The sequence below is a fragment of the Trinickia violacea genome (assembly GCF_005280735.1).
In the GTDB taxonomy this organism is placed as follows: Bacteria; Pseudomonadota; Gammaproteobacteria; order Burkholderiales; family Burkholderiaceae; genus Trinickia_A; species Trinickia_A violacea.
Window position 1 is genome coordinate 3371761 of the sequence record NZ_CP040077.1, and the last position, 115343, is coordinate 3487103.

Annotated in this window: 98 protein-coding genes, 5 tRNA genes and 5 pseudogenes (2 of these 108 only partly in view); 40 read left to right on the forward strand and 68 right to left on the reverse strand. The window is 64.1% G+C overall.

The features are described from left to right. Together FAZ95_RS15415 and FAZ95_RS15420 are read right to left on the reverse strand one after the other, a co-directional pair. Positions 1-1150, reverse strand: the 5' portion of a protein-coding gene (locus tag FAZ95_RS15415) for a UxaA family hydrolase (RefSeq protein WP_137333249.1). 26 nt of this gene lie to the left of the window's left edge; the window shows 1150 of its 1176 coding nt (coding positions 1-1150); its start codon is at positions 1148-1150; its stop codon lies off the left edge, out of view. Between the two features lie 94 nt (positions 1151-1244). After that, positions 1245-1595 (reverse strand): UxaA family hydrolase, encoded by a 351-nt coding sequence (locus FAZ95_RS15420; RefSeq protein ID WP_437437704.1) that lies wholly within the window; start codon positions 1593-1595, stop codon positions 1245-1247. Between the two features lie 176 nt (positions 1596-1771). Here FAZ95_RS15420 and FAZ95_RS15425 point away from each other — a divergent pair, with 176 nt between their 5' ends. From FAZ95_RS15425 to FAZ95_RS15440, 4 genes and pseudogenes are all read left to right on the forward strand, one after another. Beyond that, entirely contained in the window at positions 1772-2548 is a 777-nt protein-coding gene (locus FAZ95_RS15425; RefSeq protein ID WP_175425693.1) for a GntR family transcriptional regulator, read from the forward strand. Between the two features lie 86 nt (positions 2549-2634). After that, positions 2635-3852: pseudogene (locus FAZ95_RS15430) on the forward strand (IS1182 family transposase); the annotation flags it as partial. A gap of 205 nt (positions 3853-4057) precedes the next feature. After that, positions 4058-5126: pseudogene (locus FAZ95_RS15435) on the forward strand (IS110 family RNA-guided transposase). Positions 5127-5729: 603 nt separating this feature from the next. Beyond that, positions 5730-6608, forward strand: a complete 879-nt coding sequence (locus FAZ95_RS15440; protein ID WP_137333250.1) for a hypothetical protein — start codon at positions 5730-5732, stop codon at positions 6606-6608. A 490-nt stretch (positions 6609-7098) separates the two neighbouring features. Here FAZ95_RS15440 and ltrA read toward each other — a convergent pair whose 3' ends face one another. From ltrA to FAZ95_RS15525, 15 genes and pseudogenes are all read right to left on the reverse strand, one after another. Then, positions 7099-8262 (reverse strand): group II intron reverse transcriptase/maturase, encoded by a 1164-nt coding sequence (gene ltrA / locus FAZ95_RS15450; RefSeq protein WP_254699707.1) that lies wholly within the window; start codon positions 8260-8262, stop codon positions 7099-7101. 1418 nt (positions 8263-9680) lie between these two features. After that, entirely contained in the window at positions 9681-10184 is a 504-nt protein-coding gene (locus FAZ95_RS15460) for a hypothetical protein (RefSeq protein WP_137333251.1), read from the reverse strand. 675 nt (positions 10185-10859) lie between these two features. Next, complete coding sequence (locus FAZ95_RS15465; RefSeq protein WP_137333252.1) at positions 10860-11930, reverse strand: IS110 family RNA-guided transposase; 1071 nt, start codon at positions 11928-11930, stop codon at positions 10860-10862. Positions 11931-12139: 209 nt separating this feature from the next. Next, positions 12140-12415: pseudogene (locus FAZ95_RS15470) on the reverse strand (transposase); the annotation flags it as partial. Between the two features lie 563 nt (positions 12416-12978). After that, positions 12979-14202: a porin gene (locus tag FAZ95_RS15475; RefSeq protein WP_137333253.1), complete on the reverse strand. Its 1224-nt coding sequence runs from the start codon at positions 14200-14202 to the stop codon at positions 12979-12981. A gap of 176 nt (positions 14203-14378) precedes the next feature. After that, on the reverse strand, positions 14379-14792 hold the full coding sequence (locus FAZ95_RS15480) for a DoxX family protein (RefSeq protein ID WP_254699723.1): 414 nt from the start codon (positions 14790-14792) through the stop codon (positions 14379-14381). 67 nt (positions 14793-14859) lie between these two features. Further along, positions 14860-16263: an MFS transporter gene (locus tag FAZ95_RS15485; protein ID WP_137333254.1), complete on the reverse strand. Its 1404-nt coding sequence runs from the start codon at positions 16261-16263 to the stop codon at positions 14860-14862. A 145-nt stretch (positions 16264-16408) separates the two neighbouring features. After that, positions 16409-17548 (reverse strand): FAD-dependent monooxygenase, encoded by a 1140-nt coding sequence (locus FAZ95_RS15490; protein ID WP_137333255.1) that lies wholly within the window; start codon positions 17546-17548, stop codon positions 16409-16411. Between the two features lie 15 nt (positions 17549-17563). Then, entirely contained in the window at positions 17564-17989 is a 426-nt protein-coding gene (locus tag FAZ95_RS15495) for an acyl-CoA thioesterase (RefSeq protein WP_254699724.1), read from the reverse strand. A 48-nt stretch (positions 17990-18037) separates the two neighbouring features. Next, positions 18038-19708, reverse strand: coding sequence for an AMP-binding protein (locus FAZ95_RS15500; protein WP_137333257.1), 1671 nt, complete (start codon positions 19706-19708; stop codon positions 18038-18040). Positions 19709-19733: 25 nt separating this feature from the next. Next, positions 19734-20600: a VOC family protein gene (locus FAZ95_RS15505; RefSeq protein ID WP_137333258.1), complete on the reverse strand. Its 867-nt coding sequence runs from the start codon at positions 20598-20600 to the stop codon at positions 19734-19736. A 17-nt stretch (positions 20601-20617) separates the two neighbouring features. Beyond that, on the reverse strand, positions 20618-21877 hold the full coding sequence (locus FAZ95_RS15510) for an alpha/beta fold hydrolase (RefSeq protein ID WP_137333259.1): 1260 nt from the start codon (positions 21875-21877) through the stop codon (positions 20618-20620). A gap of 74 nt (positions 21878-21951) precedes the next feature. After that, positions 21952-22644: a TetR/AcrR family transcriptional regulator gene (locus tag FAZ95_RS15515; RefSeq protein ID WP_254699725.1), complete on the reverse strand. Its 693-nt coding sequence runs from the start codon at positions 22642-22644 to the stop codon at positions 21952-21954. Between the two features lie 777 nt (positions 22645-23421). Next, positions 23422-24624: an IS91 family transposase gene (locus FAZ95_RS15520; protein WP_137333145.1), complete on the reverse strand. Its 1203-nt coding sequence runs from the start codon at positions 24622-24624 to the stop codon at positions 23422-23424. Positions 24625-24629: 5 nt separating this feature from the next. Further along, complete coding sequence (locus FAZ95_RS15525; protein ID WP_137332475.1) at positions 24630-25511, reverse strand: tyrosine-type recombinase/integrase; 882 nt, start codon at positions 25509-25511, stop codon at positions 24630-24632. 464 nt (positions 25512-25975) lie between these two features. On the opposite strand from FAZ95_RS15525, the pseudogene FAZ95_RS15530 reads away from it, so the two are divergent. After that, positions 25976-26677 (forward strand): annotated as a pseudogene (locus FAZ95_RS15530) (MFS transporter); the annotation flags it as partial. A 63-nt stretch (positions 26678-26740) separates the two neighbouring features. Here FAZ95_RS15530 and FAZ95_RS15535 read toward each other — a convergent pair. Beyond that, positions 26741-27631, reverse strand: coding sequence for a LysR family transcriptional regulator (locus FAZ95_RS15535; RefSeq protein WP_137333262.1), 891 nt, complete (start codon positions 27629-27631; stop codon positions 26741-26743). A gap of 103 nt (positions 27632-27734) precedes the next feature. Here FAZ95_RS15535 and FAZ95_RS15540 point away from each other — a divergent pair, with 103 nt between their 5' ends. Next, positions 27735-28724, forward strand: coding sequence for a zinc-dependent alcohol dehydrogenase family protein (locus tag FAZ95_RS15540; RefSeq protein WP_137333263.1), 990 nt, complete (start codon positions 27735-27737; stop codon positions 28722-28724). A gap of 97 nt (positions 28725-28821) precedes the next feature. Here the strand turns inward: FAZ95_RS15540 and uvrA are convergent, their stop codons facing one another. The 5 genes from uvrA to FAZ95_RS15565 all read right to left on the reverse strand — a co-directional run bounded on the left by uvrA (position 28822) and on the right by FAZ95_RS15565 (position 38384). Next, entirely contained in the window at positions 28822-34743 is a 5922-nt protein-coding gene (uvrA, locus tag FAZ95_RS15545; RefSeq protein ID WP_175425623.1) for an excinuclease ABC subunit UvrA, read from the reverse strand. Positions 34744-35066: 323 nt separating this feature from the next. Beyond that, complete coding sequence (locus FAZ95_RS15550; protein WP_137333264.1) at positions 35067-35672, reverse strand: uracil-DNA glycosylase family protein; 606 nt, start codon at positions 35670-35672, stop codon at positions 35067-35069. A 16-nt stretch (positions 35673-35688) separates the two neighbouring features. Next, positions 35689-36057, reverse strand: coding sequence for a DUF488 domain-containing protein (locus FAZ95_RS15555; protein WP_137333265.1), 369 nt, complete (start codon positions 36055-36057; stop codon positions 35689-35691). 118 nt (positions 36058-36175) lie between these two features. After that, positions 36176-37048, reverse strand: a complete 873-nt coding sequence (locus tag FAZ95_RS15560) for a hypothetical protein (protein WP_137333266.1) — start codon at positions 37046-37048, stop codon at positions 36176-36178. Between the two features lie 271 nt (positions 37049-37319). Beyond that, complete coding sequence (locus FAZ95_RS15565) at positions 37320-38384, reverse strand: glycosyltransferase family 4 protein (RefSeq protein WP_137333267.1); 1065 nt, start codon at positions 38382-38384, stop codon at positions 37320-37322. Positions 38385-39083: 699 nt separating this feature from the next. Here FAZ95_RS15565 and FAZ95_RS15570 point away from each other — a divergent pair. After that, entirely contained in the window at positions 39084-40955 is a 1872-nt protein-coding gene (locus tag FAZ95_RS15570; protein WP_175425624.1) for an ABC transporter ATP-binding protein, read from the forward strand. A gap of 147 nt (positions 40956-41102) precedes the next feature. On the opposite strand, the gene otsA is transcribed toward FAZ95_RS15570, so the two are convergent. Together otsA and otsB are read right to left on the reverse strand one after the other, a co-directional pair. Further along, positions 41103-42545 (reverse strand): alpha,alpha-trehalose-phosphate synthase (UDP-forming), encoded by a 1443-nt coding sequence (gene otsA, locus FAZ95_RS15575; protein WP_137333268.1) that lies wholly within the window; start codon positions 42543-42545, stop codon positions 41103-41105. Then, positions 42542-43360, reverse strand: a complete 819-nt coding sequence (gene otsB / locus FAZ95_RS15580; protein ID WP_437437705.1) for a trehalose-phosphatase — start codon at positions 43358-43360, stop codon at positions 42542-42544. Before otsB ends, otsA begins: the two co-directional genes overlap by 4 nt. A gap of 260 nt (positions 43361-43620) precedes the next feature. Between otsB and FAZ95_RS15585 the strand changes: the two genes are divergently transcribed. From FAZ95_RS15585 to FAZ95_RS15595, 3 genes are read left to right on the forward strand one after another with little or no spacing between them, the layout of a single operon-like run. Next, positions 43621-44298 carry an SCO family protein gene (locus FAZ95_RS15585; protein WP_137333269.1) on the forward strand — a complete coding sequence of 226 codons (678 nt, stop codon included), beginning with the start codon at positions 43621-43623 and terminating at the stop codon, positions 44296-44298. A 28-nt stretch (positions 44299-44326) separates the two neighbouring features. Continuing rightward, entirely contained in the window at positions 44327-44785 is a 459-nt protein-coding gene (locus FAZ95_RS15590; protein WP_137333270.1) for a copper chaperone PCu(A)C, read from the forward strand. A 10-nt stretch (positions 44786-44795) separates the two neighbouring features. After that, positions 44796-45683 carry a cytochrome c oxidase assembly protein gene (locus tag FAZ95_RS15595; protein ID WP_137333271.1) on the forward strand — a complete coding sequence of 296 codons (888 nt, stop codon included), beginning with the start codon at positions 44796-44798 and terminating at the stop codon, positions 45681-45683. Positions 45684-45740: 57 nt separating this feature from the next. Here the strand turns inward: FAZ95_RS15595 and FAZ95_RS15600 are convergent, their stop codons facing one another. The 6 genes from FAZ95_RS15600 to uvrC form a co-directional block, all read right to left on the reverse strand. Further along, positions 45741-46226 carry a GNAT family N-acetyltransferase gene (locus FAZ95_RS15600; protein WP_137334581.1) on the reverse strand — a complete coding sequence of 162 codons (486 nt, stop codon included), beginning with the start codon at positions 46224-46226 and terminating at the stop codon, positions 45741-45743. A 293-nt stretch (positions 46227-46519) separates the two neighbouring features. Continuing rightward, positions 46520-46593, reverse strand: a tRNA-Cys gene (locus FAZ95_RS15605). A gap of 114 nt (positions 46594-46707) precedes the next feature. Beyond that, positions 46708-46783: transfer RNA gene (locus tag FAZ95_RS15610), tRNA-Gly, on the reverse strand. A gap of 70 nt (positions 46784-46853) precedes the next feature. Continuing rightward, positions 46854-46929 (reverse strand) — tRNA-Gly (locus tag FAZ95_RS15615). Positions 46930-47036: 107 nt separating this feature from the next. Further along, positions 47037-47627 (reverse strand): CDP-diacylglycerol--glycerol-3-phosphate 3-phosphatidyltransferase, encoded by a 591-nt coding sequence (pgsA, locus tag FAZ95_RS15620; RefSeq protein WP_137334582.1) that lies wholly within the window; start codon positions 47625-47627, stop codon positions 47037-47039. A 120-nt stretch (positions 47628-47747) separates the two neighbouring features. After that, positions 47748-49916: an excinuclease ABC subunit UvrC gene (gene uvrC / locus FAZ95_RS15625; RefSeq protein ID WP_137333272.1), complete on the reverse strand. Its 2169-nt coding sequence runs from the start codon at positions 49914-49916 to the stop codon at positions 47748-47750. Positions 49917-50069: 153 nt separating this feature from the next. Here uvrC and earP point away from each other — a divergent pair, with 153 nt between their 5' ends. The 3 genes from earP to FAZ95_RS15640 all read left to right on the forward strand — a co-directional run bounded on the left by earP (position 50070) and on the right by FAZ95_RS15640 (position 53686). After that, on the forward strand, positions 50070-51284 hold the full coding sequence (gene earP / locus FAZ95_RS15630; protein ID WP_137333273.1) for an elongation factor P maturation arginine rhamnosyltransferase EarP: 1215 nt from the start codon (positions 50070-50072) through the stop codon (positions 51282-51284). A 91-nt stretch (positions 51285-51375) separates the two neighbouring features. Continuing rightward, a complete protein-coding gene (gene efp, locus FAZ95_RS15635) occupies positions 51376-51933 on the forward strand; it encodes an elongation factor P (protein ID WP_137333274.1) in 558 nt (185 codons plus the stop codon). Between the two features lie 367 nt (positions 51934-52300). Further along, complete coding sequence (locus FAZ95_RS15640; RefSeq protein ID WP_137333275.1) at positions 52301-53686, forward strand: sigma-54-dependent transcriptional regulator; 1386 nt, start codon at positions 52301-52303, stop codon at positions 53684-53686. A gap of 104 nt (positions 53687-53790) precedes the next feature. Here the strand turns inward: FAZ95_RS15640 and nagZ are convergent, their stop codons facing one another. The 22 genes and pseudogenes from nagZ to FAZ95_RS15750 form a co-directional block, all read right to left on the reverse strand. Further along, positions 53791-54819 (reverse strand): beta-N-acetylhexosaminidase, encoded by a 1029-nt coding sequence (nagZ, locus tag FAZ95_RS15645; RefSeq protein WP_137333276.1) that lies wholly within the window; start codon positions 54817-54819, stop codon positions 53791-53793. Between the two features lie 141 nt (positions 54820-54960). Then, on the reverse strand, positions 54961-55401 hold the full coding sequence (gene acpS, locus FAZ95_RS15650; protein WP_137333277.1) for a holo-ACP synthase: 441 nt from the start codon (positions 55399-55401) through the stop codon (positions 54961-54963). 14 nt (positions 55402-55415) lie between these two features. Further along, positions 55416-56180, reverse strand: a complete 765-nt coding sequence (gene pdxJ, locus FAZ95_RS15655; protein ID WP_137333278.1) for a pyridoxine 5'-phosphate synthase — start codon at positions 56178-56180, stop codon at positions 55416-55418. Then, positions 56177-57025, reverse strand: a complete 849-nt coding sequence (gene recO / locus FAZ95_RS15660) for a DNA repair protein RecO (protein WP_437437742.1) — start codon at positions 57023-57025, stop codon at positions 56177-56179. Before recO ends, pdxJ begins: the two co-directional genes overlap by 4 nt. 7 nt (positions 57026-57032) lie before the next feature. Further along, positions 57033-57932 (reverse strand): GTPase Era, encoded by a 900-nt coding sequence (gene era / locus FAZ95_RS15665; protein ID WP_137333280.1) that lies wholly within the window; start codon positions 57930-57932, stop codon positions 57033-57035. A 91-nt stretch (positions 57933-58023) separates the two neighbouring features. Beyond that, positions 58024-59292, reverse strand: a complete 1269-nt coding sequence (rnc, locus tag FAZ95_RS15670) for a ribonuclease III (RefSeq protein ID WP_137333281.1) — start codon at positions 59290-59292, stop codon at positions 58024-58026. A 153-nt stretch (positions 59293-59445) separates the two neighbouring features. Further along, the gene (lepB, locus tag FAZ95_RS15675) at positions 59446-60339 is read right to left on the reverse strand and encodes a signal peptidase I (protein WP_137333282.1); all 894 of its coding nucleotides are present in this window, start codon (positions 60337-60339) and stop codon (positions 59446-59448) included. A gap of 18 nt (positions 60340-60357) precedes the next feature. Continuing rightward, positions 60358-62151 (reverse strand): translation elongation factor 4, encoded by a 1794-nt coding sequence (gene lepA, locus FAZ95_RS15680; protein ID WP_137333283.1) that lies wholly within the window; start codon positions 62149-62151, stop codon positions 60358-60360. Positions 62152-62378: 227 nt separating this feature from the next. Then, positions 62379-62645 (reverse strand): glutaredoxin family protein, encoded by a 267-nt coding sequence (locus FAZ95_RS15685; protein WP_137333284.1) that lies wholly within the window; start codon positions 62643-62645, stop codon positions 62379-62381. Next, positions 62645-64180 (reverse strand): DegQ family serine endoprotease, encoded by a 1536-nt coding sequence (locus FAZ95_RS15690; protein ID WP_137333285.1) that lies wholly within the window; start codon positions 64178-64180, stop codon positions 62645-62647. The genes FAZ95_RS15685 and FAZ95_RS15690 overlap by 1 nt, the downstream gene beginning before the upstream one ends. A 19-nt stretch (positions 64181-64199) precedes the next feature. Next, a complete protein-coding gene (locus FAZ95_RS15695) occupies positions 64200-65243 on the reverse strand; it encodes a MucB/RseB C-terminal domain-containing protein (RefSeq protein ID WP_137333286.1) in 1044 nt (347 codons plus the stop codon). 4 nt (positions 65244-65247) lie between these two features. Then, on the reverse strand, positions 65248-65883 hold the full coding sequence (locus tag FAZ95_RS15700; RefSeq protein ID WP_437437706.1) for a sigma-E factor negative regulatory protein: 636 nt from the start codon (positions 65881-65883) through the stop codon (positions 65248-65250). Between the two features lie 16 nt (positions 65884-65899). Further along, positions 65900-66526 (reverse strand): annotated as a pseudogene (gene rpoE, locus FAZ95_RS15705) (RNA polymerase sigma factor RpoE). Between the two features lie 102 nt (positions 66527-66628). Beyond that, entirely contained in the window at positions 66629-67036 is a 408-nt protein-coding gene (locus FAZ95_RS15710) for a hypothetical protein (RefSeq protein WP_137333287.1), read from the reverse strand. 56 nt (positions 67037-67092) lie between these two features. Then, on the reverse strand, positions 67093-68331 hold the full coding sequence (gene fabF, locus FAZ95_RS15715; protein ID WP_137333288.1) for a beta-ketoacyl-ACP synthase II: 1239 nt from the start codon (positions 68329-68331) through the stop codon (positions 67093-67095). Positions 68332-68498: 167 nt separating this feature from the next. After that, positions 68499-68738 (reverse strand): acyl carrier protein, encoded by a 240-nt coding sequence (gene acpP, locus FAZ95_RS15720; protein WP_004197638.1) that lies wholly within the window; start codon positions 68736-68738, stop codon positions 68499-68501. 149 nt (positions 68739-68887) lie between these two features. Next, complete coding sequence (fabG, locus tag FAZ95_RS15725; RefSeq protein ID WP_137333289.1) at positions 68888-69637, reverse strand: 3-oxoacyl-ACP reductase FabG; 750 nt, start codon at positions 69635-69637, stop codon at positions 68888-68890. Positions 69638-69709: 72 nt separating this feature from the next. Next, on the reverse strand, positions 69710-70642 hold the full coding sequence (fabD, locus tag FAZ95_RS15730) for an ACP S-malonyltransferase (protein WP_137333290.1): 933 nt from the start codon (positions 70640-70642) through the stop codon (positions 69710-69712). 79 nt (positions 70643-70721) lie between these two features. Then, positions 70722-71711, reverse strand: coding sequence for a beta-ketoacyl-ACP synthase III (locus tag FAZ95_RS15735; RefSeq protein ID WP_137333291.1), 990 nt, complete (start codon positions 71709-71711; stop codon positions 70722-70724). Then, positions 71711-72817, reverse strand: coding sequence for a phosphate acyltransferase PlsX (gene plsX / locus FAZ95_RS15740; RefSeq protein WP_137333292.1), 1107 nt, complete (start codon positions 72815-72817; stop codon positions 71711-71713). Before plsX ends, FAZ95_RS15735 begins: the two co-directional genes overlap by 1 nt. Before the next feature lie 184 nt (positions 72818-73001). Beyond that, the gene (rpmF, locus tag FAZ95_RS15745) at positions 73002-73181 is read right to left on the reverse strand and encodes a 50S ribosomal protein L32 (RefSeq protein WP_074263835.1); all 180 of its coding nucleotides are present in this window, start codon (positions 73179-73181) and stop codon (positions 73002-73004) included. Positions 73182-73289: 108 nt separating this feature from the next. Further along, a complete protein-coding gene (locus tag FAZ95_RS15750) occupies positions 73290-73931 on the reverse strand; it encodes a YceD family protein (protein WP_137333293.1) in 642 nt (213 codons plus the stop codon). Between the two features lie 282 nt (positions 73932-74213). Here FAZ95_RS15750 and FAZ95_RS15755 point away from each other — a divergent pair, with 282 nt between their 5' ends. Together FAZ95_RS15755 and FAZ95_RS15760 are read left to right on the forward strand one after the other, a co-directional pair. Further along, positions 74214-74834, forward strand: a complete 621-nt coding sequence (locus FAZ95_RS15755; protein WP_137333294.1) for a Maf-like protein — start codon at positions 74214-74216, stop codon at positions 74832-74834. Continuing rightward, on the forward strand, positions 74831-75550 hold the full coding sequence (locus tag FAZ95_RS15760; RefSeq protein WP_137333295.1) for an SAM-dependent methyltransferase: 720 nt from the start codon (positions 74831-74833) through the stop codon (positions 75548-75550). The genes FAZ95_RS15755 and FAZ95_RS15760 overlap by 4 nt, the downstream gene beginning before the upstream one ends. Positions 75551-75619: 69 nt before the next feature. Here FAZ95_RS15760 and FAZ95_RS15765 read toward each other — a convergent pair whose 3' ends face one another. The 4 genes from FAZ95_RS15765 to FAZ95_RS15780 are packed head-to-tail and all read right to left on the reverse strand — an operon-like array spanning position 75620 to position 78752. Further along, entirely contained in the window at positions 75620-76642 is a 1023-nt protein-coding gene (locus tag FAZ95_RS15765; RefSeq protein WP_137333296.1) for a S49 family peptidase, read from the reverse strand. A gap of 18 nt (positions 76643-76660) precedes the next feature. After that, positions 76661-77053 (reverse strand): Rieske (2Fe-2S) protein, encoded by a 393-nt coding sequence (locus FAZ95_RS15770; protein ID WP_137333297.1) that lies wholly within the window; start codon positions 77051-77053, stop codon positions 76661-76663. After that, on the reverse strand, positions 77050-77709 hold the full coding sequence (locus FAZ95_RS15775; protein WP_137333298.1) for an HAD family hydrolase: 660 nt from the start codon (positions 77707-77709) through the stop codon (positions 77050-77052). Before FAZ95_RS15775 ends, FAZ95_RS15770 begins: the two co-directional genes overlap by 4 nt. A 23-nt stretch (positions 77710-77732) precedes the next feature. Next, the gene (locus tag FAZ95_RS15780) at positions 77733-78752 is read right to left on the reverse strand and encodes an RluA family pseudouridine synthase (protein WP_137333299.1); all 1020 of its coding nucleotides are present in this window, start codon (positions 78750-78752) and stop codon (positions 77733-77735) included. 725 nt (positions 78753-79477) lie between these two features. On the opposite strand from FAZ95_RS15780, the gene FAZ95_RS15785 reads away from it, so the two are divergent. From FAZ95_RS15785 to FAZ95_RS15810, 6 genes are all read left to right on the forward strand, one after another. After that, positions 79478-82645, forward strand: coding sequence for a ribonuclease E/G (locus tag FAZ95_RS15785; RefSeq protein WP_137333300.1), 3168 nt, complete (start codon positions 79478-79480; stop codon positions 82643-82645). 238 nt (positions 82646-82883) lie between these two features. Next, on the forward strand, positions 82884-83993 hold the full coding sequence (gene moaA, locus FAZ95_RS15790) for a GTP 3',8-cyclase MoaA (protein ID WP_137333301.1): 1110 nt from the start codon (positions 82884-82886) through the stop codon (positions 83991-83993). Positions 83994-84017: 24 nt separating this feature from the next. Next, on the forward strand, positions 84018-84635 hold the full coding sequence (mobA, locus tag FAZ95_RS15795; protein ID WP_137333302.1) for a molybdenum cofactor guanylyltransferase MobA: 618 nt from the start codon (positions 84018-84020) through the stop codon (positions 84633-84635). A gap of 111 nt (positions 84636-84746) precedes the next feature. Further along, the gene (gene moeA, locus FAZ95_RS15800; protein ID WP_137333303.1) at positions 84747-86057 is read left to right on the forward strand and encodes a molybdopterin molybdotransferase MoeA; all 1311 of its coding nucleotides are present in this window, start codon (positions 84747-84749) and stop codon (positions 86055-86057) included. A 41-nt stretch (positions 86058-86098) separates the two neighbouring features. Next, positions 86099-86374 carry a hypothetical protein gene (locus tag FAZ95_RS15805; RefSeq protein ID WP_137333304.1) on the forward strand — a complete coding sequence of 92 codons (276 nt, stop codon included), beginning with the start codon at positions 86099-86101 and terminating at the stop codon, positions 86372-86374. Then, positions 86374-86856, forward strand: a complete 483-nt coding sequence (locus FAZ95_RS15810) for a GNAT family N-acetyltransferase (protein WP_137333305.1) — start codon at positions 86374-86376, stop codon at positions 86854-86856. The genes FAZ95_RS15805 and FAZ95_RS15810 overlap by 1 nt, the downstream gene beginning before the upstream one ends. Positions 86857-86956: 100 nt before the next feature. Here FAZ95_RS15810 and FAZ95_RS15815 read toward each other — a convergent pair whose 3' ends face one another. The 5 genes from FAZ95_RS15815 to pncB form a co-directional block, all read right to left on the reverse strand. Beyond that, positions 86957-88444 carry a DNA recombination protein RmuC gene (locus FAZ95_RS15815; protein WP_137333306.1) on the reverse strand — a complete coding sequence of 496 codons (1488 nt, stop codon included), beginning with the start codon at positions 88442-88444 and terminating at the stop codon, positions 86957-86959. Beyond that, a complete protein-coding gene (locus tag FAZ95_RS15820; protein WP_137333307.1) occupies positions 88441-89430 on the reverse strand; it encodes a 2-hydroxyacid dehydrogenase in 990 nt (329 codons plus the stop codon). The genes FAZ95_RS15815 and FAZ95_RS15820 overlap by 4 nt, the downstream gene beginning before the upstream one ends. A 109-nt stretch (positions 89431-89539) precedes the next feature. Next, positions 89540-90964: a sodium:proton antiporter gene (locus FAZ95_RS15825; protein WP_137333308.1), complete on the reverse strand. Its 1425-nt coding sequence runs from the start codon at positions 90962-90964 to the stop codon at positions 89540-89542. Positions 90965-91027: 63 nt separating this feature from the next. Then, complete coding sequence (locus FAZ95_RS15830; RefSeq protein WP_137333309.1) at positions 91028-91690, reverse strand: LutC/YkgG family protein; 663 nt, start codon at positions 91688-91690, stop codon at positions 91028-91030. 159 nt (positions 91691-91849) lie between these two features. Continuing rightward, positions 91850-93046, reverse strand: a complete 1197-nt coding sequence (pncB, locus tag FAZ95_RS15835) for a nicotinate phosphoribosyltransferase (protein ID WP_137333310.1) — start codon at positions 93044-93046, stop codon at positions 91850-91852. 268 nt (positions 93047-93314) lie between these two features. On the opposite strand from pncB, the gene fdxA reads away from it, so the two are divergent. From fdxA to FAZ95_RS15890, 11 genes are all read left to right on the forward strand, one after another. Further along, positions 93315-93638, forward strand: coding sequence for a ferredoxin FdxA (gene fdxA, locus FAZ95_RS15840; RefSeq protein WP_137333311.1), 324 nt, complete (start codon positions 93315-93317; stop codon positions 93636-93638). Positions 93639-93802: 164 nt separating this feature from the next. After that, positions 93803-93878: transfer RNA gene (locus FAZ95_RS15845), tRNA-Asn, on the forward strand. Between the two features lie 77 nt (positions 93879-93955). After that, positions 93956-94031, forward strand: a tRNA-Asn gene (locus FAZ95_RS15850). A 276-nt stretch (positions 94032-94307) separates the two neighbouring features. After that, positions 94308-94610 carry a type II toxin-antitoxin system ParD family antitoxin gene (locus FAZ95_RS15855; protein WP_137333312.1) on the forward strand — a complete coding sequence of 101 codons (303 nt, stop codon included), beginning with the start codon at positions 94308-94310 and terminating at the stop codon, positions 94608-94610. Then, positions 94607-94972 (forward strand): type II toxin-antitoxin system RelE/ParE family toxin, encoded by a 366-nt coding sequence (locus FAZ95_RS15860; RefSeq protein WP_137333313.1) that lies wholly within the window; start codon positions 94607-94609, stop codon positions 94970-94972. Before FAZ95_RS15855 ends, FAZ95_RS15860 begins: the two co-directional genes overlap by 4 nt. A gap of 153 nt (positions 94973-95125) precedes the next feature. Then, positions 95126-95617, forward strand: coding sequence for a CreA family protein (locus FAZ95_RS15865; RefSeq protein WP_137333314.1), 492 nt, complete (start codon positions 95126-95128; stop codon positions 95615-95617). A 153-nt stretch (positions 95618-95770) separates the two neighbouring features. Further along, the gene (locus FAZ95_RS15870) at positions 95771-96364 is read left to right on the forward strand and encodes a DUF4865 family protein (RefSeq protein ID WP_137333315.1); all 594 of its coding nucleotides are present in this window, start codon (positions 95771-95773) and stop codon (positions 96362-96364) included. Between the two features lie 43 nt (positions 96365-96407). Next, a complete protein-coding gene (locus FAZ95_RS15875; RefSeq protein ID WP_137333316.1) occupies positions 96408-97265 on the forward strand; it encodes a helix-turn-helix transcriptional regulator in 858 nt (285 codons plus the stop codon). 137 nt (positions 97266-97402) lie between these two features. Beyond that, positions 97403-98143: an AzlC family ABC transporter permease gene (locus FAZ95_RS15880; protein ID WP_137333317.1), complete on the forward strand. Its 741-nt coding sequence runs from the start codon at positions 97403-97405 to the stop codon at positions 98141-98143. Further along, positions 98140-98463 (forward strand): AzlD domain-containing protein, encoded by a 324-nt coding sequence (locus FAZ95_RS15885; protein WP_137333318.1) that lies wholly within the window; start codon positions 98140-98142, stop codon positions 98461-98463. The genes FAZ95_RS15880 and FAZ95_RS15885 overlap by 4 nt, the downstream gene beginning before the upstream one ends. A gap of 258 nt (positions 98464-98721) precedes the next feature. Then, positions 98722-99489, forward strand: a complete 768-nt coding sequence (locus tag FAZ95_RS15890; RefSeq protein WP_137333319.1) for a DUF4088 domain-containing protein — start codon at positions 98722-98724, stop codon at positions 99487-99489. Positions 99490-99563: 74 nt separating this feature from the next. Here the strand turns inward: FAZ95_RS15890 and FAZ95_RS15895 are convergent, their stop codons facing one another. Beyond that, positions 99564-100985, reverse strand: a complete 1422-nt coding sequence (locus FAZ95_RS15895) for an aminotransferase-like domain-containing protein (RefSeq protein WP_137333320.1) — start codon at positions 100983-100985, stop codon at positions 99564-99566. A gap of 415 nt (positions 100986-101400) precedes the next feature. On the opposite strand from FAZ95_RS15895, the gene FAZ95_RS15900 reads away from it, so the two are divergent. Both FAZ95_RS15900 and FAZ95_RS15905 read left to right on the forward strand, forming a co-directional pair. Then, entirely contained in the window at positions 101401-102633 is a 1233-nt protein-coding gene (locus FAZ95_RS15900; RefSeq protein ID WP_137333321.1) for an NAD(P)/FAD-dependent oxidoreductase, read from the forward strand. A 36-nt stretch (positions 102634-102669) separates the two neighbouring features. Continuing rightward, complete coding sequence (locus FAZ95_RS15905) at positions 102670-103821, forward strand: branched-chain amino acid ABC transporter substrate-binding protein (protein ID WP_137333322.1); 1152 nt, start codon at positions 102670-102672, stop codon at positions 103819-103821. Between the two features lie 83 nt (positions 103822-103904). Here FAZ95_RS15905 and FAZ95_RS15910 read toward each other — a convergent pair whose 3' ends face one another. After that, positions 103905-104255, reverse strand: a complete 351-nt coding sequence (locus FAZ95_RS15910; RefSeq protein ID WP_254699726.1) for a hypothetical protein — start codon at positions 104253-104255, stop codon at positions 103905-103907. A gap of 57 nt (positions 104256-104312) precedes the next feature. Beyond that, positions 104313-104948, reverse strand: coding sequence for a GNAT family N-acetyltransferase (locus FAZ95_RS15915; RefSeq protein WP_137333323.1), 636 nt, complete (start codon positions 104946-104948; stop codon positions 104313-104315). A gap of 456 nt (positions 104949-105404) precedes the next feature. Between FAZ95_RS15915 and FAZ95_RS15920 the strand changes: the two genes are divergently transcribed. From FAZ95_RS15920 to fumC, 6 genes are all read left to right on the forward strand, one after another. After that, the gene (locus tag FAZ95_RS15920) at positions 105405-105914 is read left to right on the forward strand and encodes a DUF1269 domain-containing protein (protein WP_137333324.1); all 510 of its coding nucleotides are present in this window, start codon (positions 105405-105407) and stop codon (positions 105912-105914) included. Between the two features lie 237 nt (positions 105915-106151). Then, on the forward strand, positions 106152-107834 hold the full coding sequence (locus FAZ95_RS15925; RefSeq protein WP_137333325.1) for a SulP family inorganic anion transporter: 1683 nt from the start codon (positions 106152-106154) through the stop codon (positions 107832-107834). A 110-nt stretch (positions 107835-107944) separates the two neighbouring features. Continuing rightward, positions 107945-108166, forward strand: coding sequence for an RNA-binding S4 domain-containing protein (locus tag FAZ95_RS15930; RefSeq protein WP_137333326.1), 222 nt, complete (start codon positions 107945-107947; stop codon positions 108164-108166). A 174-nt stretch (positions 108167-108340) separates the two neighbouring features. After that, positions 108341-109732 carry an MATE family efflux transporter gene (locus FAZ95_RS15935; RefSeq protein ID WP_137333327.1) on the forward strand — a complete coding sequence of 464 codons (1392 nt, stop codon included), beginning with the start codon at positions 108341-108343 and terminating at the stop codon, positions 109730-109732. Between the two features lie 260 nt (positions 109733-109992). Continuing rightward, positions 109993-111753 (forward strand): phospholipase D-like domain-containing protein, encoded by a 1761-nt coding sequence (locus tag FAZ95_RS15940; RefSeq protein WP_137333328.1) that lies wholly within the window; start codon positions 109993-109995, stop codon positions 111751-111753. Between the two features lie 52 nt (positions 111754-111805). Beyond that, the gene (gene fumC / locus FAZ95_RS15945; protein ID WP_137333329.1) at positions 111806-113206 is read left to right on the forward strand and encodes a class II fumarate hydratase; all 1401 of its coding nucleotides are present in this window, start codon (positions 111806-111808) and stop codon (positions 113204-113206) included. Positions 113207-113274: 68 nt separating this feature from the next. On the opposite strand, the gene FAZ95_RS15950 is transcribed toward fumC, so the two are convergent. From FAZ95_RS15950 to FAZ95_RS15960, 3 genes are all read right to left on the reverse strand, one after another. Beyond that, on the reverse strand, positions 113275-113778 hold the full coding sequence (locus tag FAZ95_RS15950) for an acyl-CoA thioesterase (protein WP_137333330.1): 504 nt from the start codon (positions 113776-113778) through the stop codon (positions 113275-113277). Positions 113779-113863: 85 nt separating this feature from the next. Continuing rightward, complete coding sequence (locus FAZ95_RS15955) at positions 113864-114889, reverse strand: GlxA family transcriptional regulator (protein WP_175425626.1); 1026 nt, start codon at positions 114887-114889, stop codon at positions 113864-113866. A 39-nt stretch (positions 114890-114928) separates the two neighbouring features. Next, a protein-coding gene (locus tag FAZ95_RS15960) for an MFS transporter (protein ID WP_137333332.1) crosses the window boundary here: on the reverse strand, positions 114929-115343 show its 3' portion. 854 nt of this gene lie beyond the right edge of the window; 415 of the gene's 1269 nt are visible here — the last part of the coding sequence; its start codon lies off the right edge, out of view; the stop codon is at positions 114929-114931.

Here is a 115343-nt window from a genome sequence, read left to right on the forward strand (position 1 = left end):
GCACGAACTCGCGATGGCCCAGCGTTTCGGCCGCGGTCCAGCGACCGTTCGCCGTCGCGAGCATCGATTCGAGCAGCTTGTCGCCCGCCTGATCGAGGTTTTGCTCGCGCTGCAGCAGGCCCGACACATCGACGTCGACGTGCTCGCTCATCGTGCGCACGGTGCGCGGATTCGCGCAGATCTTGATGACCGGCACGATCGGATTGCCGATTACGTTGCCCTGCCCCGTCGGGAAGAAGTGCACGGCGAAGCCCGAGGCCGCGCACAGCGTCACCATCTCCGCCGCCGCGGAAGACGAATCCATGAACCACAAGCCCGAATGCGTCGGCTCCTCGGCCTTGTCGAGCACGCCGTCCACGCGGCACTTCTTGCCGATCTTCTGGATGTTGCCGAGCGCCTTTTCCTCGATCGTGGTCAGGCCGCCCGCAATATTGCCCTTGGTCGGCTGCGATTCGGAGAGGTCGTCGGTCTTCCAGCGGTTGATCATGTCCTGATAGCGGTCGAACATGAACTGGAAGCGCTCGCGCACCTGGTCGTTCGCGCAGCGCGCCGCGACGATCTGTTCGCCGCCCGTCAACTCCGAGGTCTCGCCGAACACGAGCGTCGTGCCAAGCCCGTAGAGCTTGTCGAACGCGTTGCCAACCGTCGGGTTCGCGCCGCAGCCCGAGGTCGTATCCGACTCGCCGCATTTCGTCGACACCCACAGATCGGCAATCGGGCACTCCTCGCGTTCGAGCGTCGTCGCCCACTGCACCATTTCCTTTGCGGCCTTGGAGGCGCGCATGATCGTGTCGTGGTCGCCGTGCAGTTCGATGCCGAAGCCCATCACCGGCTTGCCCGACTTCGCAATGCCGTCCACCACGCGCTTGGTCCAGCCTTCCTCGATACCGATGACGATCACGCCGGCCACATTCGGATTGCAGCCCGCGCCGATCAGCGTGCGGAAATGCAAATCGAGGTCGGCGCCGAACTGGAGCCGGCCGTACGGATGCGGCAGCGCCATCGTGCCTTTGATGTTGTGCTCGACCGCTTGCGCAGCGGCATTCGAAAGGTCGTCAACGGGCAGGATGATGACGTGGTTGCGCACGCCGACGCGACCGTTCGAGCGGCGATAGCCGCGGAAAATGGTGTTCTGGTCAATCACGCTCATGGTGTCTTTCTCTGTATGGGAGGGGTTCAACTGGCTGGCTCAATTGCCATGGGACCGGCGGCGCAATGCGGCGCACGGCCGGACTGCCCAGGCCTTACCAGCGCTTCGTCTTGATGTTGTGAACGTGAGCGTGCTCACCCGCCTTGATCGGCGCCACGACCTTGCCGATATCCACGCCGTACTTGTAGACGGTGTCGCCCACGGCCATGTCCTTGAGCGCTACCTTGTGACCGATTGGAATGTCCTGCTTCGCCGGGACGCTGACGATTTCGTCCTCGTCCATGATCCACGCGTTCAGTTGCGTGCCCGCCTTGATGCCCTCGACGACCGCGACACCCACCGTGTCCTTCGCCTCGTGCAGCACGATGTGAATCGTCCTGCGTGCCGGATCGGCGTGGGCCGCCGTCGTATCAGCCTGCTGTGCTTCTTGAGCTGCCTGGCTCATCTGAGTGTCTCCAGTTTTGTTCACGGGGTGTCTGGCGCGTGGCCATGCTGCGAATCATAGACAGCTCATTCATCCATGTCAACCATATCATCTATATGTGTTGAATCAGCCAGATGAAGTAAAATCGGGGCAAAGTCCGGCAAGCAAGAGGAAGGGAGCACACCGCCATGAACACAATGAAGAACGGCGCAGCCCATGTGGCAGGCGTGGCAAGCACGGCCGTCATCGGGGGCACGCGCTACAAGGAAGTGAAAAACGGGATCCTCGCCGCGCTGGCGGCGAAGGAGTGGAAAGGCGGCGAGGCGATACCTTCAGAGAAGCGCCTTTCGGAGCGCTTTGGCGTGTCGATCGGGACGCTGCGCAAGGCGATCGACGAACTAGTGGCGGACAACATCCTCGTGCGCCATCAGGGGCTCGGCACGTTCGTCGCGCAACACCGGCGCGACCGCTATTTTTTCCGCTTTTTCCGTGTGGTCCGCCAGGACGGCGACAAGACCTATCCCACGGTGAGCCTCGTTTCGTTCACGAAGACGAAGGCAACGCGTGAAATTGCCGCGACGCTCGGCATCGAACCGAACGCGCGGGTCTTCTCCTTCGTGAATCGCCTGGCGTTGCACGGCGAGACGGTCATGATCGACAACATCACCGTCGCTGAAGAGCGCTTTCCCGGTCTGACCGAAGCGGCGCTGCGCGAGCGACCCAGCACGCTCTACAACTTCTACCAGGATGCGTTCCACATCAACGTGGTCGGGACTGAGGAGCGGCTGCGCGTCGCCACAGCCAACGACGTTGAAGCGGAGCTGCTCGAAGTCTTGCCTGGCACGCCGTTGCTCGAAGTCAGGCGCATTGCCTACTCCTATCACCAGGCACCGGTCGAATTGCGCATCTCGCACGTGAACACGGCGCGCTACGAGTATGTCGGCCCCTCCGCCTCGCACGAAGAGCCGCTTTAATACGTCACACGAGCACGGGGGCTTTTAGCGCTCGCGTTGCAGGCGCCCCCGTATCGTCGATCAGGCTGCCAGTTGGAACACGCTCACGGTCTTTGATCGTGGGTTACTGCTTCGGCATCCGTTCGGAGCGTCGGCTTTGCGAAGAGGTTCATCTGAACCTTGCATATCGCTGGTTCTGTCGACTTGACCTTGAAGACTTGGTGCCGAATCACTCGACGTTTTCCAAGAACCGGCATGGCCGGTTCCGCAATAGCGACGCCTTGCGGCACGTCTTCGAGTCCGTGCTGCGGCGCTGCATGAGTGAAGGACTCGTTGAAGGCGAAGGGTTCGCTGTAGACGCAAGCGTCGTTAAAGCGGATGCAAATCGTGCGCGCGGCGTGCCTGGAGCTGAAGTGATCGACTGGCGCAAAGACGACCGTCCGAGCCGTGCGGTCCGGGAGTATCTCGTTGCGTTGGAAGAGGCAAATCCAGTCGCATCCGAAGACACGGAATCGGCTAGGCCACCGAAGCGTATATCGCTGACCGATCCCGCCGCACGCTATACCGCCGCCCCAGGTGGCCCTGCGTTCTTCGCCTACTCAACGAACTACTTGATCGATTTGCACGCTGGAATCATTGTCGATGTCGAAGCCACGCCGGCGCACCGCTCGCAGGAGGTGGAGTCCACGAAGACGATGGTGGATCGTGTCGAACAGCGCTTCGCGCTCAAACCCAAGCGTCTGGTGGGCGATACCGCGTATGGAACGGGAGCGATGCTCGGCTGGATGGTGAAAGAAAAGGCCATCGAACCGCATGTTCCAGTCTGGGAGCGCTGGGCTCGAAACGACGGAACCCTTCCTAACAGCGAATTCCAATGGAACGAGCAAGCGAACGAGTACCGATGTCCGCAAGGTCACGCTCTGCGAAGTGAGCGACGAAAGTTCAAAGATCCACGCTCGCACATCACAAAGGCCAACACGATCATCTATCGATCAAGCCAACCGGACTGTGCTCAGTGTTCGATGAAGCAGCAATGTTGCCCGAACACACCAATGCGAAAAATCGCGCGCAGCGTGCATGAAGAATCGCGAGATGTAGCGAGATCCGTCGGAGATACGCCCGCATATCGGCACTCGCGGAGACAGCGAAAGAAGGTAGAAATGCTGTTTGCCCACTTGAAGCGAATCTTGAAGCTAGATCGATTGCGACTACGCGGACCCAGCGGAGCGCACGATGAGTTTCTGTTGGCTGCAACAGCACAGAATCTACGGCGAATGGCGAAGTGGTTAACGCCAAAGCAAGACGCGGCGACAACGACCGCTTGAGGGACATCGGGGCGGCCGACCCGGTCCCGAGAACCCCGTCTCAACTGCCAACCTCGAGAGTTGCGCTCTCGCTCCGCCACATCATCTGGGCCCAAAACTCGAGTTTTTCAAATGTGAGGGACTTCCCCGTCCCGGTGCGACGCTGAAGTCGCGGGCATCGAGTGCCATGATTGAGGTGCCAGCCATCAATCGGAACAGGAGAGTCATGGACCAGCTTACTACCGTCGGCATCGACCTGGCAAAGGATGTGTTCGCGATCTGCGTACTCGACACCACGGGTGCGGTATTGCAGCGGCGCGTGCTGCGACGTGAAGCATTCATGAGGTGGGCTGAGCAACTGCCTCGGTGCCGCGTCGCTATGGAAGCTTGCGGCTCCTCACCACTGGGGACGCTGGTTTTCCACCCGCGGCCACATCGCTCGCCTCATTCCAGCCGAATTCGTCAAGCCGTTTCGGCCCGGCGGCAAGAACGACGCCGCCGATGCTGAAGCCATCGCCGTTGCCGCACGGCAGCCGACCATGCGCTTTGTGGCAATCAAGTCTGTGGACCAGCAGGCCATTCTCGCGTGGCACAGCGTACGTCAGGGTTGGCAGGAGGAACGTACCGCGCTGCTAAACCGCACTCGCGGACTGCTGGCTGAATTCGGCGTGGTGATTGCGCGTTCCGCAGATCGTTTCCTCCGCGCGTTGCCCACACTGATCGAAGACACCAGGCTGCCTGACCCGGTGCGCGCCATGTTGCTCGAAGTGCGCGAACAACTGGTCGCGCTGAACCTAAGGCTCGCCCGCTGCGACCAGCAGATCACCTCCCACGCGAGATCCAGTGACACTGCCAGACGCGCCAGCGAACTGCTCGGCGTCGGGCCGCTAACCTCCAGCGCGACGGCTGCCACGGTGCCCGACGCGAGCGTGTTCAGGAACGGCCGGCAGTTTGGCGCTTGGCTCGGCCTGACACCACGGCAGCACAGTTCAGGCGGCAGGACTCGCCTGGGGCATATCAGTCTGCGCGGCAACGTCTATCTGCGCACGCTGCTCGTTCAGGGCGCCCGAAGTACTTTGCAGTCGGCGCTGCGTGCCGACCCCGCGCACGCCAGCCGCCTGCAACGATGGATCAGGCAACTCCATGAACGCAAGGGTTATCACAAGACGCTGATTGCGATTGCCAACAAGCATGCGCGCATGCTGTGGGCGATGCTCGCAAAGGGCGCGCACTACGACGCCGACGCGTGGCAACGCCATCCCATGCATCGGCCGTTACCACCCACAGCAGCATGATCCGGTTTGCCTGAGACTCATCTACTGCTCGACGCGATAGCAAGACGAGGTCGGACCGAACGGGAGAAGAACCCGACGATTCTGTTGGCGAGTCATCACCGTGCGTGGCGTGTCGCTGCGCGCCTGTTCGCCGTTTTTCAAATAGGGTTCTCCTGTGCGGCTCATATCGTGGCCCGCCCGATACGCTTCGGGCAACAAGGCCGTTTGCAAAGACGCAGTCTGTTCCTGGTATTGCTTCGACGCGCGAGCCAAATGACCAACAGGAGAGCGTTATGACGACTCCACCAACCGGGCCGCCGAGAAGGGCGGCGCCACACGTCTACCTATGGCGCCCAAAAACTCAACCCCGACCTTGACTCTCGGTGGAAGTCCTTGCAAACACAATCGGCCGACTGCCGCCCGATGCGGTCGGCCGTAACCGGTAGAGTCATGCCCTGAGGTGGTCTGTCAAGTATTTCACTTCGACACTTCTACGTTTACAAGTCTCCCCCGACCATGTCCCACGCCCGCCCGGGGGCAACAACGCTACCAATATGCTGCTTGCGGAATAAAAGGAACGCTCCATACGTTTATCTGTCAAAGGAACACATGGCAGGTGACATCATGTGCAACGTACTTCGACTTGGACCGGCGCTACTCGCCGGTCTGGTCTGCACCGCCCCCGTGGCAGCTCAGACTTATGAAGGGCAGCCGATCGACACTTCCACGTGCCGCGACGTCTCAGGTCAAGCAGAAATAGACGGCGTCATGCAGCCGTACACCGGGCGGGCCTGCCGGCAGCTTGACGGCACCTGGGTATTCGTGAACGGCTATGGCCAGTCTTGGGTCATGCCGGACTACGCGTACGATTACACGCCTTGGTACTTCGCGCCGCCGGTCTTCTTCGGTGGGGGATTCGTTTTCTTTGACGAATTCCACCACCATCACCATCACCATCACTTCGACCACGATCGCTTCGGCCACCCTTTCGACCACGATTTCGACCGCGATCGCTTCGGCCACAATCCGAATCACATCGTAGCTGTGCCGTCCAGCGCCCCGCCCGCTCAGCCGTCGCATCACGTAGCCCTGCCGCCCGCTCCCGCTCAAGCACAGCACGTGGCAGTGATGCCTCCGAGCGCCCCCGCTCAAGCGCCGCACATGGCAGTCATGCCGCCGAGTGCCCCCGCTCAAGCGCCGCACGTGGCAGTGATGCCGCCGGGCGTCCCCGCTCAAGCGCCGCACGTGGCAGTGATGCCGCCGGGCGTCCCCGCTCAAGCGCCGCACGTGGCAGTGATGCCGCCGAGTGCCCCCGCTCAAGCGCCGCACATGGCAGTGATGCGCCCAAGCGTCCCCGCGCAAGCGGGGCACATGGGGACCGGCGGATACGGCGGGGTCGGCGAAGGCGCACATGCCTCGGGTGGCGGAGGCGGTCGTATGGGGAGCGGCGCGGGTGGTCACTTCATGGGTAGCGGCTCTAGCGGCGGCATGCACGGGCATTGATTGAGTCGGAAAAAATCGCACGAAGTCAACGATTGGGGGGCGAGTGAAGTCGATGGCCGCGCGCTCGCTAACCGGCAACCCCTGATGGCTCCGACAATTACGCTTTCCGAACGCCTTCGCACGAACATCGGATTGCCACCGCTGCAAGCCCAGCTTGTCGTCGGAACGTGAGCGCTAGCGGGACGAAGTGGAAGCCAGATTGCCCCAATGTCCGTAGTAGCGAGCGACGCGTGGTCGCCGTACCCTGAAGTTTAAAATCTATCGCCCGGTTCCCTCCGACTTATCAGTCTCGAACTTCCGTAACCGGTAGAGTCGAGATGTGGCGCGGTAGCAGTAGGTTCGGTTTGTCTGTTGCCGCCCCTTTCGTCTGGCGGTGCCCGAATAACCTCACCCTAACCCCGTTTCCACATCCCGCTCATCGAACCGGACATGCAGATTTCCCGCATCCGGCTCTCGGACAAGACATCACGCCTTCGTACACGGCAAGTTATTACCAAGGACCCTGTAGACGTACGAGACCGAAGTGCCCGTAAAGGTGCGAGGTTGGATAGGTCCCGCCCCTGCGACGTCTGACTTTGTGCTTGTTGCGTAACCACCGGCGTAACCGCGTAGCGGTGTAGCTGTCGATTGCTCGGTATGCTCGGCTGACGCTCCCTACTTGGAAGTAGTTTGCCCAGCCGCGCAACGTCCGATTCAACCTGCCCACCAACTCCGTGGTCCCTTGCCATACCGTCTTGAGGGCGGTCATCGCATGAAGCTTTTCGACCATGCGCCGGATACTCTTCTTCGACGGACGCATGCCCATACGGGCCCGACCAGTCATTGCTGAGTACATCCGCCCAAACGTAAAACCCAGGAAGTCGAATTCGCCTTCCGGCACCTTGCAGATTCGTGTCTTCTCCTCGTTGACCGTCAGCTTCAGCTTGCTCATGATCTCGCGCAGTCTGAGCAACGCCTCTTCGGCCTTGCCTCGCTTGCAGAGGATCACCAGGTCATCTGCATAGGTCACAATGCGACTGCCAAGACTTCGCTGAAGTCCGAGCTTCTTCCATGCCAGCACGAACCGGCGCATGTAGACATTTGCCAGCAGTGGTGAGATGGGAGACCCTTGCGGAATGCCGCGTCCGCTATCCCGAGCCTCCGTCGTGCGTTTCTTCCGGCCTCGGTCATCGGTTTCTTCAACGGGGCATTCCAGCCACATCTTGATCAGATGCAGCACACGCCGATCGACGATGCGTCGCGCGAGCGACAGCATCAATTCGGCGTGGGGAATGCTTCCGAAGTAGTCCGCGAGGTCGGCGTCAACAACGTCCGTTTGCCCTCGATGCAGCCGCTCTTCCACCTCGATTACCGCTTCCTGGGCATTTCGCCCCGGGCGGTAAGCGTACTGCTCGGGCGGAAGGTCCGCTTCGAAGATCGGTTCGAGCACCAGCATCGCTGCTGTCATGCACACCCGATCCCGTAGGGTCGAGATGCCCAGTGGCCTCAGCTTGCCATTGGCCTTCGGGATAAACACTCTTCTGATAGGGTCCGGCCGGTACGTCTCCTGCCTGAGCGCAAGCGCCAGTTCGCCGAGCCACTTCTGCACTCCGTACGCTTCGACCTCTGCGAAGTCCTGGCGATCGACACCGGGCGCACCCTGTTCGAGCGACACTGGGCGTACGCATGCGCCAGCACATCCTCGCGATAGATCTTGTCGTACAGCGCGTAGAAGCGGTACCCGGCTTCTGCCTTCGCTTTCGCGTGTAACGCCGTCTGCAGCTTCTGAACACTGATCGGAGTTGATAGGTTGCCCAATCTCCTGGTCCCTCACCACGTATTGCGTTCGTCTTGAACTGAGGCCCCTTCCCTCCACCGGCATTACCCGGCTTCACCGGTACTACGAGCCTCTCCGTCATCCCAAGGCGCCCGGCCTGTCCCTCGCGGGCGTCCGGTTGGTCATCCCTGACCTCGCCAAGGGACTTCCCGTGTTGCGTACGCTTTCCTTGTGTACATGCTGTCGCCACTACCCCGGCGCAGCAACTGGGCGTCCAGCCTGCTCATTCACCCAGTCGTATCAGCCTTCCCCGATAGGGTTGCCGGGTCGGCCTGCGCATCGTCCTTTTCGAGGTTTGCTCGGCGTTCACTCGCGTTACGGCCTGCACACTCGCGCTGTCACCTATTCGTGACACGCATTACCAGAGGCTTCAGCCACTTCGTTACCTCCATGACTGCTCCGGTTGCTTCCGGCTGGAGCGGTTGCCGGGCGGGGCTTGCACCCGCTGGAAAGCGCCGCCTTTTCACGGCGCACACCCGAAGGAGACATTGGTGGCGCCAGAAAGCGGACGCCACTCCGCGTCTGCGGCGCTTCACTGCGAGCGCTGAATCTACACCTGCGGCTGGCGCGACTTTAAGCAGCTTCAGGATTGCCTAGCCCCGGCATTCCATGGTGTGTAGCTCAAGTTTCTACCATCGCGAGTCGTATACGTTTCTGACGAACAAACATAATCAACACGGAAGACTACGAAACATGCGACGACTCGATTTCTTGCTGGCCGCTTTGGTGATATTGGCATTATCTGGCTGTGGCACCCTTGGCCCCTCGGTATATAAAGAACCATCGGAAGGTGACACGGCTACTCTTGTATTTAGCAAGGGCGGGCACATGCTGGTAATACCCAATATCTACGCCGGCGCGGCTGAATGCACAGGTAGAACGCGCTTGCCGCCCGTTCCCGATGACGGTGAAGTCGCACGGAAAATCATGGCTGGGCGACCGATTTCATTTTCTCTCGTGCCTACAGAGAATTATCTGGCAGAAGGCTGTATCAGTACGGTCACCTTCATACCTGAGGCAAATCATCGGTACACCGCTCACGTGACGGGACATGGAACCACATGCCACATAGATCTCGCCGATGCCGGAAAACCGGGCGATGAATATGCACCGCCGAGGGCAGTGTCCGCGACGGACCGTAAATGGCGCCGCCCTTTGAGCGAGCACGGCCCGTTTTGCACTGACTAGCTGTTGAGCTGAAGGAGAACGCTTGTCCAGCACCGCCGGTGTCCCATTTTTCACCGGTGACGCCGATGCTATTGCCCGACAGGCTCCAAGGCGAGATCGCTGGGGTAACGATCTCGCATGCTCCTGCGGACAAGATATCCTGAGTGCGAAGTGACGTTTCTGAACATCGTGTACCCTGCACTTGTCTTGGCACCCGGGCGACCATGCATAAAGCTCCAGTACCAATCGTCCTCGTCCTGGCATGCTACCGCATGAATGATCGAATTAGGGTCTGCATTTGCCAGTGAATTGGTGTAGGAACCGGCGAGCGAATGACAAGTGTCAAGATGAAGAACTCGACCGGTCTCCTCAACCGTTACGGTTGCGGTACGGCCTTCGCCGAATACCACGTCAATGGTCTTGCGCTTCATTGAATCGTCACCGGTTGCGTCCGAAACGAAATACCTTCCCTGAAACTCTCCGGAATAATCGTCGGACACGATGTGCGCGGTAGTGCATCCGCCCAGCATAAAAGTGCAAGCGCATCCGGTGGCGAATGCAGTAAGCAGCTTGATCAGCAGATTCTCGGTCATCCTTTCCTCGTCTATCCTTCCACCCGGCAATTGTTGTACGGCATCGATTTGTAATGTCGACACGGCACGAGAATACTTGAGCGCAATTGTTACTGCCGCGGGCTCCGGTGTATTGCTGTCGCGCTTTCGGACATGTTGGCGAGTGCGCGTACTGTCAAAGATACTCAAGGTTCAGGACAGGCGGCTGCGAGGGCATTCCCGATCGCGGGTCGGTATTCATTTCCGCCGATATCGAAATGGCGAGATTGTCGCCAATCTGGAAGCGTTCGGCCAACGACTGTTCTTGGCCGATTGTGTTTGCAAGGACTTCCACCGAGAGTCAAGGTCGGGGTTGAGTTTTTGGGCGCCATAGGTAGACGTGTGGCGCCGCCCTTCTCGGCGGCCCGGTTGGTGGAGTCGTCATAACGCTCTCCTGTTGGTCATTTGGCTCGCGCGTCGAAGCAATACCAGGAACAGACTGCGTCTTTGCAAACGGCCTTGTTGCCCGAAGCGTATCGGGCGGGCCACGATATGAGCCGCACAGGAGAACCCTATTTGAAAAACGGCGAACAGGCGCGCAGCGACACGCCACGCACGGTGATGACTCGCCAACAGAATCGTCGGGTTCTTCTCCCGTTCGGTCCGACCTCGTCTTGCTATCGCGTCGAGCAGTAGATGAGTCTCAGGCAAACCGGATCATGCTGCTGTGGGTGGTAACGGCCGATGCATGGGATGGCGTTGCCACGCGTCGGCGTCGTAGTGCGCGCCCTTTGCGAGCATCGCCCACAGCATGCGCGCATGCTTGTTGGCAATCGCAATCAGCGTCTTGTGATAACCCTTGCGTTCATGGAGTTGCCTGATCCATCGTTGCAGGCGGCTGGCGTGCGCGGGGTCGGCACGCAGCGCCGACTGCAAAGTACTTCGGGCGCCCTGAACGAGCAGCGTGCGCAGATAGACGTTGCCGCGCAGACTGATATGCCCCAGGCGAGTCCTGCCGCCTGAACTGTGCTGCCGTGGTGTCAGGCCGAGCCAAGCGCCAAACTGCCGGCCGTTCCTGAACACGCTCGCGTCGGGCACCGTGGCAGCCGTCGCGCTGGAGGTTAGCGGCCCGACGCCGAGCAGTTCGCTGGCGCGTCTGGCAGTGTCACTGGATCTCGCGTGGGAGGTGATCTGCTGGTCGCAGCGGGCGAGCCTTAGGTTCAGCGCGACCAGTTGTTCGCGCACTTCGAGCAACATGGCGCGCACCGGGTCAGGCAGCCTGGTGTCTTCGATCAGTGTGGGCAACGCGCGGAGGAAACGATCTGCGGAACGCGCAATCACCACGCCGAATTCAGCCAGCAGTCCGCGAGTGCGGTTTAGCAGCGCGGTACGTTCCTCCTGCCAACCCTGACGTACGCTGTGCCACGCGAGAATGGCCTGCTGGTCCACAGACTTGATTGCCACAAAGCGCATGGTCGGCTGCCGTGCGGCAACGGCGATGGCTTCAGCATCGGCGGCGTCGTTCTTGCCGCCGGGCCGAAACGGCTTGACGAATTCGGCTGGAATGAGGCGAGCGATGTGGCCGCGGGTGGAAAACCAGCGTCCCCAGTGGTGAGAGGAGCCGCAAGCTTCCATAGCGACGCGGCACCGAGGCAGTTGCTCAGCCCACCTCATGAATGCTTCACGTCGCAGCACGCGCCGCTGCAATACCGCACCCGTGGTGTCGAGTACGCAGATCGCGAACACATCCTTTGCCAGGTCGATGCCGACGGTAGTAAGCTGGTCCATGACTTCCCCTCCTGTTCCGATTGATGGCTGGCACCTCAATCATGGCACTCGATGCCCGCGACTTCAGCGTCGCACCGGGACGGGGAAGTCCCTCACATTTGAAAAACTCGAGTTTTGGGCCCAGATGATGTGGCGGAGCGAGAGCGTAACTCTCGAGGTTGGCAGTTGAGACGGGGTTCTCGGGACCGGATCGGCCGCCCCGATGTCCCTCAAGCGGTCGTTGTCGCCGCGTCTTGCTTTGGCGTTAACCACTTCGCCATTCGCCGTAGATTCTGTGCTGTTGCAGCCAACAGAAACTCATCGTGCGCTCCGCTGGGTCCGCGTAGTCGCAATCGATCTAGCTTCAAGATTCGCTTCAAGTGGGCAAACAGCATTTCTACCTTCTTTCGCTGTCTCCGCGAGTGCCGATATGCGGGCGTATCTCCGACGGATCTCGCTACATCTCGCGATTCTTCATGCACGCTGCGCGCGATTTTTCGCATTGGTGGCCGCCGACGCTGCTCGTGATCAACGCGAACGGCCCGCTCCTCAGTTGCTCCTTAAGTAACTCCACGCCGTTGGCGGAAGTAACTGCCGTTTTTACCGCCATCGGCTGCCCGCCGCAGGGCCTCGGACCGGGAGTTGCGCGGCGCGGCGCGCTTCCGTCGCGATCAGGCTCGATCGTCAGCGAACAGTTCCGCTATCAACTGTCTTAGCCACACGTTCGCGGGTTCCCGTGCGAGCGGCGGTGCCAGCAAGTTTGATCTCGCTGACAGGAAGCGGAAGGCGCAGCTCACGGAAGCTCCACTCCTTTCGAACGACCTCAGCGAGCTGTCGGGGAATGACACTACCAGTGGGTTCCCCAATATTAACCGGATGGCCTTCTTACTTTTACCAGCCATCTTGGGAGCACTCCGCGGTCTAGGGTCTGTATCTGCATCTTCACCGTCTCGGGATACAGGCCATGTATCCAGACACACGTGTCATCTTTCGGATAGGCGGATCAGCCGCCGCTAAAAGCCACAGTTCACGATAGCAGGTTCGGATCCACGGCCTGCACCTGGCAAATCTAAAATCGGTGTCGCAGCGCCAACCGGAATCCAATCTGCTTGTTCGTCGCAGACGGGCTGAATCCGCTGATCGAGGCCACTGCCGGCTGACCGAGCGAATCGCGGCCGCTTGCGCGCTGCATGACAGCGAAGGCATAGACATCGGTGCGTTTCGACAGGTTGTAGTCGCCCCCAAAGTCGAGCTGCAGGTACTTGGCGCCGCCATCGCCATCGACCGAGTTCCGCTTCGTGTAGTCAAACGCGGTTCCGAACAGCAGTGTCGGACTAACCCGTGAACTGACGCTGAGTTCGACATTCGTAAACTCGGCGGTGCCGGTATAACCGAGCGGATTCGGCCCTGACGACGAACCTAGCGACTCGAAGCGCGTGTTCGTGACGACCACGCCAAAAGTGGTTTGACTGACCGCATACGCAGCGCCGAGACCGGCGATCTGCTGCGTCTTCGCCGATGCATAGCCGGCAAAAACAGGATTCATTTGCGCAGACGTTGTCGTACCGAACGCACCCATGTTGTCGACCGTAACGCCGCCCTTGTTCGGGGTGTTTCCGAAAAACGAAATGTTCGGGTCGCGCGCGTTCAGATACCCCACTCCGATGGTAATGGGGCCACCGGAATAACCCGCACCCGCGGACCAGATCTGATCCTGCGTGACGTTGCCCGCTGCGCCGCCGAAGCTGTAGGCCGCTTCCGCACTGAAGCCCCGATAGTTGAGCGTGGCGAACTTGATCGCGTTGTTGATCCGGTTCGTGTTCGCAAGGTTGTCGAGGTCATCCGGATGCGTCCCCATGTACCCGGCCCATTGTCCGACAACGGCAAGCGGCTGCAGATAATCCACGTACGGGTCGTACTGCCGGCCGAGTTTGACGGTTCCCACGTTATTCTGCAGGCCGACGTAGACCTGTCTTCCGAATTCGGCTCCGCCCTGCGCGAGCGCACCGTTGTTCGCGTTGAAACCGTTCTCCAACACGAACAACGCCTTCAGTCCGCCGCCGAGGTCCTCCACCCCTCGCACCCCCCAGCGACTGCCGCTCATGCCTGTCGAGGTGCCGTCTGTCAGTGCGAATTGATGTCCGCCCGTGAGCCCCCGACCTGCTCGTCCCGTCTGTGTGTTGTTCACGTAAGTGACGCCAAGATCCAAAATGCCATAGAGACTGACTGAACTTTGCGCATGGGCCGAGCAAGCAACACCGCCTAGGAAAATGGCGGAACAAATCCGTTTCATGAAAAGTCTCCACTTTAATTAGTTATGCTACTTTTATGAATGCCGCTTTGACGGCACTTTACGATTACAGATATTAGGCAGGGGCGGCAGCTAGTCCAGCGGTCAACACGCTACTTGCAAGCCCACCACTCCGGGCGCCGGAGGGCACGCAACGGACCTCAGGAACGCGCAGCATGCTAGGGTTGCGCCGGTGGTCGACGCGACGCCAAGAACGCATCAAGGCTGAGAGCGCCCGCACCAAGCACGATCACTTGCAGGAAGCCACCCACAATCGCAATGTTCTTCAGCAGATTGATCACCTGATGGGAATCGGACAGGTTGTTATGGAACGCCAGCCCCGTCACCAGCGTGAATATCGCCATGACGGCAGCAACGGCGCGCGTCCGATACCCAAACACGAGTGCGACGGAAAAGCCAACTTCGATGGCGATCGCCACACCGTACGCCAAGTCGGGCCACGGCAATCCGTTGGCGGCAATGTATGCCTTAGTGCCGGCAGGGTTGGCGAGCTTGCCGAAGCCGCTCGACAAAAAGAGCGCACTCATCAGGAGCCGCCCGAGCGTCGCTGAGAAAGCGGGAGTCTTGATCAAAGGTTCACCTTGTGGATCATCAAAAATCGATTAATCAGCGCCCGTGCTGAACGCCTCCTTTCGGTACTCACGCATGTCGGTCCGCGTGGCATGCCGCGCAACCTTCGACCGCAAGCTCCGGCTCGCGGGCTACCGGCATGAGTTTTGCGCACCGCCCTTGGAGTAGCCCGAGCGCTCCAGTCGAAGCCGCGGCGAGGATCGTCGGGACCGCCGCAGCGAGCAGCGTCTGCTGGGTGTTCGCGCCATGCGCGACCAGAAACCCACCAGTCACGGGTCCCAGCACCGCGCCGAGCCGGCCAACGCCCGATGCCCAGCCGGTGCCAGTCCCCCGCGCGTGGGTCGGATAAAGTGCGGCCGCGAGCGCGTTGAGCCCCGACTGCCCGCCCAGCACGCAAAAGCCGGCGATCGCGACCGCCAGAGTCGACGCCGGCGTGGCCTCGTGAAAATGGCTGATGCCCGCAATCGCCGCGCCACCCGCAACGAAGTTGCAGAACATCACAGGCCCGAATCCGCGCCTGTCGATCAAGACCCCGAGGACAAGATTCCCGGCCAGACCACCAAGCCAAAGTGCGGTGCCGGCGAGCACTGCGCTGCCCGTCGATAAACCCGTGCCGCTCATCAGCACAGGAATCCATGTGGCGAGGAAGTACGCGCACAACATGTTCGCGAAATAGGCGAACCACAACAGCAAGGTGCACGCGATGCGTCCTTCGCCCAACAGCGCGGCCCATGGGCGACGTGGGCGATCTTGCAGGCTGGTGGAAGAGCGCGATGTCGGAGCGGTACTCGTCTGATCGAGACCGAGACGTCGCAGCAAGTCGTGTGTGTGTCGATTGCTCGAACGTTTCAATAAGCTGAACTGAAGCGATTCAGGCAGTGAAAACAGCATGACTGTCGTCACCCCACCGGTAAGCAGCGCCCCCGCACAGAACACGCCACGCCAACCGAACGGTGGAATGACCCACGCCGATATGGCGCCGCCCAACACCCCGCCGACGATGTAGCCCGACGACACCACCATTAGCAACGTCACGCGAATGCGCGCCGGACTGTATTCGCCTGCGAGCGCGATCGCGTTGGGCACCACCGCGCCCATCCCGATGCCCGCCACGAAACGAATCGCCGTCAGCTCTCCGAGCGACGACGCAAGCGGCGTCACTCCCATGCAGACCGCGACCCACGCCATTGCCGCGATCAGTACCGGGCGGCGGCCGACGACGTCCGCGAGCGAGCCAAGCGCGAGCGACCCCGCAAACATCCCGAGCAGACCAGCGCCGAACGCCGGACCGAGCGCCGATCGCGCGACGTGCCAGTCCTTCACCAGCGCAGCCGCCGCATAGGACATGGTCTGGACGTCGTAGCCGTCGATCACCATGCACAACGCGCAAAGCGCCAATACCAGCCGTTGGAGCGTACCGACCGGACGCTCGTCTATCGTCGACGCTCCCGCGTCGATGGATGGCACAGCCATGGATATCTCCGATAGTTCAGTGCTCTGGTTCTCATGCGCTGACTGCCATCACGCTTTGTGCGCCCGGAAGTCCTTCTTACCTAATTTCGACGAATACGTCTGTTATGTGACACATTCGTCAATTCAAGGTCAAAATTTTTTGCGCCTAGCCGGCCGGCTCGCCGTGCAGACACTCGTATTCCCGCACCAGTTCGGGATCACGCTCGCGCAGGTCTTCGTGTGTGACACGGCCGGTTCTACGCATATAGTCGTACGCAAAGCTAATCGGATCGAGGTGCAGTTTTTCCGCGACTTTTTCATACCAGTCGAGGCTCCTTGCCGCCGCCATCTGAAACCGGTCGGAAGCTGGACGGCGCGCGCTTTCGAAGTGTGCAAACGCACCGCGAACATCGTCCGCATGCGCGCATACGCCTTCGAACAACGAGATCGCATCCTCCATTGCCATCCGCGTTCCCGAGCCGAGCGAAAAATGAACCGAACGTAGCGCGTCGCCGATCAGCACCACGTTGCCGCTCGTCCAGGTTTCGTTTTTCACTGTCACAGCCTCAAACCAGTTCGACTTGTTCGACAGCAGACCATGGCCGCCGAGGTCTTCCGCAAAGACCTGCTCGCAATACGCGCGGCTTTGCTCGTCGCTCATCTCCGACAGGCCCGCTCGTTCCCATGTCTGCGGGTCCGTCTCGATCAGGAACGTGCTCAGCCGCTCGCTGTATTGATAGCTGTGCGCGATAAAGACGCCCGTCGGCGTCTCACGGAAAATCAGCGAAACCGCTCCAAACAATTGCTGCGTGCCGTACCACGCGAACTTGTTGCGGCGGCGAACGAGCGATGGCCTGAATACCTCCGCGTCGCGCGAGCGCAGCCGGCTGTTGACGCCGTCGGCCACGACAACCATGCTTGCGTCGCGTAGCGTGTCGAGCTCGTCGATGCGCGTGTTGAACGACAGGTCCACGCCGACGCTCTGACATTCGCGATGCAGGAATTGCAGCAGCGCCAGACGCGCAACTCGCGAAAAGCGATTACCGCGCAACGTCACGTGCACGTCGCGATGGACGATTTCCATGTGGTCCGACAGCACGTGGCCGGCGGTAAAGCGCTCGCAGAACGCGGGATCGGATTGCTGCAGGAATGACAGCGCGACTTCCGAGAACACCACGCCCCAGCCGTAGGTCGCGTCCGCGGCATTCTGCTCGAACACGTGCACCGACCATTCTGGAAAGCGCTTCTTGACGAGATATGAGAAAAACAGCCCACCCGGACCGCCACCCACGACGTTGATATTCATGTTGTCCTCTGGGAATCAATGACCCGCCATGGCGGCTGCGTCGAGCAGCCGGGCGCGAAACGCCGGCGGAATGGGAATCGACGTCCGTTCTGCGCGAGCGACACAAATCGGACTTAACTTTGCAGAAAAGACCGCGTTGCCGTCCAAATCGGTGGCTTCGATCGCGAGGTCGAACGAACGCTCGCGGACCTCCGTCACATTCAGCGTCATGTCAAAGTGAACGTCGGGCCGCAAGCTGCGGTTGAACACGAAGCTGAGCGCCTTGACCGGGGTGCCGAAGCCCAGCCCGTTCTTGCCGGACTCCACCGGTTTGCCCAGCAAAGACGCGTAGAAACGATCGGCGAGCGAAATCACGTACTCGCTGAAATTGACCGTGTACACGACGCCGGCGGGGTCGCATTCGCCCCATTTAACGCAGCGTCGCACGACGAACGGTTGCACGCTCAATAGCCACTCGGAGGGTGCGGAATCGAAGCCAGGCGCGCTCATTCAAGCCCCCGCAGTGACTTCGGCTGCGAGCTTGTCGGCAATCCACTTACGCATCGCCGGCTTGTCGACCTTGCCGACGCGTGTCAGCGGAAACGCGTCGACGACTTCGATCCGCTCGGGACACTTGTATTTGGCCAGCCCTTGCGAGGTGAGGAATTCGATCATTTGCGCGACGTCCGGCGCCGGCTGGCCAGCGCGCGCGACGATGAATGCGCAGCCCTTTTCGCCATACATCGGATCCGGCATCGCCACCAGCTTTGCGTCGAGCACCGCCGGATGACGGCTTAAGAAGGACTCGACTTCCTCGCAGCCGATCTTCTCGCCGCCTCGATTGATGTTGTCGCGCATGCGGCCTTCAAACGAATAGCAGGTCACGCCATCGACGTCATGTGCACGCATCATGTCGCCGCTGCGGAAAAAACCTTCACCGGTAAGCGCGGTCGCATTGATGTCAGGCGCGTTGTAATAGCCACGCAGGCTGGACGGCCCGCGGAAGCAGAGTTCCCCCATTTCGCCCGGTGCAACCGGGCGCTCGCTTTCCGGATCGAGCAGCATGATCTCGTCGAACGCACAGCCGGAAAAGCCTTGGGTATGGTGGCGGATGAACGCGTCGGCGTCCGGCGCCGAACCCAGCAGCAGACCTTCTGTCGTGCCGTATAAGTTCGAACACGGAACTCCCAGGAAGCTTTCGAGGCTATCCGCGCGCGACATGCAGAAGAATCCCTTCAGCGACGACAAATCCGATTCGAGCACCTGTGGGCTGGCCATCAACTGTGGCGCGACCGGGCCGATCGACACTGCATGCGTCACGCGGTGACGCTCAATCAACTGCGCCATCCGCACCACGTCGACCTTCGGCATCAGCACCGTGGTCTGACCGAGCAGAATCGTCGGCACGATCGCGTACAGATGGGCAGCGTTGTGCAGGAGGGGCAAGGACCAGATCACGGTGGCACTTTTGCCGGCGTGGATGTGCGTGGCCCACGCGGCGGCGTGCGCGAGATACTCCGCATGAAACCTAGGGATAATCTTCGGCACGCCCGTGGTGCCGCCCGATAACTGGAAGCTCAGCACGTCCTCGGAGCCGAGGCGCACCGCATCGAGCGTCGTTCGAGCCGTCTCAAGGGTGTGGGATTCCAACAGCGCGGTCATCGAGTGAGCGCCCTCGGGCACCGTACCGCGAGCGACGATCAATCGGGTCAGCGACGGATGCATATCGCACATCCGCCCCGCAAACCCGACCAGATCGAAGTGGCCTAGGTCGCCTTGCACGAAATAAGCCTGCGGCTGGCTCAATTCAGCGAGCTTGCCAATCTCCACCTCGCGATACTGCGGCAGCGAGCAGACAGGCACGATGCCGCTGCGGTAGCACGCGCACAACGCGATCACTGTGTCGATCGTGGTGCCCATCTGGAACAAGGCTCGCGAGCCGGGCTTCAGCCCCAGATTGAACAACGCCGCCGCAAAGCGCGTGCTCAGTTCGTCAAGCGCCCGAAATGTGATGCTGCGCTCATCGCTGATAAAAGCGAGCTTATCGGGAATGCGCCGTGCGGTCGCTTGCAGCGCTTCCCCGAAAGTGGAATCGATCCACGCGCCCTCCTCCAGGTAGCGGCGCGCAACGTCGGGGTTGCCATAGTTCACCCCATCGATGGGGTAGTGGATGCCAGCCATGTGTTTCGTCTCCGGTCTTGCTTTGCTATTTCTGCTCGACAATCCGCACGCGGTCCTTGTCGAAGGTCTCGATGCGTCCGCGCAGGCCGCCCGTGAAGAGGCCGTACCACACTGCAGGCTTCAAACCGAGCGCCTTACGGTCGAATTCGATGGGCGTATCCGATTCAATCAGGTAGTAGCCGGGCGTTGGCTGTGAGACCCGGCACGCCGCGTCGCCCCGCGCGGCGGCGACGACGCTCGCGAACTCCGCCAGCGCCGGCACGAAAATGCCGGGGCCGTCGATTTCGATGTTGCATAGATCGCTCAACAAGCGGCCCTTTTCCTGCCAGACGGTGTCGATCTGTTCGACATCGGCGGCCTGCCGATGTGCCGCTTCTTCAGCCTCGATCGCTGCTTCGAGTGTGAGCGCCGCGTCTTGCGCATCCAGCGCCTGGAGCGGGCGCAGTTTCACAGTGATCTCAATGAAATAGCCGTTCGGATCGCGAAAATAGATGGATTCGATGACTTCATGCCGAGTCGTCGCGGACACCTCGATCCCCTTCTCCTCCAGCATGGCTTTCCACTCAAGCAATTGATCGGTGCTTTCGGCGAGCCAGGCCGTATGTGTCGCGTCAAACAGGTGATCGTCCGGTGTCGGCCGCATCTGCACTCGCTCCTGCGGCTTCGGTTCGCCGAGGTAGTAGAAGAATGCGATGGTGCTGCCGTTGCCGCTATCAAAGAAGAAATGCAGGAAGTCGGGGTGCGTTTCCGGCCCCCAGCCCCGGGCCGAGATGGTGTGCACGAGCGGGAGACCGAGTGTGTCCCGGTAAAACTCGACCGTCTCCTTCAACTTCCATGTCGGACGCGCCGTGTGGTCGACGCCGGCGAGCCTGAGCAATGCGGATTGATTCATTTGCGAAGTCCCTCAACTTACAAGAATGAGCGTTCGTGCAGCCATGCGCCAATCTCGCGAGACGCGGCGTAGCGGCCCGCCTCCTCGCCCGCAGCGAGCGGTCTGCCGTGGTGGTCGCCGCGCAGGCGCAAGTGTGTCTTGTCGTCCGAGCCGACGCACTCGAAGATCTGCGCTATCGACTGCGGGAAAGTGGTCTGGTCACCGGTGTATTCGACGAGAAGCGACGGCACCACGACGTCCGGAACAGTCTTTTCCAGCGCTGCATTCGAGCTCAGGCCCGACCAGGTCGACAGCCACGCCTCCGGGGCACATAACCGTCCGAAGCCCACGGATCCGAAATTGGACGTCACCGGATTGGGCGACCACAGCGAGCCTGGCGCCCGGTCCGAAGGATCGAGCGTCAGGTCCAGGCATCGCAGGTCGGCATCGGTGCGCCATACGGTCATGATCGACGTGTGGTTTGCCTCTATCTTCTGGCGCCGCGTCGCGTCGCCGCGCTTCACCGCCTGCCGAGCGCTTTGCCGCACGGCAATCAATTGCCGCGCCCGTTCGTCGAGGTGCGCTACACGTTGCCGTTGCGCGTCGCGGTAACGCTCGACAAAGCCCGCGTCGTAGCGCGTCTCGCCTGGCACGCGCGAGTAGCCGTTAGCGGGATTGAACGGATTCAGGCTGTCGTCGATAGAAAGCGGATCGTCTTCGTCAGTCACCGACGGATCGATGCACCCGAGCAGCAAGCGCCCTTGCCCGGGGTGCGGCGCGAGAAGGATCATGCCGTCCACAGTGGGCAAAGTCGCTTCAGCCAATTGCGAAGGCCGGCCACCAGGCGTGCGCGCAATGCGCCTACCGGCCGGCAATTGCGACTGTTGGATGTAGAAACTGTAAAGCCCCGCTCCACCGGAATTGCCGAGCAGCACGATGCGCTCGAAGCCGACTTCCCGCAGGTAGCGGATGCCCGCCGCCACGTCGTGCAGCGCGATTTCGTGTTCGAGTCGCAAGTCGTTTCCGACCGAGCGCGCAGCCTGCGCCCAGACTGCTGCACCCGAGCGCAGCAAGCCGGGAATCATGTAGTGAAACGTGAAATTTTCGCGGGGATGCATCAGACACACCACCGTCTTCGCGGGCGCACCGACGTACAGCACGCCGCTCGTCGCGGCGCCGTCTTCGGTGCGCAGCGTCACGCTGGTTTGCCGGGCCGAGAGCGGTAACGCCTCGGGAAACCAGTCAATCGTCAACGCGGGCGCCTGCTCCACGCCCATCCCGCCGGACCTGATGCTCATGAGTCTGTCTCCGTGCCATTTGACGTTAGTATATGTTTTTTGACGCATACGTCAAATTCTTTGCAAAAAAATATTCACCCTTGTTTTGGCGCTTTTTCGATCATCAGGGATAGATGATCGAGGTCCTCGCGCAGCAGCCCCAACGCTTCGGATACGCCGCCGCTCTTCAATCGACGATCGCCCGGGCGCAGCACGGATTGGACGGCCAGTTCGGCGATCGTGTCGGCGATCTCGGTCGCGCTCTTCGCGCCGTCGGGCCTGTACCAGAACGCGGGCCAGCTGCACATGCCGATCATCGTGAACGCGGCAATTCTCGCGTCGACGACGCGAAAGACGCCGGCCTTCACTCCCGCTTCGATTGCAGCCGTGAAGTTGTTCAGGACCGCGCGCTTCGCATCTTCATTCGCCCGGTACGCGCGATCCGGCAACTGATGCTCGGTGCGGTCTATCACCCGGAACTGGTTGTGATGCGTGAGGATCAGCATCGTGTGCTGATGGACGAGCGCGCGCAATCGCTCCTGTGGGTCACCATCGATTTCGGACGCGACGCGAGTCGAGAGACGCTTGGCCTGCAACGTCACTTCTTCGACGAGCGCGGTGAGGATTTCGTCTTTGTTCTTGTAGTAGTAATAGACCGCCGTACGCGTCACGCCCAGTGCCTCAGCGATCTCTTGCATCGATGCGCCGCCGAAACCCTTCTGGATGAAGAGCTGCGCTGCCGCGTTCAGGATCTGTTCTTTTTGCGCTTCAGCATTGACCTTCGCCACGAAAGACTCCCATTGTCCGATGCCGCCAACGTGGTCGCGTCTGGTCGTGAAGCGCACGGACCTCCGGTTGACGGCTGGGCGATTGTACCGCTGAAGCCTCCAAGAAAGCACCGCAAGCCATTTCCAACGACAAAGGCACAGGCAGGGGCGGCGATCTCGCAAGCCGGCGAATCCAGTCTGCCGTTGCAATACCGACGCCGTCACCGAGTTGCTGTCAGGTCCGCCGGCGTATCGGTCGTCGCCGAAAAACACGCAACTTCGACACGCCGGGCGAGCGATTTCACCAATCCGTTGCATCGACCAGTCGAATCCGCAAACTGTTTGCGGCCTCACCGATGCGGATGTCTGAATCTCAGGTTTGGCCGAACTGCAGTCCGAAGCCTCCCCTGCTCCGCCACCCACAACTACCTCGTTGGGGCTGGCCGCGATAAGGCAGAGGATTGTTAGCGAAGCACAGACGGCGCAACTGGCCCGCATTGGCACGACGTGCGGGCCGTCTGTGCTTGGCTAACAATTCTTTGAGCTAAACCGCTCCACAGACGGTTGGGCTATGTGCGTTGAATCGAAGCACGCATGTGGTGTTCACGACGACCGTATTCGCAGCGCCCGGGACGAACAGCTCGCGGCCCGCTTTGGGAAAGGAATACCTGCACAACGCAAGGGATGACGAGACGACGCGGAGTGTCTCAGGCGAGGGTGCGCGACATCTGGCCGAGCGTATCCCAGGGCGCCGGCGGGAGGCGGAGGGGTCGGTGTTGCGAGCGAGCGGATCGGGATTCATCGGGGACTCGCCGGTGGCGCGCGCGGCGCCGCATAGGGCAACAAGTGGTCGATGCACAGCATGCGCCCGCGCGAACACACTGGACAGACGTAGAGCGAGCGGCCTGTGAGTTCCGCGTAGCGGTCGCGATAGTCAAGTTCGGGCGCGTCGCAGGCTTCGCTGGTTGGCTCGACGTTGAGCAGATCACGGCATACGGTCAGCCGAGACTCACGCAGGCGATTGCTGAGCAAGCCGTAGTGACGGATGCGTTGTAGCCCGCGCGGCAACACATGCAGCAGGAAGCGCCGGATGAATTCGTGGGCGTCCAGATGCATCACGCGCGGCCTGCCCGGATGACGATAGTCCTTCCAGCGGAACGTGACGCGCCCGTCGGTCTGGCCGACGAGGCGGTTGTTGGAGATCGCGACGCGGTGTGTGTAGCGGCCGAGATAGTCGAGGACCTGCTGCGGGCCGCCAAACGGCTCCTTAGCGTAGACAACCCATTCGGCGTGCCGCGGACCGGCAAGATAGCGAGCAAACTCGCGTCGTTCCGCCAGGTGCACGAGCGAGGAGAAGAACCGCAGTTCGCCCACGTCGAAGGCATGCTGCAATCGCTCGAGGAACAGTCGCCGGAACAGACGCGAAAGCACCCGCACGGGCAGGAAGAAACCAGGTTTGCAGGCCACCCAGCGGCTGCCGTCGGCAGCGAGGCCACCGCCCGGGACGACGCAGTGCAGATGGGGATGATGCACAAGATTCTGCCCCCACGTGTGCAGGATCGCGATGAAACCGATCGTTGCACCGAGATGGCGTGGGTCGGCCGCGATCGTGTGCAGCGTTTCGGCCGTGGCCTGGAACAGGATGTCGTAGACCACCCGCTTGTTCTGGAAGGCGATCGACGCGATCTGCTCGGGGATGGTGAAGACCACGTGGAAGTACGGCACGGGCAGCAGGTCGGCTTGGCGGTCCTCGAGCCATTGCGCGCGGGCGAGCGACTGGCACTTCGGACAGTGCCGGTTACCACAGGAGTTATAGGCGATGCGCTGATGTCCACAGGTGTCGCACTGCTCGACGTGGCCACCCAGCGCCGCGGTACGACATTGCTCGATCGCGCTCATGACGCGACGCTGTTCGCGGCTGAGCGAGTCGGCATGCACTTCCCGATAGGTTGGGCCGTGTCGACGCAGAACGTCCGCCAGTTCCAGCGCGGCGCGCATCATCGCGCTCAGTCGTTGGTGGGCGATGGCTCAGGGCAGATGGGAGTGGCAGATCGGTGAGGCAGGCGATCGAACGGACTGGTCGTCGCGCAGACGGTGCTGGTTGCGACCTTCAGATAGCGCGAGGTGGTGGCAAGGCTGCAATGACCGAGCAGCAACTGGATGGTGCGCACGTCGGTGCCGGATTCGAGCAGGTGCGTCGCGAACGCATGGCGCAAGGAGTGCGGCGTGATGGGCTTGCTGATACCGGCGCGGCGGCGCGCGTCCTGGCAGGCTTGCCGTATCACGTCGGCACCCACGGGTTGATCCGCGAAGCGGCCCGGGAACAGCCAGTACTGGGGCCGGCCAATGCACCAGTAATTGCGCAGGATCTCCAGCAGCCGTGGCGAGAGCATCACATAGCGGTCGGCGTGGCCCTTGCCCTGTTCGACGCGCAACATCATGCGCTGGCTATCGATATCGCTGACCTTCAGCCGGGTGGCCTCCGAGATGCGCAGGCCCGCGGCGTAGGCTGCCATCAGCACGGTACGATGCTTGACGCTGCGGATCGCTTCGAGGAACTGGTTGACCTCCTCCTGACTGAGGATCACCGGCAGCTTGCGGGGTGTCCTCGACATGGGGATCTCGTCGACTGACCAGTCGCGTTTGAGCGTGACGTTGTACAGAAAGCGCAGCGCCGCAGTGGCCACCACCAGCGTGCTGGGTGAGCGCCGCAGGACCTCAATCAGGTGCACTTGCCAGTCGCGCACCTCCTCTGGGCCCAGCAGTTCAGGGGAACACCCGAAGTGCTGGGCAAAGGCGCTCACCTGCTGGAGGTAGGCGCGCTGCGTGTTGGCGGCGAGGTTGCGCACGCGCATATCCACGATCATGCGTCGACGTAAGGGTGTCATGGCGGACTCCACTCAGAAGGGACAAGGCAGCAAACTGCACTGCCATCGTCCCACTCGAGGGGAGCCATTCCATGAACGATGTCGAAGCCGACGCCGCTGGCTGACCACCTCCTCCCGCGTCAGCGGGTTAGTTCAAGAAAAGTTATCTTAATAGAATGTTCTCAGTGCACACCTGCCACAGAACACGTACACCTCGACACAAAGTCCAAGATGTTGATTGCCGAGTGTCTAGCAATCGAAGGTGCTTGTTATGAGCGACAGCGGGCGGGTCCGTTGCCGCAGTCTGGGCCAACGTCGCCTCCCCGCCTGCGCTAGAAGCGAATCAGCCTCAAACCTTTGACGACTCCTCCCCCTGTGCTAAGCGGACCAATGCCCCGGCTCAACCCGGTCTGTCAAGATAGATGCCACCCGACTGAAGCAGTTGTGGCGAAAATACACGCCGCATTTTTTGATCCGCATACGCCGTGCCGCAGTTGAACGAACATCTCGCCCACCAAGCGCCGCCGCTCGCGGAAGTGCTGCCCGCGCTGTGGCGACTCATCGTCTATCCGCGGCACCTCACGGCGTTCGCACTGACGTTCACGATGATGCTGTCGCATATGCTCGTGATCCCGTTCATCTCGCCCGTGCTGGTTGCCAATCACGGCGTAGCGCCCGCGCAACTGTCGTGGATCTATATGGCAGGCGGCACCGCCACGTTCTTCACGTCTCGCGCGGTCGGCCGGCTCGCCGACCGCTACGGGCGCCGCCAGATCTTCCGCGTGTTCGGCATCGTGTCGATGCTGCCTTTGCTGTTCGTCACGCATTTGCCCGATGTGCCGTTTGCCGTCTTCATCGTGTTCTTCGCGTTCTTCATGGTCGTGATGTCGGGCCGCATGGTGCCGATGCAGGCGCTGCTCACCACCGTGCCGGCACCTCCTCAGCGCGGCGCGTTCCTGAGCGCGAACAGCGCGGTGCAGGCGCTCGGCACCGGCTGCGGCGCGTGGCTCGGCGGCTTAATGCTGTCGCAAGGGCCAGCCGGACAGATCCTCGGCTATGGGGCGAACGGCTGGCTCGCCGTCGCGCTTCTGGTCGCGGCGCTGCTGTGGGCGGGCCAGGTGAAGGGCTCTAGCGAAGGCCAGGCCGCGCCGGCGCCGGACAAGCGGGAGTGGGTCGGCGAAGCGTGAACGACGGCTGACGTCGGCGGCTCGGCTCGCACGCTGCCGTCGATTGCCGAATCAAGCGCCGAGTCAAGCGCCGAAAGTCTCGACGACGAAGTCGATGAAGCTGCGCAGCTTCGGCGTCGGCCGGCGGTCCCGGGCGTAGAGCAAGTGCATCGGCAGCGACGGCGCCTCGAAACCCGGCAGCAGCTCGACAAGCCGCCCCGCGGCCAGATCTTCTTGCAGCATGTCGCGCGGCTGCAGGACGATGCCCGCGCCTTCGACCGCCGCCGCGCGCAGCGCCTGCCCGTTGTTGATCGAAAAGCGGCTCTTCAGCCGCACCCGGTGCGTGCCTTGCGCACTCTTGAATTCCCAGTCGACATCCGGCGGCCGCGCCCAATAGGCAAAGCCGACGCATTCATGCTCGGCCAGATCTTCCGGCACCGCCGGCGTACCGCGCTCCGCGAGGTAGGCGGGCGAGGCGCAGACGACGAGCCGGTAAGGCGCCAGCGGCCGCGCGATGAGGCCCGAATCGGCGATCGGCACAACCCGGATGACCGCCTCGTAGCCTTCGTCGATCAAGTCGACGACGCGATCGGTCAGCGTCAGGTCGACGCTCACTTCCGGGTACTTGCGCACATAGCGCGCGAGCATCGGCGTCAGGCTGTAGGCACCCCAGCTAACCGGCGCATTGACCCTGAGCTTGCCGCGCGGGACGGCCTGCAGGCTGTCCGCGAGCGCCTCGGCGGCCTCGACTTCCGCGAGCACGGCCTTGCTGCGCTCGTAGAACGCACGCCCCGCTTCGGTCAGGCTCTGACGCCGCGTCGTGCGGCTGATGAGCCGCATGCCGAAGCGCTCTTCCAAAAAGCGGACGTGCTTGCCGACGAGTTGCGACGACATGCCGAGCGCTTCGCCGGCACTCGCGAACGAACCGGTCTCGGCGGCTTTCACGAAGACCGCCATGCTCGTGAGTCGATCCATGATTAGAAACAGCCTGTTTCGATAGATTGATCTGATGCGGCATTTATCGCGTTTTCGGCTCGAATTATAGTGAACGCGTCATTCACTCGCAGGAGATCGAATCATGTCGCGTATCGTGCGTATCCATCAAAACGGCGGCCCGGAAGTCCTCCAGATCGACGAGGTCGACGTGCCGCCGCCCGGCGCGGGCGAAATCGCGGTTCAAATCAAGGCGCTCGGGCTGAACCGCGCCGAATCGATGTTTCGCTCCGGACACTACGTCGAAGCCCCGGTTTTCCCGGCCCGGCTGGGCTACGAGGGCGCAGGCATCGTGACCGCCCTGGGCGCGGGCGTGACGAACGTCGCCGTCGGCGACGCGGTCAGCCTCATCCCGCCGAAGTCGATCACGCGCTGGGGCGCCTATGGCGAAGTCGCGAACTTCCCGGCCGAGCTGGCCGTGAAGCATCCCGCGTCGCTCAGTTGGGAAGAAGCGGCCGCAACGTGGATGCAGTACGTGACGGCCTATGGCGCGCTGATCGAAGTCGCCCAGATGCGGCGAGGCGAAGCGGTCATCATCACGGCGGCATCGAGCAGCGTGGGGCTCGCCGCGATTCAGATCGCGAAGATGATTGGCGCAACGTCGATCGCGACGACGCGCACGCGCGCGAAGGCCGATGCGCTGCGCAAGTTCGGCGCCGACCATGTCGTCGTCACCGATGAGGAGGATCTGCCGGCGCGCGTCGCGGACATCACGGGAGGTGCGCTCGCGCGCGTGGCCTTCGATCCGGTCGCCGGTCCCGCGCTCGAATCGCTGGCGCAGGCGGTGGCGGAACGCGGGATCATTCTCGAGTACGGCGCGCTCGCGACTGCCCCGACGCCGTTTCCGCTTTTCCCCGTGCTGGCGAAGACACTCACGGTGCGCGGCTTCCTTTACAAGGAAATCGTCGAGAGCCCGGAACAGCTCGCCCGGGCGAAGCGGTTCATTCTGGACGGCCTCGCGTCGGGCGCGCTGAAGCCCGTGATCGACAAGGTCTTCACGCTGGATCAAATCGTCGACGCCCATCGCTATCTCGAATCGAACCAGCAATTCGGCAAGATCGTCGTCACGGTCTAAAAGGACAAAGGCGGGAAGCGGCATGACACCGCTTCCCGCCTTTCGGCTAACCACCGGCTACTCGGTGCGAACGTCTACCTCATCACCGCATCGCGGCTTACGCCGTCCGCAGCCCCTCCTTCGTTCGTGACTTCGCACCGCTGCTTGCCGTGCGCGCCAGCACCGGCGCGAGCGCCGCGCCCGTGTGGCTCGCGCGCACCCGCACGAGCGTCTCCGGATCGGCCGCCGCGACGATCGCGCCGCCGCCGACACCCCCTTCCGGGCCGAGATCGATGATCCAGTCGGCTTCCGCGATCACGTCGAGATCGTGCTCGATCACGACGACGCTATGCCCGGCGTCGACAAGCCGATGCAGCACGCGAATCAGCTTCGCGACGTCCGCCATGTGCAGGCCGACCGTCGGCTCGTCGAGCACGTAGAGCGTGTGCGGCGCTTTTTGGCCGCGGCGCGTGACGTCGTCGCGCACCTTGGAAAGCTCGGTGACGAGCTTGATGCGCTGCGCCTCGCCGCCGGACAGCGTCGGCGAAGGCTGCCCGAGCGTGAGATAGCCGAGGCCCACGTCCTTCATCAGCTGCAGCGGATGCGCGATGTTCGACATCGATGCGAAGAACTCGACCGCCTCGTCGACTTCCATCGTCAGCACGTCGCCGATGTTCTTGCCGCGCCAGGTCACCGCGAGCGTCTCCGGATTGAAGCGCTGGCCGTGGCAGACGTCGCACGGCACCTTCACGTCGGGCAGGAAGCTCATGCCGATCGTGCGCACGCCTTGGCCTTCGCAGGCGGGACAGCGTCCATCGCCGGTGTTGAACGAGAAGCGCGACGCGGTGTAGCCGCGTGCGCGCGCTTCGAGCGTGTCGGCGAACAGCTTGCGGATCGTGTCCCAGACGCCGATGTAGGTCGCCGGACACGAGCGCGGCGTTTTGCCGATCGGCGTCTGGTCGACTTCGAGCACGCGGTCGATCGCTTCCCAGCCGCTGATCGAATCACACCCTTGCCAGCTATGCGTCACGTTGAGCGACGCGCGCGGCGCCGAGCGCGCGAGCACGCTCGTGCGGCGCTTCTCGGCGGACGGCCCGCCTTCGCCGCTTGCCTGGGCGCTCTTGCGGGCGCGCTTCGTCGCCGGCGACGACAGCACCGAGCGGCCGACCGCGTCGAGCAGGTTCGTCATCAGCACGTCGCGCGCGAGCGTCGACTTGCCGGAGCCGCTGACACCGGTGATCGCGACGAGCCGCGCGAGCGGAATGTCAGCGGTAACGTTGCGCAGGTTGTGCAGCTTGCCGCCGTGCACGGTCAACCAGCGCTCGGGCACCGCGGTCGAGCGCTTGGTTTCCTGCGCGACCTCGCGGCGCGTCTGCAGCGGATGCACGATCGGCTCCGCGAGGAACTGGCCGGTCAGCGAATCCTTGCGCGCGGACAGGTCGCCGACGCCGCCTTGCGCCACCAGCTGCCCGCCGCGCTTGCCCGCGCCCGGGCCGATGTCGATGATGTGATCGGCGCGCCGGATCGTGTCCTCGTCGTGCTCGACGACGACGAGCGTGTTGCCCTTGTCGCCGAGCTTTTTAAGCGCGTTCAGCAGGATCTGGTTGTCGCGCGGATGGAGGCCGATCGTCGGTTCATCGAGCACGTAGCAGACGCCCTGCAGATTGCTGCCGAGCTGTGCGGCAAGACGAATCCGCTGCGCTTCGCCGCCCGAGAGGCTGGGCGCGGCGCGATCGAGGCTCAGATAGCCGAGGCCCACTTCTTCGAGGAATTGCAGGCGGCTCTGGATTTCGCTGACGACATCGCGCGCGATCTGCGCGTCGCGGCCGCTCATCTTGAGCGAGTCGATCCAGCGGCGCGTGTCGGACACGGTCCACTGCGCCACATCGGTGATCGATTGCGCGTCGAACGTTACTGCGCGCGCCTCCGGGTTCAGGCGCGTGCCGTGGCAGTCCGGACACGGCTCGTCGCCGACGCCTTCCGGCTCCTGCTCCTCGGACGGCAGGCTCTGCTCGCGGCCGCGGCCGTCTTCGGCGAACGTCGTGTCGTCGAAGACGGCGCGCTGCTCGCGCGTGAGCGCGAGGCCCGTGCCGACACAGGTCGTGCACCAGCCGTGCTTGCTGTTGTACGAGAACATGCGCGGATCGAGTTCAGGGTAGCTCGTGCCGCACACCGGGCACGCGCGCTTGACGGAAAGCACTTTCACCGCGCCGACGCGCGACGTGCCGTCACCGTTGGTCAGCGCATCGCCCAGACCGTCCAAAGGCGAGAGCAAATGCATGACGCCCTTGCCGAGTTCGAGCGTCTGATCGAGCGCTGCCCGCAGTTCGCCCTCGCGGTCCGCCGAGACAACGAGATCGGCGACCGGCAACTCGATCGTATGTTCGCGGAAGCGGTCGAGCTTCGGCCATGGGTCGACCGGCAGGAACTCGCCGTCGACGCGCAAGTGCGTATTGCCGCGCGCCTTCGCCCACTTCGCGAGATCCGTATAGACGCCCTTGCGGTTGACGACGAGCGGCGCGAGCAAGCCGACGTGCTGGCCCTTGTGATCGCGCAGCAACTGCGCGGCGATCGATTCGACGCTTTGCGACGTGACGGGCGTGCCGTCGTGCACGCAGTGCTGAATGCCGAGCTTCACGTAGAGCAGGCGCAGGAAGTGCCAGACCTCCGAGGTCGTCGCGACCGTGCTCTTGCGGCCGCCGCGCGAGAGGCGCTGCTCGATCGCGACGGTCGGCGGGATGCCGTATACGGCGTCGACTTCGGGGCGTCCCGCAGGCTGCACGATCGAGCGCGCGTAGGCGTTCAGCGATTCGAGGTAGCGGCGCTGGCCTTCATGGAACAGGATGTCGAACGCGAGCGTCGATTTGCCTGAGCCGGACACGCCGGTGATCACGTTGAAGCGGCCGTGCGGGATGTCGACGTCGAGCGCCTTCAAGTTGTGCTCGCGCGCGTTGACGATGCGTACGACGTTGTCGCCTTCTACGGCACGACGTGCGCGCGCAGCAGCAAGCGCGGTTTGCAGCGGCACGCCGGTATCGATTTGCGCGGCCGCTTTTGCCTCCGCACCCGCGCCCATCGCCGCGTCGTATTGAATCAGCGCCAGGCCCGTGTGCGACTCGGCGCATGCCTTCACGTCTTCCGGCGTCCCCGCGACGAGCACGCGCCCGCCGCCGTCGCCCCCTTCCGGACCGAGGTCGATCAGCCAGTCCGCCGCGCGGATCACGTCGAGGTTGTGCTCGATCACGATCAGCGAGTGGCCGCCAGCGAGCAGCTTGCCGAACGAACGCATCAGCTTCGCGATGTCGTCGAAATGAAGGCCCGTGGTCGGCTCGTCGAACATGAAAAGCCGTCCTGCGGTGGCGCCTTGCTTGCCGCGCCCCTGGGCGGTCTCGGCGAGAAAGCCCGCGAGCTTCAGGCGCTGCGCTTCGCCGCCCGAGAGCGTCGGCACCGGTTGGCCGAGCTTCACGTATTCGAGGCCCACGTCGACGATCGGCTGCAACACGCGCAATACGTCCGCGTCCTTCGCGAAGAACGCCGCCGCCTCGCTGACGGTCAGCTCGAGCACGTCGGCGATCGACAGCGCCCGCGGCAGCATCCCGCGCTCGATCTTCACGTCGAGCACTTCGGCGCGATAGCGGCGGCCGTCGCAATCGGGGCAGCGCAGGTAGACATCCGAGAGGAACTGCATCTCGATGTGCTCGAAGCCTGAGCCGCCGCAAGTCGGGCAGCGTCCGTCGCCCGAGTTGAAGCTGAACGTGCCCGCGCCATAGCCGCGCTGCGCCGCAAGCGGCGCCTTCGCGAACAGCTTGCGGATCTCGTCGAACGCGCCGACGTAGCTCGCCGGATTCGAGCGCGCGGTCTTGCCGATCGGCGATTGATCGACGAACACGACGTCGCTGATGCGATGCGCGCCCGTGAGCTGGCGATACGCGCCGGGCGCTTCGGTGGCCTTGCCCAGTTGCCGTGCGAGCGCCGGATACATCACGTCTTGCAGCAGCGTCGATTTGCCGGAGCCGGACACACCCGTCACGCAGACGAGGCGCTTCAACGGAATCTCGACTGTCACGTCCTTGAGGTTGTGCTGCGTCGCGCCTTCGAGAACGATGCGCGGCGTGTCCGCGTCGATCTGCCGGCGCTCCCAGTGCGATGCGTCGGCAACGTGCTTCCGGCCGCTCAGGTAGTCGCCGGTCAGCGTGCCGGACTTGCGGATGTCGCCAGGCGTGCCGTCGAAGATGATCGTGCCGCCGCGTTCGCCCGGGCCCGGTCCCATGTCGATCAAGCGATCGGCCGCGAGCATCACCGACGGATCGTGCTCGACCACCACGAGCGTGTTGCCCGCGTCGCGCAGCCGCTGCATCGCCTCGACGATACGGTTGAGATCGCGCGGATGCAGGCCGATGCTAGGCTCGTCGAGCACGAAGAGCGTCTTCGTCAGCGAGGTGCCGAGCGCCGTCGTCAGGTTGATCCGCTGGACTTCGCCGCCCGACAGCGTGCGGCTCTGGCGATCGAGCGTCAGGTAGCCGAGGCCCACGTCGCACAGATATTTGAGGCGCGTGCGCACTTCCGCGATCAGGAGCTTCAACGCGTCGTCGAGCAGCGCGCTCGGCAGCGCGATCTCGTCGAAGAAGCGGCGGATGCGCTCGATCGGCAGGAGCATCAGATCGTGCACCGTGAGCCCTGGCAACGCTTCCAGTTGAGCGCGCGACCAAGCGACGCCGCGCGGCATGAAGCGCGCCTCGGAGGCGAGCACGGCGTCGGCGTTCGCCTTCGTGCCGAGACGCCACAACAGCGACTCGGTCTTCAGGCGCGCGCCGCCGCAGGTCTCGCATGGCGTGTAGCTGCGGTACTTCGACAAGAGCACGCGAATGTGCATCTTGTACGCCTTCGATTCGAGGTAGCTGAAAAAGCGCTTCACGCCATACCACTGACGCTGCCAGTGGCCGTCCCAATCGGGCGAGCCGTTGATGACCCAGTCGCGCTGGTCGGCGGTCAGTTCCGCCCAGGGCGCGTTGACGGGGATGCCGGCGCGCCCTGCGTAGCGCATCAAGTCGTCCTGACATTCTTTCCACGCGGGCGTCTGCAGCGTCTTGACCGCGCCGCCGCGCAAAGTCTTGCGCTCGTCGGGAATCACGAGCCCAAGGTCGACGCCGATCACGCGGCCGAAACCGCGGCACACCTCGCAAGCGCCGTAGGCCGAGTTGAACGAGAACAGGCCCGGCTGCGGATCGGCGTAGCGCAAATCGCTGTCGGGACAATGGAGGCCGGTCGAGAAGCGCCACACTTGCGGTGTATCGGGCTTCGCGCCGGCTTGCTGATCATCGTCGCTCGACTCCGGCAGCACATAGACGTTCACGCGCCCCGCCCCACGCTTGAGCGACGCTTCAATCGCCTCGACCGCGCGCACCTTGTCGGTCTTCTGCAGACGGAAACGGTCGGCGACGACGTCGAGCAGCTTGCGCGTGCCGGTCGGCGACGCGACCTCGCGCTGTGCCTGCACCCGCGTGTAGCCGCTCGCAGAAAGCCATTGCTCGACCTCGGCTTCGGTCGCCGATTCGGGCAGCTCGACCGGGAATGTGACGACCAGGCGCGGATCGCCGGCCGCGGCGCTACGCTCGAGCAGCTCGGCGTAGATCGTCTCCGGCGTGTCGTGCCGCACGGCTTGCGCGGTCTCCTTGTCGAACAGCTCGGCGGCGCGCGCGTACAGCAGCTTCAGATGGTCGTTCAGCTCGGTCATCGTGCCGACCGTCGAGCGCGAGCTGCGCACGGGGTTGGTCTGATCGATTGCGATTGCGGGCGGCACGCCGTCCACGCGATCGACTTGCGGCCGGTCCATCCGGTCGAGAAATTGACGGGCGTACGCACTGAAGGTCTCGACATAGCGCCGCTGCCCTTCCGCGTAAAGCGTATCGAACACCAGGCTCGACTTGCCCGAGCCCGACGGACCCGTGACCACCGTCATTTCGCCGGTGTGCAGATCGAGGTCCACGTTTTTCAGGTTGTGCTGACGGGCTCCGCGAATGCGGATGACGCCGGATGTCATGAGAGCGATCCTTTTCTGATGCCTGGGAGAGTCGGAATGCGTCCTCGTTACTGCCTCGCTTGTGCAACGAATCGGAAGCAAGAAAAGACGCCAGGGGTGCAATGATAGCCCCGTCAAACGCGCGTTGCTAACGCTCGATTTCGGACGGGGTTTGTGCGGCGGATCGGCGCGTGGCGCGGGTTTCCGGGCGGATTGATTGGTGCGCGCGACTAATGGAACGGCGGGAAAAACTCGGCACGCGCGCTCGTTAAAACGGTCGCAATCGAACGCCCCTCGTTCGCGCCGATGCCCCGCATTTTTGCAGGGTTCGCGTCAATCGGCGGTTAGTTGCCTTTGCCGTCCAGCACGGCAGCGACGCGCGCACGCAGCACCGGCACGACATCGCGTTCGAACCAAGGATGATGTTTGAACCAGCCGACGTTGCGCGGCGACGGATGCGGCAACGGCAGCCGATGCTCGCCGTAATCGCGCCACGCTTGCACGGTTTGCGTGAGCGTCGGCTTGCGCTCGCCGGCGAGGAACCGCTGCTGGGCGTAACTGCCGACCAGCAGCGTCAGCTCGACCTCCGGCAACTCGGCAAGCACACGGTCGAGCCACAATTCCGCGCACTCGCGGCGCGGCGGCAGATCGCCCGACGGTCCCTTGCCCGGATAGCAAAAGCCCATCGGCACGAGCGCGATGCGCGAAGCGTCGTAGAAGAGGTCTTCGCCGATGCCCATCCACGACCGCAACCGCTCGCCGCTCTTGTCGCTCCACGGCACGCCGCTCTCGTGCACGCGCGCACCCGGCGCCTGGCCGACGATCAGCACGCGCGCCGCCCTCCCCGCCTGCAGCACCGGGCGCGGGCCGAGCGGCAATTCGCTCTCGCAGGCACGACACGCGCGAATCTCGGCGAGGAGCGCCGGCAAACCGGGCTTCTGTCTTTGCATCGGATGTCGGTAGATGTCAGTGGTGCGCGAGCTTCGCCAGCAGATAATCGCGGAGCACGACCGCCTGGTTGTGCTCGGGATCGCGCGCGCCGAACAGCAGCGTGACCGGCCCCTTGGCCGCGGCTTCGAGGATCGGCTCCAGGCAGTCCGGATGCGCGTCGAGTTCCGTGCGATAGCGGCTCACGAATTCGCTCCAGCGTTTGGGATCGTGACCGAACCAGCGGCGCAGCTCGTCGCTTGGGGCGGCGTCGCGCAGCCAGGCGTCGAGATGCAATTCCTCTTTCGTCACGCCGCGCGGCCACACTCGATCGACGAGAAAACGCGCGCCGCGCTCGCTGAGCGGACGGTCATAGGCTCGGCTGATGCCGATCTGGGACGATTTCATGATGTTGGCATGCGGGCGGAAACCGCGCGGGAGCGCTGCGCCGCCGCGCAAAACAGGCGATTGGGCGGGAAATCAATATATCACTTCGTGATACAGCCCGCCGGGAGCCCAGCGCCGGTCAGGTGTGAGGAATGACCGGACCGATATCGGGCGACGCCTGTCGCAAGGTTGCATCCAGCGCCCGGGCCGCGGCGCGGTCGCCCTCGGTGGCGAGCGGCACGCGGAACACGGTCTGCCGGTTGTGGCCGGCTGCGGCGGGCGAATCCCACAGCAACTCGATACGTTGGCGCAGATGCCGGCCGCCCACACGCGAGTGCGTGGAGGCCATCGCGGGCGCGGCGCCCGGCAACGCCGTTTCGACGGCGCGCACGTCGCCTAGCGGCGTCACGACGGGCTGCACGTCCGGCGCCGGCCATTTGACCGACAACTCGCGCGCATCGTACTGCCCGACCTTGCGGCTCTCGACCCACACGACGACGGTACGCGTGTTCGCATCGAGCGAAATTGCGTAGCGGCCGATCGCGAAGCGCTTGGCCGCGATGTTCGTGCGCCACAGCGCGCGCGGGCGGCAAATCCACATGACCGCGGCGTAGAGCGCCGGCGCGACGACGAGCCAGCCGTTGGTCTCCGCGATCGTATTGATGGTGCGGCGCCAGCCGGCGGTCCAGACAAACGCCCCGATCGACCAAACCGCGAACGCGAGCCCGAGCAGCGCGAAGAACCGGAGCGCTTGACGCAGCCATTGCGGCAGCGGATGGAACGGGCGCTCGGCCCGCGCCTGAGCGCCTGGCAGGACAATGAGGAGGAACAGGAAGACGACGTTGATGCAGGCCCACGGCGACGACGTCATCGCCGACAGCGACGCGCCATACCCCATTTGCGACATCGAATAGAGCCAGCGCGCGAGAATCACGAGACCGATGGCGCGCAGCGCGAATATCGTTCCGGCGCCGGGCGCCGGATTCGCTCGCGTTTGATTCGTTCTCGCCAAAACGTCCTCCTGACATCGACTGAGCGCCGTCGGGCTGGGCGCCGTCCGGCTTCGCGCCATCCGAAAAACGGCACGGCGGCCATTATAGGGACATTGCAAGAACCGCTCACGCGCATTGCCCGCTTCGAACGCAAAATCGGTGCAAGGACGCAGCCACGGGCCTTCGAAGCGAGGCGCAAAAACAACAACGCCCCGCATGCGGGACTTCGCATGCGGGCGTTGCCGGCGACGGTCGTCTGAAAGACGCCCGCGCCTTTGGCTTTGGCGAACCTTAGCCGGCCGCGACTTCGCGCAGCACGGTGCGGCGCTTCTGGCGGAGCAGATCCTCGTACGAGTTGAGGTAGTTCTGCGCCATCACCTTCGACGAGAAGCGGTCTTCGAACGCCTTGCGCACGGTTGCGCGCGGCAGCGAGGACAGACGCTTGACGGCGGCCACGGCGCTGATTTCGTCTTCGACGACGAAACCCGACACACCGTTTTCGATCACTTCCGGCACCGAGCCGCGCTTGAACGCGATCACCGGCGTGCCGCAAGCCATCGCTTCGATCATCACCAGACCGAACGGCTCCGGCCAGTCGATCGGGAACAGGAGCGCGTGTGCGTTGCCGAGGAATTCGGTCTTCTCGGCTTCGCTGATTTCACCGATGTACTCGACGTGCGGCAGCGACATCAGCGGCTTGATCACTTCTTCGTAGTAGGCACGGTCGGCCTTGTCGAGCTTCGCGGCGACCTTGAGCGGCATGCCTGCCTTCTCGGCGATACGGATCGCCGTGTCGAGGCGCTTTTCCGGCGAGATGCGGCCGAGGAACGCGAGATAGCTCGGCTTCACGTCCGGAATCGGCTTGAGCAAGTTCTCCGGCAGACCGTGGTAGACGGTCGACAGCCAGCTCGCTTGCGGCAGCGGGACGCGCTGGTTGTCGGAGATCGACACCACCGGCACGTCGTTGAACGTGTTGAAGATCGGCTGCAGCTCGGGCAGGTCGAGACGGCCGTGCAGCGTCGTCAGTTGCGGCACCGGCTGGCGCGAGAACAGCGAGAACGGGTAGTAGTCGATGTGGAAATGCAGCACGTCGAAATCGTCCGCGCGGCGGCGCACTTCTTCGAGCAGCAGCATGTGGGGAGCCATCGTGTCGCGGATCGTCGGGTCGAGGCGCAGCGCCTGCGGCCAAACCGCTTCGAGCTTCGCCGACGTTTGCGAATCGCCGCTCGCGAAGAGCGTCACGTCGTGTCCCATTTCGACCAGTGCTTCGGTCAGGTACGACACCACCCGTTCGGTGCCGCCGTACAGTTTCGGGGGAACCGCTTCGTGCAGAGGAGCGATTTGAGCGATCCGCATAGATGAACTCCTAGTAAAAATTCAGGCAAAAATGACTGCTGTTTGTTAAAAGCGAATCGCCTGCTCCGGTGTGGGCGGCCGGCATCTCGTTAGTGATGCCGGCCAATCCTGCATTCGGTTCCATGAGCCTGCGGTGGGTCGCTTGGGCAAGTAAATGCCCGAACGATGTGTGAAGCACCTACGGCGGGCATGAGCCGTTAACGTACTTTTTTCACAATCGTTGACCGGATCAGCACAAATTTCCTAGGGCTAACCCGGACGCCATTATCGGGGCAGCGCAAGGGTTGCGCCGCACATCATTTCAAAGTCTTTACGTTGTTACAAAGGCGAAACACTTTGCAAACCTTTGTTTTTTAAGAAAGTTCTAGATTAAGCCACTGCTGACACCGGTTCCCGAGTACCGTCTCCCCGCTCGCGAACGCGGCTTCATCCGATAGACCGGCCAGTCGGTCCTGAATGGAATTCGTAATTCTATCTCAGAAAGAATTCGGAAAACCTAGGCGCTTGACTCGGGCTCGCCAGAGCGCTACGTAGCACGAAACGCGCCGTCTCGGCGGTCGCACCCGCAGACCGGCGCGCTGAAAAGTGCGCTTACAACACCGCGCTCCGGCACGGGCTGTGCGTGTTTACAATGTCGCCCTGTAGCGGCTGTTATCTTGATATTGGCTCGCGACGCGCCACCCGCAGACTATTCTTTTCATGACTCAACCCGTTTTGCGTCGATCGCACGAAGAATTGGAACATCTCACCGTCGCCCAGCGTAACGCCCGCAATGCGAAGCTTTCGAGCTATGCGCATCGGCCGCTTGCGTTTCTGCTGATCTACATCCGGCGCCACCCTGTCGCCCATGCGATCGTGCTGGCCAGCGTGTTCGCGGCGGTCGGCTGCGCGCTCGGGTCGCAGTACGCGATCAAGCATCTGATCGACGTGCTCGGCGCCGGGCGTCACCACCCCGGCCCGCTGTGGAGCGCGTTCGCGATCCTGGTCGGCCTGATCGCCGCCGACAACCTGCTGTGGCGGATCGGCGGCTGGGTCGCCGCGCATGCGTTCGTCAACGTGACGGGCGACCTGCGGCGCGACCTGTTCTCCTATCTCAGCGGACATTCCCCCACGTACTACGCCGAGAAGCAGCCCGGCATGCTCGCGAGCCGGATCACGGCGACGTCGAACGCCGTCTATACCTCCGAGAACACGATGGCGTGGAACGTGTTGCCGCCGTGCATCGCAGTGATGGGCGCGATCGTGATGATCGTCACGGTGAATCCGATCATGGCGGCGGGCCTTCTCTCCTGCTCGGCCGTGCTCTCGATCGTGCTGTTCAAGCTCGCGAAGCGCGGGTCGTCGCGGCACCATCAGTTCGCGACCAAGGCGGCGTCCGTCGACGGCGAGCTCGTCGACGTGATCAGCAACATGAGCCTCGTGCGCGCGTTCGGCATGACGTTTCGCGAGCAGAAGCGCTTCGGCGCGACGGTCAAGGCCGAGATGGACGCGCGCCAGCGCAGCCTGCTGTATCTCGAGAAGCTGCGCCTCTTGCACGCCGTGATCACGGCGATGCTGTCGGCCGGCTTGCTCGGCTGGGCGTTGTGGCTGTGGGACCAAGGCAAGGCGACCTCCGGCGACATCGTCCTCGTCAGCTCGCTCGGCTTTACGATCCTGCACGGCACGCGCGACCTCGCTGTCGCGCTCGTCGACGTGACGCAGCACATCGCGCGTCTGGCGGAAGCCGTCCAGACGCTGCTCGAGCCGCACAGCATGCCGGATCGCAACGACGCCGGCGAGCTGAGTGCGCAAGGCGGCCGCGTCGACTTCGACGGCGTCACGTTCGCCTATCCGCGCCGCCGCGCGATTCTCGATCATTTCGATTTGCACATCGAGCCGGGCCAACGCGTCGGCCTCGTCGGCAAGTCGGGCGCCGGCAAGTCGACCGTGCTTGCGCTACTGCAGCGCTTTTACGAGACGCAAGGCGGCTCGATCAAGGTCGACGGCCAGGACATCGCAGCCATCACGCAGGACAGCCTGCGCCAATCGATCGCGCTCGTGCCGCAGGACATTTCGCTCTTCCACCGGACCGTCTACGAGAACATCGCCTACGGCCGGCCCGAAGCGACCCGCGAGGAAGTGCTCACCGCCGCGCGCGAGGCGCGCTGCACCGACTTCATCGAAGCGATGCCGGAAGGCTTCGACACGATCGTCGGCGACCGCGGCGTGAAGCTCTCGGGCGGCCAGCGCCAGCGCATCGCGATTGCGCGCGCGATCCTCAAGAATGCGCCGATCCTGCTGCTCGACGAGGCGACGTCGGCACTCGACAGCGCGTCCGAAGAAGCGATTCAGAAGGCGCTCGACCGGCTGATGGTGGGCCGCACCGTGATCGCGATCGCGCACCGCCTGTCGACGCTGCAGAACTTCGACCGCATCATCGTGATGAGCGCGGGCAAAGTCGTCGACGACGGCTCGCCCGAGGAATTGCGCGCCCGGCCCGGTATGTATCGCGATTTGCTCGCGAAGCAATACGGCAAAGGCACGCAGCTGCATCTCGGCGGCAAGAAGTTCGACGAGCAGCACATCGCCTGACGCCTGCGTTCCTTCGGCTTGCACGTGAGAAAAGCCGCACGAACAAAAGCCGCTTCGTTTTCGCGAAGCGGCTTTTTCTTTTGAGGGCTGTGCCCGAGCGGTGAGCGATGAGGGGCGTTCGACGCTCGGCCCGTCGCGCTCAATACGTCATTCGACAGTCGCCTTCTTGCGCACGGTTTTGGCCCGCGCCGCAGGACGCGCTTCCCCGCTGCGCTTGAGATCGCGAAGGAAGTTGTCGCGCCACACCGACACGTTGTTCTCGCGCAGCCGCCCAATCATGTCGCGATAGCGCGCGCGACGTTCCGCAACCGGCATCGCGAGCGCCGTGGCCAGCGCCTCCGCCATCCCGTCGATATCGATCGGATTCACGATCAACGCGCCCTCCAGCTCCTGAGCCGCACCCGCGAAACGCGACAGCACGAGCACGCCAGGATCGTCCGGATCTTGCGCGGACACATATTCCTTCGCGACCAGATTCATCCCATCGCGCAACGGCGTCACGTAGCCGACGTGCGACTCGCGAAAGAGCGCCGCGAGCACCTGACGCTCGTACTGCCGATGGATATAGCGGATCGGCGTCCAGTCGAGTTCGGCGAAGCGCCCGTTGATGCGGCCGGACTCGCCTTCGAGCTGAAGGCGGATGTCCTGATAGGCATGCATGTCCGCGCGCGTCGGCGGCGCAATCTGCACGAACGACACGTTGTTGCGCATCGCGGGCACCTGATCCAGCAAGCGCTCGAATGCGCGGAAACGCTCGACGAGTCCTTTCGAATAGTCGAGACGATCGACGCTCATGATGAGCTTGCGGCCATGCAGCGTCGCCTTCATCGTGCGCACCGGTTTGCCTCGCGCGCCGGCCTTCGCGAGCTGCGCGATCTCGTCCGGATAGACCCCGATCGGATAAGCCGCCGCGCGCAGCGTACGTCCGAAGGCGCGGATCGTCGAGGATCCGTTCTTCGCCGGGTGCTCGCATTCGCCGGCCGCTTCGTGCACGACGTAGTCGCAAAACGCGCGCAAGTCGGGTTCGGTCTGAAAGCCGAGCAAGTCGAACGAACACAGCGCCTCGACGAGCTGCCGATGCGGCGGCACCGCGAGCAGCACTTGCGACGCCGGAAACGGAATGTGCAGGAAGAAGCCGATGCGGTTCTTCACGCCGGCCGCGCGCAGCGCCTGCGCGAACGGGATCAGATGGTAGTCGTGGACCCAGATCACGTCGTCGTCGCGCAAGAGCGGCACGAGCTGCTGTGCGAGCCACGCGTTGACGCGCCGGTAGCCCTCGAAATCGTGGCGGTCGTATTGGATCAGGTCCGCTCGGTAATGAAACGCGGGCCACAGCGTCGCGTTCGAAAACCCGCGGTAGTACTGGTCGTAGTCGCGGCGCACGAGCCCGATGGTGGCAAACGTCACCGGCCCGCGCTCTTCGAGCTGGATCTGCGGCTGCCCGGACGCGAGCACGTCGCCGCTCCAGCCAAACCACATCCCGCCGGTTTCCTTCAGCGCATCGTAGACGCCGACCGCGAGGCCGCCCGCCGCCGGACCGCCCTCGGAAATCGGCGCGACGCGATTCGAAACGATGATGAGGCGGCTCATGACGCGCGTTGAGCGGCAGCGACGATCGCGGACAGCCACTCGTATAGCGCATCGACCGATTCGACGCGCGAGCGCGCCGACGTATCGCCCGCGCCGACTTTGATCGACAGCCCGCCCCGCTCGTTGGCGACCGCGAAGCCCTTCTCGTCGGTCAGATCGTCGCCGGCGAAGAGCGGCGTGCGGCCGGCAAACGGCGGCTCGTCGAGGAACGCGCGCAGCGCGCGGCCCTTGTCGACATCCTTCGGCTTGATCTCGTAGACCATCTTGCCCGGCTGCAGCACGTACGCGCCGGCGTAGTCGGCGACGAGCCGCTGGGTCGCTTCGCGCGCGGCCGGCTCGCGCTCCGGCGCGCTCCGATAGTGCAGCGCGAGCGCCGCGCCCTTGATTTCGAGCAGCATGCCGGGGTTCGCCTGCACGACCTCCTCGAGCACGCGCTCCATGCGCAGCAAACGTTCGTCGTTGAAGCCGACGCGCTGTGTATCGCCGTTCGCGTCGCGCCGCTCGGCGCCGTGCAAGCCCGCGATCGGCAGATCCGGCATGCCGAGAAAGGAGTCGATGTTGTCGATGCCGCGGCCCGACACGATTGCGACCGCGCCATTCGTCAGACGCCGCAGCTCGCCGATCAGATCGATGACCGCGGGCGGCACATGAATGCCGTCGGGCGTCGGCGCCAGTTCGACGAGCGTGCCGTCGAAATCGAAGAAAAACGCGGTCTCGGAGAGAGACAAGAAGGCCGGTAGTGATTGCATCAGTGTGATTGCCTTGCAGCGCTGCACGGCCTGGTACGACCGTTCGCGCCGGAAAAGTTTGCGCATCTTACCGCGCGAGCGCCATTTTTTCGATAAAGCCATTCCCGACGGCAAACGAGCCGCAAAAACAGGGGCGTGCGTTCAAACCGGAAACGGTTACGTTACACCCTGCTTTCAATGGCTGCGACATATTGACTCTGATATGGACGCATCTTGGCCGCACGACAGCGGCTAATCGCAAATTGCGCTACATTCGCAGCCGCTGCACACGAAACGGGCGTTTCCGCGACCAGCCGTGCGCACCCTGTCATTTCATTGAGTTCCGGATGCTGCCTCTGTTCCAAGCCGTCCGTGCGCCGCGCGGCGCGCCGGACCAGCCCCCGCAACGAAACACCACGCTGCGCCGGCGCCTTCGCTTGGCGGCGCTTGCCGCCATCGCCTCCTGCTCCGTGCTGCTCGCCGCATGCTCCCACAACGAGCCGCCATGGCAACTGACCAACGTCTCGGGCCACCTGCCCGACCTCGCGTTCTCGCTGACGGGCGATAACGGCAAGCCCGTCGACGCGTCGGCCTTCAAGGGCGACACCACCCTCGTCTATTTCGGCTACACGCATTGCCCGGACGTGTGCCCGGAAACGATGGCGCGGCTCATGCAAGTGCTCGCAAAGCTCGGGCCCGACGCGAAACAGGTGCGCATCCTGTTCATCACGGTCGATCCCGCTCGCGATACGCCGAAGGCGCTGCACGACTACGTCGGCGCGTTCGATGCCGAGCACGCGCGCGGCCTCACTGGCAGCGACGGCCAGATCGAATCGCTCGCGAAGCGCTACCGCGTCGCGTATCAGATGGAGAAGCTCGACCCGAGCGGCAACTACGAAGTGACGCACAGCTCGGCCGTCTACATTTTCGACGCCGAAGGCCACGCGCGCCTGCTCGCCACCGACAGCGACTCGCCGGACACGATCGCCACCGATCTGCGCAGGTTGATCGAGACCGCCTCTTAATACCACCAACTAGAACCCGGAATTCAGCATGTCCATGAAATTTAAGGCCGTAGCCGCCGCTCTCGCTTCCACCATCGTCGTTGCGTTCAGCACCGGCGCACAGGCCGCCGATGCGCAAGCGATCGGTGTCCAGAACGCGTGGGTCCGCTGGCTGCCGAACAACCTGCCCGCGGCCGGCTACGTGACGCTCACGAATTCGAGCGACAAGCCGATCGATCTCGTCGGTGTGACGAGCCCCGACTACGGCGACGCGATGCTGCACGAGACCGTGTCGAACGGTTCGACGCAGCAGATGGTGCACGTCGACAAGGCGACCGTACCCGCGCACGGTCAGCTGACGATCTCGCCGGGCGGCTACCACTTCATGCTGATGGACGCGAAGCGCAAGATCGCCCCGGGCGACACCGTGCATCTGAAGCTCGAGTTCTCCGACGGTGAACGCATCGACGCGCCGTTTGCCGTCAAGCCGCCTTCGCAAACCAAGTAAGACGCCCGCGATGAATCTGCTGTATTGGCTCGAACCGTGGGAACCGTCGCCGACGGTCGTCGTCTGCGTGCTGGTCGCGGCGGTACTCTTTGCGCGCGGCGCGCCCAAGGCGCGGACGACGTTGCGGCGGCAACTGTCGTTTTGGTTCGGGCTGGTGGCGCTCTACCTCGCGCTGCATACGCGGCTCGACTACTACTTCGAGCATGAGTTCTTCATGCACCGCGCGCAGCATCTCGTCCTGCATCACCTCGGGCCGTTCTTCATCGCGTGGTCATATCCGGGCGCAGCGTTGCGCGCGGGGATTCCGTTCAGCTGGCGACAACGCTTCATGCGTCCGGCGCTGCAGACCAAGCCGGTGCGCATCGTGCTCGATGTGCTGTTCCAGCCGGTCGTCGCCGTGGTGTTGTTCGTCGGGCTGATCTACTTCTGGCTGCTGTCGCCGATTCACTTCAAGGCGATGCTCGACTGGCGGCTCTATCGCGTGATGAACTGGAGCATGGTGATCGACGGGCTGATGTTCTGGTGGCTCGTGCTCGACCCGCGGCCCGCGCCGCCTGCGCGGCTCGCGCCGGGGCGACGCATCATGATGGTCGTCGCGGCGATTCCGCCGCAAATCGTGCTCGGCGCGCTGATCTTCTTCACGCCGCGCGAGCTGTATCCGATCTACTCGATCTGCGGCCGCGCGTTCACCTGGATCAGTCCGATTCGCGATCAGCAGATCGGCGGCTTGCTGCTATGGATTCCCGGCTCGATGATGAGCGTGTTCGGCGCGCTGATCGCGCTGCGTCACTGGATGCGGCTCTCGGGACGCGAGCGCTTGCGGCAGGAGCGTATGCGCGACGATGGGCGCAACAAAGACGCGGGAGTGGCGCCGCAGCGTCCGCTGCACGCTGGCTGAGCGGCTGAAAAAAGAAAGCGTCGAAAGAAGGGCGGCTTGCAGGCCGCCCTTTGCGTCTTATACCGAGCGCATCCAGACGTGCGGGATGCCGTCCTCATCGTGGACATCGGAGCTCGGCTCGAAACCGAACGCACCATAGAACGCCTGCAGATGCGCTTGCGCATGCAGACTGATCGCAGCGTCGGGCCATTGCTTGACGATGTGCTTGAGCGCCTGCTCGAGCATCGAGCTGCCCAGGCCGATGCCGCGATACGCGGCCGTGGTCAGCACCCGGCCGATGCGCACGTCGGTTTCTTTTTCGTCGGGCAGCAACACGCGCAGATAGCCCGCAAGCGGCTTGTCGCTACCGCTGCCGTCGTAGGCGAACAGGTGCCACGCATTCGCGTCCTGCCCGTCGATATCGCCGTAGACACAGTTCTGCTCGACGACGAAAACCGCGCTGCGCGCCGCGAGCATGTCGTAGACTTCGTTGGAGTTCAGTTCGGAGAACGGCTTCCAGTGCCATTCGATCTCGACGGACGGAGTGGGTTTCGATTCGGTCATCATGGCGTGGGATTACGCAGAAGGCGCGTACGGAATGGCTCAGTGCGACGATTATGCCGCGATGCGGCAGCAAAGGCCATGCGGAGCCATCCAGCGGGACGATGCCTCAGCACCCCGTTACCGAACTTCTAGTACGCCCCTGAAATCGGCCGCTGGGTAAAGTCGGTCGAGGAGTACTACGGAAGCAACGGAGTGCGAAGCGAACGCTATACCAACGAATTGGAGTCGTTCAAGCGCAGCACGCAATAGCGTGCGAAAAACAAAAAGCCCCGACAATTCGGGGCTTTTTCATCTGGAGGCGCGAGCCGGAGTCGAACCGGCCTACACGGCTTTGCAGGCCGCTGCATAACCGCTTTGCTATCGCGCCATAAGCGGACTGCTTAACCGTCGCCATTCATCACGCGTTGCAACGATTCGCAGATTGATACGTTTGGCCGACTGGCCACCAAACAAAAAGGGAAGCGTTGCTTCCCCGTATGTCTGGAGCGGGAGACGAGTCTCGAACTCGCGACCTCAACCTTGGCAAGGTTGCGCTCTACCAACTGAGCTACTCCCGCATGGTCCTGCATGTGCAGCGCATTGCCTTGTTCATGCCGACAACACTTCAACAAAACGCCGCTTCGAATCTGGAGCGGGAGACGAGTCTCGAACTCGCGACCTCAACCTTGGCAAGGTTGCGCTCTACCAACTGAGCTACTCCCGCGTTTTGCTGCTTCCCGATCAGCACCTGCGTGCATCGGAGAAACGAGATTATGTATAAGCCACTGAAACGTGTCAACCCCTTCTGGCTAACTATTTGCGGCAAGCGCATTACAAGATGCCGCCGCGCTCGCGGATCTGCGGCCACGCGAGCTTCATGTAATACAGCATCGACCAGATCGTCAGCACTGTCGCGAGATAGATGAGCCACAGGCCCCACACGCGCGTGTCCATCACGAACGCGCCGAGCGGCAGCGGCCCGTAGTAGAGCAGCATGGGAATCGCCACCATCTGGCACGCCGTCTTGAACTTGCCCAACTGATTCACGGCGACGCTCTTCGACGCGCCGATCTGCGCCATCCATTCGCGCAGCGCCGAAATCGCGATCTCGCGGCCGACGATCACCAGCGCGATCGCCGATTCGATCCGCGCCAATTGCACGAGGATGAGAAGCGCTGCCGTCACCATCAGCTTGTCGGCGACAGGGTCGAGGAACGCGCCGAACGCCGACGTCTGATTCCACCTGCGCGCGAGATGACCGTCGAACCAGTCAGTCAGCGCGGCGACCACGAAGATCGTTGTCGCTGCGATATTGCGGTGCATGGGGCTCATCATGATGTCCGGCAGATAAAACACGCCGACGATGAGCGGGATCAGCACGATTCGCAGCCACGTCAGGAAAATCGGAATGTTGAACGGCATGGGCAAGCGCTGCGCAAAAATGAGGGCCAAGGAGATGTCATTGTGCCGTGTCGCCGAAGGTGTCACAAGCCAAGCGGCTTGCAGCGCCGATGCGGCACGGCAGACGGGTTATACACGGGTTCAATGAAGCTGCCGATAGATCTGCTCGGCAAGCGACCGCGAGATGCCCTCGACGCTCGCCAGATCGTCCACACTCGCCGCCACGACGCCACGCAACCCGCCGAAGCGCGCCAGCAGCCGTTGACGCCGTTTCGCGCCGACGCCTTCGAGCTCTTCGAGACGCGACGTCTGGCGCGTCTTCGCACGCTTCGCTCGCATCCCGGTGATCGCGAATCGGTGCGCCTCATCGCGGATCTGCGCAACGAGCATCAGCGCGGCGCTTTCCTTGCCCAGCTCGAGCGGCGTGCGGCCATCGGCGAAGATCAGCGTCTCGAGGCCGACCTTGCGGCCCTCGCCCTTCGCGACGCCGACCAGCATGCCGCAGTCGAGACCCAGCTCGGTGAAAACCTGGCGCGCGATTTCGACTTGCCCTTTGCCGCCGTCGATCAACACGATGTTCGGCAAGAGACCGCCGGCCGCAACGGGCTCGGCCGCTTCAGCCGCTGCGTTCGGATCGGCTGCCGCATCCGGTTGCAGCGCCACCGCTTCATCGGCCGCATTCTGCGCGGCCTGCGCAACCATCTTCTCGTAGCGGCGCGTGAGGACTTGGCGCATCGCCGCGTAATCGTCGCCTGGCGTGATGCCGGTGATGTTGTAGCGACGGTATTCGCCCGACTGCATCTTGTGATGGTGATAAACCACGCACGACGCCTGCGTGGCCTCGCCCATCGTGTGGCTGATGTCGAAGCACTCGACGCGCAAATGCGCGAGATCCTCGCCTTCGAGCCCCAGCGTATCGGCGAGCGCACGCGTGCGCGCCTGTTGCGAGCCTTGCTCGGAGAGCAGACGCGCGAGCGCGAGGCGCGCGTTCTGTTCGGCCATGCCGAGCCACACGCGCTTTTGCCCCTGCGGCTGGCGCAACACCGTGACCTTGTGCCCCGCCTGCTCGGTCAAGAGCTCAACCAACTCGCGATTCGCCGGCGCGTGGCTCACGATCAACACGGGCGGCACGCGGTTGCCGAGATAGTGCTGTGCGATGAACGCATCGAGCACTTCACTTTCGATGCCGGGTTCGCGCGAGCGCGAAGCCGGCTCAGCGTCATCGGCATCGGTCTCTGCTTCGGACGACATTTCTTGTGCGACGGCAAGAGGGTCCGGCACCTCATCCGGGTCGCCGGAAGACTTCGGTGCGCCCGCGCGCGGCCTGGCCTGCGCGGAATCGATCGCCATCGCAGCGGCGTCATCCGCCGACGCGGCAACACTCTCCTCCGCAACGCCGAGCCCCCCTTCGTCTGCCGTCAGCGCGCTTTCGACATGCGCAGGGAAATACGCCTTGTCACCGAGATGACGGCCGCCGCGCACCATCGCGAGATTCACGCAGACGCGCCCACCGAGCGCGACGACCGCGAGAATATCGGCGTCGCTGTCGCCGCCCACCTCGATCGCCTGCTGATGCAGCACCGTCGCCAGCGAGCTCATCTGATTGCGCACCGCTGCCGCCTGCTCGAACTTCAACTCGCCGGCAAACGCGTGCATCTTCTCTTCGAGCTCCTTCATGACTTCGGTCTGCCGGCCGAGCAGAAAGCGCGACGCGTTCGAGACGTCGCGCGCGTAGTCCTCTTCGCTGACCGCGCCGACACACGGCGCCGTGCAGCGGCCGATCTGATGCAGCAGGCACGGCCGCGTGCGGTTGCTGAACACGGAGTCTTCGCAGGTGCGCAACTGGAACACGCGCTGCAGGATCTGAATGCTCTCGCGCACCGCCCATGCGCTCGGGAACGGACCGAAGTACTGGTTCTTCTTGTCGACCGCGCCCCGGTAGTACGCCATGCGCGGGAACGGATGCGCGGTCAGCTTCAGATACGGGTACGATTTGTCGTCGCGAAACAGAATGTTGTAGCGCGGCGTCAGCGCCTTGATCAAATTGTTCTCGAGCAGCAGCGCCTCGGCTTCGGAGCGCGTCACGGTCGTCTCGATGCGTGCGATGCGCGTGACCATCATCGCGATGCGCGGCGACAGCTGCGTCTTCGTGAAATAGCTCGATACGCGCTTTTTCAGGTCGCGCGCCTTGCCGACGTACAGCACGGCGCCTTGCGCGTCGTAATAGCGATAGACGCCCGGCAAATGCGGCAGCTGCGCGAGGATTTTCTTCGGTTCGAAGTCGGGTTCGAGAACGTCGGTATCGGTCATGCAGAGTTCGAACAGTGCGTCGCGCGACAGGGCGCCGGGGGCAATTCGCGAGAGGCTCGCTAAGCGCGAAGTCGCCACGCGTGTGCTTTAGAATCGCCAGTTTAGAACATTCCGCATGTGCCCGAACCGCACGCACATTCGGAGGCAACCGCCATGCCCGCTCACCCACCTCCCTCCCATTCCCGGCGCGAGTCCGCGCGCGCTCCGGCGAAAGCCGACGACCGCATCGCGTGCGACATCTTCTGCGCGGTCGTCGACAATTTCGGCGATATCGGCGTGTGCTGGCGTCTCGCTCGGCAGCTCGCGGCCGAACACGGCTGGCAGGTGCGCGTATTCGTCGACGATCTGCATGCGTTCCAGCGGCTGTGCCGCGCGATCGACGTCGATCTGCCCCGGCAGACCGTCGAGGGCATCGCGATCGAGCATTGGCACGAGCCGGCACACGCCGGCGATACGCTCAAAGTCGCGGACGTCGTGATCGAAGCGTTCGCCTGCGAGTTGCCGCCTGCCTACATCGCCGCGATGGCGCGCCGCGAGCGCGCGCCGATCTGGATCAATCTGGAGTACCTGAGCGGGGAGGACTGGGTCGCGGATTTCCATCTGCGCCCCTCGCCGCATCCGCGTTATCCGCTGACCAAGACCTTTTTCTTCCCCGGCCTCGGCGCCGGCACTGGCGGCGTGTTGAAGGAACGCGGTCTGGATTCGGCACGAGAGGCGTTCGAATCGTCACAGGAGGCGCGCGACGCCTGGTGGCGAAACACCACGGGAGGACCGCCGCCGGAATCCGAGGCGACCGTCGTATCGCTCTTTGCGTATGAAAATCCCGCCGTCGACACCCTGCTCGAACAGTGGCGGGACCAAGCGGAACCGACCTGTCTGCTGGTGCCGGAAGGTCGTATCTCGGGCGCAGTCGGGCGTTTCTTCGGCCTGCCGTCGTTCAGCGCAGGCGCTCATGCGCAACGCGGCAGCCTGCGCGCGCATGCGCTCGCGTTCACCGAACAGCCGGCCTACGACGCGCTCCTATGGGCGAGCCACCTCAACTTCGTGCGCGGCGAGGATTCGTTCGTGCGTGCGCAATGGGCGCGGCGTCCGTTCGTCTGGCAGATCTATCCGCAAGCGGACAACGTGCACCTGCAGAAGCTGGACGCCGCCCTCGCCCACTGCACCGCCACGCTCCCCAAGGCCGCGCGCGTTTCGATGGAGCGCTTCTGGCACGCGTGGAACGGCGGCGGCGAGCCGGATTGGTCCGATTATTGGCGGCATCGCACCGAATTTGAGACACGGGCGGCCGCTTGGGCGCACGAACTGGCCGCCGTCGGCGACCTCGCCGGAAATCTGGCTAAATTCGCAAAAACTCAGTTAAAATAAGCGGTTATCCAACGGCCTGCAATGTACCTAGGCGCCCTGCGCATCGATGCCGTTGAGCAACATTGACTTTAAATTCGCACAGGACAGTTTTATGAAGATCGCTCAGGAACTCCGCACCGGCAACGTCGTGATGATCGGCAACGACGCAATGGTCGTGCAGAAGGCCGAATACAACAAATCGGGCCGCAACTCCGCCGTCGTCAAGATGAAGTTCAAGAACCTGCTGACCGGCGCAGGCATGGAAACGGTGTACAAGGCTGACGATAAATTCGACGTCGTCGTGCTCGACCGCAAGGAAGTGAGCTACTCGTACTTCGCCGACCCGATGTACGTGTTCATGGACGCCGACTACAACCAGTACGAAGTCGAAAGCGAAATGATGGGCGACGCGCTGCACTACCTCGAAGAAGGCATGGCTTGCGAAGTCGTGTTCTACAACGAGAAGGCGATCTCGGTCGAGCTGCCTACCACGCTCGTGCGCGAAATCATCTACACGGAGCCGGCGGTCAAGGGCGATACGTCGTCGGGCAAGGTGCTCAAGAACGCGAAGATCAACACCGGCTTCGAACTGCAAGTGCCGCTTTTCTGCAACATCGGCGACAAGATCGAAATCGATACGCGCACGCACGAATATCGCAGCCGCGCCTAAGCTGGACGGTCTATCCCAGGCAGTCCGGCCGCGCCGTTAGCGGTCAGATCGAAAAGCGCTCCCTCGGGGGCGCTTTTTCTTTTTAGTGCGAGTCGTGTATGTTCTAAGAAAACTTTACCGGGTCGCCCTCTCCAAATTGCCTATCCGATCGCGTCGAGAGCGCAACATTCGGATACAAATCATTGTTCTATATAGTTATTTTCTTATGGCACGCTATATGCTGAAGTAACTTTCGCCGCCCCATTCATCTCAAAAATAGGACGGCAAGCAGCGTTCTTATGCTGCTTGGCTCTATACAACTCCCGCGAGACGCATCGGACCGACCGCCGAGAGCGGGTTATCGACCATTTGATTGATTGCGCCAGCCATGCCACACGCCCTGATTGTCGAAGACGATCCCAATAGCCTGTCAGGCCTCTCCGCGATCGTTGCCGCCGACGGCTTTTCCGTCGATACCGCAACTTCGCTCGCCGAAGCCAGGGCTGCATTGACGCGCTTCATTCCCGACGTCGTGCTCGTCGACTTGAACCTGCCCGATGGCGGCGGTCTGGACCTGCTGCCGAATCTCCCGTCGCAGCCGCCCGACGGCACCCTGCCCGTCATCGTGATGACCGGCAACGCAACGGTCGAAAGCGCGATCGAGGGCCTGCGCCACGGGATCTGGGACTATTTGCTCAAGCCCGTCAACATTCCGCGCCTGCGCAGCCTGCTTGCGCGCATTCCGCGCCCGTACGAACTGACCGAGGAAGTGCAGACGCTGCGCGCGACGTTGCGGCGGCTTGGCCATTTCGGACCGATGATCGGGCGCAGCGACGCGATCCAGCACGTCTACGACCGGATCGAGCATACGGCGCCGACCGAGAGCGCCGTGCTGATCTACGGCGAAGCGGGCACGGGCAAGGAGATCGCGGCGCGCACGCTGCATGAGATGAGCCGCCGCCGCAAAGGTCCGTTCGTCTCGTTCGACTGCCGCTCGTTCGCGCACGACATCAACGGCAGCCGCTCGGCCGACAGCATCCTCTTCGGTCACGAGCACGGCGCCTTCGCGGGCGCGGAGCGCCGCGAGCCCGGCCTCTTCGAGCAGGCAGGCGGCGGCACGCTCTTTCTCGACGAGATCACCGAGTTGCCGCTCGCGCAACAAGAAGCGCTGCTGCGCGCGCTCGATTCGCAGACGTTCATGCGCGTCGGCGGAACGAACCAGGTGGTCACGGATTTCCGGCTCATCGCGGCGACCCGCCGGCCTGTGCGCGAAGCAGTGGCCGACGGCACGCTGCGCGAAGACCTATGGCTGCGGCTCGACGCGTCGTCGATCGCACTGCCGCCGCTGCGCGAGCGCGGCGAAGACGCGGTGCTGTTCGCCGAAGTGCTCGTCGACGACCTGAATCGTGAAGTCAACGCCAGCGGTTTTGCGACGGTGAACAAGCACATCGGCCCGAACCTGATTCGCGAGTGCCTTACGTACGACTGGCCGGGCAATGTCCGCGAGCTGCACGAGCGCGTGCGGCGCGCGTACAACGCGTCGGGCGAAGTGATCGAAACGCTGCGGGCAGACGAGGCCAGCAGCGCGGGCGGCCGCCGCTTGAACGGCGGCAGCGTGCAGGTGACGGTGGGGACGCCGCTCGCCGATGTCGAAGACCTGCTGATTCGCGCGACGCTCGACGCGGTCGGCGGCACGCGGCATCGCGCAGCGACGCTGCTTGGCATCAGCCCGAAGACGCTCTACAACAAGCTGCAGCGGATGAAGCTGTCGTGACGGCGGCACACGCTGCCGAAGCGCGCTACCACCGCGCTCCGCTCTAGCTGGCCAAACAAAAACGCCGCCTCGAAAGGGCGGCGTCTTCGTTTCAGCTGTGCGTGTCAGGCAAACGCGTTGCGCAACAATGCCTGCGCCTGCAAATACTCGGGCTGCCCGACGAGCTTGTCCCAGCTCAACGCCTTGCCACGCGGCCGCATGCGTTTCAGGCGCCTCAGCGACTCCTTCGACGGCTCGTAACGCAACTCGTTGAGCACCTGCTCCGCCGCGTTCGGCTGATTGCAGACGAGCACCATATCGCAGCCGGCCGCGAGCGCCGCCGTTGCCGCTTCGGTCAACGTGCCGCCTTCGCGCGCCGCTTCCATCGACAGATCGTCGCTGAAAATCGCGCCCGTGAAGCGCAGCTTGCCGCGCAGGATGTCCTGCAGCCACACGCGCGAGAAGCCGGCCGGCTTCGCATCCACCTGCGTATAGATCACGTGAGCCGGAATCACCGAGGCGAGCGACATCCCGAGCCAATCGTACGGCGCGACATCGTCCTGCAGGATCTCGTCGAGCGGGCGATCGTCGGTCGGCAGCGCGACGTGCGAATCGGCCGCCGCAAAGCCGTGTCCCGGAAAGTGCTTGCCGCAATTGGCCATCCCCGCGAGCGCGAGACCGTGATTCAAGCTCTTCGCCAGCATCGTGACGACGCGCGCATCGCGATGAAATGCCCGGTCGCCGATCACCTTCGAATGACCGTGGTTCAAATCGAGCACCGGCGTGAAGCTCATGTCGATGCCGCACGCACGCAGCTCCGACGCCAGAACGTAGCCCACCGCCGTCGCCACCTTCGTCGCGTAGAGCACATCCTTGTCCCACAGCTCGCCGAGCTTGCCCATCGCCGGCAGCACCGTGAAGCCACCCGTGCGGAAGCGCTGCACGCGGCCGCCTTCGTGATCGACGGCGATCAGGATGTCCTCGCGCACGTCGCGAATCGCGTCGGTCAACGCGACGAGCTGCGCGCGGTTTTCGTAGTGGCGCGAAAACAGGATCACGCCGCCCGTCATCGGATGCGCGATGCGCCGCATGTCGTCGGCGGTAAGGGTGGTGCCGAGCACGTCGAGCATCACCGGTCCGAGGGAATTTTTCATGGGATCAACGTAGGAATAAGAAGGAGACGGCCTGGCCCACTATGGGCTGGGCCATCTTGGCCTGGCCCATTACGGGCTGGGCCATCGTGGCCCGCGCTGCCACGGCGCCGACGGCCAAACAAAGGAAAGACGCCGAAAACGTCATTCGACTGCGGGATCGGCTTGGGACGACCCGGCCTGGGCCGTCTCGGCCGTTTCGGCGATCACGAAGGACACCGCGTAATCACGCTCGTCGCTGACCGTCACGCGCGCGGTAATGCGGCGCTCGGCGAGCCAGTCCGCCAGCTCGCCCGATGCGACGACGAAGGGCTTGCCGCTCGGCTCGTTCAGCGTCTGCAATGCGCGCCATGTCATCGGCCAGTGCATGCCGAGACCGATCGCTTTCGAAAATGCTTCCTTCGCGGAAAAGCGCGTCGCGAGAAACGCCAGGCCGCGCACTTCCGAGCGCGCGTTGCGGGCCTGATAGACACGCAATTCGTCGGGGCCGAGCACCTTCTCGGCAAAGCGCCCCTCTGTGCGTTTCATCACCGCCGCGACGCGGCTTACCTGAACGATATCGGTGCCGATGCCGTAGATTGCCATGCGCACCCTCGACGTCAGTGCAGGGCGGCGAGACGCGCCGCGACCATGATCGCCTTCATCTCGCGCACCGCGTTCTCCCAGCCCGCAAAGATGGCGTGCGCAACGATCGCGTGGCCGATGTTCAGCTCGACGATGCCTTCGATGGCGGCGATCTGCTGCACGTTCGTGTAGTGCAGACCGTGCCCCGCATTGACCTTGAGCCCAAGCGACGCGCCGAATTCGACGCCGCGCACGATTCGCTCGTATTCGCTCTGCTGCTCGGCCTGATCGCGCGCTTCGGCATAGCGGCCCGTATGCAATTCGATGACGGGCGCGCCGGCTTCGTGAGCAGCGCGGATCTGCGCCTCGTCGGGATCGATGAAGAGCGACACGCGCGAGCCGGCATCGGCGAGCTGACGGCAAGCCGCACGCACCGACTCGAAGTGGCCGGCGACGTCGAGACCGCCTTCGGTCGTCAACTCCTGACGCTTTTCCGGCACGAGACACACGTCATGCGGACGCACTTCGCAAGCGATATCGAGCATCTCCTGCGTGATCGCGCACTCGAGGTTCATGCGCGTCTTCAGTTGCGTGCGCAACGATCGAACGTCGGCGTCGACGATATGCCGGCGGTCTTCGCGCAGATGCAGCGTGATCGCGTCGGCACCGGCCTCTTCCGCGAGCAGCGCGGCATGGATCGGATCGGGATACGACGTGCCTCGCGCGTTGCGCAGCGTGGCGACGTGATCGATGTTCACGCCGAGGTCGATCGCATTGGGCGACGTAAGAAAGAAGCTCATAGATTCTGCAAATCGATCAGGATCTGGCGGGTGGCAAGCGGCGCTCCGCCAAGATAGGTGTTGAGCAAAAAGCGCATCAGCGTCTTGCTTTGCGCGACGGTCTGCGCACGATGGTAATCGTCCTGCTCCATATCGAGCAATGTTTGCCCCGAGACGACCGGCCAATGCGCGGGCCATTGCAAGGCCAAATCGCCGCTCGCATCGCGCACGCCCCGCTCCGGGTCGAACACGTACTTGCCGTCGGGTACCACGGCCTTGCGAGCGACGGTGCGATCGAGCGCCATGGCATAGCCGGTTTCGCGCAAGAGCACGCGCTCGAACGACCGCAGCACTTGCACGGGCGGTTCATCGTGGGCAAGCCGGGTCAGCGTGACGACGTAGTGATGGAACAGTTGCGGATGCGGATCTTCGCGCGCGCAGAATTTGACGAGCAGCTCGTTGACGTAGAAGCCGCACAACAGCGCATCGCCGGTCAGCGGCAGCATGCCGCCGACCCACTCCGCGCCCGTCAGCGTACGCATCTCCGATTTGCCCGACCACGACATCGCGAGCGGCTGGAAGGTCTGAAGCACGCCGCGCAGCGCGGAATGCGGGCGCTTCGCGCCTTTCGCGACGAGCGCGAGCCGCCCGTGGTCGCGCGACAAGACATCGATGATGAGACTCGTCTCGCGATACGGATAGCTGTGCAGCACGAATGCCGGCTGCTCGGCGATGCGGAATTCGGAGGTCCGCGGCGCGCGCTTCGGCTTCGTGCTTGCCGGTTTGGGTGGCGCCGCGGCGTCGGTAGCGGGGTCGGTAGCGGCTTCTCCGCCCTTGCCACCCGCTTCATCCGCGTGTTCTGTCATCCACGCGTCATTCGTACCCATAGGCGCGTAGTCCGGCTTCGTTGTCCGCCCACCCGCTCTTCACCTTGATGAAGGTTTCCAGGTACACCGGGCCGTCGAACAGCTTTTCCATATCGAGGCGCGCTTCCGTGCTGATCTGCTTCAGCTTGGCGCCCTTCTGGCCGATGATCATTGCCTTGTGCGTATCGCGATCGACGAGGATCGTCGCGAACACGCGCCGCAGGCGTCCCTCCTGCTCGAACTTGTCGATCAGGACGGTGCTCGTGTACGGCAACTCGTCGCCGGTCCAGCGGAACACTTTCTCGCGCAGGATTTCGGCGGCCAGGAAGCGCTCGCTGCGATCCGTCAGGTCGTCCTCACTGTAGATCGGAGCGCCTTCCGGCAAGTACGGCTTGACCGTTTCGAGCAGCCGCTTGATGTCGTCCGAATTCTTCGCCGACAGCGGCACGATCTCCTTGAATTCGCGCAGGCCGCTCATCTGCTGCATGAAGGGGAAGAGCGTGTCCTTGTCCGACACGCGATCGAGCTTGTTCGCGATCAGGAGCACCGGCGCCGACGGCGGAATCAGGTCGAGCACTTTCTGATCGTCGGGACCGAAGCGGCCCGCTTCGATGACGAAGAGAATCGCGTCGACCGAGGTCAGCGTCGATGTCACCGCGCGATTGAGCGAGCGGTTCAGCGCGCCGCTGTGGCGAGTCTGGAAGCCCGGCGTGTCGACGAAGATGTATTGCGCATCGTCGAACGTGTGAATGCCGGTGATACGGTGACGCGTCGTCTGCGCCTTGCGCGACGTGATGCTGACTTTCTGGCCGACGAGCGCGTTCATCAGCGTCGATTTGCCAACGTTCGGGCGGCCGACGATCGCGACCATGCCGCAGCGGAAACCGGTGGAAGAAGATGCGTTCATAGTGAGCTGCGGCAAATGGGGTGAAATGCGGGGCGGTTCAGAAAACCGGCCGATCCGGCAACGAGCGCGGCGTCTGCCGGCACGTGCCGGTTCATGAGCGGCCGGCGTCGGCGGCGCCGGGTTCGACGGCCGCCGCCACGGCTGCGGCCGAAGCGGCATCGTCCACCGGGGTTTCGCGCGGCTGCGCTGCCTTCTCGGCGGCGCGCGCGGCGGGCTCGGCCGCTTCGGGGGCTTTACCGGCTCCGTTGGCTTGGGCTTTCGGGGCTGCGTCGGCGGCAAGCGTGTCCATCGGCTTGTCGACGCTCTTTTCGCCGGCCTTTTCTGCCACCGGCCTAGCGTTAGCCGCGACTTTTTCCACAGCGAGTTTCTCGGCGGCGGGCTTCTCGACGCGATCCGCCTTATCGGTTCGCTCCCCCTTTTCCGTCTTTTCGGCGCGTTCCACTCGATCCGGCGAATGCTCGACGTGCGACGCGCGGATCACCGCCACCGGCCCAGGCACGGCTCGCTCGGCGGCCGACTCGGGATGACCGGCCTTCGCTTCCGCACGAGCCGCCCGATCGCGCCTCGGCTCAGGTGCCCGCAAGTCGAGCGCGGTCTGCACGCCGGTCACGCCCGGCACGATTTCCGGCTCGGCATGCTTGGCGGTGCGCGCGCCCTTCGAGCGCTTCGGCTTGGCGGCCAAGGCCGGGGCCACGGCCATCACCTCGTCGAGCGCCTTCTTCGCCGCGGCCTGCTCAGCCGCGCGGCGGCTCGCGCCCGACCCCGACACCTTGATATCGAGCTTGGGCACCGTGCATTCGACTTCGAACTGTTGATTGTGCGCCGCACCATGCGTCGCGACGACCGTATAGGTCGGCAGCGCGATCTTGTGGCCCTGCAAGTACTCCTGGAGCAGCGTCTTGGAATCCTTGCCGAGCGTGCGCGGATCGATATGGTCGAGAATCGGGACATACAGGCGCTTGATGACCGTCTGTGCGGCCTCGAAGCCGCCATCCAGAAAGATCGCGCCGAGGATCGCCTCGAGCGTATCGGCGAGGATCGACGGACGCCGGAACCCGCCGCTACGCAGCTCGCCTTCGCCGAGGCGCAAGCCTTCTGAAATATTCAGGGCCTGAGCGATTTCATACAACGACTGCTGCTTGACCAGATTGGCCCGCACGCGGGACAAATCGCCCTCGTCCAGTTTGCCGAACCGTTGGAACAATAGGGCAGCCACCGCGCAGTTGAGAACGGAGTCGCCGAGAAACTCGAGCCGTTCGTTGTGCGTGGCACTGTGACTGCGATGGGTCAAAGCTTGGCGCAACAATTCCGCATTGCGAAATTCGTAGCGCAACCGGCTTTCCAGCGGGGAGAGAGGCATGTGCAAAGTATAACGCGGGCGCCAGACCCGTCGAACTGGTGAGACCCGACATGAAAAAAGTGCGGCGAAGCCGTGTTACCGCACGTTCTTAAAGTAGCGTCGCAAACGCGCCGCGCATTTTCAGAGCGGCCCGCTTGCCATCGAGACCGGCATTCAGTGGAATGAACCGATGCGCTTCAGGCTGCTGAAGTTCATCCAGATGAAGAACGCGCGACCGACGATGTTGTTGTCGGGCACGAAGCCCCAGTAGCGGCTGTCCGCACTGTTGTCGCGGTTGTCGCCCATCATGAAGTAGTTGCCCGGCGGCACTTTGCAGATCACGCCTTCGCTGTTGTATTGGCAGTTGTCGCGAAACGGGTAATCGTCGGCGCCGACCACGAACGGCGGTACTGCGGGATTGTTCAGAATGGCGTTCTTGCGGTCGCCGAGATCTTCTTCGAATTGCTTCGCGTAGCCGATGCGCTCTTCATCGAAGTAATCGGGCAGCGATGTCTCCGGCACGGGCTTGCCGTTGATCGTCAGCTTCTTGCCTTGATAGGCGACCACATCGCCAGGCAAGCCGATCACGCGCTTGATGTAGTCGACCGACTCGTCCTTCGGATAGCGGAACACGACGACATCGCCGCGCTCGAGCGGACGGCCCTGCGTGACTTTCGTGTTGGTGATCGGCAGGCGCAGGCCGTAGTCGAACTTGTTGACGAGGATGAAGTCGCCGACCAGCAGCGTCGGCACCATCGAGCCCGATGGAATCTTGAACGGTTCGACGACGAACGAGCGCACGAGGAACACCACCAGAATCACCGGGAAGAAGCTTGCCGTGTACTCGAGCCACCACGGCTGGCGCAGCTTGTCGTCGCGAATGCGGGCGCGCGTTTGCGGTGCATTTTCGTCGGCGAAACGCTCGCCGACGCGCTGCTGCTGCCTATCGAACTCCGCGACCGCGGCGTCCGCTGCGCGCCGCCGTTGCGGCTGAAAAACGAGTTTGTCTGCTACCCACGCGATGCCGGTCAAAATGACGAGCACAAAAAGAATCAGCGCAAAATTCATGTTGTTAGAGAGATCCTGTTATTTGTCTTCGACGCGCAAGATTGCGAGGAAAGCCTCCTGCGGGATCTCGACGGACCCGACTTGCTTCATTCGCTTCTTGCCTTCTTTTTGTTTTTCCAACAGCTTCTTCTTCCGCGTGATGTCGCCGCCGTAGCACTTCGCGAGCACGTTCTTGCGCAATGCCTTGATGTTTTCGCGCGCGATGATGTGCGCACCGATCGTCGCCTGAATCGCGACGTCGTACATCTGGCGCGGGATGATCTCGCGCATCTTCGCCGCCACTTCGCGGCCGCGATACTGCGACTGCGAACGGTGGACGATCACCGACAGCGCATCGACCTTGTCGCCGTTGATCAGCATATCGACCTTGACGACGTCCGACGCGCGATACTCCTTGAACTCGTAATCCATCGACGCATAGCCGCGCGATACCGACTTCAACCGGTCGAAGAAGTCGAGCACGATTTCCGCCATCGGGATTTCGTAGGTCAGCTGCACCTGACGGCCGTGGTACTGCATGTTGATCTGCGAGCCGCGTTTTTGCGTGCACAGCGTGATGACCGAGCCGACGTAATCCTGCGGCATGTACAGGTTCACGGTGACGATCGGCTCGCGAATCTCTTCGATCTTCGGCGGCTCCGGCATCTTCGCCGGGTTCTCGACTCTGATGAGCGAGCCGTCGCGCTGCACGACTTCATAGACCACCGTCGGTGCGGTGGTGATGAGGTCCATGTCGAACTCGCGCTCCAGCCGCTCCTGCACGATTTCCATGTGCAGCAAACCGAGGAAGCCGCAGCGGAAACCGAAGCCGAGCGCCTGCGAAACTTCCGGCTCGTATTGCAGCGAAGCGTCGTTCAGCTTCAGTTTTTCGAGCGATTCGCGAAGCGCGTCGTACTGGTTCGCTTCAACCGGATACAGACCGGCGAACACCTGCGGCTTCACTTCCTTGAAACCGGGCAGCGGCTCGGAAGCCGGCTTGTTCGCGAGCGTGACCGTATCGCCGACCTTCGCCGCCGTCAGTTCCTTGATGCCCGCGATGATGAAGCCCACCTGCCCCGCCGACAGGGTTTCGAGATCCTTCGACTTCGGCGTAAACACGCCGATATGCTCGACCGGGTATTGCGCGCCGGTCGCCATCATCTTGATCTTGTCCTTCGGACGCAGCGTGCCGTTGACGATGCGCACGAGCATCACAACGCCGACGTAGTTGTCGAACCACGAATCGATGATGAGCGCCTGCAGCGGCGCCTCGGGATCGCCCTTCGGCGGCGGCACCTTCGCGATCAGCGCCTCGAGCACGTCTTCGACGCCCTGCCCCGTCTTCGCGCTGCAACGCGTGGCGTCGGACGCGTCGATGCCGATCACGTCCTCGATTTCCTCAATCGCGTTTTCCGGATTGGCGGCGGGCAGGTCGATCTTGTTCAGAACCGGGACCACTTCGACGCCCAGTTCAATGGCCGTATAGCAGTTCGCGACGGTCTGCGCCTCGACCCCCTGGCTCGCATCGACAACCAGCAGCGCGCCTTCGCACGCCGACAACGAGCGACTGACTTCGTACGAGAAATCGACGTGCCCCGGCGTGTCGATCAGGTTCAGGTTATAAACCTTGCCATCGCGCGCGCGGTAGGACAGCGCCGCGGTCTGCGCCTTGATCGTGATGCCGCGCTCGCGCTCGAGGTCCATCGAGTCGAGCACTTGCGATTCCATTTCGCGGTCGGACAATCCGCCGCAAATCTGGATGATGCGATCGGCGAGCGTCGACTTACCATGGTCGATGTGCGCAATGATCGAAAAGTTACGAATATGATCCATTCAGTGCCGATCAAGCGAAAAAGGCGCGCTCGGACGACTGCGGAGCACGCCTTGTAAGTAAATGAAAAACTTGTCTATTTTAGCCGAAAAGGCTTTCCCAGGGCGGATTTTGCCGGTCTCGACGCCGCGCGCCTGGCGCTGCTGGGCAAAGCGCCGCCCGGTAACCGGCAGGTAAATCGCGCCACGGGCATTCCCGCCTCGAACAGCGAACGACAATAAGCGAGAGGTCAAATCCGCGCGGCCCGAATCGCAAGCGCGGCACGCACGCGCGCCGCATCGAGCCGGTAGTGGCACAACTCGACGCCTTCGCACACCAGCACCGGCACCAGCTCGTTATAAAGCGCCTCGAGCACCGGGTCGGTATCGACGTCGACCAGGGTGACCTGCGCGCCGAACTCCGCCAAGAGCGGCTCGAGTTCGGCACGCATGTCGTCGCACAGATGACACCACGCGCGCCCGTACAACGTCAGCCGTGGCGCGCGCGATGCATCCATTATTTCTGCGCCGGGGTCCGAGGCCGGATCGGCACGAACTGCGTGTTGTCGCCGCGTCGCACGAGCACCGCGACCATCTTTTGCGGATCCAGACGCGCGGTGACATCGTCGAATTGCTTCGCGCTCGAGATGTCGGTATCGCCGACGCGCAGGATGATGTCGCCTTTCTGCAGACCGACGCGCGCTGCGGGCCCGTCCACGACGTCGACTTGCACGCCGCCGTTGCGCAGCTTCAGTGCCTTCTGCTGATCGGCCGGGATGTCGACCACGGCGATGCCGAGCACGTTGCTTGCGCGCTCCTTCGGCGACGGCGACTTCTTGCCCTGGTCTGCCTTCGCGGTCTTATCGCTCTGCATCTCGACGACCGTGATCGGCAGATCGCGCACCTGCCCCTTGCGCCAAACCGTGATCGTCGCCTTCGTGCCGGGCTTCGTGTCGCCGACCATGCGCGGCAGGTCGGTCGCCGTATCGACCGGCTGCCCGTTGAACTTGAGGATGATGTCGCCCGGCTGCACGCCTGCCTTGTCCGCCGGACCGCCCGGCTCGACGCTGGAGACGAGCGCGCCTTGCGACTTCGGCAATCCGAGCGAATCGGCCACATCCTTCGTGACTTCGCCAATCGCGACCGCGATCCGCCCGCGCGTCACCTTGCCGGTAGCTTTCAACTGATCGGCGACGCGCATCGCTTCGTCGATCGGAATCGCGAACGAAATGCCCATGAAGCCGCCGGTACGGCTATAGATCTGCGAGTTGATGCCGATCACTTCGCCCTGCATGTTGATCAGCGGGCCGCCCGAGTTGCCGGGGTTCACAGCGACGTCGGTCTGGATGAACGGCAGGTAGTCGCCGGTGTCGCGGCCCTTGGCGCTGACGATGCCCGCCGTGACCGTGTTGTCGAGCCCGAACGGCGAGCCGATCGCGACGACCCACTCGCCGACTCGGACCTTGTTCGAATCGCCGATCGTGACGGTCGGCAGGTTGTTGGCGGTGATCTTGACGACCGCGACGTCCGTCCGGTCGTCGACGCCGATCAGCTTTGCCTTGAATTCGCGCTTGTCGGTCAGCGTGACGTAGATGTTGTCGGCATCGTCGATCACGTGGGCGTTCGTCATCACGTAGCCGTCGGCCGACAGGATGAAACCCGACCCGACGCCGCTGTTTTGCTCGGCATCGGCGTTGTCCGGCGAATCCGAACCGCCGCTGCCGCCGCCGTTGTCGCTGTTCCCGCCGCCACCGCCGCCGTTGCCGCCCCGGGGCGTGCCTGGCTGCGGCAACGGAATGCCGAAGAAGCGGCGGAAGAACTCCGACATGTCACCTTCGTCCATGCCCGGCGGCAGCGCGCGGGAGCTGTTGTTGTCGCTCGTGACGCGCGTGGTCGTGCGGATGTTGACGACGGCTGGCCCTACCTTGTCGACGAGATCGGTGAAATCGGGCAGATTGGCTGCCGGCATCGCCGACGCCGAATGGGGCACGAGCGGCAGACAGACTGCCACGGCCGCGGCCGCGAGAAATTTGCGCACCGAGAGATTCGTCATAGGGAGGGAAACCGAAGAATTACTTGGGAGCCTTGTATTCTATGGCAGACGCAAACTGCTGCAAGGTTGTTTGCGGAACTTCGCCAAGCAACGTGATCCAGTAGTCGCCGTACCGCTTGACCAGGACATGTGTCGCCCCGCTGCTGCCCGTCCCTTCTTTACGTGAGTTCTTTTCGGCCGGCTCGATGAAGATGGAGATGGCCGAGAGGCCGTCCGAGAACACGGCCTGATCGACCGGAATCGGCGGATCGCCGGCGTCGCGCGCGGCCATCGGCCTGCGCAATTCGCGAATCTTTTTGAAACCTGCCACGGGCGGCGTCATTTGCCAGCCTTGCGCTTCCATGTCGACCGGTTCGACCGGCGGCCGCACGAGGGTCCAGCCCGTCGTATTGCGGATGCCGGCGGCGATCGATGCCTTCTCGGCCGGCCCGCCGATGCGCAGTTGCGTAAACGAGATCTGCTCCAGCACCTGCCCGCTCGAATCGAGCGTTTGCGCGCGCAGCAGCAGGCCCGTCTTGGCGTCCGCCCAGAGTTTGTAGGCGAAGCGATAGCTATCCTTGGGATCGAGTTCCATGACCGTGGCGTCGATGCCCGCCACGCGGTCAGGGCCGAGCACCTTCGGATCGTAGACGGTCAGGACCTGGTCGGCGTTCGTGCCGAGCAGCGCGGGAAACGAATCCTTGTTCTGGCGCTTCTCGATCACGCACAGACGCCGCTCCGGAACGAAGGTGTAAAGCTCGTCGTTATGGCGCAGCAGCTTACGCGGCTTGCCGTCGAGGCTTTCGAGCTGCTCGAACTCGCCGTCGCTGCGCGTTGCGTAATGCGAGATGCGCGACGATTGCACGAACGTGCCGCGCTGATAGACGAAGGTGCCTTCGTAATTTTCCTGCTGCGCAGCCTGATGGATTCGATCAAGCCACTCTGCGGCTCCCTTGCGGGCGACCGCCGAATCGCTGGCTTGCGCGAATACCCGCGGCGTGACGGACAACAATGCGGCGGCACAGAACAGAAATACCGGCAGCCGCCCCCAAACAGTGGTCTTGTTCAACCGCAGGTTCCGCATCAGTCTATTGGCCTTGCGTAGTAACGGCAGCGGCGCGGATCAGCGGCATCGAGCCCGGCACCACAGGCTGTTGAGCAAACTGCTGATGCGCTTCGAGGTATTGATCGAGGCTTGCGTCGCGGATGATGTTCATGTCTTGCGCGGGACGCGTCGCGCCCGTCGGCACGGACGCCATCGCAACTCTCTGCACGCCATCCGACCCGGCCGACGCCATCTGCACGCCGCCCGTCGTACCGTCGACACGCTGCAGTTGCGGCACGACGATCCAGGTCAGCGTTGCAGCTGCGGCGGCAACGGCGAACACCGGAACGACGCGGCGGCGCAGCGCCGATAGCGGCTTCTTCGAAGCCGGCAGCGCCGCAGGCGCGAGCACATGCGGCTCGGCTTCCAGGCGAGCGGCGAAGCCCGCGAGAAACGCGCTGCTCGTTGCCGGGCTCACCGCCAGGTCATCGGAACGCAGCGCGTCGCCGATCAGGTGGTAGCTCGACCACGCAGTGCGATCTTCGCCGTTCAATTCGGAGAAGTGACTGCCAAAACCCTCGACTTCGCCCAGCGACTCACCGTCGACAAAAGCGGATAAGTCGTAGCGCGCCAGCGACTCACCGCCAATCGCATGATGCTCGCCCGATTCTTCCGACACCCCGTAGTGACACCACCTAACCCAGTTCCTTGCGCCACGCCAGCCCAGCCGAGTGACCACTGCTACCAGTTCGCCGCGGCCCAGCAAGGCACGGTAAGGCCACAATGGCTTCGCGAGCACGAAAAATACGAGACCTGACGGTGCCGATCGGGCACCCCATCATTTCCGCGATTTCCTCGTAGCTCAGACCTTCAATTTCACGAAGAGTAATGGCGGTGCGCAACTCTTCCGGTAAAACCGCCATCGCAGCATTGACCGTCTCTGCGATCTGCTTGCTCATCAACATCGACTCGGGCGTGTTGATATCCCTTAGTTGGTCGGCATCCGAAGTCAGCGCCTTGCATCAGCTTAGTCGTCGCCGATCCCGCCGACCCTCATCGCGAAGTAATTCTTGGCGGTGTTGACCGCAATTCGGTACAACCACGTATAGAACGTTGACCGCGCGGTACAACCACGTATAGCGCGCGACTCGCCGCGAAATTGTCCGGCGCCCGCGTGCCTCGACCTCGGCGGGGTCCCGCACGAGACGCGAGATCAGCCGAATGATCTTGCGGTGGTATTTGGTGACCAGCAGTTCGAACGCTGCCTTGTCGCCCTTCTGGACGCGTTCGACCAAGACCTGATCAATTTCTTTTTCGCTCACCTGATAAATCCGTTCACTGAGAAGTGCCCCGCGGAGCGCTATTGTAGCGTCCCCGTCATCGCCGGACGTTACGCGAGTAACAGCCGTTACAGTCGTTACAGCTCAGCGCGCCCCGTGGCGGGCCCTCACGGCCAGCTCGCGGAAAGAATCGGGAGACAGCGAATCGGCCGGAATCAGAAGCGGGCCGACCCGCCCTTTTCCGTCTCGGGCGGCAACGGCCAGCACCAGGAGGAGACCGGTCCACTGCGAAAAGCCAACGATACGACCGGCAAGCATCACTGCGCCGGCACGGCTCAAGGCCACGATGCCATCCGGCCCGATTTTAAGCGCAGCAGGCCGCCGCCGCTCATGAGCAAGCATGCCCAGCATCAATATCGAGAGAGTGGCCGCGGCGAACCAGACCGCTTGCGCGATGCCGAAGCGAGGCGCGACAACGGTATAGACAGCGCAGGAGGCGATCAGTGCGAACACCGCCATCGCCCCAAGCAGCGCGGCGGAGCGCCGCAGCACGATAGGCTGCGGCGCTCCGCTCGAGGACCCGACGTACAGATCGCCAGTCAAACAGCTCAAGCGCGCTTGAACACCAGCGTGCCGTTCGTGCCGCCGAACCCGAACGAGTTCTTCAGCGCGACGTCGATCTTCATCTCCCGCGCCGTATTGGCGCAGTAGTCGAGATCGCACTCCGGGTCTTGATTGAAGATGTTGATGGTCGGCGGCGACACCTGGTGATGCACGGCCAGCACGGTGAACACCGACTCCAGCCCGCCCGCGCCGCCCAGCAAGTGCCCGGTCATCGACTTCGTCGAGTTCACGACCACCTTCTTCGCGTGGTCGCCGAATGCTCGCTTGATGCCGGTCGTTTCGGCCAGATCGCCAAGCGGCGTCGACGTGCCGTGCGCGTTCAGGTAGTTGACCTGATCGCCGTTGATGCCGGCGTTCTTCAGCGCGGCCAGCATGCAGCGGCGAGCGCCGTCGCCGTCTTCGAGAGGGGCGGTCATGTGATAGGCGTCGCCGCTCATCCCATAGCCGGAGATTTCCGCGTAGATCTTCGCGCCACGCGCCTTCGCGTGCTCGTATTCCTCGAGCACCATGACGCCGGCACCTTCGCCGAGCACAAAGCCGTCACGATCCTTGTCCCACGGACGGCTGGCCGTCGCCGGATCGTCGTTGCGCTGCGACAGCGCGCGCGCCGCCGCGAAGCCGCCGATACCGAGCGGCGAGACGGTCGATTCGGCACCGCCCGCGATCATCACGTCGGCATCGCCGTATTCGATCAGGCGCGAAGCTTCACCGATGCAATGCAGGCCGGTCGTACACGCAGTGACGATCGACAGGTTCGGGCCTTTGAAGCCGAACTTGATCGACAGATGGCCGGAAATCATGTTGATGATCGACGCCGGCACGAAGAATGGCGAGATACGGCGCGGACCGCGATTGAGCAACTCCGTCTGCGTGACTTCGATCATCGGCAGACCGCCGATGCCCGAGCCGACGACCACACCGACCCGCTCCGCATTCTCTTCGGTAACTTCGAAACCGCTGTCCTGCATCGCCTGGATGCCCGCGGCCACGCCGTAATGGATGAACGTATCCATATGGCGCGCTTCCTTGGCCGGGATGTAGTCTTCGATGTTGAAGCCCTTGACCTCGCCGGCGAAGCGGGTCGAGAAGTTCGTTGCGTCGAACTTCGTGACGTTGGCAATGCCGGACTTGCCGGCCAGCAAATTGGCCCAGCCGTCGGCAACATTATTGCCAACAGGCGAAATCAGCCCGAGGCCGGTAACAACAACACGACGGCGGCTCACGGTAACCCCTTTTCCATAGAATGACAAAAGCAAAAGCCACAGCGGCCACAGGAAACTGCCCTGTGAGCCCTGTGGCTGTTAGTTCGGCACCTGCGCGGCACCTGCGTCAGCATCCAACGTGAACGCGTCAAACGCAGCCAACTCGGCAACGAGCGCGTAAATCGTGCTTACGCCTTGACGTTGGCGCGAGCGTAGTCGATCGCTTGCTGGACGGTCGTGATCTTCTCGGCTTCTTCATCCGGAATTTCCATGCCGAATTCGTCTTCCAGCGCCATCACGAGTTCGACCGTATCCAGCGAGTCAGCGCCGAGGTCGTTCACGAACGACGCTTCGTTCTTGATCTCAGCTTCGGCAACGCCCAGTTGTTCTGCGACGATCTTCTTGACGCGCTGTTCGATATTGTCCATTACCCCTCCGAGGGAAAGAAGTTCAAAAATACGAGTGCGCGCATTTTATCAGGTTTGCCCAGGCAAAAAAGGCGCGCACAGGTTGGTGGTAAGGCAAGCGCCAAGCGTTCTCGCGAACGTACCAAGGCGCGGATAATAAACGAATTTCGTTACGACATGAACATGCCGCCGTTCACGTGCAGCGTCGTGCCGGTGATATACCCGGCCTGCGGCGATGCAAGGAACGCGACAGCGTGCGCGATGTCGTCCGGGCTGCCCAGGCGGCCCAGCGGAATTTGCGCCTTCAGCGCGGTTTGCTGCTCTTCCGGCAGGACCTTCGTCATGTCGGTATCGATGAAGCCCGGCGCGACGCAATTCACGGTAATGCCGCGGCTGCCGATTTCGCGCGCCAATGCACGCGTCATCCCGGCAACGCCGGCTTTCGCGGCGGCATAGTTGGCCTGGCCCGGATTGCCGGCCGAACCCACCACCGAGGTGATGTTGATGATCCGGCCGCCACGCGCCTTCATCATCGGACGCAGCACCGCACGCGACAGTCGGAAGACGGCCTTGAGGTTGGTGTCGATGACCGCGTCCCAGTCGTCGTCCTTCATGCGCATCGCGAGCTGATCCTGCGTGATGCCCGCATTGTTGACGAGCACGTTCAGCGCGCCGAACTCCTTCACCGTCGACTCGATGAGCGCTTCCACGGCCGCTCCGTCGTTGACGTTGAGGACTGCGCCGCGGCCCGTTAGCCCTTCGCTCGCGAAGGCTTCGCCGATGCCGTTCGCGCCGGCTTCGCTCGTCGCCGTGCCGATCACGGTCGCGCCTTGACGCGCCAGTTCGAGGGCGATCGCCCGGCCGATGCCGCGCGACGCACCCGTGACGATCGCGATCTGTTTATCGAGAGTCTTTCCCATGTTTGTCCGGATTGCCTACTTTCAGGCGGTTTGGATTCTGCCCAGCCGATTGCCAATGTGGCTTGATGCAACTCAAGCGGTCACGAGCTTGAGCATTTCGTCGAGCGACGCCGGATCGGTGATGGCGCCACCGACCAGGTTGCCGTCGATCCGTTTCGTCAGCCCGGCGAGCACCTTGCCCGGACCGCATTCGATCACGTGCGTCGCGCCTTGCTTGGCGATCGCCTGCACGCACTCGACCCAGCGCACCGCGCCGGCGGCCTGGCGCACCAGCGCGTCCTTGATCGCGGCTGGTTCGACGACCTGCGCAACATCGACGTTGTTCACGATCGAGATCTGCGGCACGCTGACCTCGACGCCCGCCAGGTACTCGCGCAGCTGATCCGATGCGGGCTTGAGCAGCGACGAATGGAACGGCGCCGAAACGGGCAGCGGCAGCGCGCGTTTTGCGCCCTTCGCCTTGGCGATTTCGCACGCCTTCTCGACCGCGGTCTTGTGTCCCGCGATCACGACCTGTGCCGGCGCGTTGAAATTGACCGCTTCGACAACGCCCTCGCTCGACGCCTCGGCGCAAGCCGCGCGCACGGCGTCGTCGTCGAGGCCGAGAATCGCCGCCATGCCGCCGACGCCGACCGGCACCGCCGTCTGCATCGCTTGCGCGCGAAAGCGCACGAGCGGCACCGCATCGCGAAACCGGAGCGCACCGGCTGCAACGAGCGCCGTGTATTCGCCGAGGCTATGCCCCGCGACGATCGACGGCGCCGGACCGCCTGCCTGCTGCCACGCGCGATAGCACGCGTAGGCTGCCGTCAGCATGACGGGTTGGGTATTCGTCGTGAGATTCAGATCGTCGGCCGGACCTTCGGCGATCAATTTGCCGAGATCCTGATTCAATGCGTCGGACGCTTCCTGAACGGTCTCGCGCACGATGGCGTGATCGGCGAATGCGTTGAGCATGCCGACCGACTGCGAGCCCTGCCCAGGAAAAACGAACGCAAATTTCATATCGTCCCCAATTTGGTGAATTCGAATTCGGATGGTCGTGCGCTACGGCGCCGCAGCCGGCGCACGCACGCAGCCGCCATCAATAGCGAATGACGGATGCACCCCAGGTGAAGCCGCCGCCGACGCCTTCGATCAGCACGTTCTGGCCGCGCTTGATGCGCCCGTCGCGCACGGCGACATCCAGCGCAAGCGGAATCGATGCCGCCGACGTATTGCCGTGCTCGCCCACCGTGACGACCATCCGCTCCTGAGGCAAGCCGAGCTTGCGGCAGGTGCTAGTCATGATACGGATATTGGCTTGGTGCGGAATCAGCCAATCGACCTGTTCGGGAGCCAGATCCGCCTTGCTCAGCGCTTCGATCGCCACTTTCTCGAGCACATTGACGGCGAGCTTGAACACCGCTTGGCCATCCATATGAAGGAACGCGCTGCCGGCAATGACGCCGCCGTTCACGTGGCCCGGCGTGCAGAGGATGTCCGAATGGCTGCCGTCGGCGTGCAGCGCGCTCGCGAGCACACCCGGTTCGTCGGAAGCCTGCAGCAGCACGGCGCCGGCGCCGTCGCCGAACAGCACGCACGTCGTGCGGTCGTTGAAGTCGAGAATCCGCGAGAACGTCTCCGCGCCCACGACGAGCGCGGTGCGATGCTGACCGCTGCGGATGAAGTTGTCCGCCGTCGAAAGCGCATAAGCGAAGCCGGAACACACGGCCTGCACGTCGAACGCGGCACCGTTGTTCTTGATTCCGAGCTTGTTCTGCAGCAGACACGCCGAACTCGGAAACACGAAATCGGGCGTGGACGTGGCGACGATGATGAGATCGATCGATTGCGGGTCGATATCGGCCGCTTCGATCGCGCGTTGCGACGCGATCAGTGCAAGATCGCTCGTGGTGACATTGGGTTCGGCAAAATGACGCGCATGGATGCCCGTGCGGGCGACGATCCATTCGTCACTCGTCTCGATGCCGTTCTTCGCGAGACGGTCTGCCAACTCCTGATTCGTGACTCGCCCAGGCGGCAGATAGCTGCCCGTGCCGAGCACGCGGGAATACATTTTCGATTGAGCCATTATGCCTTCGAGGATTGCGCAGCGTAGGGCTCGGCTGGCTGGCCGGCGGGAGGGCTTGCGTAACCCGCACCGTTTGCATCGCGCGCCGCCTGTTCGAGGGGGGATGCGTTCTCTTCCATCGCGCGCACGAGGCGCTCCAGCACGCCGTTTTTGACGGCATCATACCCGCGTTTGATTGCCCACTCAAACGCATAGGCATCCGCCGAACCGTGACTCTTGATGACGAGACCGCGCAGGCCGAGCAGCGCGGCGCCGTTGTATTGACGATGGTCGACGCGCTTCTTGAAGCGCATCAATACCGGCATCGCGAGCACCGCCATCACCTTGGTGAGAAGCGAGCGCCCGAATTCCTCGCGGATGATCTCCGCCAGCATTTGGGCGAGACCTTCCGACGTCTTCAGCGCGACGTTGCCGACGAAACCGTCGCAGACGATGACATCCACCGTGCCCTTGTAGATGTCATTGCCTTCGACGTTACCGCGGAAGTTGAGCGTGCTCGAGCGCAGCAGCTCGCCTGCGCGCTTGATCGTCTCATTGCCTTTGATGACTTCTTCGCCGATGTTGAGGAGGCCGATGGTCGGCCGGTCTTTGCCTTCGAGCGCGGACACGAGCGCGTGCCCCATCTCCGCGAATTGCAGCAGATGCTGCGGCTCGCAATCGACGTTGGCGCCCAGGTCGAGCATCGTCGTGTAGCCGGTCGGGTTCGGCAAGGCGAACGCGATCGCCGGACGCTCGATGCCCGGAAGCGTTTTCAGCACGTAGCGGGAAACGGCCATCAACGCGCCGGTGTTGCCGGCCGAGATGCAAGCCTGCGCCTCGCCTTCCTTGACGCCGTTGAGCGCGACGCGCATCGACGAGTCTTTTTTCTTGCGAAGCGCAACTTCGACAGGGTCGTCCATCGCCACCACTTCGGATGCCGGGACGACGATCAGCGCGGGGTTATCCAGCGCCTTGCACTTCTTGAGTTGGGCACGAATCGCAGTTTCGATGCCGACGAGCCTCAACTGCACGTCGGGATGCGAACGAACGAAATTGACGGCAGCAGGCACGGTCACGGACGGGCCGTGGTCGCCTCCCATGCAATCAATCGTGAGCTTTATGGTCATGGAGTGCGACGAATTTCAGGCGCTCTGCATAGGATCGCAGCAAGTCGCTAAAGCGCTGACTGCGATCGACACAAAAAAGCGGCAGTTGAATGCCGCCTTTTGCCGAGCCGGGAAAATGTCAAGCGAGCCGATCGCCGCGCGCGAAACCACTGATGAATACAGTATGCGTCGCGCGCTGAAACGATTAGTCGTTCTTCGTCTTGACGACTTTCTTGCCGCGATAGTAGCCGTTCGGGCTGACGTGGTGACGCAGATGCACTTCACCGGTGCTCGGCTCGACGGCCAGGGGCGCAGCGCTCAGGAAATCGTGCGAGCGGTGCATGCCGCGCTTCGACGGCGACTTCTTGTTTTGTTGGACTGCCATGATAACTCCTAAAAATTTTCCGAATTCTAACACAGCCCGACTTAAGGATAGCCACTGGCCGGATAGCCAGGGCGCCCAATCGCGCTACTCCTGCAACTGTTCAACGCTTCAGTGCTTTTGGCCGCCGGGGCCGCCGCGCTTCAGCGCTTCGAGCGCCGCAAACGGGTTCGGCTTGCCGGGTTCACCGTCCGCCTCGCCCTGCTCCTCACCGGTTTCTTCGACGTCTTCGGCGCTGCCGACGCCTGAGACGAGACTCTCATGCACCTGCGGACAGACGTCATGCTTCGGCACGAGCGGAAGAGAAAGCAGCAGCTCCTCTTCGATCAAGTCGACGAGATCGAATTGGCGCGAGCCCACGATCACATCGACTTCATCGTCGTCGAGCGGGAATTCCTCCGCTTCCTCTTCGGTGGCCACCAGCCGGTAAATGGCATCGACATCGAACGCCTGCTCATACGGCGCGAGACAACGCTGACATTCGAGCCATGCGGACCCGTGCACGGCGAGCCGCAGGTAAGGCTGCTGCCCTTCAGTGCCGTCGTCCTGCATTTCCGGCTGCGTCGAACCCTCGGCTTGCCAGGTGAACGCGGTGTCGCGATCTGGCGCTTCCTCGGGGACTTCGTTTAACATGCGCGGCAGTTGCGACACGCGCACGGCACCCGCGGCCTGCCGCCCGCTGCGCGCAAATTCGAACACGTCGAAATCACGCGGGTTGACGGCGCCAGCAGGTTTGCCAGGATGTTCGGTCATGTGCACTCCTGCTTCGGCGAGGGCATCTTGGCCGGCCTATTCAGCCTGCGAGCTGCCCGCTGGGTTGTCCGCCGGTTGCCCGCGGATTGCCCGGTTAATCGGCATGCAGACGGGCTTCGAGCGGGAATCGGGAACGATCATTCCGCCCCACGCGCGTATAGCACACCGATGAAAAGCCCAGCATCATATCCGCTTTATCTTTACGAGTCAAACACTTAAGGGTGCGCCGAGCGCACTGCCCGCACGCCCCTTTTGCCTGCCCTACAAACTGTCTTTCAGACCATGCCGGATTCCCTCGATCGCCCATTGCGGCTGATTCTTGCCTCCAGTTCCCGCTATCGCCGCGAACTGCTCGAACGCCTTCGCCTTCCATACGAGGTCATCGTGCCCGCCATCGATGAAGCCCCGCTCGCGGGCGAGGCGCCGGCCGCCACCGCGCTGCGGCTCGCCGAAGCGAAGGCGCGCGCGGTCGCGCTCGGCATCGACGCCGGGCAGCGCGCGCTCGTGATCGGCTCGGACCAGGTCGCCACCTTCGACGGCCACCCGATCGGCAAGCCCGGAACGCACGAGAAGGCGCTCGCGCAGCTTCAAGCGATGCGCGGCCGCGAAGTCGAATTTCACAGCGCGCTTTGCCTGCTCGACAGCGGCGACGGCTCGGCCCAAGTCGAAGACGTGGTCACGCGGGTACGGTTTCGCGATCTGCCGGACGCCGAACTCGACGCTTACCTGCGCACCGAGACGCCCTATGACTGCGCCGGCAGCGCCAAATCCGAAGGGCTCGGCATCGCGCTGCTCGACGCGATCGATTCCAACGATCCGACCGCGCTCATCGGACTGCCGCTGATCGCGCTGACGCGCATGCTGCGCTCGGCGGGCTATCCACTCTTGCGAGGTGCGCGATGAGCGGCGTCCTGTATTTGATTCCGAACACGCTCGGCGAAGGCGACGCCGACGCGCTCGCTGCCGTGCTGCCCGCAGCCGTTCAGGCGCGCGCCGGCACGCTTGGCTACTACATCGGCGAAAACGCGAAAACGACCCGCGCGTTCCTGAAGAAAGTCGGCACCGAACGGCCGATTCAGGAAATCGAGATCCGCGAACTCAACGTCAATACGCCCGCCGGCGAAATCGACCGTCTGCTGGCGCCGATTCTCGACGGCGCCGATGCGGGACTGGTCTCCGAGGCCGGCTGTCCGGCCGTCGCCGATCCCGGCGCGCTGCTCGTGCGACGGGCGCACGAGCGAGGCGTGAAGGTCGTGCCGCTCGTCGGTCCGAGTTCGATTCTGCTGGCGTTGATGGCCTCCGGCCTGAACGGCCAGAGCTTTGCGTTCCACGGTTATCTGCCGGTCGATGCGGCCGAACGCGCGAAGCGCCTGCGCGAGTTGGAACAGCAATCGCGCAAAGCGAAGCAGACACAGATTTTCATCGAGACGCCCTACCGCAACCGCGCGCTGCTGGACACGCTGATCGCGACGTGCGCGCCTTCGACGCTGATTTGCGTCGCGGTGGACCTGACGCTGGAAACAGAGACGATCGCGAGCCGCCCGGCTGCCGAATGGAAGAAGGCGCCGGCGCTCGACCTGCACAAGCGGCCGGCGATTTTCCTTCTGCTGGCGGTTTGACGGCCCACGCGGGCCGCAGAGCGAAGCCGAGCCGTGCCGGGCCATCTGCCTCGCCCGGCAATCCGCCCATCAGCGCAACTGCATCTTCCCGCTGAGGATCATCGCGTGCATGGCGGCATCGCCCACCGCCGCGCCGAACTTGCGGGCGACGCGATCGGAAAGGCTTTCCTTCACCGTGTAGTCGACGATGTCCGGCGCCTTGATGACGTCGCGCGCGACGTAGTCGGCATCGCCGAAGGCATCGGCGAGGCCCAGCTCGACGCTCTTTTCGCCCGTCCAGAACAGGCCCGAGAAAATCTCGGGCGTTTCGTGCAGACGCTTGCCGCGCCCCTGACGCACGGCGTCGATGAATTGCTGGTGGATTTGGTCGAGCATGGCTTGCGCGTGCGCATCCATGGCCGGCGTATCGGGCGAGAACGGGTCGTAGAAGCCCTTGTTTTCGCCTGATGTGCGCAGACGTCGCTGGATGCCGAGCTTGTCCATCAGCCCAGTGAAACCGAAGCCGTCCATCAACACACCGATCGAGCCGACGATGCTCGCCTTGTCGACGTAGATCTTGTCGGCTGCCGCGGCCACGTAGTAACCGCCTGACGCACACATATCGCCGACCACCACGTAGAGCGGCTTGCTCGGGTACTTGGCGCGCAGCCGGCGGATCTCGCGGTTGATGATGCCCGCCTGCACCGGACTGCCGCCCGGGCTGTTGATGCGCAGGATCACGCCGACGGTGCCGTCGTCGTCGAAGGCATTGTCGAGCGCGGTGTTGATGTCTTCGGCGCTCGCGTTCGTATCGGACGAAATTTCGCCATCGAGCGAGACGAGCGCAGTGTGTCGGCCGCCCGTCGAAACCTTATCGCCGGAGAAATCGAACAGCCCCCAGACGACGAGCAGCAACACCGCGAGGAACGCGAAGCGGAAGAAGATTTTCCAGCGGCGCGCCGCGCGTTGTTCGTTGATGGCGGCAAGCGCGATGCGCTCGAGCGCCGCGCGCTCCCAGTTCGGCTCGCGCTCTTTGGCGCGCCCGCCGCCGTTTTCAGGCGGCGAGGCGGGGCTGGAGGGTTCGTTGGAATCCGGAGTGAGGTTGTCGGCCATGCTTCGTCGATTTGGAAATCAAAGGGTGGCCGGACGCAGGTCGTCGTCGGGCAGCCAGAACACGGCGCGGCCTTCCGGCGTATCCCGCTCGTCGACCTGAACGGGACGCAGCCTGCCGCCACGGCACGGGCCGCCGACACAGCGCCCGGTGTCCGGCGCGTAAATCGCGCCGTGCGTGGCGCACATCAAGTATAAGCCCGACGATTCGAAGAACTGGCCCTCCATCCAGTCGAGCTCCATCGGCACGTGCGCGCAGCGGTTCAGATAGCCATACGCGTGACCGTCGTAGCGCACGAAGAACACGACCGCGTCGCCGCCGAGATAAGACGCCGCCATGCGCACGCCCATGCCGCCGTCGACGAGTTCGTCGGATGCGCAGACACGCACCGGCTCGAGCGCCGCCTCGCTCATGCGTAGTCCCTGAGCCACTGGGCGAGCGACGCGACGCTGTCGGCAACGAAGCGCGGTTCGAGCGCCGACAGCGCGTCGGCGGGATGCGCGCCGTAGGTCACCGCCACGCTCGCGGTGCCCGCGTTGGTGGCCATCTGCAGATCGTGCGTGGTGTCGCCGATCATGACCGTGCGATCGAGATCCTGCCCCAATTCGCGCGTCAGTTCGTGCAACATCGCCGGATGCGGCTTCGAAAACGTCTCGTCCGCGCAGCGGGTGCCATCGAAAACGCTCGTCAGATGCATCTGGTCGAGCGCGCGATTCAGCCCGACCCGGCTCTTGCCGGTCGCCACGCCCAGCAGATAGCCGACGTCGCGCAGCTCCTGCAGCATTTCGCGCACGCCGGCGAACAGCTCCTGGTATTGATCCTTCGCCAAATAATGGTAGCGATAGCGCTCCGCGAGACGCGGATACTCGGACGGATCGAGCGTCGGCGCGGCGATTTGCAGCGCGTCGCGCAGCCCGAGGCCGATCACGTAGCTCGCCGCCTCGTCCGCCGGCACCGGCAAGCCGAGATCGCGGCATGCCGCCTGAATGCTGCGCGTGATGTGCGCCGTCGAATTCATCAGCGTGCCGTCCCAGTCGAAGACGATCAGATCAAATTGCTGTCGAGCCATGCGTTTGTCGGTCCTCGTACTGGTTAAAGCGCGGTGCGCGGCGCGCTCTCGTCGCGCATTTCATTGAGCTGATCGATGAAACTCCGGCAGTCGGCCGGCAGCGGCGCGTCGAATTGGAGCGGCTCGCCGCTGATCGGATGCGTGAGGCGCAGCCGGTGCGCGTGCAGGAACATCCGCTTGAGGCCCGGCCGGGCGTTCGCGCGGGCCAGCGCCTTGTTCAAGGCGAAATCGCCGTATTTGGCGTCGCCGACGATCGGCAGCCCCAGATGCGCCAGATGGACGCGAATCTGGTGCGTGCGCCCGGTTTTCAATTCCGCTTCGAGCAGCGCGTAGTCGGGCCAGCGGTCGACCAGGTTGAACACCGTGTGCGACGGCAGGCCATCCTGCTGCACGCGCACGCGTCGCTCGCCTTCAGGCGTCGAATATTTGTGCAGCGGCTCCTTGACCGCGCGCCGGCGGCCCCAATCACTCGACCACTCGCCGTGAACGCACGCGTAGTAGCGCTTGTCCATCTTGTTGTCGCGAATCTGCTCGTGCAGGCCGACAAGCGCCGCGCGCTTCTTGGCGAGCATCAGGATGCCGGACGTCTCGCGGTCGAGCCGGTGCACCAATTCGAGGAATTTCCCTTGCGGCCGCGCTTCGCGCATCTGCTCGATCACGCCGAACGCCACCCCGCTGCCGCCGTGCACAGCGACGCCGGCGGGCTTGTCGATCACGAGCAGGTGCTCGTCTTCGAACAGAACGTCGAAGTGCGCGGCCGGCACCGGCCCGGCAAACTCCTCCGTGGAGCCCTGTGCGACCCGCACCGGCGGCACACGCACGACGTCGCCATAGGCGAGCCGGTATTTCGCATCGACCCGGCCCTTATTGACGCGGACTTCGCCGCTGCGCAGGATGCGGTAAATATGACTTTTCGGCACACCTTTGCAGATGCGCAGTAAAAAATTATCGATACGCTGCCCCGCCGAACCGTCATCGATATGTATCATCGAGACTTGGTCGCTTGCGACTGAATTCTGGGATGTTTTGCCTAACTCATTCATTCTGAATATAATTTGCCCAGCAGTCTGCGGTAGACGGCGCGTTGGCCGGAAACCGGGCGGATTGCACGAGGTGCAAGCGAGAAACCGTTATTTTACTTGCTTACTTGCGCCGAGGGCTGGTTGCTCGCCCTTAAAAACGAGAAGCAACAAGTTGCACGCACGGCAACTGCACCCGGCAGGGACGGCGCCCACAGGCGCGTTCGGTCAGGGTCGGTGCCGACGGTAACGGAATTTTGGTAAAAAAGAATTTATTTGGTGAGCCTCGGAATCAAGCGACATCAAGCAACACGAGGCTCCCCATTGCGAAAATACGGCGTGCGCCCAAAGGCGTCCTGCAGAGAGCGCAGGACTTGGCGACGTCAAAACGAGCGAGACACCCTGCGCGGCTATCGAGCGTTGATCGGGCCTCCCGCGGCACAGCCGCGAACCGCAACCCGGCCGACAATCGCGCAAGCATTGTGCGGAAGCAGTCGCGGCGCTTTTTTATGGCGCCGGGCGACTCGAAACGCACGGCGTGTCGCCGCCGTTCTTTGAAGCCGTGTTCGCATGCGCCCTTGCGGCTAGCGGTCTTTTTTCAGGCCCAGCCCTTTCAGGCAATTCTCCCCGCCATCGTTCCTGCTCCAGCGTGCTCGTGACAACACAATAAGGATGCGGCGTACCGCTCCTGGCCCGCGGCTGGCAACCGCGCGGCACGGGCCGGTATTCAGCCGCTCTGGAGCCGTTCAATGAAACGCATGCTGTTCAATGCGACGCAGCAGGAAGAACTGCGCGTCGCCATCGTCGATGGACAGAAGCTCATCGACATCGATATCGAGACTGCCGGCCGCGAACAGCGCAAAGGCAACATCTACAAGGGGATCGTCACGCGCATCGAGCCGTCGCTCGAAGCCTGTTTCGTCAACTACGGCGAAGACCGCCACGGCTTCCTGCCGTTCAAGGAAGTCGCCCGCCAGTACTTCAGGGACGGCGTCGACATGCGCTCCGCGCGCATTCAGGACGCCCTGCGCGAAGGTCAGGAACTGATCGTCCAGGTCGAGAAGGAAGAGCGCGGCAACAAGGGGGCGGCGCTCACCACGTTCATCTCGCTCGCCGGCCGCTATCTGGTGCTGATGCCGAACAATCCGCGTGGCGGCGGCGTGTCGCGCCGGATCGAAGGCGACGAGCGCCAGGAACTGCGCGAGACGATGTCGCAGCTTCAATTGCCGGACGGCATGAGCATCATCGCGCGCACGGCCGGCATCGGCCGTTCCGCCGAAGAGCTGCAGTGGGACCTGAACTACCTGATGCAACTGTGGCGCGCGATCGAAGCCGCGTCGCAAAGCGGCACGGCCGGCCAGCCGATGCTGATCTATCTCGAATCGAGCCTCGTCATCCGCGCGATTCGCGACTACTTCCAGCCGGATATCGGCGAAATCCTCATCGACACCACTGAAATCCATGATCAGGCGCGCGCCTTCATGGACATCGTGATGCCGGACAACGTCAGCAAGGTCAAGCGCTACCACGACGACGTTCCCCTCTTCTCGCGCTTCCAGATCGAGCACCAGATCGAGACGGCGTACTCGCGCACGGTGCCGCTGCCGTCGGGCGGCGCGATCGTGATCGACCACACCGAAGCGCTCGTCGCGATCGACGTGAACTCGGCACGCGCCACCAAGGGCGCCGACATCGAGGAAACGGCCGCGCGCACGAACCTCGAAGCCGCCGACGAAGTCGCCCGCCAACTGCGCTTGCGCGACCTGGGCGGCCTGATCGTGATCGACTTCATCGACATGGAATCGGCCAAGAGCCAGCGCGAAGTCGAGCAACGCCTGAAGGATGCGCTCAAGCACGACCGTGCGCGCGTCCAGATGGGCAAGATCTCGCGCTTCGGACTGATGGAGCTGTCGCGTCAGCGTCTGCGTCCGGCGCTGTCCGAGGGCAGCCACGTCACCTGCCCGCGCTGCAACGGCACCGGCCATATTCGGGATACGGAATCGTCCGCGCTGCAAGTGCTGCGGATCATTCAAGAAGAAGCGATGAAGGAAAACACCGCGGCGATCCACTGCCAGGTGCCGGTCGAGGTGACCGCCTTCCTGCTCAACGAAAAGCGTCAGGAAATCAACAAGATCGAGTCGCGCTTCAAGGTCAACGTCGTGTTGATCCCGAACAAGCACCTCGATACGCCGCACTACAAGCTCGAGCGTCTGCGTCACGACGATGCGCGCCTCGACGAGCCGCGCGCCTCGTGGAAGATGGCCGAGGAAGCCGCCCGCGAACTCGAGTCGGAAACCGGCTACAGCAAGCGCACCGAAGAGGTGAAGCCGAAGCAGGAAGCGGCGGTCAAGGGCATCACGCCGGCCTCGCCGGCGCCGAGCGCGCCCGTGAAGCCGGCTGCGGCCGCCACGCCGGCGCCCGCCCCGGTCACCCCGGCAGGCGGCGGTTTCATCGGCTGGCTCAAGAATCTGTTCGGGATGGCGCCGGCTGCGCCCGCGCCGGAACCGGTGGTCGAGCAGCCCGCGCGTCCGGCGCGTGAGCGCGCTGAGCGCACCGGCGAACGCGGCGGCGATCGCAACCGCAACCGCCGTGGCGGCCAAGGCTCCCGCGAAGGCGCTGCCGCGCGCGGCGACAGCGCGATCGGCGGCCGTCAGGCTCAGCCGTCGCAGCGTCGCGACGAACAGAAGGAACAACGCGAAGGCCGCGAAGGCCGCGGTGGCCGCGATCAACGCGAGCAGCAACGCGAAGGCCGTGAGCCACGCGAGGGTCGTGAAGCACGCGAGCCGCGCGAAAGCCGCGAGGGCCGCGAACGTACGCAAGAGCGCGCAGAACGCGCCGAGCGCGGCGAGGCAGTAGAAGCCGCGGCGCGCGGCGGCGAGCGTCAGGAACGCGGCGAGCGCCGTGAGCGTGGCGAGCGTCCGGAGCGCGTGGAACGCGGCGAGCGCCGCAAGCCGCAGCAGGAAGTCGCCGCCGAAGCAGCGGCTCGCAGCGAAGCACTTGCAGCCGAAGCGGCAGCAACGGCTACGGCTAGCGTCGACGAAAGCGGCGCACCGTTTGATCAAGAAGGAGCAGCACGCGACGGCGAGGAACGCCGCCGGCGCCGCCGCGGCCGTCGTGGCGGCCGTCGCGAGCGCGAGGAAGAAGGCGTCAACGTGACGCACGCTGCCGACATCGCGGAAGCCGAAGGCGCGGTCGCTGCTGTGCCGGCCGTGGCTGTCGAGCATGCGCACGCTGTCGAACCCGTCGCTGCGCCGCGCGAAACAGCGGTATCGGCTCCGGTCGAAGCGGTTGCGGCGCCCGAGGTAGTCGTCACGCCTGTCGAGGCTCCGACACCGGTAGTGACCGAGCTGGCCGAGCCGGTGGCGCAGCACGTCGAGACGGCGGCAGCGCCCGCCGCGCATGAGGTCGCTCCGGTAGCCGCGCACGCCGAGCCGGTCGTTGCCTCGCCGCAAGTCGAAACGCAGCAGCCTGCCGCCGCCCCGGTCTTCGCACCGGTCGTGTCGGCAGCGCCGGTCGAAGAACCCGCGCCGGCGGTTGCCGCCGAGGTCGCGGCACCCGTCGCGGAAGCCCAGCCGGCGAGCGTCGCTCAACCGGTCGAGCCGATCGCCGAGGCAGCGCCGGTCGCGCACGTCGCGCCGGTAGAAGCAGCGGCGCCGGTCGAAACGCAGCCGGCTCCGCAAGCCGCCGTCGCACAGGCGCAAGCGCCGCGAGCAAACGGCTTGTCGTCCGCCGACTTGCAGCCGATGCTGGAATCGGCCGGCCTCGTCTGGGTCAACACCGACGCCGACAAGCTCCGCAATGCCCAGGAAGCGGCCGCGCAAACGGTGAAGGCCGTCCGCGTGCCGCGCGAGCGCAAGTCGCTGCCGCCGGTGGACACCACACCGATGCAGCAAGTGGAAACGATGAAGCACGACTAAACGTCGCGCTTTCAGCGTACGAAAGCCCGCCCTTCGAGGCGGGCTTTTTGTTGCCCGCTTCTTGCCCGCTTCTTGCCCGCTTCTTGCCCGCTTGTTGCCCGCTTGTTGCCCGCTTGTTGCCGGTTTCTTTGCCGACCCCCGCGTGTTATCCCGACCATGGTCGCCAAGAGCGGCGGCACGGCCGGTCGAGCGGCATTGCTTCCGCTAGAATAATGATCTAACGTCCTTCTTCCTCATCATGCAGCGACGCATCATCCCTGTTGCCGACTTCAGCGCGATTCCCGCGACGCCCGCGGTCACGCTGGCGCCGAGCGGCGTGCTCGCCGATACGCTGGCGCGGCCGCTGCGCGACCTGCGCATCTCGGTCACGGACCGCTGCAACTTCCGTTGCGTCTACTGCATGCCGCGCGCGGTCTTCGACAAGGACTATCCGTTCCTGCCGCACGCCTCGCTCCTGAGCTTCGAAGAAATCGAGCGGCTCGCGCGGCTTTTCGTCGCACACGGCGTCGAAAAAATCCGTCTGACGGGCGGCGAGCCGCTGTTGCGAAAGAACCTCGAGCATTTGATCGAGCGGCTCGCCATGATGACGACGCCGGACGGCCGTCCCCTCGACTTGACCCTCACGACCAACGGCTCGCTCCTGGCACGCAAGGCCCGCGCACTGAAAGACGCGGGCCTCACGCGCGTCACAGTCAGCCTCGATGCCCTCGACGACGCCCTGTTTCAGCGCATGAACGACGCCGGCTATTCGGCCGCGAACGTGCTCGAAGGCATCGCGGCGGCGCAGGCAGCCGGGCTCGAGCCGATCAAGGTAAACATGGTCGTCAAGCGCGGCACGAACGACGGCGAGATCGTGCCGATGGCGCGCCACTTCAAAGGCTCGGGCGCGATCCTGCGCTTCATCGAATACATGGACGTGGGCACCTCGAATGGCTGGAACATGGCGGAAGTGCTGCCGTCGGCCGATGTCGTCGCTCGCGTCGCCGAGCACTTTCCGCTCGTGCCGCTCGAAGCGCACAGCGCGGCCGAAACCGCGCAGCGCTGGAGCTACGCGGACGGCAGCGGCGAGATCGGCGTCATCTCGAGCGTGACGCGCGCGTTCTGCGGGTCCTGCACGCGGGCGCGGCTCTCGACCGAGGGCAAGCTGTACCTGTGCCTGTTCGCGTCCTCCGGCCACGACTTGCGCGCGCTCTTGCGCAACGGCGCATCGGACGCCGACATCGCGTCCGCCGTCGCCCACATCTGGCAAGCTCGCGGCGACCGCTACTCGCAATTGCGCGGCAGCGCGGCGGCCGAAGCGCAAGAGCCGGGCGCGCATCGCGTCGAAATGTCGTACATCGGCGGCTGAGCGCACCCAGGCGACCGCTGCCCGATGCCTACCCTCCCTGACCGCCGCATCACCGGCCTCATCCTCGCGGGCGGGCGCGGTGCGCGCATGGGCGGCGCCGACAAGGGATTGCAAATCCTGCATGGCGAGACGCTCGCGCGGCACGTCGCGAAGCGCATCGCTCCGCAGACCAGCGCCCTCCTCATCAGCGCGAACCGCAATCTCGACGCGTACCGCGCGCTCGCCGTCCCATTCGGCGCGTCTGTCATCAGCGATTCATCGAGCGACTTCCCCGGGCCGCTGGCCGGCATCCTCTCGGGGCTGCGCGCGGCGCATACCGAACTCGTGCTGTGCGCGCCGTGCGATTCGCCCTATCTGCCGCTGGATCTCGCCGACCGTCTCGCCGCCGCCCTCGACGCGAACCGCGCCGATATCGCGACCGCGACGACCCCCGGCGCCGACGGCCAGCCATCGGTACACCCCGTGTTTGCGCTGCTGCGCAGGTCGCTGGCAGATGACCTCGCGGCCTGTCTCGATCGCGGCGAACGCAAGGTTCGCGCGTGGTACGCGCGCCACATGACAGCCGAAGTCGGCTTTGCCGACGAGCGTGCGTTCTACAATGTCAACTCTTTGCAAGAGCTCGCCGACCTCGAGCGTGAGTGAAGCGACAGCAGGACGCCACGTTCCTCCGCGCGCCGCCCGATCCGATTCGCCCAGCCTGCGCCCCGCGCCCCGCCCGTGCGGACGGCAAAACAGCGGCGCGCCTCACCACCGATGACCACGCAGAACGATTCCAGCTGTATTGCCCAATTCGATCCCAACGCGATGCCGGTCCATGCCGCGCAGGCGATCGTGCGTCAGTGGGCAGTGCCGGTCACGACGGCCGAACGGGTCGCGCTGCGCGCCGCGCTCAACCGCGTGCTGGCCGAAGACGTTGCATCGCCGATCGACGTCCCCGCTCACGACAACTCCGCGATGGACGGCTACGCGTTCGACGGCGCCGCCCTCTCCGGCCACGCGAGTTCCGGTGACCCGACACCGCTGACCCTGCGCGTAGCGGGCCAGGCGTTAGCGGGACATCCGTTCGAAGGCACGGCGGCCTCCGGCGAATGTGTCCGCATCATGACGGGAGCCGCGATGCCGGCGGGTTGCGACACCGTCGTCCCGCAGGAATTCGTGACGCGCACCGACGGCGAGCGCATCCGCTTCGATCCGCAGCGCTTCGCGCGCGGCGCCAATTGCCGGCTTGCCGGCGAAGATCTCGCCAAGGGCCAATCCGCGTTGCGCGCGGGCCGCATCCTGCGGGCATCGGATCTCGGCCTGTTGGCATCGCTGGGAATCGGCGAAGTGACGGTGCGGCGGCGTGTGCGCGTCGCGTTTCTATCGACTGGGGATGAGCTGCGCTCGATCGGCGAACCGCTTCCCGTCGGCTGCGTGTACGACAGCAACCGTTACACGCTCTCGGCCATGCTCGAGCGTCTGAACATCGAAACGCTCGATCTCGGCGTGATCCGCGACGAGCCCGCCGCGCTCGAAGCCGCGCTGCGCCAGGCCGCTGAAAGTGCCGATGTGGTGCTGAGCTCGGGCGGCGTGTCGGTCGGCGAGGCCGACTTCACGCGCAAAATGCTGCAGACGTTCGGCGACGTCGCGTTCTGGAGCATGGCGATGCGCCCCGGCCGTCCGCTCGCGTTCGGCCGCATCTGGTCCGGCGGACGGGCCGCCGTTGGCCGCCCCGCGTTATTTTTCGGCCTGCCGGGCAATCCGGTGGCGGTCATGGTCACGTTCTATCAGATCGTGCGCGAAGCGCTCATCGCCATGTCGGGCGCCGAGCCGCAGCCGCCGCTGGCGTTCATCGCAACGAGCGCGCAGCCGCTCAGGAAACGCGCGGGCCGCACCGAATTCCTGCGCGGCGTCGCCACGCGCGACGCCGACGGCCGCTGGCACGTCGCGCCGACCCGCTCGCAAAGCTCCGGCGTCTTGAGCTCGATGAGCGAAGCGAATTGCTTTATCGTGCTGGCACACGATCGAACCGACGTCGACGCAGGCGAAGCCGTCGACATCATGCCCTTTGACGGGCTCATCTGAATCATCGCTTTAGAATCACCACTTTTACGGGGCGTCACGCAATGAAAAAACAAATCTCGTCGATCGCAGCTGGGCAGACCGCCAAAGCGCTCATCCTCGTCTACCTGACGTTCAGCGTGCCGATCGTGCTGCTTGGCATTCTGGTGGCGTTTATCCGCTATGGCGCGGTGGAACTGAGCACGATTTTCAGCGCGCTGATCCTGAACGCGATCCTCGGTTTCATCCTGCTGTGGGTCGCTTGCCACGCGTACAACTGGGTGGCCTCGCGCTTCGGCGGTATCGAGATCGTGCTCTCCGACGTGCCCGAGGAAGCCTGATGAGCACGGTGATCCGTCCGGCCACGCCCGCCGACGTCGGCGCGATCTTCGCGCTGATGCTCGAGCTCGCAGAATTCGAAAAGCTCACGCACCTGTTCGTCGCGACCGAAGCCGGCGTGCACGATGCCCTCTTCGGCGAGCGGCGCGCAGCGGAAGCGCTGGTGGCGGAAGCAAGCGGCCGGATCGTCGGCTATGCGCTCTTCTTTCACAATTTTTCGACGTTCCTGGGCCGGCGCGGCCTGTATCTCGAAGACTTGTACGTGCAGCCGTCGCAGCGCGGCAGCGGTCTCGGCCGGGCGATGCTGCAGCGACTCGCGGCAATCGCCGTCGAGCGGCAATGCGGCCGCTTCGAATGGACGGTGCTCGACTGGAATCAGAACGCGATCGATTTCTACGAGAAGATGGGCGCAACCGTGCTGCCCGATTGGCGCATCGTCCGCATGACGGGGGACGCGCTCACGCAACTCGCCAAGGGCGACTAAGCGCGATTAAGGGCGCGGGTTGAAGCGGAGCCGGCGGCGCAAGGCTGCCGGCGGTTTGGTTTGACCGGCTCGCGTGCCTCGCCCGAGCACCTCGAACACCTCACGGCTCCTCGGTTTCCGCGTTCGAAAACGCATCGCCCAGAAGTCCGCTCGCCTGCTCCCCGGGCAATGCCTCCACATCGCGCAACTTGCGGTTCATCGCGCGCGTACGTACCTCGGCCGCCTCGATCGAGCGCGCGACCGTTTCCAGTTGCGACTTCGTCTTGGCGAGTACGTCGCCGAACTTGCCGAATTCCGTCTTCACCGCGCCAAGCACCTGCCACACCTCGCTCGAGCGCTTTTCGATCGCGAGCGTCCTGAAACCCATTTGCAGGCTGTTGAGCAAGGCGGTGAGCGTCGTCGGTCCGGCGATCGTCACGCGGTAGTCGCGCTGCAGCAGGTCGGTCAGGCCCGGGCGGCGCAGGATCTCGGCGTACAGGCCCTCGGTCGGCAGAAACAGCAGCGCGAAGTCGGTCGTATGCGGCGGCGCGACGTATTTCTCGGCGATCGTGCGCGCTTCGTTTTTGATGCGCGTTTCCAACGCGCGCGATGCCTCTTCCACCGCCGCCGGATCGGCACGATCCTGCGCCTCGATCAAACGCTCGTAATCCTCGCGCGGAAACTTGGCGTCGATCGGCAGCCAGACCGGCGTCGCCGCCCCCTGCCCGCCGGCGGCATCCAGCCGTCCCGGCAGCTTGATCGCGAACTCGACGCGCTCGCTGCTCTTCGGCACCGTCGCCACGTTCTTCGCGTACTGGTCCGGCGTCAGCATCTGTTCGAGCAGCGCTTCGAGCTGCACTTCGCCCCAGGTGCCGCGCGTCTTCACGTTGGTCAGCACCTTCTTCAGATCGCCGACGCCGGCAGCGAGCGTCTGCATTTCGCCAAGGCCGCGATGGACCTGCTCCAGCCGGTCCGACACGAGCTTGAACGATTCGCCAAGGCGCTGCTCGAGCGTCGCATGCAGCTTCTCGTCGACGGTGCGGCGCATCTCTTCGAGCTTCGTCGCGTTGTTCGCTTCGATGTCCTTCAATCGCTGCTCGATCGTCGCTCGCACTTCCGCGAAGCGCTTGTCGTTGGCTTCCGTCAATTGCACGAGCTGCGTGGCGAGGGTTTCCCCGAAACGCTTCAGCGCGAGGCCCTGCTCTTCGCGCGCCTGCAGGGCCTGCAACTGGAGACTTTCGCGCACCGCGTCGAGCTGCTTGCCGTTGCTTTCGGTCAGCTGCGCGAGGCGTTGCGCGAAGTCTTCGATCTTGTTGTTCTGCACGGTCGCGACGCTCGCGAGCTGCGCCGCGAGCATCTGCTGAACCTGCGCAAAGCCCGCGCCCAACTCCGTGCGCGACTGGCGCGACGTCTCGGCGATCTCGCCGCGCAGTTCGCGCTCGAGGCGCTCGTACGCGCGCGTCTGTTTCTCGGCGCCTTCGAGCATCTGCTCGCCGAGTTCTGCGAACGCATGCTCGTTCGCGCGCCCGGCGCCCTTCATCAGCACCACGAGCGCGATCACCAGCGCCACCGCGAGCAGCGCGACGGCTGCCACCAGAATCATTGTCATGAGCGCGCCTTGCCGAGCACTTCGGGGTTGATCGGGTTCGGCGGATTCCCTGCCTGAGGGCCCTCGCCCAGCGCGGCAATCAGATTGTCGGCGGCGAGGTTCGCCATCGCGCGGCGCGTCGCTTCGGTCGCGCTCGCGATATGCGGCGTCAGCACGACATTCGACACCGTGAGCAAATCGGGATGCACGCTCGGCTCGCCTTCGAACACGTCCAGACCGGCGGCGCCGATCCGCTTCGCGCGCAGCGCAACGGCCAGCGCCGCGTCGTCGACGATGCCGCCGCGCGCGATGTTGGTGAGCGTCGCGCTCGGCTTCATCAGCGCGAACTCGGCGGCGCCGATCGTGTGATGGTTCTCGGCCGTGTACGGCAGCACCAGGACGACGTGGTCCGCCGTGCGCAGCAAGTGCTCCTTCGACGCGTACTCGGCGTTCAGCTCCGCCTCGATCTGCGGCGAGACGCGTGAGCGGTTGTGATACATCACGCGCATGTTGAAGCCGCGCGCACGGCGCGCGAGCGCCTGCCCGATGCGGCCCATGCCGATGACGCCGAGCGTCGAACCGTAGATGTCAGTGCCGAGGAAGCTGTCGTAGGCCCACTTCTGCCACTTGCCCGCGCGCAGCCAATGCTCCGATTCGGTCACACGGCGCGCGGCGGCCATCATCAACGCCCAGCCGAAGTCGGCCGTCGATTCGTTGAGCACATCCGGCGTATTCGTGCCGAGCACGTTCGCCGCGTTGAACGCCGCCATGTCGAAGTTGTTGAAGCCGACCGCCATGTTCGACACGACGCGCAGACGCGGCGCAGACGCAATCGCCGCCGCGCCGATCGGCTCGCCCGCTGTCAGCGCGCCGTCCTTGTCCGCGAGCCGCGCGGCCAACTCGGCGGCGGACAGCGCTTCGCCTTGATTCCAGTCCACTTCGAAATACTGTTTGAGCCGCTCGACCACGTCCGGAAAAATCGGACGCGCCACCAGGATCTTCTGCATGCTTCGTCTCCGAATCGTGCGCTGCGCAGCCATGCCGCGCGCGCAATGAAATCAAACCGTGAATCTACCTCGCGCCGCCGGACCGAAAGGCCACAAGTCGCGCGTCACCTCAAAAGAAGAGCCACGCCGTCACCAGGAAAACGGGCACCAGCACCGCTCCCGACCACATCAGGTAAGCAAAGAAACTCGGCATGCGCACGCCGCGCGATTCGGCGATCGCCTTCACCATGAAGTTCGGCGCGTTGCCGATGTAGCTGTTTGCGCCCATGAAGACGGCGCCCGCGGAGATCGCGGCGAGCGTGGTCGCGCCGGTGGTCATGAGCGTCTGCGCGTCGCCGCCCGCGAGGTTGAAGAACACGAGGTAGGTCGGCGCGTTGTCGAGAAACGACGAGAGAATGCCGGTCGCCCAGAAGTACATCGCATCGATCGGTTGGCCGTGCGCGTCGGCGACAAGGCGCGTCACGTGCGCGAACGCGCCGGCCGGCCCCGCCCGCAGGATCATGATGACCGGTGCGATCGTCACGAAGATGCCGGCGAAGAGTTTCGCGACCTCCTCGATCGGCGCCCAGTTGAACGCGTTGCCGGCGCGTGCCGAACGCGGCGTGATCGCCAGCGACACGAGCGTCAGCGCGATCAGCGCACCATCGCGCACGGCGTTTTGCAGCTCGACGTGCGTACCGATCACATTGAAGCTGATGCCCGGCCGCCACATGCCGCTCATCAGCACGAGGCCGATCACCATCGCGAGCAGCACGAAATTGATCTTGCCGTCGATCGAGATGCCGTGCGAATCGGGCGTCGGATCGAGGAACTGGGTGCGCTCTTCGGTCCGGCAGTGGAAGTAGTAGGCGTCGAGCGCGTAGAACAGCGCGAGCAGCACGACGCAGACGAACAGCATCGGCAGCGCGAGATGCTGCGTCGTCCAGAAGAAGCCCACGCCGTTCAGGAAGCCGAGAAAGAGCGGCGGATCGCCGAGCGGCGACAGCGAACCGCCCACGTTCGCCACGAGAAAAATGAAGAACACGACGACGTGCACGACATGCTTGCGGTTGTCGTTCGCGCGTAACAGCGGCCGGATCAAGAGCATCGCCGCGCCGGTCGTGCCCATGATGCTCGCGAGCACGGTGCCGAGCGCGAGTATCGCCGTGTTGAGCTTGGGCGACCCGTGCAGATTGCCGCGCACGCAGATGCCGCCGGCGATGGTGTAGAGCGCGGTCAAGAGCACGATGAACGGCACGTACTCGTCCAGCAGCGCGTGCACGAACGTGCCGAGCGCCGTCCCGGCACCGAACGCGAACGCGAACGGCACGAGAAACAGCGCGCCCCATGCGGCCGCGATCTTGCCGAAGTGGTCATGCCAGAAGATCGGCGCGATGAGCGGAAAGATCGCGATCGACAGCAAAATGCCCGCGAACGGGACGCCCCATAGCGCCGACAGCGTGGCGCCGTCGAGCGCCGCAGCTGACGCCGTCACGGGCCACACAGCCGACACGACCGCCGGCGCCATGCACGCCGATGCGGCAAGTCGTTTCATGTTTTACAACCCCTTATTTTCGAGAATGACGTCGTTGGACGTCGGACGGCCGATGACGCTGCCCTAAGCGCCGCGCACAATGATCACGTGCACGCGATACGGTCCGTGCGCGCCGAGGACGATGGTCTGTTCGATATCGCCGGTGCGCGACGGCCCCGACACGAAATTGACCGCGCGGGGCAGCTCGCCGCGTTCGGCGCGAATCAGCGCGAACGCCTCTTCGTGGCCCGAGACGATGCGCGAAGCGGGCACGATCGCGATGTGCGTTTCCGGCAAAAGCCCTGCCGAGGCGTAGGTTTCCGGGCCGGACAGCAGCACGAGCGAACCGGTCTCGGCCGTTGCGCAGAAACAGCCGGTAATGCCGACGAGATCGTCGTTTTGCGGCTTGCGAAACTCGACTGCGAGGCCCGCTTCACCCCAGGGCAGTGCTTCGAGTGTCTGCCAGGCGATGGCGGAGGTCGGCAAGCCGTGTTCGGTCAGATAGCGATGCGCGGCAGCGGGTGCCTCGGCCATCGCTGCGACTTCATCGACCGTTGTCGACAACTGCTGCGCCTCGGCGATGAAGCGCGCGACGAGATCGTCCGGCATCGGCGGACGCGGTCCTTCCGGATGCCGCGCGAGATAGTCGGCGACGGCCTCACGTTCGGTGGCCTCGGGTTGCGCAGGTCGGCCCTGGGCCGCGCGTATGCGCGCCAGGATATTGCGGCGAGCAGCCGATGTCTCCATGTGCGTTCCTCTGGACGATGCCGATTGCGATAGACGTCGATTATACCGACGCCCCGCAGGACGCCTCCCGTAAGGGAGGCGGACAAGGAAGTGCGCTTGGGGCGCGCCTCGCAGGCGGTTTTCGCTCGGCCGGATGGCCGATCGAGCATGGCGCGCCGATTACTTCCCGGCGTCCTCTTCGGGCGTCTCGATGCCGAACACCTGGCGCAGATACGCGATATAAGCCTTGTCCTCGCACATGTTCTTGCCCGGCGAATCAGACAGCTTCGCGACCGGCTGGCCGTTGCAGCGGACCATCTTGATCACGATCTGCAGCGGGTTGTAGCCGAGATCGTTGGTGAGATTCGTGCCGACGCCGAACGCGAGCCGGCAGCGTCCGCGAAAGCGTTCATAGAGCTGCAGCACCTTGGGGATATCGAGCGCATCGGAAAACACGAGCACCTTCGTGCGCGGGTCGCAGCGGTTTTCCTCGTAATGCCGCAGAAGACGCTCGCCCCAATCGAACGGATCGCCTGAATCGTGGCGCGCGCCGTCGAAGAGCTTGCAGAAGTACATGTCGAAATCGCGCAGGAACGCCTGCATGCCGTAGACGTCGGACAGCGCGATGCCGAGATCGCCGCGATACTCCTTCGCCCACATCTCGAAGCCGTAGATCTGCGAATCGCGCAGACGCGGACCGAGCGCCTGGCACGCCTGCAGATACTCGTGCGCCATCGTGCCGAGCGGCGTCAAGCCGTGTTTCTTCGCGTAGTAAACATTGCTCGTGCCGGCGAACTGCTCGGAGATGCGGTCTTTCAGCGTGAGAATCACTTCCTCGTGCCACCGCCCCGAGAAGCGCCGGCGCGTGCCGTAGTCGGCGATCTTGCAGTCCGCGAACTCCGGGCGCGCGCCGAGCAGCGCGATCTTGTCGTGCAGACGCTCGCGGCCGCCCGCGTAGTCGGGATCTTTTTGGGTATTGCGGAAGTACACCTCGTTGACGATCGCGAGCACGGGAATCTCGAAGAGGATCGTGTGCAGCCACGGCCCCTTGATGCCGATGTCGATCTCGCCGTTGCCCTTCTTCGACGCCTCGATCGAGATGTACTTTTCGCTCAGGTGAAAGAGCGCGAGGAAGTCGATGAAGTCGCTCTTGATGAAACGCATCCGCCGTAGGTAGTCGAGATCGTCGTCGGAAAAGCGCAGCTCGCAGAGTTTCCTGACCTCGTCGCGAATCTCGTCGATGTACGGCACGAGATTCACCCCCGGCGTACGGCACTTGAACCGGTACTCGACGTTGGCGGCAGGGAAATGGTGCAGGACGACCTGCATCATCGTGAATTTGTACAGATCGGTGTCGAGCAGCGAAGTAATGATCATGATTTCAACCGGACTGCGAACGTTCGGACCAGATTGCCCAGCTTGGCGCTCGGGTATGACAGCGCGGCCTTCGACCCGGCTTCTCGGCCATGTTACCCGAATGCGGGCCGGAACACGGCGCCGCGGCACGGACCCGATCACCCCATAAACAAATCACCAAACGGTATAAAAGACGCTGTAGGGGCAATTGCGTGCGGATTTAACCGTTACGCTACAATAGCTCCTTTGGCGTTTCGCCTCCCCAATACCCCTGTGTGCAGGAGCCTGAATGACTCACGTTGTGACCGAAAGCTGCATCAAATGCCGCTACACCGATTGCGTGGACGTCTGTCCGGTGGATTGCTTTCGCGAAGGTCCCAACTTCCTCGCGATCGATCCCGATGAATGCATCGACTGCGCCGTGTGCGTCGCCGAATGCCCGGTGAACGCGATCTACGCCGAGGAAGACGTCCCGGGCGATCAGCAGCACTTCACGCCGCTCAACGCCGAACTCGCGAAGAGCTGGCCGAGCATCACGAAGACGAAGGCCCCGCTGCCGGAAGCCGATGAGTGGAAGGACGTGAAGGACAAGCTCAATCTGCTCGAGCGCTAAGTTCGTGCCCACCCGCGGCGTTTGCGTTCGAGTTGCGTTTGAGGTCCTTCTGCGAGGCTCGCGCAAAGCGGCCCTGCAAGCCACTTCGGCATTCATGAAATGACCGAAGGGTATTGACAGGGCCACAGACGGCCAATACAATCTCGCTTCTCTGCTGTTGTTGTTCCCCGATAGCTCAGTCGGTAGAGCGCCGGACTGTTAATCCGTAGGTCCCTGGTTCGAGCCCAGGTCGGGGAGCCAAAAAAATCGCAGAGCAAGATACGAAGGCCCGTTCCCGATGACGGGCTTTTTTATGTAAGGTTGAGAGTAGTAGCTGTTCCCCGATAGCTCAGTCGGTAGAGCGCCGGACTGTTAATCCGTAGGTCCCTGGTTCGAGCCCAGGTCGGGGAGCCAAGAGCATAGAAAGGCCCGTCAGCAATGACGGGCCTTTTTCGTTTGCGCGCCAGCTAGCGCACTGGGTCAACTTTTCGCGCTCACATCCAGCGACGACAAGCTGCAGCAGGAATGGCTCTTCACCGCGAATGAGCGGCTTGAACGCACTGACTTATCCGCCCCCCCTACGATCAACGCTTCACCAACCAATCTCGATCAAGACCTCATGCGATGAGCGGCGCGCATGGCGTGCCATGGCATAATATGCCAACACTTGATTCTCCAGGAGCTAACGCCATGCCCACCCGCAATGTCGTGCTAACCGCCCATCAGGCCACATTGGTAGACCGCCTGGTCAAGTCGGGGCGCTATCAGAACGCAAGCGAAGTGTTGCGCGAGGGCCTGCGTCTGGTGGAACGCGAGGAAACCGAGACACAGGCTCGGCTCGATGCGTTGCGGGATGCTGCGCACGTTGGTCTTGCCGACGTCGAAGCCAACAGGCTGCGCAGTTTCGTTTCGGCGCAGGAGTTGGGCCAACATCTCGCCGAGCTCGCTGACGGCGCGCTCGCACCGGCAACCCAATCGAAACCCGCCCGGTGACCCGCCAAACAACCGGTTGGACCGTTCGCCTAACGGAATCTGCCGAACACGATTTCAGCAACATCATCCGCTGGAGTGCAGAGCGGTTTGGCAAGGCCCATGCACGTGCCTATGCTGAAGCGATCTCGATGGCCTTACAGGAGTTGACCACCACCGGCCCGGCAGTGACAGGCGTTGCCACGCGAGACAATATTGTCCCCGGGCTGCTCTCGCTCCACGTGGCTCGCAAGCGACGCAAGGGGCGGCACTTCATCATGTTCCGAGTCACTGAACACGATACGCGAGTGATTGACGTGCTCAGAATTCTGCACGATGCGATGGATCTGCCGCGACATGTGCCCCCGGCCGCCGATGCTGAATAACGGCTATCGATCCCTGGCTCGAGCCCAGGTCGGGGAGCCAAGAGCATAGAAAGGCCCGTCAGCAATGTGACGGGCCTTTTGCTTTTTGCGGTTATGCTTTGGCGTCGCGGCTCAAGCGCCGGTCGTTCGCCCCCTCTTCCCGCAGACTCCGATATGAAACGCCATCTTGCCTTGTCGTCCGTCAGCGCCGCGCTCGCCGTGACGCTGACCGTGCTGTCAGCACCGTTCGCTCACAGCGAAGAAGTCGCGAGCGTCAACACGAACTTTCGCATCACCGGCTCCGACCGCGTCGTCGTCGAGGCGTACGACGATCCGCTCGTCACGGGCGTCACCTGCTATGTGTCGCGCGCGCGTACCGGCGGGGTCAAGGGCACGCTCGGCATCGCCGAAGACCCGACCGAAGCGTCGATCGCGTGCCGGCAGGTCGGCCCGATCAAGATTCTCGAGCCGCTCAAGCAGCAGACCGATGTGTTCACCGCGAGCATGTCGCTGATCTTCAAGACGTTGCATGTAGTGCGGATCGTCGACGCCAAGCGCAATACGCTCGTCTATCTGACGTATAGCGATCGCGTCGTGTCCGGCAGCGCGAAGAACAGCGTCACCGCCGTGCCGATGCCGGCCGGCATCACGATTCCCGTCAGATAAGCTGCGACTGGGATGATGCCCGTCCGCAGCGGCGTGGCGTTACGCCCGGTACGCCCGTGGCTCGCCCGCCGCCGACGCCGCACCGAGGCGCCCCCATGCAACGACGCGCGCGCTGTTCTACACTGATCGACCAGACAAACGGAGGGCGCGCCCATGCTCACGCTGCACTATCCGATCACGCTTCCGGCCGACTACGACATGTCGATCATCCGGCGCCGCGTCGCCGAGCGGCATGCGCCGTTCGACACGCTCGCCGGGCTCGGCTTCAAGGCGTTTCTGATCCGCGAGCGCAATACGGGCGCACCCGTCAACGAATATGCGCCGTTCTACGTGTGGACGCAGCCGTTCAGCGCGCGCGATTTCCTGCTGGGGCCGAAGTTCGACGCGGTCGTTCAATCGTTCGGCCGGCCGACGGCATTCGAAGGGATCGTCGCCGCGCTGCACTTGAACGGCGACCAACAAGCGTTCCGCGCGGCACGCAGCATGACCGTCGAACGTTTCGCGCTGCGGCCCGGCATCGATCTGGCAAACTGGGCCGTCGACGAAAACGAGCTGCATCTGGCGCGGATCGACGAAGCCGGGCTGCTCGCGCGGGTCGTCTCGCTCGAAACCGGCAGTTGGACCGCCGTGCGCACCGAGATGTGGGCCGGCGCGGATATTGCGCACACGTCAACGGCGGCGCGCTACGAAGTGCTGCATGTTTCGACGCCGGATTGGCAGGCGCTGCAACCCGTGAACGACGAATAGCCGCTAGGTAAGCACATCGAGTCAGCCACGCATCAGCATCGCCATGTCCGACCGCCCTTTCCGCAATTCCGTCCGCTACTGGCGCACCCCGCTTCTGCCGGGTGCGGACATGGTGACGGCCGAATACCTCGACCACGAGTTCGCGCCGCACTGGCACGACGCGTACACGATTCCCGTGATCGAAGCGGGCGCCGAAATGTACGACTATCTCGGTTCGCACCATATCGCGGAGACAGGTACCGTGCCGGTCATCAACCCAGGCGAGGTGCACACGGGTTCGCGCGCCAACGAGCACGGGTGGCAGTACCGAGTCTGCTACGTACCGGTCGATTTCCTCCAGCGGCTCGCCGACGACATCGCCGGGCGTGCGCAGCCGCTGCCCTGGTTTCCAGCGGACGTCATTCGCGACCCCGACCTCGCGCGCCGGGTGTCGACCGCGCACCGGCTGCTCGAAGCCGCCGGCGATTCTCCGGGCGGCGACCCGCCGGGCGGCGATCCGCTCGCCGCCGAAGCTGCGCTGATCGACGCGCTATCGACTCTGCTCGTCCGGCACGCCCGCAACGAGCCCGAACCGGCTCGACTCTTGGCCGACAATCCGCGCGTCGAGACGATGAAGGCCCGCCTCGTCGCCGATCTCGCCGAGCCCGTGACGCTGACCGATCTCGCGCAGGCGGTCGACTTGTCGGCGTTCCACGCGGCGCGGCTCTTCACGCGCGAAACCGGCCTGCCGCCCCATGCGTGGCGCAACCAGGTGCGTCTGCAGCGTGCGCTCGGTCCGCTGCGCGCGGGCGTTTCGGTGGCCGAAGTCGCGGCGGCGACGGGCTTCACGGATCAGAGCCATTTCACGCGCCATTTCCGCCGCATGTTCGGCGTGCCGCCCGGGCGCTGGCAGTCGCGGTGACGCCGGCCGCGCCGGCACTTACATCGGCACTCACACCGGCGGCAAAACGAACCGCCGTCACGCCAAGGGGCAGGCACCGCGGACAGCGCAAGAACGTACAAGACCCGCCAAGGTCGTCCGGCTACGCTCGAGGACCTATGGAGAAGATCTTGAACGCACCCCGTCCCTTGAACGAATTCGCCGACGGTGCCCGCGACATCATCCCGATGATGGTGGGCGCAGCGCCGTTCGGCGTCATTTTCGGCACGCTCGTCACATCCGGCCCGCTCCACGTGTGGCACGGCCAGCTCATGTCGCTGGCGGTATTCGCCGGCTCGGCCCAATTCATCGCGCTCGGCCTCATTGCGAGCCACGCGAGTTTCGCGGTCGTCCTGGCGACGACACTGATCGTCAACCTGCGGCACGTCCTGTACAGCGCGACGCTCGCCCCCTACGTTGCGCACCTGCCCGCGCGCTGGCGCTGGACGCTCGGCGCGCTGCTCACCGACGAAGTCTTCGCCGTCGCCTACTCGCACTACCGGCACAAGCCGCCCGGCGCGATCGGCCCGCACTACTTTCTCGGCGCGGGCATTGCGATGTACTTGAACTGGCAGGTCTGGACGCTCGCCGGCCTGCTGTTCGGCGCGGCCTTCCCGCGTTTGCAGTCGCTCGGGCTCGATTTCGCGATGGTCGCGACCTTCATCGCGATCGTGATCCCGCAGCTCGTCGCGGTGCGCTTCGTCGCGGCCGCCGTGACCGCGGGCGTCCTCGCCTGTGTGTTCCAGGACTGGCCTTACAAGCTCGGGCTGCTCGCGGCGGTGGCCGCGGGCGTCGTGGTGGGCGTCGTGCTGTCGCGCCCCGGTCTGGTGCGCTCGCGCGCTGCGGGTGTCACGCAATGAATTACGTCCTCTTGATTCTCGGCATGGCGCTGATCACCTACGTGATCCGCTCGGCGGTGTTCGTGCTCGGCGATCGGATCGTGTTCCCGCCGCTCGTGCGCACCGCGCTCAGCTTCGTGCCGGTGACCGTGCTGACCGCGATCATCGTGCCGATGGCGGTCTCGCCGCACGGCGGCGGCCCCGAGCTCACCTGGCGCAACCCCCAGCTCGTCGGCGCGCTGGCGTCGTGCGCCGTCTGCGTCGCAACGCGCCGGCCGCTCGTGACGATCGCCGTCGGCCTGGCCGTGTTCTTCCTCTGGCAAGGTTTCGTGCTGCGCTGAATCAAAATCCCGATTGGTCTCAAGTTCCGCCCGCGTGAGCCGTTAAACAGCCGAGGTGCGCTGGACGGCGAACGCGGGCTTGGCCGCGCTCGCCGTAAAACGCAGTCCGCAATGCAACAGGAGCGCCGCATGCGCGCAGCGCCGTCCGGCTCGGGGAGGTGGTAAGCCGCCGGCGCATCACGGCCTTGCCGCGCCGGAGCGTCGGAGCGCCGGCAAAGCGGTAGAACTGACGCGCACGACGAGCCACCGGGACATCATATGGGTCAAATCACCCTATCACTGAAAGACGACACCGTCGCGTCGCTGCGCAAGGACTTCGAAGCGTTCGTGCGCGTGTCGCTGAAGCTCGATCCGCAATTCGCGACGCCGTCGTTCGAGGACTTCCTGCGCGCGAAGCTGCTCGACAACATGGTGCCGCTGACCGAGCACGCCGTGCAGCGGATGCTGCAGGGCGGCCAGTACGCCTGGGCGAAGCGCACGCTCGACAAGGAGTTTCCGGACGTCGTCGCGATCCTGATGCGGCAGGCGACCGAATTCGGCTTCGGCTTCGCGGTGCGCTCCGAGTGGACGCCCGACGAGCTCGCCAAGGCGTGCCGCGAATGGGCGACGGCGATCGTCAACGAGGCGGGCGGCGAACCGATGCTGATCGACCCGCTCGCGGCGCAGATCAAGTCCGCCGCGCAAGATATCCAATCGCTGGAAGAATCGATGCAGACACCTGCGTGGCGGTTGGCGGAATCGCTGCGGCAGCGGGTCTACGAGGCGAAGATCGCGTGCGAGATGAGCACCGGCAGCACGGCGCGCGAGAAGCTCGGCGAGCTGCGCGGGCTATTGAAGCTCGGGCTTGCGCACGGCTCGTTCCAGAAGCAGGAAGCGCAGCAGATGATGGAATTTCTGCGCCTGTTGAAGCCCGAGATTTTCGTCGAGGAACCGGACGACATCTTTTCGCGCATGGCCGTCTGGCTGCGCAACTTCTTTATGGCGCCGCGTCAGCCTCAGCAGCCGGAGCAGCACCGCACGCGGTAAGCGCGCCGGCGCGCCTCCCCCCCGATCGCTTTCCTCTCTCGATAGCGGCGCTTTTCATAAGCGCCGCCCTCCCCTCAAATCGTCCCGAACAGCGCCCGCGGCCGGTCGCGCAGCGTGTGCGCGAGGATCTGCAGCGCGCGCGTCAACTGCTCGCGCGATGCCGCGCAGGCGAGGTTGATCCGCACGCCATGCTCGACGGTCGAGCGGTCCACCGCAAACGCCGACGCCGGCATCGTATTGACGCCGCGCGCCAGCGCATTCGCCGCGTAGTCGTCCGAACGCCAAGGCGGCGGCACGCGCAGCCAGACGAACATGCACGCGGGATCGCTGTGCAGCAGCTCGGCCGGCAGCCATTCACGCGCGATCTCCTGACGCGCCTGCAGCTCGGTGCGCTGCGCTTCGAGGATCGTGTGCGCGGTGCCGTCCTCGATCCAGCGCGTGACGATCAGCGTCGAGAGCGGTGCGGGCATCCACGCCGTCGTGCGCACGGCCTCGGCGGCCAGCGCGGCGCCGTGCGGCGGCGTATGCAGGTAGCCGATGCGCAGCCCGGGCGCGAGAATCTTCGACGTCGAAGCGACATGGAAGGTCAGCTCGGGGCACAGGCTCGCGATCGTCGGCAGGCGCGAACGCAAGAGCGGGCCGTACACGTCGTCTTCGATGATCGCGATGTGATGGCGCCGCGCGATATCGACGAGCGCCACGCGGCGCGCGAGGCTCATCGTCACGACAGTCGGATTCTGCAGATTCGGCACGACGAAGATCGCCTTCACGCGCATGCGCTTGCACGCCTCTTCGAGTCGGTCCGGCAGCAGCCCTTCATCGTCGCTCGGAATCCCGACGATCTCGAACTGGAACACGGGCGCGAGCGCCTTCAGCCCGTAGTAGGTCAACTGATCCGAGAGGATCACGCCCTCGTGGCCCATCAGGCTGCTCAGGACTGCGTAAAGGCCGTGCTGCGCGCCGCTCGTCACGACCACGTTATCGGCGATCGGCGCGAAGCCCGGCGCGGCGAGCCATTGCGCGCCGGCCGCGCGCGCCCACTCGGGCCCCTGCGGCGGCTGGTATTCCTGCGTCTCGGGATAGCGCGGATCGCGCGCGAGGTTCGCCATCGTGCGCGCCAGTTGCGTGAGGAATTCGCCGGTCGCGGGGCGATTGACGGTCAGGTCGATCACCGCGTTCGCTTCGGCGGCGCTCGGGCTGCTCTCCGCGCGCGCGTGTACCGACGGCATCGCGCCCCCGGTGACGATCGATCCGCGCCGCTTGCTCGCGACGATCAGCCCACGCGCCTGCAGCTCCTTGTACGCGCGCGACACCGTCGACACGTTGAGGCCAAGCTCCTGTGCCAGGTCGCGTTGCGGCGGCAGACGGCTGCCCGGCGGGTAGAGCCCGCTGCGCACTTTCTCTTCGAGATTGCGCGACACCTCTAGGTAGGTGGCCTGGCGTCCCTTTGTCTGGAGATTTTCCTCACCATTTGTGTGGTTAATTTCGCTAGTCATTCAGGTAGCAACTCCATACAAAACATTCGTTCGCCCGCACAAATCTTGTCACGCAGCGCACCACATATGTCCACGGAACAGATACTAAACCCTTTATAGGGGCATACAGCAAGGACTTATTCGCCATCCGGCGATAACAGGCGTTGCCGTGTCGGGGAAAATACCTAAGTCCACACAAAGACAAATCAATTGCACACAAAAAATCTTTGTGTGAGTATGAGCTCATCGTTTGTACGGCGCCAGCTCGGCTGGCGCGATCCCGAACTGTAGTACAGGAGGAGAGGCTTGTGACAAATCGACAGCCCACCACCCCAGTGACGCCCGCTACGCCCCGACTCGGTAGCGTGGCGGTCGTATCGCTGGCTTTCGTTCTCTCGCGCAAACAGCGCGAACGTGCCGCCGACTGGAAAAAATAATGGCCGACGTCGCTGTCCTCGGTGCGGGATTCATCGGGCTGTCGAGCGCGTACTGGCTGCTGCGCGACGGCCACCGCGTGACGCTCTACGACGCGCTCGGCCCCGGTGAGGCCACGTCATACGGCAACGCGGGCACGTTCGCAAACTACGCGTGCATCCCCGTCAATAACCCGGACGTGTTCCGCAACCTGCCGCGCTTCCTGTTCTCGGCGACGAGCCCGCTCAGGATTCGCTGGGGATACCTGCCGCACCTCGCACCGTGGCTCGCGCGTTTTCTGTTGAACGCAACGCCCAAGCGCTACGAGCACAGCGCGAAAGCGCTGGCGAGCCTGCTGACGTGCGCTTTCGAGGGATATCGGGAGATGCTTTCGATCGATGGATTGTCGAGCTTCGTTCGCGAACGCGAATGCCTGTACCTGTACTCGAACGCGGACTCGTTCAAGTCGGCGCAACCGTCGCTCGCCTTGCGCCGCTCGCTCGGCGTGCGATTCGAACACTTCGAGCATGACGGCATTCGCGAACTCGAACCGAACCTCGCGCCGATCTTCGCGCACGGCACGATGTTCAACGACAGCTGGTTCCTGAGCGACCCGCGCGGCTTCTTGCAGGTGCTGTATGAATCGATGGTGCGCCAAGGGATGCAGCACGAGCGCACCGCCGTCCGATCGCTCGAACCGCAGAAGAGCGGCGTGCGCCTCGTCGACGAAGCCGGCCGCGTGCACGGCGCCGAGCACACGATCGTCTGCGCGGGCGCGCTGTCCGGCCGCTTCGCGCGCCAATGCGGCGACCGCGTGCCGCTCGATACCGAGCGCGGCTATCACGTGCGCTTTCCCGGCACGTCGTCGCTGATCTCCCGCCCGTGCGGCTGGGCCGAGCGCGGCTTCTACATGGTGCCGATGGACGGCGGCATCCGCGCGGCAGGCACGGTCGAGCTCGGCGGATTTGGACCACAGAAGAACCCGGAGCTGCTGAACCTGATCACGACTTCCGCGCAGGAAGCGTTGCCGGGTTTGCCGCAACCGGACAGCAACTGGCTCGGCTTCAGGCCGAGCCTGCCCGATGGGCTGCCGGTCGTCGGAGCGTCGAGCGCCTCGCCGCGCGTCGTCTACGCGTTCGGGCATCAGCACCTTGGCGTCACGCTGGGCGGCGTGACAGGCAGCGTCGTCGCCGACCTCGTCGCCGGCCGCGCGTCTCCCATCGATCTCGAGCCTTATAGCCCGCGTCGTTTTTAACCACCGCAATTGTCTGCACAAAAGAGGACGGACATCATGAAACGCCGAAATTTGGTAGTCGCACTAGCACTTGGAGTCTTGTGCGCGCAGGCGCCGTCGTACGGCGCGGACCCCACGATCGTGAAGATCGGTTTCGCCGCGCCGCTGACGGGGCCGGTGGCGCGCGTGGGCAAGGATCTGGAGAACGGCGCGCAGCTCGCGATAGACGAGGCCAACGCCAAGAACCCGACGATCGGCGGCAAGCCGGTCAAGTTCGTGCTCGACGTGCAGGACGATCAAGCCGACCCGCGCACCGCGATCCAGGTCGCGCAGAAGATGGTCGACGACGGCGTGGTCGGCGTGATCGGCCATTACAACTCGGGCTGCAGCATCCCGGCCTCGGCGGTCTATCACACGGCGGGCATCGCGATGATCACGCCGGGCTCGACCAATCCGGCGCTGACGCACCAGGGCTTCCAGAACGTCTTCCGCACGATGGGCCATGACGGCGTCGGCGGCGTGATCGCGGGCCAGTTCGCGGTGCAGCAGCTGAAGGCCAAGCGCATCGGCATCATCGACGATCGCACAGCGTTCGGGCAGGGTCTCGCCGACGCGTTCGAGAAAGGCGCGAAGGAAGCGAACGGCAACATCGTCGATCGCGAGTTCACGAACGACAAGGCCGTCGACTTCCGCGCGATCCTGACGACGCTGAAGGAAAAGAACGTCGACATGATCTTCTTCGGCGGGCTCGACGAACAAGGTGCGATGCTCGTCAAGCAGATGCGCTCGCTCGGCATGCCGACGCTACTGTTCGGCGCGGGTGCGCTCAAGAGCAATGCGTTCCTGCAGATCGCCGGTCCCGCGGGCGAAGGCACGCAAGACCTGGAGCCGGGCCCGGCGCTCGACAAGCTGCCTGCGGCGCAGGACTTTGCGAAGCGCTACAAGGCGCACTTCAACCAGGACGTCGAGCTGTATGCGCCGTTCGCTTATGACGCGACGCTCGCGATGCTCAAGGCGATTCACGACGCGGATTCGCTCGACCGCGCGAAGATCGTCGCCGCGTTCCCGAAGGTCACCGTGACGGGGGTGACGGGCAAGATCGCATTCGACCCGAACGGCGATCTGATCAAGCCGCCGTACACGTTGTTCGAAGTTCAGCAGGGGCAATGGAAGAGCCTGCGGACGGTGGGCGGCAATACCGGGGCGTGAGGTCTATCACTGAAGGTGGCGGCGCGAAGCAATCTCTCCGCGCCGCCATCGTCATGCCTGCACGAGTCGCCCGCGAGCAAGCGCTACGCTTTGAGCGTGATGGGATTCAACTCGATGTGCAGGATGACGAGCCAGCGCTTCGGGCAATCCATCGCGACTTGCAGCGCCGCCTGGCCGGCATTGTCCTCAGACTTGACGAAGCCCTTCTCGCGCGCGAATCCGTACGCGCGCCGTGCATCGGACTGCAGCCACAGCGTGAACAGCCCGCACGTCATGCAGCTGAACAGCCAGATCGTCTGATGGGAAATCTCCGGATCGATCTGCTGCGCGGCCAGCGTGAATACGGAGGTCAAAACCTGATTGGCCAAGAAGGCGATCGCAATCACCTTCGCCATGCCTCTCAACAGCATGGTGAGTCTTGAACGCTCGATCATCGGTGTGTCGTTGCCCTCGAATGTCGAGGATCTTCCTTTCGGTTCACGGTCTGAAAATCACGCTGCAAGCGCCCACGCGCGGCGCGTGACTTCGAGCGTCTTTGTCCACGCCGCCAGCGTGCGGGCGGCAGTCGCCGGCTTGCACAAGATCGCGCTGTCGTAGCGCTTGCCGTCGAAGCGCTGGAAGTCCGTAATGCGAAAGCCTTGAGCGCGATAGAACGCAACCAAATGCGCGGCCGGCTGCGGCGTATCGAGCGCCAGCTCCGCGTAGCCGCGCGTCGCGGCCCAGTGCTCCGCGAACGCAAGCAGCGATTTGCCGATCCCGCGGTTCTGGTACGTCGGATCGACGCCCAGCTGACGCACGCTCGCCACGTCGTCGTGACGGTAAAGCTCGCATGCCGAATCACGATCCGTCGCATAGAGCGTCATCGTGCCCACTACACGCCCGTTGCATACGGCCACGTAACAATCGCCGCGCTTCGCGCGCTGCTCGGTAACGAGCACGCTCTGATCGACGCATGTGCAGTTCAAGCCCATCATGCCGAGCCGCGCGAACGACCGGTGCAGCATGTCCGTCAACTGCTGGAACGAATCGCGCCTCGGATCGAAGCGCCGCACCACGACGCTGCCGATGCCGCGCTGGACATAGGCGACACGCGGAGGGTTCGTTGCTGCTTTTCGTTGCTTGCTCATGACAGCCTCCCTGGCGATCGTGTTGACGACTCGGCGTTCTCGTTTCGCTCGCCTCATTGCACTGTTATCGCTTTGCTATCTAACTGCCCGAAGTTTAGGGTTCGGCGTTTCGCGCTCGCAAGAAAAAATCTCGTAAAAAAACGAGACGTTCGGTCGGCAATCCTGCAGCGGAAAACGCATGCGCCGTTCGAGGTCTCGCGGGCGAACCGCTAGTGAACGTGCTCGAAGTCAGCCTCGAATTGCGCAGGCGGTTTGGCGCACCGTCCGCATCGTCCGCATCGTCGTAACGCAATTCGATCGAGCGCACGCTGAACATTCGGCCCCGGGTGCTCCGATCCGATAGCGACTATATTGGTTGATAAGGCCCTGTCGCCGATCGCCTGCGCACATTCGATGCCGGCCCGGCCAGCAGGGCTACGGGTATTCCCGCAAGGAAGACCCGAAGGGAGGCCCATCATGCGCCGCATCTACTTCCTCTTGCCCGACGTCCCGAGCGCGAAGGGCATCATCGACGAGCTGCTGCTCAAGCGCATCGAGTGGCGGCATATCCACGTGCTCGCCCGTCCCGGCACCCCGCTCGAAGACCTGCCGGAATGCACGCTCGCGCAGCGCAGCGACCTGCTTCCCGCGCTCGCGCGCGGCACGGCCGTGGGCGGCGCGACGGGCGCGCTGGCGGGTCTCGTCGCGATGGCGTTTCCGCCGGCAGGGCTCACGATCGCGGGCGGCGTCGTCGTGCTGATGACGCTGGCGAGCGCGGGTTTCGGCGCATGGACGGCGACGATGATCGGCGTCGACGTGCCGAACACGCGTCTGAAACGCTTCGAGACCGCGATCGAGAAAGGCGAGCTGCTGATGATGGTCGACGTGCCGAAAGACCGCGTCGATGAGATCGAAGCGCTCGTCAAGAGCCATCATCCCGAAGCGGACATCGAAGGCACGGACCCCACGATCCCGGCGTTTCCGTAACGGCTTCCGTCACGCCGGCGCGGGCCCGCGAGCTTGACGAGCCGGCATTCGCGAGCCGCCCTTGTTGGCATCCGAATCGGCATCCGAATCGGCATCAAAGCAGCCGCGCGCAACAGCGGCCGCCCTCCCCGTTTTGCCGTTTGCCTTGATTTTCCGCTTCGAATCACGGCACGATACGGTAACGTTCATACCGTTTTCACGTCATTCGAGCGTGCGAAAACTCTTTGGAAAACAGGCATGCGACTTAGCTTATTGAAGGGAATCCGACCTCTGGACCGGGCTGGTGCCCTTCGCGATGCGATGGCGGGCGCGACGCTCGCCTCGATGAACATCCCTCAGGTGCTCGGCTATGCGCGCATCGCGGGCATGCCCGCGGTGACGGGGCTCTACACCGTCCTCTTGCCGCTCGTGGCGTTCGCGATCTTCGGCGCGTCGCGGCACCTCGTCGTCGCGGCCGATTCGGCCACCGCCACGATCTTCGCGAGCCGGCTCGCGACAATGGCGCCCGTCGCGAGCGCGAAGTACGCGGCGCTTGCGGGCGTCGTCGCGATGCAGACGGCCGCGTTGCTCTTGATCGCGCGCATCTTCAAGCTCGGCTTTCTCGCCGACTTTCTCTCGCGCACGGTGCTGGTCGGCTTTCTTGCCGGCGTCGGCGTGCAAGTGGGCATCGCGATGCTCGGCGACATGTTCGGCGTGACCGTGACAACGCGGCACAGCATCGAGCAGCTAGGCCAGGTCCTCGATCAGTTGCCGCACGCTCAGCTCCCCACGCTGGCGATTTCGGCACTCGTGGTGGCGTGCATTCTCGCCTTCAAGCACTTCATGCCGCGGCTGCCGATTGCGCTCTTCGCAGTCGTGGCGTCGATCGCGGCGAGCTACACGTACCACTTCGCGGGTCACGGCATCGCGGTGATCGGGCCCGTTGCGGGCGGCTTGCCGTCGCTGCACTGGCCGCTCGTCGGCTGGCGCGAATCGCTCGAGCTGCTGCCCACGTCCGCGTCGTGCTTCGCGATGATCATCGCGCAGAGCGCCGCGGCCAGCCGCGCGTTCGCGGAACGCTATCGCGAGCCCGTCGACATCGACTCCGACATCCTCGGCATCGCCACGGCCAATGCGGCTGCGGCAGTGACAGGCGCGTTCGTCGTCAACGGCAGCCCGACGCAGACCGCGATGGCCGAGCGCGCCGGCGCGCGCAGCCAAGTGGCGCAGCTGGTGTTCGCGGCCGTTGTCGTCGTGGTGCTGCTGTTCCTGAGCGGCACGCTCCAGTACCTGCCGCACTGCGTGCTGGCCGGCATCGTGTTCACGATCGCCGTCGGCCTCGTCAACGTGCAGAGCCTGATCGCGATCCGCCGCGAGAGCCCCGGCGAATTCACGCTGGCGCTCTTCACGGCTGCGTCGGTGGTCGTGATCGGCGTCGAGCAGGGCATCTTGCTCGCGGTCGCCCTGTCGCTGTTGCGGCACGTGCGCCACAGCTATCGCCCGCACACGACGATGCTCGAGCCCGGCGCCGATTCGCGCTGGCTGCCCGCGCCGGCCACGCCGGGCGCCGAAACCGCGCCCGGGCTGATCGTGTACCGCTTCGGCGCCGATCTCTTCTACGCCAACGATCATTTCTTCGTCGATGAAGTTCGCGAGCTCGTCGAGCGTGCTCCGAATCCCGTGCGCTGGTTCGTGGTCGATGCGGGCGCGATCACCGATCTCGACTACTCGGCTGCGCGCACCGTCTCCGAGCTCTGCGAGACGCTGACGCAGCGCCAAGTCCAGGTGGTATTCGCACGCGTCAATCAATACCTGCATTCGGACATGGTCCGGCACGGCATCGCCGGCGTAATCGGCGAGACGCGCATCTTCCGGACGCTGCATGAGGCGCTCGCCGTCGTCGCGGCGGATGAAAGCGTGCAAGCGAGGCAAGAGGTCTGAAGCCTGCGGGCCGGCGCATAAACGATCCACAAACACGCGGCCCTCGCCCGCAACTGGCTTATGATGCGAGCCCGTCCCTCTCTTCGAAGCGTGAACACGCATTTCTCGTCATGGCCAATCTCAACTTCACGCTCACCGGCGACTTCGTCGAATTGCACAACCTGCTGAAACTCACGGGCCTCGCGGACAGCGGCGGCTCGGCGAAGGCGATTGTCGCGTCGGGCGCGGTGACGGTCGACGGTCAGGTCGAGCTGCGCAAGACTTGCAAGATTCGCGCGGGCCAGGTCGTCATGCTCGGCGACACGCGCATCGCCATACACGAGGCGGCTTAGCACGGGTACCGGCGCGGCAGCCACGGCACATCACGCGCCTGCGCGCGCTCGGTTCGGCGCCGATAGACCGCTCGTCTCATCGACAGCCGCGCGCGCCGGCAATATGCTGTCTGTTTCCGAAACAAGAAAGGTGCGCGCAAGCTTCGCCGTACCAGCAGGTTCTTGCAGGTCCCTATGTCTCAATCCCGTCTTTCTCACGCGGCCGTTACGCCGCCCAGCCTCACCCGCCACGCCGCCGACACGGCCCGTCTCGCCGCGCCGCTCGCGATCGCACAGCTCTCGCAAATGGCGATGGGCGTCACCGACACGATTCTGCTCGGCTCGCTCGGCCCCGACGCGCTCGCGGCCGGCGGCCTCGGCGCCACGCTCTTCTTCGTCGTCGTGACGCTGCTGCAGGGCGTGCTGACCTCGGTCGCGGTCAGCGTCGCCCATGCGCGCGGCGCGCAGGCCGAACACCGCGTGCCGCACATCTATTGGACCGGCCTCTTGCTTTCGGCGATGCTCGCGGTGCCCGCGTTCGTGCTGCTGTCGTTCGCGCATCCGATCCTGCTCGCGTTCGGCGAGCCGCCGACGCTCGCGCGCGACGTCGGCGAATACGCGAACATCCTGCGCTGGGCGTCGCTCGGCAGCCTGATCGGGATCGGCATGATGCGTTCGTTCCTGCCCGCGATCGGCGCGGCGAAACGCTTGCTGTGGGTGTCGATCACGGGCGTCGCCGTCAATGCGGTGCTCAACTACGGCCTGATTCACGGCGCGTATGGCTTGCCCCGGCTCGGCTTTCTCGGCTCGGCGGCGGCGACGACCTGCACCATCTGGCTCACCGCGATCGCGCTCGTGATCCTGCTGCACGGCCGCGAACGCTACCGGCGCTTCGTCACGGCCGCGCGGCCGAAACTGCCGCTGATGGGCGAGCTGTTCGCGATCGGCTGGCCCGTCGCGATCACCTATGGCGTCGAGTCGACGCTCTTTCTCGCCACCGGCCTCATGATCGGACTGCTCGGGCAGACGCAGCTCGCGGCGCATCAGATCGCGCTGAACGTCGCGTCGGTGTCGTTCATGGTGCCGCTTTCGATCGGCCAGGCCGCGAACGTGCGCGTCGGCTATTGGGCCGGCGCCGGGCAGCCGCTCGCGGCGCGGCACGCGGGCTTCGTCGCGCTCGCGCTGGGGGCCGGGTTCATGACGCTGTCGGGCCTCGTGCTGATTCTCGCGCCGCATTGGATCGTCGGGCTTTATCTGCGCCTCGACAATCCGTCCGAGGCGCCGACGGTCGCGCTCGCCGCCACGCTCCTCGGCGTGGCGGCCGTATTCCAGATCGTCGACGGCATCCAGACGGTCGCCGCAGGATGCCTGCGCGGCCTCAAGGACACGCGCATCCCGATGATCGCGGCGGCGTTCGGCTATTGGGGCGTCGGCTTCACGACCGGCTATACGCTCGCGTTCCACTTCGGACTCGGCGCGCGCGGCCTGTGGTGGGGGCTGGCGGCCGGGCTCGCGAGCGTCGCCGTGCTGCTCACGCTGCGCTTTCATAAGAAGAGCCGGCATCTGGCAGATAACCCGCCTGCATAAGCAAAGCATTCGTTATTGGTTGGCGCGCGGCGCGGCGCCGCGTACGATGAAATCGACTCCTCTGACAGGGTGTTTGGCCCGCGCTGCCGGCGGGCCTTCTTTTTTGCGCTTCCCTTTTTTCTTCTCGCGCCGCCGTTGGCGGGCACGCCACTTGCGGACCGGCTGTCGGGCTGACGGCTTCGCCAAGCGACTTCTCCTACCATGCCTTTTTTGTAGGCGGATCGCTCAACGAACGTCCCGTCTGAAGAAGCAACGCATCGATGGGAGAGCGACGCACCGTGATCGAACTTCGGCGGCCGGGTAATCCTGCGCGCCAGCACGCGCAGGACGCGATCGCGCGTCTTTCGTGGACACGTCGGACGGCCGCGCGTGTGATCCCGTGTGTGATCCCGCGTGTGATCCAATACACGGCCCTCTTCGTCCTCGCCACGCTGATCGCCGCCTGCGCAACGCGGCCTCCCGCCAACGCCCTCGATCGCCCCGTCACCCACGCGCTCCCCGCGTCGGCGGACACGCCGCTCTCCGAAGCCCTCGCTCCGCTCGAAAAGACCCATCCCGGCGCATCGGGTTTCGTGCTGCTGCCGCGCGGCGCCGAAGCGCTGCAGATGCGCGTGGCGCTCGCGCGCGCCGCGACGAAAACGCTCGACATGCAGTACTACATCGCCGACGAAGACGTCACCGGCAAGCTGATGCTCGCCGCGGCGCTCTATGCGGCCGACCGCGGCGTGCATGTGCGGCTCCTCGTCGACGACCTGAACTTCAAGGACATCGACAACACGATGGCCGCGCTCAACACGCATCCGAACATCGAGGTGCGCGTATTCAATCCGTTCGGCAGCGCGCAGCAGGGGATGTTCGAGCGCACCGAGAACGTCTTCACGAAAATCGATCACTTCACGCGCCGCATGCACAACAAGGCGATGATCGCGGACAACCAGATCGCGGTCGTCGGCGGGCGCAATCTGAGCGATGAGTACTTCGGCATGAGCCAGACGCTCGTGTTTCGCGATCTCGACGTGTTCGCGGCCGGACCGGTCACGCACGACATCTCGGCGAGCTTCGACACGTTCTGGAACAGTTCGGATTCCTACCCGCTCTCCGCGCTGAACAAGCAGCGCTTCGAGACGGCGGATCTCGACGCGACGCGCGACGCCCTGCGAGCCCATTGGCGCGACAACGCCGACGCCTACAACGCCAAGCCGCTCGACAAGACGCCGCTCGCCGACGGCATCGCGCAGCGGCAGTTGGATCTCACATGGGCGAAAGCGGAGTTTCGCGGCGACTCGCCGAGCAAGATCACCGCACCGAGCGACGCCTATCGAAGCCCGCCGATGCACGCGCTCGTCGAGACGCTGCAGACCGCGCAGCGCGAGGTGCTGATCCTGTCGCCCTACTTCGTGCCGCACGACGGCGGCGTCAAGCTGCTCGGCGAGCTGACGAAGCGCGGCGCGCGCGTGGCGGTGCTGACCAACTCGATGGCGTCCACCGACGCGATCTCCGTGCAGGCCGGCTACAGCCCGTACCGCGTGCCGCTGCTCGAAAACGGCGTCGAGTTGTACGAGTACAAGCCGGTCCACGAGACGAACGAGGGTCACGAGTCTGACGAAGCGCCCGAGAGCCTGACCGGCTCCGAATCGCGCACGGCCCTGCACGCGAAGGTCTACGTGATCGACCGCAGCACGCTCGTGATCGGCTCGATGAATCTCGATCCGCGCTCGGCGAAGCTGAACACGGAGCTCGCGCTCTTCATCCACAGCCCGCCGCTCGCAAACCAAGTCGCGCAATTATTCGACCAGGCGGCCACGCTCACCGCAAGCTACCGGCTGCGGCTCGCGACGCCCGCCGAAAGGGCCCAATTGCAAGGGCTCGCCGGGTCCACGTCGCGCATCGTGTGGACGAGCGAGGAACCCAGCCCCAACGGACCCTATCTGAAGACTTGGACACTCGACCCGGAAGCCGGCCTCTACCGGAACGCGCTCACGGGTCTATTCTTGTTGTTGCCTGTCGATTCGGAGCTGTGACGCTTGCAGAACGGCGCGCCGAATCCGAACCCTCTGTCAATTGGAGCAGAACATGACCGACGACGTACGCATGGAACGCGACACCTTCGGCGAAATCGCCGTGCCGAACGCGCACCTTTGGGGCGCGCAAACGCAGCGTTCGCTGCAGAACTTCAAGATCTCGACGGAAAAGCAGTCGCCCGAGCTCGTCAATGCGCTGGCGATCATCAAGCGCGCGGCGGCCGAGGTGAATCTCGGCCTAGGCGTGCTGCCCGACGACAAGGCGCGCGCGATCATGCAGGCGGCCGACGAAGTCATCGACGGCAAGCATCCGGGCGAATTCCCGCTCGCGGTCTGGCAGACGGGTTCCGGCACGCAGACCAACATGAACCTGAACGAAGTGCTCGCCAACCGCGCCAGCGAATTGATGGGCGGCGAGCGCGGCGAGGCGCGCAAGGTGCATCCGAACGACGACGTGAACCGCGGCCAGTCGTCGAACGACGTATTTCCGACGGCGATGCACGTCGCCGCGGCGTACGGCATCGTCAAGCATCTCGTGCCCGCGCTGAAGACGCTGCGCGCGACGCTCGACGCCAAGGCGCAAGCCTTCTCCGGCATCGTGAAGATCGGCCGCACGCACCTGCAGGACGCGACGCCGCTTACGCTCGGCCAGGAGTTTTCGGGCTATGTCGCGCAGCTCGATCAGGGCATCAAGCACGTCGAATCGGCGCTGCCCCATCTCTATGAGCTGGCGCAGGGCGGCACGGCGGTCGGCACCGGGCTCAACGCGCATCCGGAGTTCGCGCACAACGTCGCGCAGACGATCGGCAAGCTGACCGGCCTGCCGTTCGTCACGGCGCCGAACAAGTTCGAGGTGATGGCCGCCGCCGACGCGCTCGTGTTCGCGCACGGCGCGTTGAAGACCGTCGCGGCGAGCCTCATGAAGATCGCCAACGACATCCGCTGGCTCGCGAGCGGCCCGCGCTGCGGCCTCGGCGAACTGTCGATTCCGGAAAACGAGCCGGGCAGCTCGATCATGCCCGGCAAGGTCAACCCGACCCAATCGGAGGCCATGACCATGCTGTGCTGCCAGGTGTTCGGCAACGACGTCGCGATCAACCTGGGCGGCGCGAGCGGCAACTTCGAGCTGAACGTGTTTCGTCCGATGATTGCGCACAACGTGCTGCAATCGATTCGCCTGCTCGCCGACGGCGCGCACAGCTTCAACGACAACTGCGCGGTCGGCATCGAGCCGAATCAGGACCGCATTGAGACGCTCTTGAACGAATCGCTGATGCTCGTGACGGCGCTCAATCCGCACATCGGCTACGACAAGGCCGCCAAGATCGCGAAGAAGGCGCACAAGGAAGGCACGACGCTGAAAGCGTCGGCGCTTGCGCTCGGCTATGTGACCGAGCAGCAGTTCGACGAGTGGGTGCGTCCGCAGGAGATGGTCGGGAACGTGCAGAAGTAGCGGCACGCCGCCCAAAAAGAAGCGCCGTGACGGCGGACCGTCACGGCGCATTTCACATCAGGCTCGCGTCAGACCTTCCCCGACGCGATTTCCTCCGGCTTGAGTTCGACGATCGCGTCGAGCGCCGTCTTCACGTCCATCGCGTATTTGGCGATGCGCTTCTGCTCGTCGGTTTCCGGCACGAAGGCCGGCACCGGGATCGGCGTGCCGTTCTCGTCGACGGCGACGAATACGACCAGACAGTCGGTCGTCAGACGCAGCTGGCCGCTTTTCGGGTCGCCCGCCATCACCGTGACGTGGATATGCATGCTGGTGCGGCCCGTCGCGACGACACGCGCGCGCAGCTCAACGAGATTGCCGACAAGAATCGGCCGGCGGAAGCGAATATTGCCGACGCTGACGGTCACGCAATAGCGCCCCGACCAGACGGCGGCGCACGCATAGGCGGTCTCGTCGATCCACTTCATCAACGCGCCGCCATGCACCTTGCCGCCGAAGTTGACGGACGTGGGCTCCGCGAGAAAGCGGAAGGTGGTTTCGGAACGGTCCAGCGGTGCGGCGGGCGTGCTCATCGTGACTCCGGTCAGGCGAGGGTTCTCAATGAGCGGATTATAAAGGGGCAAATTGTCGCGTGCAGTGCCCGTCAATGCGCACGCATCAACCCGCACGCGGCGATGCGAAGCGCTCGCGATAGTCGAGCGGCAGGACGCCGAAGCGGCGCACGAATGCGCGGCGCAGATTCTGCTCGCTGCCGAAGCCGCATTCGAGCGCGATGCGCTTGAGCGGCCGCGCCGATTGCGCGAGCGCGCGCGACGCCGCTTCGAGGCGCAGCGCCGCCACCGTCTTGGCGGGCGTGCGGCCGACTTCGTCGACGTAGCGCCGCGCAAACGTGCGCGGGCTCATGCTCGCCTCTTCGGCGAGCCGTTCCACCGACAAGTCGTCTTGCAGGTTCGCGGCCATCCAGCTGTGCAGCGCGTCGAACGCGCCGCCCGCCGATGCCTGGGCATTGAGCGCGGCGCTGAATTGCGACTGGCCGCCCGGCCGCTTCATGAACACAACAAGGCGCCGCGCCGCCTGCATCGCGACGTCGTGGCCGAGGTCCTCCTCGATCAAAGCCAGCGCGAGATCGATGCCCGCGGTGACGCCCGCCGACGTCCAGACGGCGCGGCCGTCGCGCATGTCGCGGATGAAGATCGGGTCGGCTTCGACCCGCACCGCCGGGTAGCGCCGCGCGAGCAGCCCGGCGCTGCGCCAATGCGTCGTCGCGCGGCGGCCATCCAGCACGCCCGCCGCGGCCAGGTAGAACGCGCCGGTGCAGACCGAGCAGACGCGCCGGATCTGCGGCGCGCGGCGCACGATCCAGTCGACGAGTTCGGGCTGCATCACGAGGCCCTCGTCGGCCGGAATGCCGGGGACGATCAGCGTGTCGATCGGCACGTCGTCGAGCGCGTCGAGGCGTTCGGTGAGGATCGGCAGGCCGGGATAGGTGTCGAGCGCGCCGCCGTCGATCGACGCCACAGTCGTCCGATACGCGGCCGGCTCGCCCGCTTTGCCCGGACCGCCGAGTCCGGTGGCACGCGCGGTCAGCTCCGCGCGCCAGAACGCCTCGAGCGGACCCGCCGCGTCGAGCAGCACGAGATCGGGCGCAACCGCAAAAACAACGTGGCGAACTTCGGAAGTCATGTCGAAACCCTCGTTGGAATGACTCTTCACAGCGCCCCTTCACAGCGCCGCCACCGCCGCCGCGCGCGAACGCGACCACGCGAGAGCGACGGTCGCGAGCGCGGCCAGGCCGAGAAACGGAAAAATCGCCGCATTGACCGCGTCCCACCCGAAGCGGGCGAGCCATTGCCCGGCAAAGAGCGACGCCAGCGCGGAGCAGCCGAACGTCGTGAATTCGCTCGCCGCCTGCGTCTTCGCGCGCTCGCTCGGCCGATACGACTGCGACAACAGCGTCGTGCCGCCGACGAACATGAAGTTCCAGCCGACGCCGAGGCATGCGAGCGCCGCGTAGAAATGCGGCAGATCAGCCGAGCGCAGCGCGATCACGCCACACATCGCCGAGAGCGCGATCCCCGCGCCGATGACGCGCAGCACGCCGAAGCGGTCGATGAGGCGCGCCGAAAAGAACGACGGC

Bases quoted from the DNA above. Each gene is read 5' to 3' on its own strand.
- otsA (WP_137333268.1), bottom strand. From the start codon at position 42,545: ATGAGCCGCCTCATCATCGTTTCGAATCGCGTCGCGCCGATTTCCGAG.
- fabG (WP_137333289.1), bottom strand. From the start codon at position 69,637: ATGGGAAAGACTCTCGATAAACAGATCGCGATCGTCACGGGTGCGTCG.
- FAZ95_RS15755 (WP_137333294.1), top strand. From the start codon at position 74,214: ATGCCGGATTCCCTCGATCGCCCATTGCGGCTGATTCTTGCCTCCAGT.
- mobA (WP_137333302.1), top strand. From the start codon at position 84,018: ATGCCTACCCTCCCTGACCGCCGCATCACCGGCCTCATCCTCGCGGGC.
- FAZ95_RS15825 (WP_137333308.1), bottom strand. From the start codon at position 90,964: ATGAAACGACTTGCCGCATCGGCGTGCATGGCGCCGGCGGTCGTGTCG.
- nagZ (WP_137333276.1), bottom strand. From the start codon at position 54,819: ATGAAAAATTCCCTCGGACCGGTGATGCTCGACGTGCTCGGCACCACC.
- FAZ95_RS15550 (WP_137333264.1), bottom strand. From the start codon at position 35,672: ATGCAAAGACAGAAGCCCGGTTTGCCGGCGCTCCTCGCCGAGATTCGC.
- FAZ95_RS15735 (WP_137333291.1), bottom strand. From the start codon at position 71,711: ATGGCTCAATCGAAAATGTATTCCCGCGTGCTCGGCACGGGCAGCTAT.
- acpS (WP_137333277.1), bottom strand. From the start codon at position 55,401: ATGGCAATCTACGGCATCGGCACCGATATCGTTCAGGTAAGCCGCGTC.
- FAZ95_RS15885 (WP_137333318.1), top strand. From the start codon at position 98,140: ATGAATTACGTCCTCTTGATTCTCGGCATGGCGCTGATCACCTACGTG.
- FAZ95_RS15440 (WP_137333250.1), top strand. From the start codon at position 5,730: ATGTGCAACGTACTTCGACTTGGACCGGCGCTACTCGCCGGTCTGGTC.
- FAZ95_RS15475 (WP_137333253.1), bottom strand. From the start codon at position 14,202: ATGAAACGGATTTGTTCCGCCATTTTCCTAGGCGGTGTTGCTTGCTCG.
- FAZ95_RS15520 (WP_137333145.1), bottom strand. From the start codon at position 24,624: ATGATGCGCGCCGCGCTGGAACTGGCGGACGTTCTGCGTCGACACGGC.
- pncB (WP_137333310.1), bottom strand. From the start codon at position 93,046: ATGATCATTACTTCGCTGCTCGACACCGATCTGTACAAATTCACGATG.
- uvrC (WP_137333272.1), bottom strand. From the start codon at position 49,916: ATGACCGATACCGACGTTCTCGAACCCGACTTCGAACCGAAGAAAATC.
- acpP (WP_004197638.1), bottom strand. From the start codon at position 68,738: ATGGACAATATCGAACAGCGCGTCAAGAAGATCGTCGCAGAACAACTG.
- FAZ95_RS15485 (WP_137333254.1), bottom strand. From the start codon at position 16,263: ATGGCTGTGCCATCCATCGACGCGGGAGCGTCGACGATAGACGAGCGT.
- moeA (WP_137333303.1), top strand. From the start codon at position 84,747: ATGACCACGCAGAACGATTCCAGCTGTATTGCCCAATTCGATCCCAAC.
- FAZ95_RS15600 (WP_137334581.1), bottom strand. From the start codon at position 46,226: ATGACCGAATCGAAACCCACTCCGTCCGTCGAGATCGAATGGCACTGG.
- otsB (WP_437437705.1), bottom strand. From the start codon at position 43,360: ATGCGCAAACTTTTCCGGCGCGAACGGTCGTACCAGGCCGTGCAGCGC.
- FAZ95_RS15865 (WP_137333314.1), top strand. From the start codon at position 95,126: ATGAAACGCCATCTTGCCTTGTCGTCCGTCAGCGCCGCGCTCGCCGTG.
- rnc (WP_137333281.1), bottom strand. From the start codon at position 59,292: ATGCCTCTCTCCCCGCTGGAAAGCCGGTTGCGCTACGAATTTCGCAAT.
- FAZ95_RS15895 (WP_137333320.1), bottom strand. From the start codon at position 100,985: ATGACTAGCGAAATTAACCACACAAATGGTGAGGAAAATCTCCAGACA.
- FAZ95_RS15765 (WP_137333296.1), bottom strand. From the start codon at position 76,642: ATGGCCGACAACCTCACTCCGGATTCCAACGAACCCTCCAGCCCCGCC.
- fumC (WP_137333329.1), top strand. From the start codon at position 111,806: ATGACCGACGACGTACGCATGGAACGCGACACCTTCGGCGAAATCGCC.
- FAZ95_RS15875 (WP_137333316.1), top strand. From the start codon at position 96,408: ATGTCCGACCGCCCTTTCCGCAATTCCGTCCGCTACTGGCGCACCCCG.
- pdxJ (WP_137333278.1), bottom strand. From the start codon at position 56,180: ATGAGCTTCTTTCTTACGTCGCCCAATGCGATCGACCTCGGCGTGAAC.
- FAZ95_RS15685 (WP_137333284.1), bottom strand. From the start codon at position 62,645: ATGGATGCATCGCGCGCGCCACGGCTGACGTTGTACGGGCGCGCGTGG.
- uvrA (WP_175425623.1), bottom strand. From the start codon at position 34,743: ATGACATCCGGCGTCATCCGCATTCGCGGAGCCCGTCAGCACAACCTG.
- lepB (WP_137333282.1), bottom strand. From the start codon at position 60,339: ATGAATTTTGCGCTGATTCTTTTTGTGCTCGTCATTTTGACCGGCATC.
- FAZ95_RS15810 (WP_137333305.1), top strand. From the start codon at position 86,374: ATGAGCACGGTGATCCGTCCGGCCACGCCCGCCGACGTCGGCGCGATC.
- moaA (WP_137333301.1), top strand. From the start codon at position 82,884: ATGCAGCGACGCATCATCCCTGTTGCCGACTTCAGCGCGATTCCCGCG.
- FAZ95_RS15870 (WP_137333315.1), top strand. From the start codon at position 95,771: ATGCTCACGCTGCACTATCCGATCACGCTTCCGGCCGACTACGACATG.
- recO (WP_437437742.1), bottom strand. From the start codon at position 57,025: ATGACAGAACACGCGGATGAAGCGGGTGGCAAGGGCGGAGAAGCCGCT.
- FAZ95_RS15465 (WP_137333252.1), bottom strand. From the start codon at position 11,930: ATGGACCAGCTTACTACCGTCGGCATCGACCTGGCAAAGGATGTGTTC.
- FAZ95_RS15760 (WP_137333295.1), top strand. From the start codon at position 74,831: ATGAGCGGCGTCCTGTATTTGATTCCGAACACGCTCGGCGAAGGCGAC.
- FAZ95_RS15535 (WP_137333262.1), bottom strand. From the start codon at position 27,631: ATGGATCGACTCACGAGCATGGCGGTCTTCGTGAAAGCCGCCGAGACC.
- FAZ95_RS15900 (WP_137333321.1), top strand. From the start codon at position 101,401: ATGGCCGACGTCGCTGTCCTCGGTGCGGGATTCATCGGGCTGTCGAGC.
- fabD (WP_137333290.1), bottom strand. From the start codon at position 70,642: ATGAAATTTGCGTTCGTTTTTCCTGGGCAGGGCTCGCAGTCGGTCGGC.
- FAZ95_RS15525 (WP_137332475.1), bottom strand. From the start codon at position 25,511: ATGACACCCTTACGTCGACGCATGATCGTGGATATGCGCGTGCGCAAC.
- earP (WP_137333273.1), top strand. From the start codon at position 50,070: ATGCCCGCTCACCCACCTCCCTCCCATTCCCGGCGCGAGTCCGCGCGC.
- FAZ95_RS15910 (WP_254699726.1), bottom strand. From the start codon at position 104,255: ATGATCGAGCGTTCAAGACTCACCATGCTGTTGAGAGGCATGGCGAAG.
- FAZ95_RS15820 (WP_137333307.1), bottom strand. From the start codon at position 89,430: ATGCAGAAGATCCTGGTGGCGCGTCCGATTTTTCCGGACGTGGTCGAG.
- FAZ95_RS15955 (WP_175425626.1), bottom strand. From the start codon at position 114,889: ATGACTTCCGAAGTTCGCCACGTTGTTTTTGCGGTTGCGCCCGATCTC.
- FAZ95_RS15585 (WP_137333269.1), top strand. From the start codon at position 43,621: ATGCTGCCTCTGTTCCAAGCCGTCCGTGCGCCGCGCGGCGCGCCGGAC.
- efp (WP_137333274.1), top strand. From the start codon at position 51,376: ATGAAGATCGCTCAGGAACTCCGCACCGGCAACGTCGTGATGATCGGC.
- FAZ95_RS15830 (WP_137333309.1), bottom strand. From the start codon at position 91,690: ATGGAGACATCGGCTGCTCGCCGCAATATCCTGGCGCGCATACGCGCG.
- era (WP_137333280.1), bottom strand. From the start codon at position 57,932: ATGAACGCATCTTCTTCCACCGGTTTCCGCTGCGGCATGGTCGCGATC.
- FAZ95_RS15905 (WP_137333322.1), top strand. From the start codon at position 102,670: ATGAAACGCCGAAATTTGGTAGTCGCACTAGCACTTGGAGTCTTGTGC.
- FAZ95_RS15500 (WP_137333257.1), bottom strand. From the start codon at position 19,708: ATGGCTGGCATCCACTACCCCATCGATGGGGTGAACTATGGCAACCCC.
- FAZ95_RS15890 (WP_137333319.1), top strand. From the start codon at position 98,722: ATGGGTCAAATCACCCTATCACTGAAAGACGACACCGTCGCGTCGCTG.
- FAZ95_RS15420 (WP_437437704.1), bottom strand. From the start codon at position 1,595: ATGAGCCAGGCAGCTCAAGAAGCACAGCAGGCTGATACGACGGCGGCC.
- FAZ95_RS15490 (WP_137333255.1), bottom strand. From the start codon at position 17,548: ATGAATATCAACGTCGTGGGTGGCGGTCCGGGTGGGCTGTTTTTCTCA.
- FAZ95_RS15815 (WP_137333306.1), bottom strand. From the start codon at position 88,444: ATGACAATGATTCTGGTGGCAGCCGTCGCGCTGCTCGCGGTGGCGCTG.
- FAZ95_RS15805 (WP_137333304.1), top strand. From the start codon at position 86,099: ATGAAAAAACAAATCTCGTCGATCGCAGCTGGGCAGACCGCCAAAGCG.
- FAZ95_RS15940 (WP_137333328.1), top strand. From the start codon at position 109,993: ATGGGAGAGCGACGCACCGTGATCGAACTTCGGCGGCCGGGTAATCCT.
- FAZ95_RS15855 (WP_137333312.1), top strand. From the start codon at position 94,308: ATGCCCACCCGCAATGTCGTGCTAACCGCCCATCAGGCCACATTGGTA.
- FAZ95_RS15880 (WP_137333317.1), top strand. From the start codon at position 97,403: ATGGAGAAGATCTTGAACGCACCCCGTCCCTTGAACGAATTCGCCGAC.
- pgsA (WP_137334582.1), bottom strand. From the start codon at position 47,627: ATGCCGTTCAACATTCCGATTTTCCTGACGTGGCTGCGAATCGTGCTG.
- FAZ95_RS15935 (WP_137333327.1), top strand. From the start codon at position 108,341: ATGTCTCAATCCCGTCTTTCTCACGCGGCCGTTACGCCGCCCAGCCTC.
- FAZ95_RS15555 (WP_137333265.1), bottom strand. From the start codon at position 36,057: ATGAAATCGTCCCAGATCGGCATCAGCCGAGCCTATGACCGTCCGCTC.
- fdxA (WP_137333311.1), top strand. From the start codon at position 93,315: ATGACTCACGTTGTGACCGAAAGCTGCATCAAATGCCGCTACACCGAT.
- FAZ95_RS15915 (WP_137333323.1), bottom strand. From the start codon at position 104,948: ATGAGCAAGCAACGAAAAGCAGCAACGAACCCTCCGCGTGTCGCCTAT.
- FAZ95_RS15565 (WP_137333267.1), bottom strand. From the start codon at position 38,384: ATGCGGATCGCTCAAATCGCTCCTCTGCACGAAGCGGTTCCCCCGAAA.
- FAZ95_RS15930 (WP_137333326.1), top strand. From the start codon at position 107,945: ATGGCCAATCTCAACTTCACGCTCACCGGCGACTTCGTCGAATTGCAC.
- FAZ95_RS15640 (WP_137333275.1), top strand. From the start codon at position 52,301: ATGCCACACGCCCTGATTGTCGAAGACGATCCCAATAGCCTGTCAGGC.
- plsX (WP_137333292.1), bottom strand. From the start codon at position 72,817: ATGACCATAAAGCTCACGATTGATTGCATGGGAGGCGACCACGGCCCG.
- FAZ95_RS15770 (WP_137333297.1), bottom strand. From the start codon at position 77,053: ATGAGCGAGGCGGCGCTCGAGCCGGTGCGTGTCTGCGCATCCGACGAA.
- FAZ95_RS15785 (WP_137333300.1), top strand. From the start codon at position 79,478: ATGAAACGCATGCTGTTCAATGCGACGCAGCAGGAAGAACTGCGCGTC.
- FAZ95_RS15780 (WP_137333299.1), bottom strand. From the start codon at position 78,752: ATGAATGAGTTAGGCAAAACATCCCAGAATTCAGTCGCAAGCGACCAA.
- FAZ95_RS15920 (WP_137333324.1), top strand. From the start codon at position 105,405: ATGCGCCGCATCTACTTCCTCTTGCCCGACGTCCCGAGCGCGAAGGGC.
- rpmF (WP_074263835.1), bottom strand. From the start codon at position 73,181: ATGGCAGTCCAACAAAACAAGAAGTCGCCGTCGAAGCGCGGCATGCAC.
- FAZ95_RS15540 (WP_137333263.1), top strand. From the start codon at position 27,735: ATGTCGCGTATCGTGCGTATCCATCAAAACGGCGGCCCGGAAGTCCTC.
- FAZ95_RS15460 (WP_137333251.1), bottom strand. From the start codon at position 10,184: ATGACCGAGAATCTGCTGATCAAGCTGCTTACTGCATTCGCCACCGGA.
- FAZ95_RS15750 (WP_137333293.1), bottom strand. From the start codon at position 73,931: ATGACCGAACATCCTGGCAAACCTGCTGGCGCCGTCAACCCGCGTGAT.
- FAZ95_RS15425 (WP_175425693.1), top strand. From the start codon at position 1,772: ATGAAGAACGGCGCAGCCCATGTGGCAGGCGTGGCAAGCACGGCCGTC.
- FAZ95_RS15690 (WP_137333285.1), bottom strand. From the start codon at position 64,180: ATGACGAATCTCTCGGTGCGCAAATTTCTCGCGGCCGCGGCCGTGGCA.
- FAZ95_RS15695 (WP_137333286.1), bottom strand. From the start codon at position 65,243: ATGCGGAACCTGCGGTTGAACAAGACCACTGTTTGGGGGCGGCTGCCG.
- FAZ95_RS15950 (WP_137333330.1), bottom strand. From the start codon at position 113,778: ATGAGCACGCCCGCCGCACCGCTGGACCGTTCCGAAACCACCTTCCGC.
- FAZ95_RS15925 (WP_137333325.1), top strand. From the start codon at position 106,152: ATGCGACTTAGCTTATTGAAGGGAATCCGACCTCTGGACCGGGCTGGT.
- FAZ95_RS15590 (WP_137333270.1), top strand. From the start codon at position 44,327: ATGTCCATGAAATTTAAGGCCGTAGCCGCCGCTCTCGCTTCCACCATC.
- lepA (WP_137333283.1), bottom strand. From the start codon at position 62,151: ATGGATCATATTCGTAACTTTTCGATCATTGCGCACATCGACCATGGT.
- FAZ95_RS15595 (WP_137333271.1), top strand. From the start codon at position 44,796: ATGAATCTGCTGTATTGGCTCGAACCGTGGGAACCGTCGCCGACGGTC.
- FAZ95_RS15510 (WP_137333259.1), bottom strand. From the start codon at position 21,877: ATGAGCATCAGGTCCGGCGGGATGGGCGTGGAGCAGGCGCCCGCGTTG.
- FAZ95_RS15570 (WP_175425624.1), top strand. From the start codon at position 39,084: ATGACTCAACCCGTTTTGCGTCGATCGCACGAAGAATTGGAACATCTC.
- FAZ95_RS15775 (WP_137333298.1), bottom strand. From the start codon at position 77,709: ATGGCTCGACAGCAATTTGATCTGATCGTCTTCGACTGGGACGGCACG.
- FAZ95_RS15505 (WP_137333258.1), bottom strand. From the start codon at position 20,600: ATGAATCAATCCGCATTGCTCAGGCTCGCCGGCGTCGACCACACGGCG.